Below are 115343 nucleotides of genomic sequence, written 5' to 3'. Positions count from 1 at the left end.
GCCGCGAGATCGCCAACGGCTTCTCCGAGCTGAACGACGCGGAAGACCAGTCGGCGCGCTTCCTGGCGCAGGTTGCGGCCAAGGAAGCGGGCGACGACGAAGCCATGTTCTACGACGCGGACTACATCCGCGCGCTGGAATACGGCATGCCGCCGGCCGGCGGCTGCGGCATCGGCATCGACCGCCTGATGATGATCATCACCGACTCGCCCAACATCCGCGACGTGCTGCTGTTCCCGCACCTGCGCAAGGAAGACTAAACTTCCGAGGGGGCTCGCGCCCCTTCCAGGCGCAAAAAAAGCCGCCGGACTGCGAAGTCCGGCGGCTTTTCCTATTTCCGCAGCGCTTACTTCGCGCGCTTGCGGCGCACGCAGCCCATGCCCAGCAGGCCGGCGGCGAACAGCGCCAGCGATACCGGTTCAGGCACGCCATAAGCATGGAAGTTGCCGGTCGAGATGGTGCGCAGCTCCTCGGCGGTCAGCGCGCTATTGAAAATGGCGGTGTTGTCCAGCTGGCCATCAAAGAACTCGGCGCCCACCGTGCGGCCCACTGCGAAATTGCCGGCCTGGACGTTGGGCAGCATGGAGGCGGTACGGGTCGCCACCAGGATGTTGTCAATGAAGACGTTGTTCACGTGCGTAACTGAATCATAGGTCGCCGCGACAAAATGCCAGCCATTGGCGCCGCTGCCGGTCGTCAGGTCGAAGCCTGCGGCTGCGGGCAGATCGTTCGACCACCAATATTGGTGCAAGGAATTGGTGCCGTTCATGCGCAGCGCGTTAACCTGGGACTGCGTGCCGTAGTTGCCCCAGCCGACGATGCCGCCGGCGTTGCTGTTGCCTGCCGTGTCCGGATTGATCCAGCTCGCAACGGTGTAGGAAGAATTACCCAGTGGCAGGCCGGCCAGCGTCCCGCTACTGGAATACAACATGCCGCCCTGTGCGTTGTTCAGGTCCACGCCGCCGCCGAACTTGCCGCCCGCCGCGCTCGCGCCCGCAGCGGACACCAGCAAGTTATTGCCCTTGCCGCTGCTGTCCAAGCCAAGATTGGACGCATTGTTGTACTGGTACAGAGCGATCAGGTCCGCATGGGCAGCTGGCGCCGCCAGGCCGATAACAGCGGCGACCAGTGCGACCGCCAGTTTGTTCAGAGTAGTCATGTTCATGATGTTAAGTAAGATTGCTTACACAGAAGCAATTAACATGCCATATTGCAAAATCAATGGCTTAGCGGAAATAGTGAGCGCGACTGTAAAGTTTTCCGACAGTTCAGATCTATTCCGACGCACACAAGAAACCGCCGTGCAAGCCAGCGCAGCGGCCATCTTTACGCCGGTTTGTGCCGCGTCAGCAAATCCCCGTGTTTGCTTGACCTGAAACAGGTCGAAGAGCAGCATAGGGGAATGAACGGTCCGCCCTCACGAGAAGAAATTGATGCCAAGCTGGAATCCATCAGGATGTCCAGCGAAGCCTTTTTTGCCCGCATGGATGCGCGCGGCACGCGCATGGAAGCAGCCTTTGAGTCAAGGTGCACGCGCATGGAAGCAGCCTTTGAGTCACGATGCGCGCGCATGGAAGCGGCCTTTGAAGCACGGTGCCAAGGCATAGAGAAGGCGATGACGGCCCGCATGGATGCCATGGCGGCGGCACTGATCGAGCTAATGGACAGGCGTTTCGCGGACATGGATGCCAGGTTCGCCGCGCTCGAAGCGAAATTGGCGTCGCTCTACAAAGCGATGATCATCACGGCCATTACCTCCACACTCACAATCATTCTCGGCGTGGGAGCCGTCAACGCGACGGTATTCACCGGCATGCTGGCGGCGCCGGACACCGGCAAGGACGCCGGCGCCATGATGACCAGGCTGGAAAAACGCATGCAGGAGCAGGACGCGCAGTTCAACCGTGCCATGCTCAAGCAGACCGAGGAGTTTGCGCGCATGCGCGCCGAGCTTGACGAACGGCTTGAGCGAGAGCGCGCGGAACGGCAGTCGCCGCCCGCGCGGCCATCCAGGTAGCTTACTGGACGATGCGGTAGCAAGGCGTGTAGGCCTTGCCCGCCAGCTTCATGCGGCTTTGCGCCACGAAGGACGCCAGCAGCGAGTCCATCGGACCCATGATGGCCGGGTCGCCGTGGATTTCGAAGTGGCCGAATTTCTCGATGGCGCGTATGCCCTCGTCCTTCACATTGCCCGCCACCACGCCCGAAAACGCCCGGCGCAGGTTCGCCGCCAGCAGGTGCGTAGGCTGGTTCTTGTGCAGGCTCAGGTTGCGCATGTTCTCGTGCGTCGGCGCGAACGGCTTCTGGAACTCCTGGTCGATTTTCAGCGCCCAGTTGAAGTAGTAAGCGTCGCTGCGCGCCTTGCGGAACTCGCGCACTTCCTTGATGCCGGCCTGCATTTCGCGCGCCACCAGCTCCGGGTCGTCCACGATGATCTTGTAGCGCTTCTGCGCTTCGGGGCCCAGCGTGTCGGCGATGAACTGGTTGATCTGCACGAAGTATTCGCGCGACGTTTCCGGCCCCGTGAACACCAGCGGGAACGGGATTTCCGCATTCTCCGGGTGCAGGAGTATGCCCAGGATGTACAGGATCTCCTCGGCCGTGCCGGCGCCGCCCGGGAACACTACGATGCCGTGGCCGGTGCGCACGAAGGCCTCCAGCCGCTTCTCGATGTCCGGCATGATGATCAGGTCGTTCACGATGGGGTTGGGCGATTCGGCCGCGATAATGCCCGGCTCCGAAATGCCCAGGTAGCGCCCCTGGTGGGTGCGCTGCTTGGCGTGCCCTATGGTGGCGCCCTTCATCGGCCCCTTCATCGCGCCCGGACCGCAGCCGGTGCAGATGTCCAGGCCGCGCAAGCCCATCTGGTAGCCCACTTCCTTGGAATAATTGTATTCGGCGCGGTTGATCGAGTGGCCGCCCCAGCACACCACCAGGTTGGGATTCAGGTGCGGCTTCAGCACGTTGGCGTTGCGCAGGATATGGAACACCGCGTCGGTAATGCCGTCGGTGCGGCTCAGGTCGAACTTCGGATTGTCCGTCACCTCGTTGCTGACGAAAACAATGTCGCGCAGCACCGCGAACAAATGCTCGTGTATGCCCTTGATCATTTTGCCGTCGACAAAGGCAATCGCCGGCGCGCCCTTGATTTCCAGCTTGATGCCGCGCTCGCGCTGCATGATGTTGATGTCGAATGACTTGTAGCGCTCCAGCAGTTCCTTTCCATCGTCGATAGTGCTACCGCAGTTCAGCACCGCCAGGGCGCAGTTGCGGAAGATGTTGTACAGCCCGCCCTTGCCGGAATCGAGCAACTTTATTACTTCCGCCTTGGAAAGCACCTCCAGCATGCCTTCCGGGGAAATCAGGGTATCGACAACGTCATGTTCCATGATACGGATTCCTTATTCAGTTCCACACAACCACAACAACTCTTGAGCCTGCGACACCAATATACGACAAAGGCACCGTTTTGGGGCCAGTGTTTAATAGCGAGCGGCTATCGCTGATGGACATCCCGCCAACAGCCGTTGCGAGTTTAGCCACATTGCTGCGGCGCAGCAAGCGAATTGCTGGACATAAGTGCGCGGTAGATTAAAATGGCGCCCTGTTGGGACACGGACTACCGGCAACCACGCTACAAGCGCGCTTGCTTAGTCCGGTCCCATATTTTTTTATCTAAACAGAAAATTTTTCAGGAGAAGCCGTGAGCGGAGCAACTACGCAAAGCCCGGAAGTCAAAATCCCGGAGTTCAAACAGATCCTGGGCCATCCGGCCCCGCTGTGGATGCTATTCATGACAGAGTTCTGGGAGCGCTTCGCGTTCTACGGCATACGCTGGGCTTTGGTGCTGTACATCGTGGCCCAGTTCTTCGGCGGCGACGCCTCCGGCCAGCAAACCGCCAGCGCGCTGTACGGTTCCTACCTGGCGCTGGTGTACGCCGCCGCGCTGTTCGGCGGCTACGTGGCCGACCGCGTGCTCGGCTACCAGCGCTCCATCCTGGTGGGCGCGGTGTTCATGGCCGCCGGCCTGTTCGCCATCGCCATCCCTGACGACACCATCTTCAAGATCGGCCTGGCCACCATCATCGTCGGCAACGGCCTGTTCAAACCGAACATCTCCACCATGGTGGGCAAGCTGTACTCCGTGGCCGACCCGCGCCGCGACTCCGGCTTCACCATCTTCTACATGGGCATCAACACCGGCGCGCTGATCGCCCCGGTACTGACCCAGATCCTGGCCGAGAAGGTATTCGGCGCCGAAGGCATGCCTTCGTACAAAGTTGTCTTCATGGCCGCAGGCGTGGGCATGATCATCAGCCTGGTCTGGTTCTTCATCGGCCGCGCCCAGCTCAAGGGCATCGGCGCGCCGGACCCTGCGGCCGGCGGCATGAACCGCGTCATCTACGTGGTGCTGGGCGGCCTGGCCGTGATCCCGGTGGTCTACCTGCTGCTCGCCGTGGGCGCCAACCAGCTGCAAGTGGTGCTGACCGTGCTGTTCCTGATCCTGGCCGCCATGCTGCTGCTGGAAGGCTTCCGCAACGGCGCCGTGGCGCGCGACAAGGTCATCGCCATGATGGTGATCTTCACCTTCAACATCATGTTCTGGATGTTCTTCGAACAGGCCGGCAGCTCCTTCACCTTCCTGGCCGATAACATCGTGCGCCGCGACTTCGGCGGCTGGACCTTCCCCACCGCCTGGTTCCAGACCGTGAATTCGATCGCCATCATCGCCTGCGCGCCTGTCATCGCCGCCACCTGGGTGCTGCTGGCCAAGCGCAACGCCAATCCGTCCATCCCGCGCAAATTCGGCCTGGGCATCCTGTTCAACGCCGCCGCCTTCGGCCTGCTGTGGTTCTCGCTGTCCTCGCTGGTCGGCGCCGACAGCAAGATCCCGTTCTGGACCCTGTTCATGGTCTACGTGATCCAGTCGGTTGGCGAGCTGTGCCTGTCGCCTATCGGCCTGTCCATGGTCACCAAGCTGGCCCCTACCCGCCTGGTTGGCCTGGGCATGGGCGGCTGGTTCCTGTCCACCGGCATCGGCAACAACCTGTCCGGCATCTTCGCTTCCCACGCTTCGGGCGAGAGCGGCATGTCGGTGACCACCGCCCTGTCGGCCTACACCCAGGGCTTCTGGATACTGATGGCCGGCGGCGTGATCCTGTTCCTGGTCGCACCGCTGATCCAGAAACTGATGCACGGCGTGAAGTAAGCTTCAACGCTCCATGAGAAACGGCAGCCTCGGCTGCCGTTTTTTTATCCGCCTACGCTGGCAAGGGGTGCGCTGCCAGCCATGCGGCGAGGCGCGCTTCCGCCCCTTCCGGCACATGCAGGCCGAGCTTGGAGCGCCGCCACAGAATGTCCTGCGCCGTCGTGGCCCATTCGTAGCGGCGCAGGTAGTCCGCTTCCGCTTCATACAGTCCCGGCTCCAGCTCCGCCCCCATATCCTCCAGCTTCACGCGCCCCGCCAGCAGGGTGTGGATGCGGGTGCCGTAAGCGCGCGCGTACCGCGCCACCAGCATGCGCGGCAGCCACTCGTACTGCCGCAGCAGCTTGTCGCGCCATTCGTCGTAGCGCAGCACGGCGCAGTTCTGCGGCGTGTCGCCGAACAGATCGCCGCCCGGCAGGCAGGCTTTCGCCGTCCATCCCGGCTGGCGGTTGCCCAGCGCCTTGCACAGCATGTCCACCGCTTCCTCCGACAACTTGCGGTAGGTGGTGATCTTGCCGCCGAAAATACTCAGCAGCGGCGCCGCGCCGCCGTCATCGTCCAGCTCCAGCCGGTAGTCGCGCGTGACGGCCTTGGCGTCCTGCGCCTCGTCCTCCACCAGCGGGCGCACGCCGGAATACGTCCACACCACATGCTCGGGCCGCACCGGCTCCTTGAAATACTGGCTGACCAGTTCGCACAGATAGGACACTTCCTCCGGCGTGATCGCCACCGCGTTCGGGTCGCCCTTGTAATCGAGGTCGGTGGTGCCGATCAGCGTGAAGTCCTGCTCGTAGGGAATCGCGAACACGATGCGGCCGTCGCGGTTCTGGAAGATGTAGGCGTGGTCGTGGTCGAACAGCCGCTTGACGACAATGTGGCTGCCTTTGATCAGCCGCAGGTGCTGGCTGGAGCGCTGGGGCAGGGCCTGGCCCAGCAGGCTGGCGGTCCACGGCCCGGCCGCGTTGACCACGCTGCGCGCGCGCACCACGCTGTCCTTCCCGTCCGCGCCGCGCAGGGTGGCGTACCACAGGCCGCCTTCGCGCCGCAGGGCCGTGCAGGCGGTGCGGGTCTTGATGGCGGCGCCGTGCATGCAGGCGTCCATGGCGTTGAGCACCACCAGGCGGGCGTCGTCCACCCAGCCGTCCGAATAGACAAAGCCGCGCGTGAACTCGGGTTTGAGCGGCCGCCCCGCCACATGGCAGCGCAGGCCGATGCCGCTGGAGCCGGGCAGCAGCTCGCGCTTGGCCAGGAAATCGTACAGGAACAGGCCGGCGCGTATCAGCAGCGCGGGGCGCTGCCCGGGCGCATGCGGCATCACGAAGCGCAGCGGATGCATGATGTGCGGCGCGGCGCGCAGCAGCACTTCGCGCTCGATCAGCGCCTTGCGCACCAGCGAGAATTCGTAGTATTCGAGGTAGCGCAGCCCACCGTGTATCAGCTTGGTGGACGCGGACGAGGTATGCGAGGCCAGGTCGTCCTTTTCGCACAGCACCACGCACAGGCCGCGCCCGGCGGCGTCGCGCGCTATCCCGGCGCCATTGATGCCGCCGCCGACCACCAGCAAATCGCATTCGATATCGTGCACCGCAGCCGTCATTCCATTATCCGAGATGTTGCCGTAGGATAAAGATACGCCATTTATGAAGAATCTGGCAACCCCTATCTGGCCATCTGTTCCGGCGCGGGCGAGCAGGCCGCCAGCGCACGCTGCATTTCCGCCATTTCATCGCCCAGCCAGGCACGGAAATGCTCTATCTTGGGCATGCGCTCCTTGTTGATGTTCACCAGGAAGCGGTAGCCGGAGGTGTAGGGAATCGGGCAGGCGGCGATCATGTGCAGGTCGCCCCGGCGCAAGTCCTCGTAGACGATGCTGAACGCGGCCAGCGCCACGCCCTGCCCCGCCACCGCCGCCTGCGCCAGCACGCCCCAGTGGCTGTAGCCGCGCGAGACCTTGTAGCCGCCCCTGGGCAGGCCGTTGGCCTCCACGTAGCGGTCCCAGTACAGATTGCTGCCCTCGTCCAGCAGCGGCAGGCTGCGCAGGTCCGCCAGCGTGAACTCGCTGCGGCCCGGCGGCAGGATGTCCGGGCTGTACACCGCCACCAGCCGGTCCGAGAACAGCATGGCGGGGTCGTCCGGCTCGTACAGGCCGTAGCGGATGGCCACATCCACGCTGTCGTCCTCCAGGCTCACGTTGCGGTCGCTGGCGTCCAGCCGGATATCGATGTCGGGATGCAGGCGCGTGAAATGCGTCAGGCGCGGCGCCAGCCATTTCAGCGTGAACGAGTGCGTGCTGGAGATGCGCAGCACGCACTCCTCGCCGCTTTTTTGCAGCGCCGCCGCCTTGGTGCGCAAGTCGCCAAGCACGCGCGCCACGGTGGCGGCGAAGTCGCGTCCCTTTTCCGTCAGCGCCACGTGGCGCGGGTGGCGCAGGAACAGCGCGAAGCCGAGCTCCTCCTCCAGGTTCTTGATCTGCTGGCTCACGGCGGCCGGCGTCTTGTGCAGCTCCTCCGCGGCCAGCTTGAAGCTGCCCCAGCGGGCGGCGGATTCCAGGTCGATCAGCCCGGACAGGCTGCGCAGCGGTTTGGCCATGCACGCTCCATGAATTAGTTAATCTTGTTCTCAGACTGGCAATTTTCTCGTTTGATCGCCGCCCAGGCAGGAACGACAATGATTCCATACCAACAGGAGATTATCATGCACAAGAATATCTTGGTGATCGGCGGCACGCGCTATTTTGGCAAATTGCTGGTTCAGAAGCTGCTGGACGCGGGCCACCGCGTCACGCTGGCCACCCGTGGCCATAGCGCGGACAGCTTCGGCAGCCGCGTCCAGCGCATCCGCGTGGACCGCCGCGACCATGACGCCATGCGCACGGCCTTTGCCGGCAGCCAGGGCTACGATATCGTGTATGACCAGACCTGCTACAGCCCGCTGGACGCGGCCATCGCCATCGAACTGTTTGCCGGCAAGGTGGAGCGCTACGTGATGGCGTCCAGCATGGAGGTGTACCGCAAGCTGCTGGGCTGCCAGGACGGCGCTTTCGAGGAGCTGGACCTGGACCTGAAAGCGCAGCGCATCGACCTGGCGCATCCCTGGAACGACCCGCTGATGGCGGACGAAAACTACGCCGAAGGCAAGCGCCAGGGCGAGGCGCTGCTGTACCGCGACGGCACGCTGCCGGTGGTGACGGTGCGCCTGGCCCACGTGCTGGGCGGCGACGACTTCACCGGACGGCTGGCCTACTACGTGGCGCTGGCCCAGGCCGGCCAGGCCCTCCTGTACGCCAGCGCCAGGGGCGCCACCTGTTTCATCAGCGCGGAGGAAGCGAGCGATTTCCTGCTGTGGAGCGGCATGCAGGACTTCCTCGGCCCGGTGAACGCGGCCGACAAGGGCGCCCTGTCCGCGCTGGAGCTGCACCGCCGCGTGGGCAAGGTGCTGGGTCTGACAGTACGCGCGCTGCCCCACATCACGCAGGGCGGACTGAGTCCCTTCGACTACCCCGTGCCTTATCTGATGGACACGGCGCGCACCCGCTGCCTGGGCTACCGCTTCGGCGACACCGCCAACTGGCTGGACCTGGCGATCCACCAGCTGCAGCCGGAGCTGGTGTGCGGCAGCCCTGCCTCAGCGCTTGAAGACCACGCCGTCCTTCATCACAAAGCGGATCTGCTGCAGCAGGCTGATGTCCTTCAGCGGGTCGCCGCTGACGGCGACGATGTCGGCAGCGTAGCCCGGCTCCACCGAGCCTAGGCGGCTGCCCTGGTTCAGCAGCTCGGCCGCGTTCAGCGTGGCCGAGCGTATCGCCTCCAGCGCCGGCATGCCGGCTTCCACCATGTAGGCGAACTCCTTGGCGTTGTCGCCGTGCGGGAACACGCCCGCGTCGGTGCCGAAGGCGATCTTCACGCCCGCCTTGTAGGCGCGGCCGAAGGTGGCCTGTATCAGCGGGCCGATAGCCGCCGCCTTGGGCCGCACCACCGGGGAGAAGAATTCCGGGTCCTTGGCCTTGTCCGCCACGTAGCGCCCGGCGCTGATGGTGGGCACGTAGTACGCGCCCTGCTTCTTGAACAGGGCGATCGCCTCGTCGTCCATATAGGTGCCGTGCTCGATCGAATCGATGCCGGCGCGCAGCGCGCGCTTGATGCCCTCCACGCCGTGCGCATGCACCGCCACGCGGAAGCCGTAGTCCTTGGCGGTGGCCGTGATGGCTTTCAGTTCCTCGTCCGTGAACTGTGCATTCTGGCCGCTGGCGGCCTGGCTCAGCACCCCGCCTGTGGCCGTGATCTTGACCAGGTCCGCGCCCTCCTTGTACCGGGCGCGCACCGCTTCGCGCGCCTGGTCCGGACCGTTGATTACGCCGTCGTAAGGGGTTGGATGTCCCATCGCCTTGCCCAGTTCGCGCGACAGGCCGTTGCTGCCATCGCCGTGGCCGCCGGTGGTGGAGATGATGGTGCCCGCCGTATACATGCGCGGCCCGACAATGGCGCCGCTTGCGATGGCGCGCTTGAGGGAGATATTCAGGCCATCGCTTGCGCCCAGGTCGCGCACCGTGGTGAAGCCGGCCTTCAGCGTGCGCTCGGCGTAGGCCACCGAACGGAAGGCGTCGTCCGCCACGTCCTGGCTCAGCCTCATGCGCAGCGACTCCACCTCCTTGTGCGACTCGCCCGTCAGGTGCACGTGCATGTCGATCAGCCCGGGCAGGCAGGACTGGCCGCTCAAGTCGATATCGCCCTTGGCCGCGCCGGTCGGCGCCACCGACTTGACCACGCCGCCGTCGACCACCACGGTGACGCGTTCACGCCAGACGCCAGCCTTCACGTCCAGCAGCCGGCCGCAATCGACCGTTTGGGTTGCGGCGCTTGCTGTAGCAACGCCTGCAGCGACATTCAACAACAACAGCAGACCGAGGGCGGATTGAGCGCGCATGAGCGGATTCCCGTGAAAATTAGTGTGCGGCAAGAGTAGCATAAGAACAAGCTGCGGCGGAATGGGCTTGGACTATAATTGCCCGCATCCGCAAACCTTGCGCAACCATGAGTGCCCGTTTTGACTGCCAACTCCCCTGCCTTGCCTAAGTGGCTCACCAAGTATCTGACCCGCCGCAACGCCATCCGCGCCCTGGCCGCAAGCGGCATCGCCGCCGCCGTGGGCGCCGCCCTGCTGGGCGGCTACATGCTGCTGTTCATCGCCCCCAACCTGCCTGCGCTGGACGCCGTCACCGACTACCGGCCCAAGATCCCGCTGCGCATCTACACGGCGGACAATGCGCTGATCGGCGAGTTCGGCGAGGAGCACCGCGACTTCGTGGCCATCAAGGACGTGCCGGAAATGATGAAGAAGGCCATCCTCGCCATCGAGGACAAGCGCTTCTACGACCACGGCGGCATAGACTGGATACGCGCCTTGGGCGCCGTCAAGTCCAATCTGCGCGGCAGCTTCCGCCAGGGCGGCTCCACCATCACCATGCAGGTGGCGCGCAACTTCTTCCTCACGCGCGACAAGACGCCGGCGCGCAAGATGACCGAAGTCATGCTGGCCTACCGCATCGAAGCGGCCCTGAGCAAGGACCAGATCCTGGAGCTGTACCTGAACCAGATCTACCTGGGCCAGCGCTCCTACGGCTTCTCCAGCGCCGCGCAAGCCTACTTCAGCAAATCGCTGAAGGAACTGTCCATCGCCGAGATGGCGATGCTGGCCGGCCTGCCGCAAAACCCCGCGCGCCACAACCCGGTGGCCAATCCCAAGCGCGCGCGCCTGCGCCAGCACCTGGTACTGAAAAGCATGCGCAGCCAGGACGTCATCACCGAAGCGCAGTACCAGCAGGCGCTGAAAGAGACTCTGCACGTCAGCAACAAGGGCCAGGAATTCGACACCCACGCCGAATACGCGGCCGAACTGGCGCGCCAGGCGGTGTATGAGCAGTACAAGGAAGAGTCGTACTCGCGCGGCATCAGCGTCTACACCACCATCCTGAAAGCGGACCAGGACGCGGCCTACGAGTCGGTGCGCCGCAATGTGCTGAACTACGACCAGCGCCACGGCTACCGTGGCCCGGAAGCCTTTATCGACCTGCCTTCCGACCCCGAAGACCGCGAGGACGCCATCGACGAAGCGCTGCAGAAGCGCCGCAGCAGCGATCGCCTGATCCCGGCCGTGGTGCTGGCCGCGTCGGCCAAGAGCGTGACGGTGGAAACCATAGACGGCGAAGAAATCGAGATCACCGGCGACGGCCTGAAACTGGCCGCCCCCGGATTGAGCGAGAACGCCAAGGCCGGCCTGAAACTGCGGCCCGGCGCCATTATCCGCGTGTCCCAGGGCGACAAGAAGCGCTGGGCCATCACGCAGGTGCCGCAAGTGGCGGCGGCCTTCGTGTCCATGGATTCGGCCACCGGCGCCTACCACGCCATGGTGGGCGGCTTCGACTTCAACCTGCACAAGTTCAACCACGTTACGCAGGCCTGGCGCCAGCCCGGTTCCTCCATCAAGCCCTTCGTCTACTCGTCGGCGCTGGAAAAAGGCTACTACCCCGGCACCCTGATCAACGACGTAAAACTGTCCGAGACCGGCGTGGACAGCGGCGGCTGGGATCCGCAGAACGACGACAACGTCTACGACGGTCCCATCTCCATGCACGTGTCCCTGGCCAAATCCAAGAACGTGACCTCGGTGCGCCTGCTGCGCGCCGTGGGCGTGCCGTATGCGCACGGCTTCCTGGAAAAATTCGGCTTCACCCCGGCCAAGCACCCCACCAACCTGACCATGACGCTGGGCACAGGCGCGGTCACGCCGCAGCAGATGGCCGGCGCCTATTCGGTGTTCGCCAACGGCGGCTACCAGGTGCAGCCGTATCTGATCGCCCGCATCGTGGACGGCAACGGCAAAGTGCTGTCCGAGACCAAGCCGCAGCAAGCCGCGCAGGAAAGCAACCGCGTGCTCGACCCGCGCAACGTCTTCATCACCGACTCCATGCTGCGCGAAGTGGTGCGCAGCGGCACCGGCGCGCAAGCGGGCGCGCGCCTGGGCCGTCCCGACCTGGCCGGCAAGACCGGCACCACCAGCGACGCGGTGGACGGCTGGTTCGCCGGCTACGGCGGCGGCGTGGTCGGCGTGGCGTGGATGGGCTACGACGATCCGAAATCGCTGGGCGGGCGCGAATTCGGCGCCACCCTGGCCATGCCGATCTGGATAGACTACATGCGCGTGGCGCTGCAAAAAGCGCCGCCGCGCGAACGCCCGGTGCCGGAAGGCGTGGTGCAAGCCGAAGACGGCTCGTGGATGTACGCCGAATACGTCAACGACGCCTCCGTGCGCAGCATAGACCTGGAGCAGCAAGCCGCTCCGCCCGAGAAGGAGCCCGGCGCCACCAACGTCCAGCCCACCCAATAGGGCGGGTTAGCGGGGGACGCCGAGTCCATGGCGCCGTAACCCGCCAACGGCAAGCTCAACAATGCTACACTCTTGCCAATTCAATACGACGGCTCCCCCGGTGTGCAAGCATGGCGATGTCACGACTCAGCGTTACGATTACCGCGCCCATCGTGCTGATTTCGGCGCTGGCCATCGGCCTGACGGTTTTCCTCAACGTGGGAAAGCTGGACCGCACGCTGGGCGAACTGGAAGACTCGCGGCTGCGCTTCACCGTCAACGTGCTGCGGCAGAACCTGGAAACGGGGCTGGACCTGGGCCTGCCGGTGCGCGGCCTGGGCAACGCGCAGGCGGCCATCGACTTCGAAACGCGGCAGGACCCGGACATCGTCGCCATCGTCGTCAAGGACGAGCGCGGACGGCCCGCCTTCACCACCGGCCGGCCGGCTGAACGCAACAGCGTCACCGTCAGCACGCCGCTGTCCAACAACCTGGGCGTGACGGTGGGCGCCATCGAACTGCATTATTCCCGGCGCGGGCACGACCAGTTCGTGGCCGGCATTTCGCGCCAGCTGCTGCTGGCGGGGCTGGCGGCCACCGCCCTGTCCACGCTGCTGGCGGTGCTCGGCACGCGGCTGTGGGTGCGGCGCATAAGGCGCACGCTGGGCAGCATGGAACACGCGCTGGACGCCAGCGCGCCGCCGGTGGCGCGGCCGGACCGGCACGCAACCGCGCTGGCGGAACTGGCTGCGCACAGCGCCGGCCAGGCCTTGCGCGAACTTGAGCAGGCGCAGCGCGCCATCACCAGCAAGGACGTGGCGGGGGAAAAATTATGAGCCCGGCCGTGGTCCACGAGGAGCGCCTCTACACGCGGCCCGTGCGGCGCCTGTTTGTATTCACGCTGGCGCTGCTGCTGGCGGTGCAGCTGGCGCTGTCGCTGTATGCGTGGTCGCTGTCCGAGCGCGCGCTGCTGCCGGAGTTCGGCCGCAAGGCGCAGACCACCGGCACGGCGCTGGCGGCGCAACTGGCGCGCGCGCTGGACTACGGCATCCCGCTGCAGCGCCTGGAAGGGGTGCCGGAATTCTTTGCCGACGTGCTGAAGCAGAACCGCGACCTGGCCTATCTGCGCATCGTGGACGGCAGCGGCAAGGCGCTGTTCGGCAGCACGCAGGCCGACAGCAGCGCGCCGGAGCAGTTCCTGGATACGGCGCTGCCGCTGATGCACAAGGGCCAGGCGGTGGGCCGGCTGCATGTGGGTGTGGACAAAAACTACATCGCCGCGCGCGTGCGCGAACTGCGCTACGACATCGGCATCGTGCTGCTCACCAGCCTGCTGATCGCTTTCGAAATCCTGTGGTTCGTGGTGACGCTCACCTTCACAGCCCCAATGCGCCAGATCATCGGGCTGATGACCAGCATGGCGGCGGGCGACTTCCGCCAGCGCGCCGCGCCGGACGCCAGCGCCGCCATCGCCGTCCGGCTGCACACACTCAGCGCGCGCATCAACCACGGCTTTGGAGAACTGCTGCGCAGCGCCGCCGCACTGCGCCAGGCCAGTCCGCAGCAGGCGGAGCATGCGGAACCGCTGTTGCAGCGGCTGCGCCAGACCTACTCCTTCGGCGACGCCGCCATCGATCCCGCCCAGGCGCCGCGCATCGTGCTGGTGCGCGTGCTCAGCTTCCTGTTCATGTTTGCCGAAATGCTGTCCCGCCCCTTCCTGCCGGTGTACGCCGCCTCGCTGCCTGCCGGCGCCGCCGCAGGCTCGCTGCACGCCAGCCTGCCGGTGACGGCCTTCCTGCTCGGCGTGGCGCTGACCATGCCTTTCGCTGGCCGCTGGTCGGACCGCATGGGCCGGCGCAGCAGCTATATCGCCGGCGCGCTGGCCGTCATGGCCGGGCTGGCCGTCACCGGCCTGGTGCCGGACTACTACGTCCTTGTAGGCGCGCGCGCGCTCACCGGCGTGGGCTACGCCATCATGTTCATGGCCTGCCAGGGCTTCGTGTTCGACCACACGGACAGCAGCAACCGGGGCAAAGGCATGGCGCTGTTCGTGGGCGCCATCATGGTGGCGGAGATCTGCGCGCCTGCCGTGGGCGGCATCCTGGCCGACCGGGTCGGCTACCGCATGGTGTTCCTGCTGGGCGCGGCCGTGGCGCTGGCGGCGGCCGCCATCGCGGCGGCGGTGCTGAGCAAGGGTGCGCAGCAGCAGCCCGCATCTCAGCCCGCGTCTCAGCCCGCATCTCAGCCGGCATCTCTGTCCGCAACGCAGTCCGCCCCGCTGCTGGCGCGACTGGTGCGGAACCGGCGCTTCCTGGCGCTGTCCATCCTGTCCGGCGTGCCCGCCAAGTTCCTGTACTCCGGCTTCCTCATCTTCCTGGTGCCGGTGCTGCTGTCCGGCCTGGGCCTGTCCAAGTCCGAGATCGGCCGCTACACCATGCTGTACGGCCTGAGTTCTCTCGCGCTGGCGCCGCTGTTCGCCCACCTGGCCGACCGCTACAACGCCTACGCGCCGCTGGTGGCGGCCGGCGGCGTGCTGACCGGACTTGGCTTGCTGCCGGTGGCATGGGGCGCCAGCGGGGAGCTGGTCATGCTGGGCATAGGCGCGCTGGGCGTCGGCCAGTCCATGAGCATCTCCGCCCAGCTGGTGCTGGTGGCGCGCGTGACGGCGCGTGAGGCGCGGGACGCGGGCACCGGCCCCATTGTCGGCCTGTTCCGGCTGCTCGAACGCCTTGGCGCGGCGGCCGGGCCGGTGGCCACCGGCGCGCTGGCCGCGCGCTACGGCGCCGCGCACGCCATGGCCTTCCTCGGCGTGTTCGCACTGGGCGCCTCGCTGCTGTTCTCGCTGGTCTTCGCGCTGGCCAGCCGCGCGGCAGGCGCGCAAGGCGGCCCGGCGCAGGAGGCGTCGGCATGAAGCGGCGTTACGTTTGCGGCGCGGCAGCCGCACTGGCCCTGGGCGGCGCCCTGCCGCGCGCGCTGGCGCAAAGCCCGCAAGCCGCGCCGCGCCCGCCGCGCATCTACATGATACTGTTCCGCGGCGAGACCGCCGTCGAAAAAGGCTTCCGCGACTACTTCGCCGTCAACGGCATGGCTGTGGAGCTGATCGTGCGCGACGTGGCGCTGGACGTGGGCAAGGTGCCGCAGCTGATCGCCGAAGCGCGCGCCATGAAGGTGGACCTGATCTACACCTGGGGCACGCCCATCACGCTCGCGGTGGCGGGCAAACAGGGCGCGGTCGACCCGGCCCGCCACGTGACCGACATCCCGGTGGTGTTCACCATGGTGGCCTCGCCGCAGGGTTCCGGGCTGGTGAAGTCGCTGGCCTCGTCGGGCCGCAACATCACCGGCGCCTGCCACGTGGTGCCGCCCAGCCAGCAGCTCAGCGCCATCCGCGCCTACCGCCGCTTCGACCGCCTAGCCATTATCTACAATCCGGCAGAACCGAACTCCGTGCAGAACGTGAAGGACTTGCGCGCGGTGGCGGCCAGCGAGCGCTTCCAGCTGCTGGAGCGCCCGGTGCCGCTGGACGCCAAAGGCCAGCCGCTGGCGTCCGAGCTGCCCGCCATGGTGGCGGAACTGGCGCAGCAGCGTGTGCAGCTGCTCTACATAGGGCCGGACAGCTTCCTGGCCGCCAACCGCAAGGTGCTGACCGAGGCGGCGCTGGAGCAGCGCCTGCCCGCCTTCTCCGCCACCGAGATCGCCGTGCGCGAAGGCAAAGCGCTGTTTGGCCTGGTGTCCGGCTACGAAAGCGTGGGCCGGCTCACTGCGCACAAGGCGGAGCAGATCCTGCGCCAGCACATGGCGCCCGCCGCCATTCCGATTGAAACGCTGGCGCGCTTCTCCTACCTGGTGAACATGCCGGTGGCCGCCCAGCTCGACCTCTACCCGCCGCTCAAGGTGCTCAACTACGCGGAGCTGCTGAAATGACTTCCTGCTCGAACGATCCGCAATTCCGCTGGCAACTGATGCGCCAGGATGAAGCGGCCCAGGTGCACCAGCTACACCGCAGCGTGCTGGCGCAGATGCCCGCCGGCCTGGTGCGGCCCGATGAACTGAGCCACTTCGAACAGCACGCGGAAACGCAAGGCCGCATCCTGTGCTGCCGCGCGGACGGAGAGCTGGTGGCCTACGGCGTGCTGGGCATGGACTCGCACACGGTGGACCACATGGCCGAGCTGCTGGGGGCCGGCCCGGCCGGGCGCGCGCGCATGTGCGTGCTGGACGGCGCCGCCTCGCTGCCGGAATGGCGCGGGCGCAGGCTGCATTGCGCCGCCATCGAAGAGCGCATGGCGCTGGGCCGGGAGCTGGGCCGCACGCTGGTGGTGGCCACCGTGGCGCCGGAAAACATGCGCAGCCTGCGCGGGCTCACGCTCGAGGGTTTCTGCGTATCCGGCTACGCCCTGGTCTACGGCGGACTGGCGCGCCTGCTGGTGCAGCGCGACCTGCTGCAGCCGGAGGCGCCGTGGATGGCCTGCCGCCGCGTGGCCCATGGCGACCACGCGGGCCACCAGCGCGCGCTGGCGGACGGCCTGCGCGGCTTCCAATGCTGGCAGGACGAGAACAATCACTGGTCCGTGGAATACGGCGTGCAAGCCTCAGGCTAGCGGCACGCTCTGCTCGAAGCGGAACAGGTTGTGCGGGTCCACGCGGCGCTTCACTTCCGACAGCTGCTTCAGATTCGTGCCGTAGTAAGCCTGCGCCCAATTCTTCAGGTCGCGGTTGGGGAAGTTGACGTAGGACTCGGGCTGCAGGAAGCGCTGCATGTCGTCGTAATAATCCTTCAGCCATGCGCGCTGGCGCTGCACCGTCTCCGGCTTGTCGATCGGCCCCCACGAGGCTTCCATTTCGAAAATGTAGTTGGAATCGCGGTGCACATAGGCCGTGGCGTTGCGCGGCACTTCCTTCACCTTGCCGCCGATGGCGAACAGGATGCCCATATTTTCCTGCAGCAGCGAGCCGCCCGGCCAGCGCGTCATCCAGTTCAGCATATTGTCCAGCGCCGCCTCGCTCAGCTCCTTCTGCACAAAGCTGCAGCGGATGTCGTACAGGCCGTTCGGATCGTCGGTCAGCAGGTAGTCGCGGCCGCGCCAGTAGTCCACCTCGTAGATGTCGGCAATCTGCGGCACGGCGACCGCGTACAGCGGCGCCAGCATCTCGCGCAGTTCCTTCTCGCCGCCCCAGAACTGGCCCAGCGTCTCCACGTACAGGCTGTCGCGCGAAGGCCGCGCGCCGGCGGCCATGGGCAGCGCCTTGCTGCGCGTGGAAATCCGTGTCGGGTGCGCCATCTGCAAGGCCTGCAAGGCGCGCAGCAATTCAATCTGCTTGCCCGGCGCCCACGTCAGGTTGAAGGTGGTGACCGTGCCCACCTGGTGCAGCTTGAAGGTGAAGCCGGTATGGACGCCGAAATTGCCGCCGCCGCCGCCGCGCACCGCCCAGAAAAGTTCGCTGTCGCTGTTGGCGTCGATGCGGCGGGCCGCAGCGCTGGCCATCACCAGCTCGGTGCCGAGCAGGCTGTCGCAGGTCAGGCCCGTGTGCGTGGCCGCGAAGCCCCAGCCGCCGCCAAGCACCAGGCCGCTGGTGCCCACCGTGGGGCAGCGCCCCGAAGGTATCGCAACGCCGTAATTGCGCAGCACCGCCGCCACGTCGTTGTTGTTGGCGCCGCCCTGCACCCACGCTGTCTGGTTCTTCAGGTCCAGCGTCACCTTGTTCATGGCTTTCACGTCGATCAGCAGGCCGGGCGTGGTGGAGAACCCCGCGTAATTGTGGCCGCCGGAGCGGATGGCGAAGGGCATGCGGCTGTCGCCGGCCCAGCGTATGCAGCGCTGCACGTCGGCCTCGGTGGCGCACATGGCCACTGCCTGCGGCTGCACGCCGGCCCAGCGCGCATTGTTTGGCCAGGCGGCCAGCGCAAAGCCGTCTTCGCCCGGCAGTATCAGACGTCCCTCAAAGTCCCGCGCCAGGGAGCGCAGGCCGTGCGGCCCCAGTTTCAGCGCAGGTTTGGCCAGTACCGCCGCCGGCGCCAGGCCCAGCGCAGCGGCCCCCAGGGCGCCTGCCTGCAGAAAGCCGCGGCGCGTGTTCATGATTTCATTCGTCATCCGTTTGATTTTCCTTTGCTTGATGTCCAAGTTTGCCTCGCTGCTTCTCCCGCTCGCGCTGGCGCAGCACGTCTATCATGACGTTGAAAGTCCGCGCCAGCCGGCCGATTTCGTCGGTGCTGGTGACCTTGATGCTGGCGCGGTCGTAGTCGCCGTCCTTGAGCGCATTGGCCGCTTCCGTCAGCCGCACCACGGGGCGCGTGATGCTGCGCGCGAACAGCACCGCCAGGATCAGGAACACCAGGCCCACGGCGGCCACGCTGTACAGCACATTGACGAACAGGCGCTGCAAGGGTTCCTCGAAGCGCGTGCGCGACTCGGTCACGCCCACCACCCAGTTGTGGCCCTGCACCGGCGCGTAGCCCGCGTGCTCGTCCACGCCGCTCAGGGTGGAGTGGTAGCTGATATTGCCCGCCGTTTTTGCGCCTATCAGCACCTTGGCCAGCTCCGGCATGTCCACGCTTTCTATGCGGTGGCGGCGGAAGCGCTGGTCGGCGACGATGCGGCCCAGCGTGGCCTTGGGCAGCGGCGCCAGGCTGCGGTAAAGCTGGTTCTGGTCCGGGTAATGCACCAGGATGCCGTCGCCGTCTATCATGAAGGGGACACGCTTGCCGTTTCCGCCCGCACCGGCATCGCTGAGGATGGACGATATGGTGCCGCCCTTGATACGCAACACCACCACGCCTATCACCTTGTTCGCATTGTCGAACACCGGGTTGGCGTAGTACACGCCGGGCTTGCCGGCCGTGGAGCCGATAATCACGCCGGTCATGAAGGGATGGCCCTTCATGGCCTCCTGGAAGTACTCGCGGAACTTGAAGTTCACGCCCGCCACGCCAGGCTCGCTGGACACCAGCGCCGTGCCTTCGGCGTTCATCAGGAAGATCAGGTGCGCGTCCGGGTTGGTCTTGATCAGGTTGGCCAGCTTGGCGCTCACCACCTCGCGCTTCGCATCGGTCGGAGCGCGCAGGTAGTCGATAAAGGCGGAGTCGGTCGCCAGGTAGCCGGCCTGGTAGCGGCTGTCCAGTATCAGCTGCGAGATGCGGCCCGCCGTCGCCTGCGCCAGGCTCTCCAGGTTGCGCAGTTCGCTGGCCGACACCGCCGCCACCGAGCCGTTCAGATTGTAGTAGGCGGTAATCGTCATGGGCAGCAGCGCGGCCAGCATCATGGCGATGGTCATCTTCACCACCAGCGGCCAAGAGGACGGCCGCCAGATCGCCTTGCCCAGCTTGCGCACGCCTTTCGTCAGGCTGCGCTGCCCATCCAGGTCGCCCACGCGCAGCGCCTCCTGCAAGCCCAGGCTGCCGGCGTGCGACGCGAACAGGCTTTGCGAGAACTCCGCGATGCTTTGCGGGCGCTGCTTGGGATCGACCACCAGCGCCCAGTCCACCGCCATCAGGAATTCTTCGCTGTAGCGGCCCTTGCCCGCCTGCGTGGCGGGGATGTATTCGGCCACGCCGCTCTGGCGCTCGGGCGCGGGCGCGGGCTTGGCGCCGGTGATCATCCAGTACAGCGTGGCGCCGATGGCGTAGATATCGGTCCACGGCCCCTGCTCGCCGCCCTGGTACTGCTCCAGCGGCGCGTAACCGGGCGTGACCACGTCGGCCATGGTCTGCAGGCCGCCCACGGTCTGGCGCGCAGCGCCGAAGTCGAGCAGCACCCAGCTGCCGTCTTCCTTGCGCACGTAGATGTTGTCCGGCTTGATGTCGCGGTGCAGATAGCCCGACTCGTGCACCAGCGACAGGCCGTCCAGCAGCGGCTGCACCAGCGACAGCAACTGCTGCTCGCCCATGTTCTTCTGCTTGTCCCACCACTGCTTAAGCGGCTGGCCGCGTTCGTATTCAAGCACCATGTAGGCGGTGCGGTGCGCCTCGAAGAAGCGCGCCACGCGCACGATGTTGGAGTGCCGGAAGGTTGCCAGCGTGCGCGCTTCGACCAGGAAGCATTCCAGTCCGTTCAGGTAGAAGTCGTTATCCTCGGGCCAGCGCGGCGAGACCGACTTGTCGCTGGCGCGGGTGGCGAAATCGGCCGGCAAATACTCCTTGATCGCCACGCGCACGTTCAGGTTCACGTCCGTGGCCAGGTAGGTGATGCCGAAACCGCCCTGCCCCAGCACCGCGTCGATGCGGTATTCAAACAGCTCGAAGCCCGGCGCCAGGGCCAGCGGCGTGGAAATGCCGGGCGCAATGGAGCGGTTGGGCGCGGCGGGCAAGGCGGGCAGCTGCGAGCGCACCGGCTGCGAAGGCGGCTGCGAGCGGCCCAGCGTGGGCGTGGTGGGCTGCGTGTGCGGCGAGTCGCCGCCGCGCTGGCGCGCCGGTTCGCGCGTACCGTCGGGGCGATAGTGCGGCACGGGGATGGTGGCGTCGTCGTCATGCTGGTACTGGGCGCTGTGCGGGCGCGGCACGGTGATGTCGGCCTGCCCGTCGCGCGCGGCCAGCTGGTCCGTCGCTGCGCGGGCCGTCATTTCCTGCACGTCGCGCATGCGGCGTTCAACCGCCACCACGGCCTCCAGCGCAGCCACGCGGCGCGCCAGGATGGCTGCGCGCGCCTCGGCGGCGGCGTTGCGGCCTTCATCGGCCGTCCCCTCCGCTCCGCCCACACCGTGCTGCTGCCCGCGCTGTTCGCTATCGTCCATGCATCATCCCGCCATTCATTTTTCACCACGTCGCGCCATAGAGCGCATTGCGCATGCTAGCATGCAGTTATGGCCTTTGTGACAAAGGCCTGGAGACAATTTCTACTACTGGAGACACCTTGGGCAATTGGAAGCAATTATCACCGTCGGCGCTGCACCGCCTCGACCTGGGCCTGGCCTATGGCCTGACCGATGTTGGCACCGTGCGCGAGTCCAACCAGGATAATTTCTTCATCGCTCCCGACCTTGGCCTGGTGGTCGTGGCCGACGGCATGGGCGGCCACGAAGCGGGCGAAATCGCCAGCGCGGACGCCATCCGGCTGCTGCACAGCTTCCTGCGCGCCTCGCACGGAGACCAGCAGGCCTCGCCCGGCGACGCCAGCGACGCCACCGTGCCGGTCTTCCACGCCAGCGCCTTCGATCCGGTGCAGGCCGACCCCGACGCCACATGGACCGACGCCACCATGCGCGCCATGATCACGCTGCACGACGCGGTGGAATTCGCCAACGAGCGCATGTACCAGACCAACAGCGCCAACGACCAGGCCGACGGCGCCGGCATGGGCACCACGCTGACCGGCATGTGGCAGGTGGCGCAGGACGGGCCGGTGTTCATCTTCCACATCGGCGACAGCCGCCTGTACTGCTTCCGCAACGGCCGCCTGAACCAGCTCACGCGCGACCAGACCTTGTACCAGCAGGCGCTGGAGGCAGGCATGGCGGAGCCGCTCCCGGCGCGCAACCTGCTGCTCCAGGCGCTTGGACCCGCGCCGCTGATCAAGCCGGATTTGCAGACCCAGGCCGTGTCGCCGGGCGACGTCTACATGCTGTGCAGCGACGGCCTGTATGGCAACTCGCCGCCGGAAGCCATCGCCGCCATCCTGGCGCGGGTGCGGGACGACAACCTGGCCGAATGCTGCGCCGAACTGGTAGCCATGGCCAAGCGCGACGGCAGCCGCGACAACATCACCGCCGTGATCGTGCGCTGCAAGGACGCGTAACCCGCCAGGCGGTCACGCGCCCCAGCCGGTTTGCAGCCACGTCCCCGCCAGCATGCCGGCGAACGCCGCAGGTGCGGGCAGCCCACGGCACAGAAGCAAGCTCGGTTCCACCTCGGCCGATCCATCGGTCCACCAGATACTCTGCCCGCGCAGCGCCGCAGCGGCCAGCGCGGGAACCTGCGCCGCCACCGCGTCCAGCGACGCCAGCGGCAAGCGGCATCCCACGCCTCCCTGCTGTCCGGCCAGCGGCGCATCGCTCAGCGGCGGCATGGCCTGCAGCAAGCCATCAAACGGCTCTAGCTGGAAGCGCTCCTCCAGCGAGGACAAGGCCAGCGCCTCCAGCTGGTCGAACCACGGCTTCCCGTTCGCCACCCAATCCAGCAACCCTCCACCGCCCGGCGCACCGGCCGCTATGGTGAGCGGAAAGTGGCGCCCCACGCGGTCCACGCTGGGCATCAGCACGCCGGCCCAGGCATTGCGGTCGCACACGCCCGGCGCCAGCGCAAAGCGCCAGATCGGGCTCGTAAGATAGGTCTGCAGCCAGCGCGCGCCCAGCGCCTCGCGGCTGCCCTGCATGGAGGCCTGCAGCCACGCGTCCCACACGCCCAGCAGCGGCGGCGGCAAGCGGCGCGACACGAAGTCGCCATGCGTGCTCACCTTGCCGAAAAAGCCCGGCGCCAGTTCCGGTTCTTCCATTACAGCGACTCCAGGCAGCGGAACTGCTCCACGCCGTCGCGCTTGAACGGATTGTTCACGCTGTTGGCGGTCAGTTCATAGATGATCTTGCGGCCTTCCAGATCGAAGGTCAGCTTGTAGCGCTCGCCCTGCGCGGACGGCTCCAGCATGGCCTTGTCCAGCATGCGGAACCAGGCCCACGCGCCTTCCGTGCGCAGCTCCGCCGTGGTGGCGGGCGCCACCTCGAAGCGCACCGCATTCACGCCTTTGCCGCTCGGGATCTGGAAGCCGGCCGCGCCCTGCTGCGTCTTGGGCGCAAACGCAAGCTGCTGGCCGTCCACGTCCAGCAGCACGCGGGTCAGCGCGGCGTCCGCCGCCAGCGGCCTCAGGTCGAATCGCACCGAAGGCTGCTTGCCGCCGTTGCCAAAGAACTTGTCGCGTATCTGCGCGGCGCGCTGGAATTCGTTCAGCACTTCCTGGCTGATGCCGAGGTCCATATTGTTCACCATGCGCCAGCGCCACTGCGCGCCGCTGGTGTCCACGTAGTTGACCAGGTGCTTCTGGAAGAATTCGTCGGCCAGCCCGCCGGGGCCGAAGAAGCGGCCAAAGTCGTCCGGCGTCGCCTCCTGCACGGCCTTGCGCACCAGCGGGTAGCGGCCCGCGATGGCGGCGCGGCAGAACAGCGCCGGGCCGGTCTTCCACAAGGCGTCCAGGCGGTCGCGCTCCGTGCCCAGCGTGAGGCCGGAGCCGGCGGTGTTCACGTTGCGCACCAGCGCGCCCAGCGGCGCCGGCAGGCCGTCCGCCTCGCGCTTCAGGCGCACCAGCGCGTCGGCCGGCGGCGCGGGCTGGCCGGCGGCGCGGGCGGCGCTGGCCGCGTCCAGGTAGACCGCCACGTCCTTCAGCTTGAGCAGCACGCCGTCCAGGCCGGAGGCGCCTCCCGGGCCACCTGCCGCGCCGCCTGCGACACCGGCCCCCGCCTCCACCATCTTGTGCAGCGGCGCGAAATGGATATCGACCGGATTCACGGGCCGCACGTCGGCCGGCAGCACGTCCTGCGTGCCGTCGCTGAGGGCGGACTCCAGGCGCCGCTTGGCCGCGTCGCTGAGCTGCTTGACGGTGTCGGTGGCCGCGTCCACGCTGGACTTGGCGGTCTTCAGCTTGTCGAGCCGCGTCTGTTTGGCGGCCGCCTGCAGGAATTTGCGCAGCGGCGACTCCTGGCTGCTCACGCTGTTGATCACGCGCGCCGCCTGGTCCAGCGACGTGAACGGCACCAGCGTCACGTCCGCCAGCAAGCCGTCCCACAGGCGGATGTACTCCTCGAAATACATCTGCTGCACCACGGCCTTCATCTGCGCCGCGCTCTCAAGGCTGTCCACCGCCTCGCGCTGGTCCAGCACCCAGCTGTCCTTGACCACGTCGGCTATGGCGCCGTCTATCTGCTCGGTGAATTTCTTGTAGCCCGCCAGCGTGAACGGCCCGGCGATGCCTCGCGTGAGCGGCAGCCCACTTTGCCGCTCCAGCACCACGCCCGCGTCGCGTCCTGCGGCGGCGGTCACGTCGAAGTCCGGCACATTGGCGGCGGCCAGCCCGCGCTTCAAGCGGGTGTAGACGCGTTCGCCCATCGGCAGCTTGGCAAGGCTGAGGCGAACCTGCGCGATCAGCGCCCTGTTCAACTGCGGCGGCGCCTCGGCCTGGCTGGACGGCGCCAGCATGGCAGCCACGTGCTGCGACAAATCCTGCCGCTGCAGCTCGTTCGCCTCCGGCAGGTTGCGGCTCCAGTCGTAGTCGAGCCAGGCGCGCACGGCCGGCGCGTCCAGGTGGTTGCGCTCGCCCAGCATGATGTAGACGCGCAGCAGTTCGTACAGGTATTCGGGATTGTTGGCGGTGCCGCGCCGCAGCTGGGTCTCCATCTGCTCCAGGATGCGCGGCAGCAGCGCTTCGCGCAGCACGCGCTGGTAGGCACCCTGCGCGCCTTCGCCCAGTTTGCCGCCCTGGTACAGGCCCAGTCCCATCAGCAGCGGCACTTCCTCGCCCTGGCTGCGGTAGCCGCCCGGGATGTCGCGCAAGGCGTTCAGCAGCGGCAGCGCCGCAACCGGCGACGGATCCTTCGGCAAGGCGCGCGCCAGCTTGTCGATCTCCTGGCTGCGCGCGGCCACGTCGTTCACGTAATTCTCGTTGCGCACGTAACTCGTGACCAGGCCGGCCGTCACCAGCACCAGCACGGCCGCCGTCAGCGCGTAGGCGCCCCATTGCAGCCAGCGCCGGTTGCGTTCCAGCCGCAGATTGGCGCCCGCCAGCTCGCTCTCCTGGAACACCACGTCGCGCAGCAGCCGCGTGATGAAGTAGCTGCGCCCGCCGAAGGCATTCGCCGGCAGCACCTTGCGGTCCAGGCCAAAGCTGGCGGCCAGCGTGGACATCACGCGGTCGATCGGGCTGCCTTCCTGTGTGCCGCTGGTGAAGTACACGCCGCGCACCAGCGCCGCTTCTTCGTAGGAGGTGGACTCAAACACGTCGGTCAGGAAGGATTCCAGCACGTCGCCGATGGCGGCGAACTGCTGCGGGAAGTTGTACATCAGCGCGCGGCGCTGGATGTCGCGCTCCTGCTGCATGCGCTCGAACAGGCGCGCCTGCAACTGCGCCTGCAGCGCATCGAATTCAGCCGGGAAGGCCTTCAGTCCGGCGTCCGCCTGCTCGGCCGAGGCCAGCGGGAAGGTCACGCCCCAAACCTGGGTGCGCTCTTCGCGGCCCAGGTTGTCGAAGAACTCGACAAAGCCTGCCAGCAGGTCGCACTTGGTGACGATGACGTAGACCGGGAAGCGGATGCCCAGTTCCTCGTGCAGCTCCTTGATGCGCGCGCGTATCGCCAGCGCCTGCACGCGGCGCTGACCTTCGCCTTGCTGCAGCAGGTCCGCCACGCTGAGCGCCACGATCACGCCGTTGATGGGACGGCGGCGGCGGTGCTTGCGCAGCAGCTGCAGAAAGCCCTTCCACGCGGCCTGGTCCACTTCGGTGTAGCTGTCCTGCGTGGTGTAGCGGCCCGCCGTGTCGAGCAGCACCGCCTCGTCGGTGAACCACCAGTCGCAATTGCGGGTGCCGCCCACGCCGCCGATGGCGCCTTTTCCGTGCGTGTCGGACAGCGGGAACTTCAGGCCGGAATGCACCAGCGCCGTGGTCTTGCCGCTGCCGGGCGCGCCGACGAACATATACCAGGGCAGCTGATACAGGCCGCCGCCGTTGCCGAAGCCGCTGCCGGTCTTCGATTTGCGCAGCACCGCCATGGCTTCCTGCAGGCGCTTGGCCAGCAGCGCCATTTCGGCCGCGCTTTCCTTCTGCCCCGGCACTACGGCGGGCGCGGTATCGGGATCGCCCGCCACGCTTTTCATCAGGCGGCGTTCGGCCAGCCTTGCGCGCAGCAGCTTCCAGCCGAAATACAAGGCCCAGGCCAGGAACATCAGGCCAATGAAGAACCAGCGCACGCCGGTGGAGGCGAACGGCTCCTTGCCGTCGAAAGCCAGCAGCGGCGCCTCGAACCAGAAGATCAGCGACAGCAGCAGCACGCCGAAGAAGGCCAGCACGGGCGGCTTGATGAACCAGTTGAAGAAGCGTTTGATCATGGGGTCTGCACTGGGGTCAGCACTGGAGTCAGTACAATAATCACCACGCGGCGGTTGCGCGCGCGGTTGGCGGCACTGTCATTGGGCACCAGCGGTTCGGTCTCGCCCCGGCCTTCCACGGTGTAGCGCGCTGCGGGACCGGCCTGTTTGGCCAGCAGCTCCACCACGGTGGCGGCGCGGCCCTTGGACAGCGCCCAGTTGGACGGATAGCGCGCCGAGCCGCCGGGCACGTCGTCCGTGTGGCCGATGACTATGACCTTGCCGGGCACCGGCTTGAGCGCTTCGCCTATGCGCCGCAGCAGGCCGTCGTAGGACGGCAGCACTTCGGCGCTGCCGGATTTGAACACGCCGTCGCCGTGCAGGACGATGGTGGAGCGATCCGGCGTTTCGGTCACGCTCACCAGGCCGCGCTCGATTTCGGGCGCCAGGAAACGGGCCACGCGCACCGGAGGATTGGCCATGGGCGGCGCCGGGGGCGCCGGCGCCACCAGGCGGATGCGCTGCAAGGCGGCGTACACGGGGTCCGAGTGGCGGTTCAGCAGGAAGCTGAAACCGAGATGTATGCATAGCAGCAGCAGGCCCGCAACAGCGGCGATCACCCAGACGGGAATCAGCCGCAGCAGGCCGGGACGCTTTTCATTCGAGCCTTTCCAGCGCAGCGACAGGTCCGGTTCGAAGGGGCCGCGCTCTTTCTGGATCAGCTGCTGCAGCCGTTCGCGCAGCACGTCGAGCTGGACGCGTCCGCCGTCCATCACGCGGTAGCGGCCTTCCAGTCCCAGCGCCAGGCACAGATACATCAGCTCCAGCACGTGCAGGTTGGCGCGCGGCTGCTGGCTGAGCTTTTGCAGGATGAGGAAGAACTTCTCGCCGCCGAAGGCTTCATTGTGGAAGGCCACCAGCAGGCTGCGGCTGGCCCACACGCCGCTGCCGCCCCAGGGCGTGCTGGAGATGGTCTCGTCCAGGAAGGTGCACAGCGAGTAGCGCGCCACGGCGATGGCTTCCTGCGCGCAGCCTGCGTTCCGGGCGTCGATTTCGAATTTCTTGATGGCGGCCACCAGCTGGCTGCGCAGTCCTTCCACGCTGGGGTGCGTGGCCATGATGCGCAGTGGGACCACCAGGTCGAGCAAGGCGTTGGCGGCGCCGACCAGCGGGTTCACGCCGTTCAAATGGGCGCGCGGCGCGGCCGTCAGCGGGGCCAGCGCGGCGTCGTAGTTGACATGGCCTGCGCCGCGCTCCGCGCCAAAGCTGCCCGCAGCGGCTGCGGCACCCAGGCCGGGGCCGGGCCAGGCCGGCGCCGCAGCTTCGCCGCCCATGCCGCCGTCGCCGCCCTGCGCAGGGCTGGCCGGGAAGGCGCCGGCGGCGCCCGCAGGCGCGGCGCCTGCATCGCCGCCCGGACCCAGTCCCGGCACGGGCGCAGGCGCGCCGCGCCGTCCGCCGGGCTTGGGGACCAGGATGGTGCGGTCGGAATCTGGCAAATCGTCCTGGCTCATCTTCGCTTACTTCCGGATGGCCCAGAACTCCATCTGCAGGCCGGGGAAGTCGCCCGCCACGTGCATGGCGAAACCGGCGGAGGTGGCCAGGTGCTGCCAGTACTCGCTGCCCTTGTCCAGCTCAAAGTAGGTGTGGCCCGCGTGGAAAGGCAGCTGGCGCGGCGCCACCGGCAGCGGACGCAGCGCGATGCCGGGCAGCTGCAGATTCACCAGGTCGCGGATTTTCTCGACCGAGCCTATCTTCACCTGGCGCGGGAAGCTGCTGCGCACCGTTTCGGGCGGCATATGGGCGTTCACCATCAGCACGAAAGTGGCGGACTTCAGCAGTTCCGGATCGCGCATCACCGCGACGCGGATGCCGAACTGGCGCTCCTCCAGCGGGATAGGAATGGCGTGCGTGTCGAGCACCATGGACAGCGACTGGCGCAAGTCCTCCATCACCGGCAGGAAGGTTTCGCGCAGCTGATCGTGGCGGTACACGGGGTATTGGATGGCGCGCTTGTTGTTCGGGCTGAAGGTGGCCAGCTCGCCGGCCAGCTGCACGGCTTCGCGGTAGTAGTCCTCGGGATGCAGGCCCGTCATGGTGGCCAAGTGGGCGAACAGCGGCTCCGCGCGGTTCACCAGCTGCAGCAGCAGGAAGTCCGCAATCTCGGCCGCGCCGGCGGCGCCGGGCTGGGACAGGCGGTTGCCGAGCGCGTCGCCGCGCTGGTGCAGCAGCCCCACCACCTCGTCGGCAAAGCCGCCCAGGCGCGGCGCCACGCGGAAGTCCAGGCACGGCGGGCAGAATTCAGGATCCAGCACCACGCGGTTGTCCGGACGCCGCTCGATCACGCGCGCCACGGCGATGCAGGCGTAGGCGTTGGCGACCTCCGATTCCAGCGCCAGGCGCAGGCGCAGGCGCCCCACTTGCATCAGCGCGCTGTTGTCGATGCCGTTGCTGTCCCAGGCTTCGTGGTCCACGGCGCCGTGGCGGGCAAAATTGTCCGGCGCCGGGCTGTCGCCGGTCTCCGGTATGCCGGGCCGGCGCAGCGGCAGCGCCAGCACGATCACCACGTTGCGCGCGTCCTCCGGTATGTCCAGCGGCAGCGGCAGGTCGTCGTCCGCCGGCAGGATGAACGGCGTACCGTCCGGCAGCACAGCGCTGCAGGACAACAGCGCCAGCTTGCCCAGCGCGAGCTGCTGCTCGTCTATCTTCAGCGAAGAAAAGCCCCATGAATAAGGGCGCAGTCTGGCCACCCGGCTTTCGAGCTGGGTTTGCAGATAGCGGTCGTGCTGCTGCAAGTGCTGCGGCTGCAGCAGCATGCCTTCGGACCAGATGACTTTACGGTTCCACGCCATGATGTCTCACTCGATAGGATTATTTGCGGTGCAGCCGGCCGATCTGGTCTTCATAGGCGGCAGAGAATTTTTCGCCGAACAGGTGCTGGAAGTCGTCGTCCGCTTCGCGCAGGATGTCTTCGTGCAGCGCCACCATGCGGTCCCAAAGGCGGGCCTTGCGCGTGGTTGCCATCATCTTGTCCATCACGCCTTCGGGTTCCTTGGCCTCGATCAGCGCGGGGTTGAAGCGCGCCAGCACGCCGTCCAGCGCCGCGCGCATGCCGGCAATGACGGCCAGTTCGTGGGCTTTCAAATCTTCGAAGGCGCTGCCGATGGACTTCACCGGCGGCATGTAGCCGGACAAGGCGTTGGTCAGCATTTGCGACAGCGCGCTTTCGGCGTCCGGGAAGAACTTCAGCGGGTTGTTGGCCTGCGCGCCCAGCACCGTCATTTCAAGGCGGCTTTCGCGCTTGGTCATGGCGCGCGCCATCAGCACGGCCATGGTGCCGGAGGTGGCTTCGCGCAGCATGGCGCCCACCAGTTCGGCCGTTTCGGCGGGCGACCTGGTGGTGCGCAGGCCGGTCAGGCCCAGGCCGCGCAGCAGCGCCTGCATCACTTCCTCGCCGCCCTGGACCTGGCCCATCGCGCCCGCCGGAGCGGCATGGCTTTGCTGCGGAGGCAGCGCGTAGGCGATGGGCGCGGCGGAAGGCGGAACATATGGCGCGGCCGGCGCTTGCACGCGCGGCGGCAGGAAATCGGCGAGCGGATCGTAGTCGTCCGGTATCAGCATGGCCGGCGCGGGCGCAGCGGGCGCGGGCGGCGGCGGTGCGGCGCGCACGGTCAATACCGTGGGCTCGGGCGCGTGGGCAAAGGGCTGCGCCGGCGCGCCGTATGCGGGGTTGCCCCACTGCGGCGCGGGCTCCGGCGCTGGCGGCTGCGGCTGCGCCATGGGCATCCACTGCGGCGGCGCGTGGTCCGGCTCCGAGCCCCGGAAGGCCACCGGCGGCGCGGCCTGCGCGGCGTTGGCGTCGCTCAGCATATTCAGGCCAAGCGGATCATTGGCGGACGGCGCGGCCAGGGGATCGTGTCCGCCGCTCAGTTCCAGTATCTTCACGCCGGCCAGCGTGTCGCGCATCTCGTCGAAGGACTTGCCCTCGTAGGGCGACGCCGCCACGGCAGGCTGCGCCTGGAAGGGCAAGGCGTCCGAGGTCTCGGGCTGGAACACGGGGATGGCCGGCGCGGCGGCGGCGCCCTCGCCCACCTGTACTTCCAGCACGTAGTCGCCGATCAGCAGCCGGTCGCCGTCGGCCAGCACGGCGCTCTTGCCGGTGCCTACCGGACGGTCATTGATCCAGCTGGGATTGGCGCCCAGGTCCATCAGCGTGTACTGGCCGCCGGCGAAATCGATCTTGCTGTGGTTGCGCGAGATGTATTTGCCCGGATCGGGCAGCTCCAGGTCGTTGCCTGCGGCACGGCCTATGGTCCCGCCCAATTGATCGAAGCGGCGCTCAACGGGCGCAGCCGGAGCTTGCTTTCGGTATGACTGAATCCGCAGAGTTAAGTACATCGGCTCACTATCGCTGCTAAGAGGCTGCTAATTGAAATCGAAGGGCATGGCGCGGATCATTATACGGTTGCTATTGCGTAAAACACAATCACTCCGCTCAGTTGATCTTCACCAGGGCGCCGCCTATGGTCATGATGCCGCCCGCCTTGAGCGTGGCCATGCCGTCGGCCTCCACCTTCACCTCCGGCGACTTGATGGTGATCTTGGCCGGTTCCATCTTGATGCTGGTGCCGCCCACCTTCAGCTCTATCGACGTGGTGGCCTCGATCACGATGGTCTTCGACACCGTCACCTTCTGGTCGCCCTTGATGGCCGTGGTCTGGTTGCCGCCCACGTCCAGCTTCCGGTCCACGGCGATCTTCATGGTCTGGTTGTTGTCCACCTTGAGAGTCTGGTCGTTGGTCACGGTGATGATCTGGTCGTGGTCCACCGTTACCGTGTGGTCGTTCACCACGTGCTCCTTGTGGTCATGCCCCACGTCCAGGCTGCGGTCGTTCTTGATCTGTATGGTCTGGTCGCCCTTGTCCTTCTTCTCGAAACCGACCTTCAGCGTGTCGTTGTTTTTCACCACGCGGTTGAAGTCCTTCTCGGCCTGGACGTAGATCTCCTCGGCGTCCTTCTTGTCCTCGAAGCGGATCTCGTTGTAGCCACCCCCGCCCTTGCTGGTGTTGGTCTTGACGGTGGACTTGGTCTGCTCGCCCGGCAGCGCATACGGCGGCATGGCGTCGCTGTTGTAGACGCAGCCGGTGACCAGCGGCCGGTCCGGATCGCCCTCCAGGAAGCTCACCACCACCTCCATGCCGATACGCGGAATGAACACGCTGCCCCAGCCCGCACCGGCCCAGCTCTGCTGCACGCGCACCCAGCACGAACTGAGCTCGTCCTCCTTGCCCTCGCGGTCCCAGTGGAACTGCACCTTCACACGGCCGTACTTGTCGGTCCAGATCTCCTCGCCCGCCTTGCCCACCACCATGGCGGTCTGCGGCCCCTGCACCACCGGCTTGGCGATGGTGCGCGGCGCGCGGTAGCTGTGCTCCTTGCCGATGGCGTTGAACACGCAGCGGAAGTCCAGCGGCGTGTCGCCGCCGGTGGCGTAGTCGTCGCCGACAATTTCATACTGCGCGCCGGTGACCAGGAATTCGCGGTTCTGGTCCGAGCGCGGATGGTGCACCAGCTTGAACAGGCCGCCCGGGAACAGGCCGCGCGCATTGGTGTCGGCGGAGATCTCCTCGCACTGGCCATGCAGGCCTTCCATGCGGCCGCGCGCCAATGTGGTGCCCGTGGCCGCCACGTTGTACAGGCCGGGATAGTCGTACATCTCGTAGGCCTGCTGATCGAAGGCCGCCGCGATGGTGGACTTCACTTTCAGCCCGCCGCTGTTGCTGGCGGCGGCTTTTTCAAAGTCGAAATCGTTCAGCGCATAGCTGCTGGCCTGGATCGCGCCCGCCGCAGCCCAGCCGTACACCGCCTCCTGGTCCACGATGCGGCGGCCCGCCTCGCCGGAAAACTCCACGCTGGCGTAGCCGGGCAGGCTCTGGTGGGCGCTGTAGGAGTCGGCCAGCACCATGGTGTGCTTGCTGGCGTCGTGCGTGAAGTAGAAGTAGATGCCCTCGTTCTGCAGCAGGCGGCAGACAAAGTTGAAGTCCGTCTCGCGGTACTGCACGCAATACGTCATCGCCTCGTAAGTACCGCTCAGCGAAGACACGTTCAGGTCAATGGCGCCGCCGTAGGCCGCGTCCTGGCACACCGCCTTGACGATATCGAGTACGTTCTTGTCCTGGAAAATGCGGCAGTTGGAAGAGCGCGTCAGCAGCCACAGGCCGGGGTGGACGGTGGCCTCGTAGCGCGCCAGGCTGCCGTACCAGCCGGTGCAGGCAAAGCGCGTGACGATGCCGTGGAAATGCCGCACGCCGTCCACCAGGTTCATATGCACGCCCAGCGGCTTGCCCAGCACGTCGGCGATCTTCACGTCCGGCTTGGTGCTCAGCAGCTGGACGCGGAATTCGGACAACTGCCCCAGCCGCTCGCTGCCGCTCATGCGGTCGAACAGCAGCACATCGGTTCCCAGGCTGCTGGTAACGTTTACTTCTCGGTTGGCTTGCGTAACTGGCATACGGGGTCCGGTCCGGAATCAGGGGATCATGGTTTTGGTGGTGCCCGGCTTGGTGAAGGCGATCACGCCTCCCCAGTTGCACATGCACTTGGCGACATTGTCCAGCGCCGGCATATTCGCGATCAGCACCGTCGGCGCGCCCGGCACCCAGGGCGCGGACGTCATCGGTATGCAGGGCATGGGCGTGAGCACGCCCAGCGCGGCGGCGGTGGCGGCGGCCACGGTTGGATTGGCCATCGAATTGCATACGCCGAAGGGCATGATGTTGACCATGGGTTTATGGTCCATGATGTTGGCCGCCGGCGGCCCTTCGGCCATCACCTTGTTCGCGGGAAGCACCACCAGCGTCGACGGCGCGGCGCCGAACGTGCAAGTCATCATCGCTCCCATCACCACCTGATTTGGCATATCCCCTCCTGGGCCTATTATGACCGAAAAAACTGTCTTAAAGGTAAGGTTTTAGGATAAGCTCCACAACACCATCACGTATCGACGAGGGACAGTCATGGCCACATCGCTGACATTCGAATTCGGATTTGCCGCCGCCGGCCCGCAGGAAGCCGGCGAGGACGGGCAGCCCATGCGCATATTGGTGATGGGGGACTTCAGCGGCCGCGCCGCAACGCCCCATGCTGCGGGCCTGGGTGTGCCGCGCCGGGTCGACCTGGACAATTTCGACCACCTGCTGGCGCAGCTGGCGCAGCTGGCGCCCAGCGTGCAAGTCACGCTGGACGGCGCCATCTGCACCTTCCAGTTCCACGAGCTGGACGATTTTCATCCCGACCAGCTGTATCAAAAATCAGACGCATTCGCGGCGCTGCGCGCGCAGCGCCAGCAGCTGCGCAATCCCGCCACCTTCGCGGCGGCCGCCGCCGCGCTGCAATCGAACACCGGCGCGGCAGCCGCGCCGCCCGCGCCTGCCCAGCCCCACCAGCCAGCCGCCAGCGACTTCGCCAGCCTGCTCGGAGGCCAGGTGCGCCAGCCGGCCGCGCCGGCAAGCGGCCTGCCGGATATCGACCAGCTGATACGCCGCATCGTCGGCGCCATGCCCTCCGGCGCAGACCCGCGCCAGGCCGAATACGTGGCCGCGCTGGACGGCGTGGTCGCCCAGCGCATGCGCGCCGTGCTGCATGCGCCGCAGTTCCAGGCGCTGGAAGCCAACTGGCGCGGCCTGTACCAGATTGTCACCGGCCTCGAACTGGGCCAGGACTTGCAGCTCTACATAATGGATGCGGACAAAACCGCCTTGCAGGCCGATATCGACGCGGCCGACGGCGCGCTGGAAACCAGCACGCTGCACAAGCTGCTGGTTGAGCAGCCGCGCATGGGCGCCGATGCCGCGCCCTGGTCCGTGCTGTGCGGCGCCTACAGCTTTGGTCCCGGCGAGGCGGACATCGGCCTGCTGGCCGCGCTGGGCGCGCTGGCCGCCCGCGCGCAAGCGCCCTTCCTGGCCGACGCCAGCGCTGCGCTGGCCGGCGCCACCTCGCTGGCCGACCAGCCAGACGCATCGAGCTGGCAGGCCCTCGATGCCGCAGCCGAAGCCCGCTGGCAAGCGCTGCGCGCCACGCCGCAGGCCAGCTGGCTGGGGCTGGCGCTGCCGCGCGTGCTGCTGCGCCTGCCCTACGGCAAAGCCACCGACAGCATCGACCAGTTTGCATTCGAAGAAGCGGACGCGGGCCACGAGCATGAGGACTACCTGTGGGGCCACGCCTCGCTGGCCTGCGCCATGCTGCTGGGCCGCGCCTTCGAAGACAGCGCCTGGGACATGTCGCCCGGCGACGCGCTGGACCTGGACGACCTGCCCGCCCACACCGTGCGCCGCGATGGGCAGCCCCATATGCAGGCATGTGCCGAGGCCTTCCTGTCCGAGCGGGCCGGAACCGTGCTGCTGGAGCGCGGCCTGATACCGCTGCTCAGCTTCAAGAACCGCAATGCCGCGCGCCTGCTGCGCAGCCAGTCCATCTCCCAACCCGCCCGGGCACTGTCCGGCGCATGGAATTCCTGAGCCAGAATGAAGAAGAAAGCCTTGCAGAAAATCTCGCTGGACGACGCGCTGCAGCTGGCGGTGTCGGTGCACCGCCAGGGCAAGCCGCGCCTCGCGGCGCAGCACTACGAAGCCATACTCCAGGTGGCGCCCACCCATCCGGACGCGCTGCACTACATGGGCGTGGCCCAGCACCAGCTGGGCAACCACGAAGGCGCGGTCAACCTGATCAGCCGCGCGCTGCAGGCGGCCCCGGACTATGTGGACGCGCGCAACAACCTGGGCAACGTGCAAAAGGAGATGGGCCGCCACGTGGACGCCGAACATTCCTACCGCGCCGTGCTGGAAGCGCGGCCGGACTTCGCAATGGCCCACAACAACCTGGGCGTGGTGCTGCGCGCGCAGGAGCGCCTTGAGGAGGCGGCCGCCGCCTACCGGCAAGCCATCACGCTGTCGCCCGAGTTTGCGCAAGGCTGGATCAACCTGGGCCATGTGCTGAAGAAAACCGGCGACTTCAACGAGGCGCTCAGCGCCTACAAGAAGGCCATACTGCTCTCGCCGGACAATCCGGACCTGTACCGCAGCCTGGCGCGCGCGCTGGTGTCGCAGCAGCGGGATGAGGAGGCGTTGGCAGTCTACCGCCAGTGGGAGAAAATCGATCCGGACAATCCAGTGGTCAAGCACCACATCGCCGCCTGCCAGGGCGCCGCCGCGCCCGAGCGCGCGTCGGACTCCTATGTGCAGACCGTGTTCGACCGCTTTGCGGACAGCTTCGACGAAGTGCTGGCCAGGCTGGAATACTGCGCCCCCGCCATGTGCGGCGAGATGGTCGCCTCGCTGCTGGGCGAGGCAAGCGCGGCGCAGCGCACGCTGGATGTGCTGGACGCCGGCTGCGGCACCGGTTTGTGCGGTCCGCTGCTGCGGCCTTACGCCAAGCGGCTGGAAGGCGTCGACCTGTCGGCCGGCATGCTGGCCAAGGCGGGCAAGCGGCGCGACTACGACAAACTGCACGAGGCGGAGCTGACCGCCTGGCTGTCCGCCCATGCGGGCGCCTACGACCTGATCGTCTCCGCCGACACGCTCTGCTACTTCGGCGCGCTGGAAGCGCTGTTGAACGGCTCAGCCGCAGCGCTGCGGGCCGGCGGCCACCTGGTGTTCACCGTCGAAGCGACGCAGGACGCCGCAGCCGCCCCCCAGTTCCTGCTCCACGCGCACGGCCGCTACAGCCACGCCGAACCATATGTACGCGGCACGCTGGCCGCCGCTGGCCTGGAGCTCACGCAACTGCGCCACATCACCCTGCGCCAGGAAGCCGGCAAGCCTGTTGCGGGCCTGCTGGTCGGCGCAACAAAGCCCGGACCAGCGCTCGCCGCACAGGAGATGCCGCATGCTCGTTGAAGTCCAAGTCACCATCCAGGGCAGCAAAGCCGCGATCTGGGCCGCGATGACGGACATCGAAGGCGCCGCGAAGATCATCCGGGGAATCGACAATATCGAAGTGGTCGAACGCCCGGCGCATGGACTCGTGGGCTTGAAGTGGCGGGAAACCCGCATGCTGTTCGGTAAACCAGCCACTGCGGAAAAGTGGATCACCGACGCGGTTGAAAACCAGTTCTACAAAACCAGGGCCGAAAGCGACGGCTTCATATTCCTGTCCACCACCAGCATCTCCGAAAGCAGCGGCGGCTTTACGCTAACCAGTTTTCACGACTCCCAGCCGCAAAGCTTCACCGCAAAACTCATGTCGATCCCGATGGGACTTCTGTTCAAGGGCGAGGCCAGTAAGGCCCTGCTGCAAGACCTGATCGACATCAAGTCCGCAGTTGAGCAGAAATAAGCCATCTTATTTGACGGCCGCCGGCCGCGCCGGCGCTGCAGGCGCCATCAGGCGCTTGATGGCCAGTTGAACCGCGAGCGCGCAGGCGAAGGCTGCGGCAAAGGCGGTGGCGACGCTGTCGCCGCGCAGCTGCAAGGACAGCACGAGGCAGAACGTGGCGAAGGCGAAGTAGCCGTAGACCATGCCGCGCAGCAGGGCCACCGCGAAGGCGCGGCCGGAGCGCACATGCGAAAAGCCCACCAGCACGGTGCTCATCACGGGGAACATGGCGAAGAATCCGCTCAGGCGCGCGCCTATCGCGGCGGCGCCGTAGCTCACGGCCAGCACCAGCGCCGCCCCGGCCAGCATGCGCCACGGCAGGTCGCTGGCCGCGGCAGCGCCAGCCGCCGGACGCGCCTGGGCCGGGACTGCACCGGCGGAAGGCTCCGGCGGAAACAGCTTGGGCGACACCAGCAAGGCCAGCACCACCAGCACGAAGCAAGCCTCCACCGGCAGCGGCACGGCCTTCAGGCCCGCCACCGCCACGCCCCAGGCCAGCAATGCGCCCAGCATGGACAGCGCCATGCCGAAGCGCTGCGCCGCCCACGCGTAGACGATGCTGAACACCAGGATGGCCAGCACCGCCAGCAGCGTGCCTTCGGCGGCGCGCGCCGCGAAGGCGGCGCCCTGCTCCAGCGCCACCGTCAGCAGGATAGGCCCGGATACGATGGGAAAGGCGGACATCCATCCCGCCACCCCCGGCCCCCATTTGCGGCCCGCCAGCGTTACTGCATAAATCAAGACAGGAACAAGCAACAGCTTCAACAGCAAAACAAACGGCATCTATCAGGTATCCGTGCGCATGAAGTTATCGATATTCTTCACCAGGAAGGTGGGCGGAATGGTGTTGAGCTCCATGATGTGCTTGCACTTGGCCTCGTCCACGAAGTCTATCATCACGAAGTTGGGCATGAAGGCCTTGAGCACCGTGCCGCTGGCGAAGCCGTCTATCTTGGCGAACTTGCTCATGCGCGAAGTGATGGCCTCGTCCAGCCCGTTGGTCCACATGTCCTTCAGCTTGGCCACGTTGGGCGCGGTCCACATGCCGGTGTTGCGGTCGCGGATGCTTTCGAACACGCCCGTCGTGGTCCAGTACATCATGCCGACCACATTCGGATTGCCGTCGCCGCCGCGCGCCATCAGCTTGCGCTGCTTCTTGATGTTCTGCTCGATTTTGCCAAACGGCTTGCCCACGCTGGTGCCGCCCTTGCCGAAATATTGCATGCCGTCGTAGACGTCCTTGTAGGTGCTGCCGGCCTTGCTCAGGTTCTTGATGCCCAATATGCCCTGGGCCGCGCTGTAGGTGCCGCGCACCAGTTCCAGGCCGTCCGAGGCGAACAGCACGATCACCTTGCCCTGCAGCTGGCGCAGCGTCTTGTTGTTCAGGTTGCCGGCGCCCTTGTAGATTTTATCGCCCAGCACCTGCACGCAAGCCTCGGCGATCATCTCCCAGTTGTGGCAATGGTCGAACTTAAGTATCACGAACTCGCTGGGGTTGTTGGTGACGAAGCGCGACGCGTCGGTCAGGATCTTGGTCAGCGACAGGCCGTACTCGCCGCCCCACATGCTTTTCACCTTGGCGGTGGCGGCGGTGCCGGTGCGCAGGTCCACGCCGGTGGTATTGCTCTCAGGTCCCTTGCCGTGATAGGCCTTCAGCGTCACCACCTTTTCCGCGCCGCCCTTCTTGACCACCGCGCCGGTGATGCGTATGTCGAACAGGCGCGCGCCGGCGACGGCCTGGTCATGGATGTCCAGGTCCTGGGTCTGCGTGTTGGCGCCGCCCAGGGTTACGGCCGCGTCGTGGCTGCCCGCCATGACGACTTCATTCAGCTTCTTGTCCGGGCCCAGCTCGTAGTAGTTAATCATGGTTTCCCCTCCAGCTCAATCAATCGAAACGATAAGAGAATTCGCCTTCTTTTACATCAACCTGTACCCCGCCGATGGCGTCGCCCTGCATCATGCGGTTCAGGAATTCGCGGCTGATATCGGGCAGCATGGTGTTGGTCAGAATGGCGTCTATCATGCGGCCGCCGGACTCGCCCTCGGTGCAGCGCGACACCACCAGCTTGACCACCTCCTCGGTGTAGTTGAACGGGATCTTGTAGCGCGCCTCGACGCGCTTCTTGATGCGGTTCAGCTGCAGCTTGACGATCTGGCCCAGCATCTGGTCCGACAGCGGGTAGTAAGGGATGGTGACGATGCGGCCCAGCAGCGCAGGCGGGAACACCTTCAGCATGGGTGCGCGCAGCGCCTTGGCCATACCGTCCGGGTCGGGCATCAGGTCAGGGTCCTTGCACAGGCCCGCGATCAGGTCCGTGCCGGCGTTGGTGGTGAGGATGATCAGCGTGTTCTTGAAGTCGATGAAGCGGCCCTCGCCGTCTTCCATGAAGCCCTTGTCGAACACCTGGAAGAACATCTCGTGCACGTCCGGGTGGGCTTTCTCCACCTCGTCCAGCAGCACCACCGAGTACGGCTTGCGGCGCACCGCTTCGGTCAGCACGCCGCCTTCGCCGTAGCCCACGTAGCCGGGCGGCGCGCCTTTCAGCGTGGAGACGGTGTGCGCCTCCTGGTACTCGCTCATGTTGATGGTGATCAGATTCTGTTCGCCGCCGTACAGCGCTTCGGCCAGGGCCAGCGCGGTTTCGGTCTTGCCGACGCCGGAGGTACCGGCCAGCATGAACACGCCGATAGGCTTGCTCGGATTGTCCAGCCCCGCGCGCGAAGTCTGGATGCGCTTGGCGATCATTTCCATCGCATGGTCCTGGCCAATCACGCGCTGGCTCAGCAGCGAAGCCACCTTGAGGATGGTCTCCATTTCGTTCTTGGCCATGCGGCCAACCGGGATGCCGGTCCAGTCGCCCACCACCGCCGCCACCGCCTGGTAGTCCACGGTCGGCAGGATGAGCGGGGATTCGCCTTGCAGCTCGCTCAGCTTCGTCTGCACGCCTTGCAGTTCCTCCATCAGCGCGGCGCGCTCTTCGGCGCTCAGGCCGTTGCCAACCTCCTTGCCCGCCAGTTCGGCTTCGGCGCCGGCCTCCAGCGCGCTGCCCGTGCCTTCGACCGGCGATGCGACGTCGCGCAGCTTGGCACGCAAGGCCAGCAGCTGGTCCACCAGTTCACGCTCGGCGTTCCAGCGCGTCTCCAGGCCGGCCAGGCGTTCGCGTTCGGCGCCCAGCAAGTCGTCCGCATCGGACTTGCGCTTGCCGATGTCGATGCCGATGGCGCTTTCGCGGCCGATGATGCCCAGTTCGGTTTCCAGCGCTTCGATGCGCTTGCGGCTGTCGTCCACTTCCGCCGGGGTGGCGTGCAGGCTCACGGCCACGCGCGCGCAGGCCGTGTCGAGCAGGCTGACCGACTTGTCCGGCAGCTGGCGCGCCGGAATGTAGCGGTGCGACAGCTTAACCGCCGCTTCCAGCGCCTCGTCCAGGATCTGCACCTTGTGGTGCTTCTCCATGGTGGAGGCCACGCCGCGCATCATCAGGATGGCGCGTTCCTCGCTCGGCTCGTCCACTTGCACGGTCTGGAAGCGGCGCGTCAGCGCTGGGTCTTTCTCGATGTGCTTCTTGTATTCGGCGAAGGTGGTCGCGCCTATGGTGCGCAGGGTACCGCGCGCCAGGGCCGGCTTCAGCAGGTTGGCCGCGTCGCCGGTACCGGCCGCGCCGCCCGCGCCCACCAGCGTGTGCGTCTCGTCGATGAACAGGATGATGGGTTTCGGGCTGCCCTGCACTTCGTCGATGACGGAACGCAGGCGCTGCTCGAACTCGCCCTTCATGCTGGCGCCGGCCTGCAGCAGGCCCACGTCCAGCGTCAGCAGCTGCACGTCCTTCAGGCTGGGCGGCACGTCGCCGCGCGCGATGCGCTGCGCAAAGCCTTCCACCACGGCGGTCTTGCCCACGCCGGCCTCGCCCACCAGGATGGGATTGTTCTGGCGGCGGCGCATCAGGATATCCACCACTTGGCGGATTTCGTCGTCGCGGCCCACGATGGGGTCCATCTTGCCGCTGCGGGCCTGCTCGGTCAGGTCCACGGTGAATTTCTTGAGCGCTTCCTGCTTGCCCATCGCCGCCGGCGCGATGGCGCCCGAGGCTTCGCCCGGGGCGGCGCCGCCGCCGGCCTGGAAGCCGTCCGTGGCCGTCATCTGCGATTCAGGCGAATCCTTCAGCAGGCTGGCGAATTTTTCGCTCAGGTCGTCGCCCTTGATCTTCTGGAACTGGGCCGACATGCCGTACAGCGCGTTGCGCAGGCTGGAGGTCTTCAGCATGCCGATCAGGATATGGCCGGAGCGCACCTGCGATTCGCCGAACATCAGCGTGCCGTACACCCAGGCGCGCTCCACGGATTCCTCCAGCTGCGAGGACAGGTCGATGCCGGACGTGGAGCCGCGCGGCAGCCGGTCCAGCGCCGCGGTCAGGTCGCGCGCCAGCGCGGCCGCGTCCAGTTCATAGTGCTTCATCAGGCGCAGCAGGTCGGAGTCCTGCAGCTGCAGGATCTGGTGCATCCAGTGCACCAGTTCCACGTAGGGATTCCCACGCAGCTTGCAGAAAACGGTACTGCTTTCGATGGCGCGGTAGCACAGCGAATTCAATTTGCCGAACAGGGCAACGCGACTAATTTCTGCCATGGTGTTTTTCCTTAGCCCGCATGGGCGCTTGGGTTGATGAGCAATTGGTCCGGATTGCGGCTGGGCGCCGTGCTGGCCGGCCAGGTGCTCCAGCCGAGGCGGAGGCCGCGCCCGCTGGAGTCCCTGCCCAGCCGCAATGCCGGGGTTTCTTCCTTCTTCAAAATCAGCCGCACGTCCCAGTCCAGGGCCGTGCCCGCGTAGTTGCGCACCCAGGCCAGCAGGCGCTTCATGCTGTCCCCGCCGGGCAGCATGCGTTCATAGTCGGCAAAGCCCATGGGGCCGATGACGATGCGGAATTTGTTCTGGCTGTCCCACACCTTGCTGCCAAGGACGGTGGAAATGCCGAGCCGGTTGCCGTCCTCCACGCCACCCAGGCGCGACTGGATTTCCAGCGGCAGCCGCATCCAGTGGCCCACGAACTGCTCCACCTGCACCGGCAGCTTGAAGTACTCGCGCAGGATGGACACCAGGCCGGACGCGGGCCGCGCGTTGTTGGCCAGCAGGCCGGCGAAGTGCAGCTTGGCGAAGTCGCCGATCTCGTCGCGCTGGCGCAGCGCGGGCGAGCCGATGCCGAACAGGCTGCCGACGAATTCGGCGTAGCGGTCGGTCTCTTCGCGGTCCAAGTTGATGGCCGGCTCGGCCTGCGCCTTGGCGCGGTAGAACAGCGACAGCATGCGGTGGTGGAACACGTCCAGGAAGGCCAGCATGGTGCCGTCGCCGCCGTTGCGCAGGCGGTCGCGCACGTATTCGGTGATATGCGTCGGCATCGGCCCGTTGGCGCCCAGCAGGCCGAAGAAATTGACCGCCAGCCGCGCCCTGGAATCCGGCCCGTTCGCGCCGGCGCGCAGGAACTGGCCCAGCGCGGTGGCGTGGAAGGTCAGCGCCGGGTCCTGGCCAAAGCGCACCGCGTCGTCGCGCGGACGCAGCGAGGCGCCGATGCGCGGCAGCTCCGGGTGCGCGTTCTCGATCAGCCGCAGCACCTGGAAAAAGTCCATGCGCGCGGCATTGCGCTCCAGCTCCAGGTCCAGTTCTACAGGATCGCGCATGCGCCTCCCTTGGCCGGCCAGCGCATGATTTCGCCCCGCCCCACGGTGCGCACCACGGTCTCGGTGAAGGAATTGATGGACACGTACTGCGCGAAGAACTGCGCCAGCACGCCGCCCAGCAGGAAGGCGCCGGTGCCCTCGAAGGCCGCGTCGTCCAGCGTGACGGTCACTTGCAGGCCGCGCCCGAAGGTGATCGGTCCCGGCGAGGGCATGCGGCGCGTGATGCTGGAAGTGCTGATGGACTGCACGCCCTCGATCTGGCGCTGGCCGTTCAGGTCGCCCGGATGGCAGTACAGCGACAGCATCTCGCGCAGCGCCACCGCGCCCTGGCGCGGATCGCTGTCGGTCAGCGACAAATAATTGAGCGACAGGTGGTTCAGCAGCCGCCACGCCACCGCGCCCTCGGCGAAGGAGGCGTTCGGCTGGCTGGGGCCGGCCAGGCAGCGCACCGCCGTCACCGGCGCGCCGGAGTCGAGGATGAAATCGGTCTTGCCCACGCCCAGCGGCATGGACAGCGGCAGGTCGCGGTTGGTGCACCAGACCTGCAGGCCAAGCTGGCGCAGGTCGCTGCGGTACGGCGCTTCGGCCGCGTCGACGATGGAGATGAAGGTTTCGCTGCCGATGTAGCTCGAGCGCGGCCCCACCTTGCGCTGGCGCTGCGAGATCACGCGCGGCTCGCGCCGGATATGGTAGAAGGCCTTGTCCTGGTGCAGGCCGCCGATGTCCTTGGCCGTGTAGAAGGGCCGGAAGGTCTGCTCGGCCTGCGGGCCGGTGCCGTAGCCGGTCACGTCCTCGATCTGGAACACCTCGAAGTCCATGGGCCGCGTGCGGTCCACCAGCACGTGGTATTCGAACTGCTCGCCGCTGACGTTGATGCGGTCGGCGCGGCGCTGGAACAGGTTGATGGCGGGCGTGCAGTTGAGCGCGAAGTTGGACGCGTCCAGCATCTGCTCCAGCTGGGTGTCGCCCCGGTTCAGCAGGATGACCAGTTCGATTTCCGATTCGGCGCAGCGGCCCAGGGCGCGCCGCAGGCCGCGCAGTTCAACGAACAGGTAGCGCTGCGGGAAGGCGAAGTACTCCTGCAGCAGGCGGTAGCCCTGGAAGGTGCGGCGGCCGCTCGGCAGCAGCGCTTCCTCCTCGCCGAAACCCAGCGGCGCCACGGCGCTCTTGGGCAGCAAGGTGCTGCCGCCGGCCGACGACACCAGCACGCCCTCCACGCTGCCCAGGATTTTTTCGTAGATCTTGACCGGCATTTCGTCGCTGCCGCGCAGGTTCAGCGCCAGGCTGTCCATGTTCAGCGCGTGGAACGGCAGCCCGCCCACGGTGCGCAGGCGCAGGCGGATGCCGGCCTTGACGCCGGCCGGCAGCGCCATGGGCGCGCCGCCGAGCGCGCCGCTGTGGGTGAAGAACTTGGCTTCGGCCAGCTCCACCGGCCACATGGTCACATCGTGCGCGGTGCGGTATTCGCAGGCCGTGGTGTCGCCCTTGCCCAGCACGCTGCGCAAGGCGGTCCCGCGCGGCACCACATAGCCCTGCTTCAGGGCCGGGTTGCTCAGGTCCGGCTGCAGCTGCACCACCGCCATCGACGGCGTGGGCGCCAGGAAGTGCGGGTAGACCAGCTCCGACATGTGCTGCGTAAAGCGCGGGAACTCGGAGTCTATCTTCATCTGCACGCGCGCGGCGAGGAAGCTGAAGCCTTCCAGCAGCCGTTCCACATAGGGGTCTGCGCAGTCGAAGCCCTCCAGGCCCAGGCGGCCGGCGATCTTCGGGTATTCCTTGGCGAACTCGCCGCCCACTTCGCGCAGGTGCTGCAGCTCCTGGCTGTAATAGCGCAGCAGGCGCGGATTCATGCCGCCGCTCCCTTGCCGCCGGTGTTCTCGGTCAGGCGTATGGTGGCGCGGTCGATGTCGAGTTCCGTTTTCAGGTACAGCCGTTCAGGGTAGGGTTGCGCCCACATATCGCCTTCGATTTCAAACATGATGGTGTTGCCTTCCGACTTCTGGGACATCGCCTTCACGCTGACGGTGGCGCGTATCAGGCGCGGCTCGAAGTCCCAGATCGCCTGGCGGATGCCGCGTTCCAGGTCGGTCAGGTTCATGCCCGCCACGGAGATGCCGGAGATGTCCGGCATGCCGTAGTTGACCACCGAGTTGGCCACGTGCGGCAGTTTCGGAAAGTCGGTGACCGACAGCAGATTGGTGGTGTTGAGCAGCCAGGCCAGGTCGCGCAGCACGCTTTCGCGCAGGGTGCGCAGCGACAGCACGCGCCGTTCGCGCGATTCCACGCCGCTGTCGGGCTCATCGTCGGTGAGGCGGTCCAGCAGCGAGGGCTGCAAGCGCTCCCGGGGCGCCAGTTCAGCCATTGGCGGGCGCGTCTGCTGCTTCGGAGACGGCGCCGGCGCCGTCGTCAAATTCCACGGTACGCACGTCCATCAGCGCGTAGTCGGCGGCGTCGGTGGCCAGCATGCGCTGGCCCAGGCCTATGCCCTCCCCGCTCCATTCGGTGCGGCGCGCCAGCAGCAGCGCGTCGTCGGCGCCGGGGTGCACCGTGCCCGCGTAGCGCGTCGGGATCAGGCCGACCGTGCTGGCGCCGTTGGTCCAGGTGAAGGTGGCCGGCATCCAGACCTTGTCGCGCAGGTCGGCCGGCGCGGCTATCTCGATGCGGCTCACGTGCTGCACCGGCACCCAGATGTAGCGCCCGTTCATGATCACTTCGAGCACCGGGCCGATGCGGGCGTCCGCGTCGGCCAGCCAGGCAAAGGGCTCGCCGTTGATGCTGCCGGAGCTGGCCGGCGCGTCTTCGAAGGCGCGCGCGCGGGCCGCCGCGCCACCGGCGGCATTGCCCTCGCCTTCCAGCTTGAGGGCCTCGGCCACCAGCGCTATCCACGGCAGCGGCTCACCGAACACCACGGGCAGGCGCTTGCCGGCAAAAATTTCGTCGCGCAGCGCCTCGCACTGGATCGCTTCGCGGTAGGTTTGCGCCATCGGCAGGGTGGCGGCGTCGAGTTCGGCGGCCACGTTCAGCTGCGTCAGCGCGCGGTTCCACTGTCCCTGCACGCATAGCAGCTGGAACAGGAAGGTGCGGTATTTCGCGTTCGAGGGGTCTTTACGGATCTGGTCCTGCAGCGCGGTGAGCGCGGCGCCAAGCTGGCCATCACTAATAAGCTGTTGCGCGTCCATAAGGAGCCCTGGTGGAAGTCAAAAAACAGGTGAAAAAAAAGCCGGGGCGACCATGCCCCGGCTGCATGCGATTACTTCGCCACGTTGCCGGCGATGTCGTAGTTGAACACGCCGCCGGAAGCGGTAACGCCCTTCTCGTTCTGCAGGAAGTATTCCATCTTCACTTCAGCGAAATTCAGGCTGATGTTTTCGGTCAGGCGGTCTTCGCCGCCGCTGCCGCCGGTCGACAGCGACGTGACCAGCACCTTGGTCATGGTGATTTCCAGGTACTTCTGCTGGCCTTCGCCGGCCTTGCGCACCAGCAGCTTGGCCACCGGAATGTGCGAGCCCTTGGCCAGCGCGCTCAGGATCGCGGTCGAGGACTTGTCCAGGTACTTGGTGATCGAGATATCCTGGAAATTGGCCTTGCCCGCGCCGCCGCCGCCGCCGGTGTGGAAGGAACCGGCGTTCGAAGCGCCCCAGCTCCATGCCAGCACGTCGATATCGCCAGCCGCTTTTTGCGCTTTGTCCTGGGTTTCACCTTTGATGGTGGCGCCCAGATTCAGGAACATGTCTATTGCCATCTTATTCTCCTAGTGTGTGGTCCGACTTGATCTAACTACGATGAAAAACTTAGCCGCCCTTGGCCGACGGCAGCTTCGATACCAGACGCAGCGACACCGTCAGGCCTTCCAGCTGGTAATGCGGACGCAGGAAGAACTTCGAGGTGTAGTAACCCGGATTGCCTTCAACTTCCTCCAGTATCACTTCCGCCGCGGCCAGCGGTTTCGTGGCCTTGGTTCCTTCGCTGGAGTTGGCCGGATCGCCGTCGACGTAGCGGTTGATCCAGTTGCTCAGCCAGCGCTCCATCTCATCGCGCCCCTTGAAGGAACCGATCTTGTCACGCACGATGCACTTCAGGTAATGCGCAAAACGGCAGGTGGCGAACAGGTAAGGCAGACGCGCGCCCAGGTTGGCGTTGGCGGTGGCGTCCGGGTCGTCGTATTCGGCCGGCTTGTGCAGCGACTGCGCGCCGATGAAGGCGGCGAAGTCGGTGTTCTTCTTGTGCACCAGCGGCATGAAGCCGTTGGCCGCCAGCTCCGCCTCGCGGCGGTCCGAAATGGCGATCTCGGTCGGGCACTGCATGGCCACGCCGCCGTCGTCGGTCGGGAAGCTGTGCACCGGCAGGCCTTCCACCGCGCCGCCGGACTCGATGCCGCGGATGCGCGAGCACCAGCCGTACTCCTTGAAGGAACGGTTGATGTTCACCGCCATGGCGTAGGCCGCGTTGGCCCAGGTGTAGTTCTTGCTGCCGGGGGCCGAGGTGTCTTCCTCGAAATCGAACGCTTCCACCGGATCGGTCTTGGCGCCGTAGGGCTGGCGCGCCAGGAAGCGCGGCATGGCCAGACCCACGTAGCGCGCGTCCTCGGACTCGCGGAAGGAGCGCCAGGCGGCGTGTTCGGGGGTCTGGAAGATCTTGGTCAGGTCGCGCGGATTGGACAGTTCCTGCCACGATTCCATCAGCATCACCGACGGCGCGGCGGCGGCGATCAGCGGCGCGTGCGCGGCGGCGGCGATCTTGGCCATGCCGGCCAGCAGTTCCACGTCCGGCGCGCTGTTGTCGAAGTAGTAGTCGGCCACGATGGAGCCGAACGGCTCGCCGCCGAACTGGCCGAATTCTTCCTCGTACATCTTCTTGAAGATCGGGCTCTGGTCCCAGGCCGTGCCCTTGAATTTCTTCAGGGTCTTGGCCAGGTCGTTTTTCGAGATGTTCATCACGCGGATCTTCAGCGTTTCGTCGGTCTCGGTGTTGTTCACCAGGTGGTGCAGGCCGCGCCAGGCGCCTTCCACTTTCTGGAACTCCTCGGTGTGCATGATCAGGTTGATCTGCTCGGTGAGCTTCTTGTCCAGCGCCGCGATCAGGCCCTCGATGGTGCCCAGCACGTCGTTCGAGATCAGGTTGGTGCCGCTCAGGGCCTGCTCGGCCAGCGTCTTGACCGCGTTCTCGACCGCTTCCTTGGCCTTGTCCGATTGCGGCTTGAACTCCTTCTGCAGCAAGCTGCCGAAGTCGCTCATCTCCAGGGTGCCGGCCGCGCCTTGTTGTGCTTCAGTGATCTGTGCCATCAATTCCTCCGTCGATTATTCTTGCGGCTTCGGTGCCGAGGTCAGGGCCTGCATCAGGGCCGGTTCGGCCAGCAGCTTGCCGATCAGTTCCTCGGCGCCCGTTTTGCCGTCCATATAGGTCAGCAGGTTGGACAGCTGGCCGCGCGCCTCCAGCAGCTTGTTCAGCGATTCCACCTTGCGCGCGATGGCGGCCGGGGTGAAGTCGTCCATGCTTTCAAAGGTCATGTCGACCGCCATATTGCCTTCGCCGGTCAGCGTGTTGGGCACCTGCACCGCCACGCGCGGCTTCATCGACTTCAGGCGCTCGTCGAAGTTGTCGACGTCGATCTCCAGGAACTTGCGGTCCGCCACCGGCGCCAGCGGATCGGCCGGCTGGCCCGACAAGTCGGCCAGTACGCCCATCACGAAGGGCAGTTGCACGCTTTTTTCCGCGCCGTAGACTTCCACGTCGTACTCGATCTGCACGCGCGGCGCGCGGTTGCGCGCGATGAACTTCTGGCTACTTTCTTTGCCCACGATTTACTCCTCCTAGTGATGGAAACAACCTGAATTAGTACCCTGCTTAATACTCGCTTTGCTCCTGCTGCTCGCCCTCGCGCGGCCCGCTGACCATCAGCAGCTGCGCCATGCCCTCCGGCGCCAGATCCTCCATGATTTCGAAGAAATTCTTGGGCACCAGGCGTTTTGCGCGTTCCAGCAGCAGCGGCACGGGGCTGGACGGCTCATATTTCTGGTAGTACTGGCCGATCTTGTCGAGCATGCGTATCACGTCGGCCCGGCTGGCCACTTCGCCGCTGATGGCGCCGCCGCGCGCCGCGCGTCCGCTGCCGCCCGCCGCGCCGCCGGCGTCTTCACCTTCGCCGCCGCTTTCGCCTTCCGCCGCCGCGCCGTCATCGGCCTCGCCGGCCTGCTCGGCGAAAAAGTCGCGTCCGCGCCGCAGCAGGCGCACCAGGCCGTCCAGGTTCAGCGCCTGCGAGCTGCCCACCTGGCGCACCAGTATCAGTTCTATCTGCGTGGCGCTCTCGCATGCGGCGGCCAGGCCGGCGCTGCTGGCGGCCACGCGCTCGGGGTCCGCGTCGCGCAAGGCGGCGGCAATGGAATGCACTTCAATCTTGCTTTCGCCTTCGGCCGGCGGCAGTTCGCCGCTGCTCACTTCCAGCGTGCGCAGCGACAGCGGCCCCAGTCCGGGCAGCATCAGCAGCGTGGCGTCTTTCAGCTCGCGCAGGAAGGCATTGTCGACCAGGGCGGCCAGGGAATTGATGCGCAACATGGGGTCCATGTCGTCGTCGGGGTCGAGCTGGGGATGGACGCTGTCCCAGCGCTGGTCCAGCAGGCGCTCGATCAGCGCCAGGCCGTTGGCCAAACCCGGCGCGCCTTCCAGCGCGAGCATCGCGCGCGACAGCGAAACGGCCAGCCGCAGGTCCCGGCTGCGCTCCAGCAGGTCCTTGGCCAGGCGTCTGACCACTTTCCATTCAGGAGGCACGGCCGGCGTGATGGTGTCGCCATACTGGACTTCCGGCTTGCCAAGGATAGCCTGTTCCAGTTCAAGGAACTCCGGGTCGTACTCGAGATTGGGACCGCATGGCGCGTCCGCCTCAACATCCTGAAGCAAAGAATCTATATCCACTCCACCACCCTAGGCAAATGACCGATTTCCGACCATGACTATAACTTGAAATTGGGAAAAGTGTTCTAAAAAATAATTCTATTTCGACACGAATTTGTTGCCCAAATATATTGCAAGATGTGCAGCGTTATGCTTATGCAGCGGCGCCGAGCGCGGCGAGGAATTCGCTGGCATGCTGAAAGCGCCCGCACGGCGCTTTGGCCAAGCCACGGTCGATCACGGCCTGGAAGCGCGCCAGCGCGGGCGGCAGCGGCGGCGGCGCCTCCAGCAGCACCTGCTGCATCATCTGGAAAGGCGTGCCTTCGAAGGGGCGGCGTCCGGCCAGCATCTGGTACAGCACCACGGCGGCGGCGAACAGGTCGCTGCGCGGGTCGGCCTGGCCGCGCATCTGCTCGGGCGCCATATAGCCGGGCGTGCCGTGCGCGCTGGCGGCGCCCGCTTTGACGGCAAGGCCGAAGTCGGAGATTTTCAGCGCGCCGCCCGCATCTAGCAGCAAATTGGACGGCTTGATGTCGCGGTGGACCACGCCCGCGCCGTGCGCATAGTCCAGCCCTTCCAGTATTTGTGCCATCCACGCCACGGCGCGCGCGGCCGGCAGCGGCCCCTCCTGCAGCAGCGCGGACAGCGCGGGGCCGTCCATATATTCCATTACCATGAACTCCGGCGCCGCCTCCAGCACCGCCACGATGCGCGGGTGGCGCATCCACGGCGGCGGGAAAACCAGCGCAGCGGCCTGCTTTTGCTCCAGCTTCAGCGCCATCTTCAGCACCACCGGCGCGCCGTCCGGCGCCCCTGCCAGCCACACGCCGGGAGCCAGCGCGCGCCGCAGCACATAGCCGCCTGCGCGGCCGGGCAACACGCTGCCGATATTTATTTGCATGGACGCTGGATTACAAGGTTGTCATTCGCTTATCATACGACGAGACGTTTCTGCTATAAACTTAATCTTTCCCAAGTTTTATTCCACTATCGCCACATGAATGAACTGAAGCAGCTGGGCCGGTATCAATTGTTGCGCGTGCTGGGACGCGGCGCGATGGGCCTGGTCTATGAAGGTGTCGACCCCAAGCTGAACCGCCGGGTCGCCATCAAGGTGATCCACATGGGCCGGATCGACGATCCGGCGCTGCGGGCGGAGTATTCCGCGCGCTTCACCCAGGAGGCGCAGGCGGTGGCGCGCCTGAACCACCCCAACATCGTCACCGTGTACGACTTCGGCGAGGAAAACGGCGAGGCCTACCTGGTGATGGAACTGATCGCCGGCGAGGAGCTGGGCAGCTACTTCGACGATAGCCAGGTGTTCTCGCTCGACTTTACGCTGGAAGACTCGGTGCGCATGACCTGCGAGCTGCTGGACGCGGTGGACTACGCCCACCAGCAAGGCATCATCCACCGCGACATCAAGCCCGCCAACATCATGCTCAGCGGCCAGCTGCGCGTGAAGCTGACCGATTTCGGCGTAGCCCGCATGCAGGACGTGAACACCATGCACACCGAAGCGGGCACCATGGTCGGCACGCCCAGCTATATGTCGCCCGAGCAGATCACCGGCCAGGCCGTGGGACCGCGTTCGGACATTTTCGCGGTCGGCATCATCCTGTACCAGTTCCTCACCGGCGAAAAACCCTTCGTCGGCCAGGGCCTGTTCGCGGTGCAGCAGAAGATCGTCTACGAGCAGCCTGAGCTGCCGAGCACCCTGAGCCCCCTGATCAGCCCCGCCTTCGACCGCGTGGTGCTGCGCGCGCTGGCCAAGCGCCCGGAAGACCGCTACCCGAGCGCGCGCAGCTTCAAGGAAGACCTCAAGCGCGCCCTGAACGGCGAGGAAGTGGGCCTGGACGACACCATGCCGCCGCAGGCGCGCGTGCAGAACGCCTTCCTGGCCGGCGCCGGCGCGGCATCGGGCGGCGGACATGGCGTGGGCGCCCACACCACCCTGCCCCCGTTCCAGCCCTACGCCGCCGGCGAGGACCCGGACGCCACGCAGATCTCCGGCGTCGGCCTGCCACTGCCCACGCCGCCCGGCGTGGACCAGGACGCGACCGTGGTGACCACGCCGCCCGGCGTGCGCCCTGACGTGAAACGCTGAGAGCAGCGGCCATGACCTCCGCCGAAGACCGGCTGCACTTCTTCAAGCGCCTGCAGCAGCTGACCAACAAGATCCACGCCACGCAGGATATTGACGACATCATGCTGGAGATGTCGGCCGAGCTGTGCGAGCTGTTCAGCGGCGACCGGCTCACCATCTACGCGCTGTCCGAGGACAAGGGCAGCATGGTGTCCAAGGTGAAGACCGGGCTGGCCTCGTTCAAGCAGCTCAAGCTGCCCATCTCGGCGCAAAGCATCGCCGGCTACGCGGCGCTGTCGAAGAAAATGCTCAACCTGCTGGACGTGTACGACGAAGCCGAGCTGCGGCGCCATGACGCCGCGCTGTGCTTCCAGCAGGGCGTGGACCGGCGCACCGGCTACCGCACGCAGCAAATGCTGGTGGCGCCCATCCTGGCCGAAGACGGCGCCGTGCTGGGCGTGCTCCAGCTCATCAACAACCGCAAGGGCGGCGCCTTCGACGCCATGGTGGAGGAAGGCGCGCAGCACCTGTGCGACTCCATCGCCATCGCCTTCGCGCACCGCCACAAGGCGCCCACGCGCGAGCGCAGCCGCTTCGCCGGCATGCTGTCCGAATCGGCGCTGCCGCGCACCCAGCTGGACCAGGCGCTGCGCAGCGCCGCCGCGCGCAACATCGACATCGAAGACGTGCTGCTGGACGAACTGGCCATCAAGCCGGCGCTGGTGGGCCGCGCGCTGGCCGACTTCTTCGGCGTGCCCTACTTCATGTTCCAGGTGGACCGGCGCCGCCCGCAAGGCTTGCTCGACAACTTCAACCGCGAATACGTGGTGCAGAACCAGTGGATGCCGATCGAGGAAGGCCGCCACGGCCTGTTCATCCTGGCGGTGGACCCGGACCACCTGAAGGCCAGCGGCGCCGTGCAGCGCGTGTTCCCGAACGCCACGCCTATCTATTGCGTCACCACGCGGCGCGAATTCGGCTGGATGGTGAACCAGTTCTTCGGCGCCGCCGACGCCGCAGCGGCCGACGCTTCGCCCGCCGACACGGTGCCGCCGCCGGCGCCCGCGTCCAGCGCGTTGGCTAGCCCCGTGGCCAGCCCCGTAGCCAGCACCACGGCCAACTCGGCCTCGGAAGCCACCATCATCGCCGCACCGCGCCGCCCGCCCATCCCCGCGCTGCCCGACGTCGAGCAAACCCTGATCGCCAGCGCCATCAGCCCGCTGCTGCTGGCCGCCGCGCAGCACGGCATCAGCGAACTTCACATCACCACCACGCCCGGTCCGGACGGCGAAATCCACTTCCAGGCCACCGGCGTGCTCAGAAAGGGTTAATGTCCTACCCCATCCACAACAAGCTGGTGATCGGCATCGCCTCCAGCGCCCTGTTCGACCTGTCGGCATCGCATAAAGTCTACGAGGACAGCGGCGAGGAGGAATACCGCAAATACCAGGAAGCGCATATTGATACGATCCTGGGCAAAGGCGTGGCCTTCCCCTTCATCCGCCGCTTCCTCAACATCAACAAGCACTTCCCCGGCCAGATGCCGGTGGAAGTGGTGCTCCTGTCGCGCAACTCGCCGGAAACCGGCCTGCGGGTGATGAAATCCATCGCCCACTACGGCCTGGACATCTCGCGCGCCGCCTTCGTCACCGGCAAATCGCCCTACACCTACCTGCCGGCCTTCAACACCTCGCTGTTCCTGAGCGCGAACGCGGACGACGTGCGCAGCGCGCTGGCCAACAACTACCCCGCCGGCCTGGTGCTGCCCTCGCTGATCGAGGACGACGAGGACGACATGGAGCTGCGCGTGGCCTTCGACTTCGACGGCGTGATCGCCGACGACGAATCCGAAACCGTCTACAAGCGCAACAACGACGTGGGCGAGTTCCACGCCCACGAAACCGAGCGCGTGGCCATTCCCCACCGTCCCGGCCCGCTGGCGGACCTGTTCCGCAAGCTGCACGTCATGCAGCGCTACGAAGCCGTGCTGGCGCGGCGCGACCCGGGCTACAAGCGCATCCTCAGCATCGCCATCGTCACCGCCCGCAGCGCGCCCTCGCACGAACGCGTGGTCACCACGCTGAAAAATTGGGGCGTGTCGGCCAACGAGACCTTCTTCCTGGGCGGCATGGAGAAATCGCGCGTGCTCTCCATCCTCAAACCCCACATCTTCTTCGACGACCAGCTCAGCCACCTGAAGTCCGAAGGCGGCACCATTCCCATGGTGCACGTGCCCTTCGGCGTGGCCAACCTGCCACTGGAGTAGCAGTGTGGTGGAATAGCCGCTAGTGACAATCGGCGTATTTTGCAGGCGCAGCACGCACTAGAATAGGAAAACAACTATTCCGGGAGACGCCATGAAAAAATTCGCACTCGCAGCGCTGATGGCCTGCGCCAGCCACGCCGTACTTGCCGGGGACGGTGTCCATTGGAGCTATAACGGCGCCGAAGGCCCGGACCAGTGGGCCAAGCTCTCGCCGGACAACTACGCCTGCAACGGCAAAAACCAGTCGCCTGTCGATTTGAAAGGCACCATCCACGCCGCGCTCAAGCCGCTCAAGATGGAATACCAGGCCGGCGGCGGCGAAGTGCTCAACAACGGCCACACGCTGCAAGTCGGCTTTACGCCCGGCAGCGCGCTGTGGCTGGACGGCGAGCGCTTTGAGCTGAAGCAGTACCATTTCCACGCTCCCAGCGAAAACCTGATCGCGGGCGTGTCCTATCCGCTCGAAGTCCACCTGGTCCATGCGGACAAGGACGGCAACCTGGCCGTCGTCGCCGTCATGTTCAAGCAGGGCGCCGACAACAAGGCGCTGGCCGCGCTGTGGCCGCAGTTGCCGAAGGAAGCCGGCGCCAAGGCCGCGCTGGCAGCGCCACTGAGCGCGGCCGCCCTGCTGCCCGCCAAGCGCGGCTACTACCGCTTCAGCGGCTCGCTCACCACCCCGCCCTGCTCCGAAGGCGTGCGCTGGCTGGTGATGAAAAGCCCGGTGACGGTATCCAAAGCGCAGGTCGACGCCTTCGCCGAGCTGATACACCACCCCAACAACCGTCCGGTGCAGGCCCTCAACGGCCGGCCCGTGCTCGACTGATGCAGCCTTCAGCCTGCTTTAATTAGCGTTGCCTAAAATGGCGCGATGACCCACTACCGCACCGCCACCGCGCAATGGAAACGATAGACCTCCCCGAACCGCAAGGCCGCAGCGCGGCCAGCCGCAAGCTGAACGTGCTGGTGGCCGTGACGGTGGCCTTGCTGGCCACCTTCATGGGCATCTGCAAGGTCAAGGACGACAATATCTGCCAGCAGATGCAGCAATTGCAGGCCAACCGCATCGACCACTGGAACTACTACCAGGCCCGCAACGTGCGCGAGGAAGTGGCCAAGGCTACGCTGGTGCAGCTCAAGCTGAACCAGATGGGCCGCCCCGAGGCCGAGCAAGCCGCCTACCGCGACGCCATCAAACAGTATGACGCGCTGGTGGCGGACCAGGAAAAAAAGAAGGCCGACGCCAAAGTCCAGGCCGAACAGGACCAGCGCGACTACGACGCCGCCAATTTCAAGGACGACCAGTTCGACCTGTCCGACACCCTGCTGGCCATTGCCATCGCGCTGCTGGCTATTACCTCCCTGACCGAGCAATTCGGCCTCTACCTGGTGGCGCTGGTGCCGACCGCCTTCGGCGTGCTGATGGGGCTGGCCGGCCTGGCGGGATGGGCCCTCCACCCGAACGCCCTGGTGGCGCTGCTGTCTTAGCGCGGGTCGCGCCATGTTAACGGTCACACCGGCGTCATGATGCATCGGTAGCATGCGGGTAGTTTTTAACGCTACCCGAGGAATCCCATGCAAGACCTGAACCTGTTGCGCCGCCTGCCGCTGGCGCTCGCGGTCGGCGCTGCCCTGGCGCTGGCCGCCTGTGGCGGCTCCGGCCACAACGAGCCGCAACTGCTGGCCATCCCGGCGGCACCCGCCGATGCCGGCGCCCCCGACACGGCGCCCATACCGGCCAGCGTGCCCGCCTTCGTCGACAACGTCGCCACGAACCAGCGCGGTGACGCGCGCTACGCCACCGCCGCCACCAACGCCGGCGTGCGCGTGCTGATCGGCATGCTCGACATCTGGAAGCCGCTGACCGAAATCGTGGACGCGGGACAAACCGCGCCCGCAGTGGCGGGCTTCCCCGCCGTGGTGGCATCCGCCTGGACCGGCCTGCCGAACGACGGCACGCCCGGCGGCACCATCGTCAACGCCGCCGTCTACAACGCCAATATCGACTACGTGGTGAAAGCCACCGCCAGCCGCAGCAAAGAGCAGGAAGTGGCGGCCTACCTGGACGACCGGCGCGGCAAGGGCTACAGCCTGACCGACGGCATGGGTCCACTGACCGAAGCCTGGCGCAGCGCCGCGCGCCAGACCACCAGCATTACCGGCGTCCCCGCCGACGCCACCACGGTGCTGTACAACGACAGCGGCAATAATACGGGCGTCGCCGGTAGCGCTAACGCGGAGTTCGGCGACGTGGTCACGCTCGTCAACGCCATGGGCAACAACGGCTCGACCGAGCCGGCCAAGCGCTTCTTCAAATACGCACGCCCCTACCGCTGGAGCAGCAGCGTGGTGGTGGTGCCTGCCCTGGTGCCGGCCAAGAGCAGCACGCCGTCCACGGACGGCGGCTTCACCAGCGGCCACTCGGCCGAGGCGGTGCGCGGCGCGGTCGCCATGGCCTACGCCGTGCCGGAACGCTACCAGGAAATCATGGCGCGCAGCCTGGAGCTGGGCGAAAGCCGCATCATCGCCGGCATGCACTCGCCGCTGGACGTGATCAGCGGCCGCGTGCAGGCGCAGGCCATTGCCGCGGCCAATCTGCTGGACCCGGCCAATGCCGCCACCAAGGCTGCCGCAGTCGCGCAGGCGCACGCCACGCTGATGCTCAAGACCGGCACCACGGCCGAGACCTTCAACGACTATGCCCACTCCGGCACCGCCGCCAACGACCGCTTTGCCGACTACGCCGCCATCAAGGCCGCCTACATCCGCCGCCTGACCTTCGGCTTTACGCCGATCGGCGCCACCACCGCGCCGGCCGTGGTGCCGAAAGGCGCCGAGGTGCTGCTGGAAACCCGCTTGCCGTACCTGACCGAAGCGCAGCGCCGCGTGGTGCTCAAGACCACCGCGCTGCCGTCCGGCTATCCCATCCTGGACGATGCCGAGGGCTGGGGCAGGCTGAATCTGTTCGCGGCGGCGGACGGCTACGGCGTCTTCACCGGCAATGTGGTGGTGGTGATGGACGCGGCCAAGGGCGGCTTCAACGCGGCCGACCGCTGGCGCAACGACATTTCCGGCAGCGGCAAGCTGACCAAGCAAGGCTCGGGCACGCTGAAACTGGGCGGCAACAACACCTGGAGCGGCGGCACCCAGCTTGAAGCGGGCCGGCTGGAAGGCAATTCGGCCAGCGCTTTCGGCAAGGGCGACGTCTATGTGAGCGGCGGCACGCTGGTGAGCAACGCGCCTGCCTCCCTGGCGCTGGCAGGCAAGTACACGCAACTGGCCGCAGGCAGCCTGGAACTGAAACTGGGCAACGGCCAGCAAGGCCGCCTGCAAGTGGCTGGCGCCATGACGGTGGCCGGCGGCAGCCTGGTGGTGAGCTTCCAGAACGGCTACAAGCCGGCCGCCGGCGACACCCTCAATGTGATAGCCGCCGCCAGCATGCAAGGCAAGTTCGACACCATCACCGTGCCGGGCTTCAAGGTGGAAGCTGTCTATACAGATACCGGCTTGCAGCTGAAGCTGGGCATTTGAAAGCTGGCGGGTTGGCACGCAGTGCGTAACCCGCCAGAGTCGCCACGGTCTGGAGTAGCATCGTCTATAATGTCCGGAGCGCGCGGGGCAGGTCCCGCGCTCAACCGTTCATAGATGTCATCGATGTCCTTTGACTTAAAAAAAGCACTCCCCAAGCCAGGCAACCGCTTTGCGCTCCCCACTTTGCATGGTTCCGCCGACGCGCACGCGCTGGCGCAAGCCGCGCTTGAACTGAAGGCGCGCGGCCAGATGCTGGCCGTGATCGTCGCCAACGCTAGCGACGGCCAGCGCCTGCTGGACGAAATACCCTGGTTCGCAGGCGACGCCTTACGGTGCCACCTGCTGCCGGACTGGGAAACCCTGCCCTACGACGCCTTCTCGCCGCACCAGGACCTGGTGTCCGAACGCCTGGCCACGCTGCACGAGATCCAGACCGGCCAGTGCGACGTCATGATAGTCCCGGCCACCACGGCGCTGGTGCGCATGGCGCCGCCGTCCTTCCTGGCGGCCTACACCTTCTTCTTCAAAAAAGGTGAATCGCTCGACGAGGCCAAGCTGAAGTCGCAGCTCACGCTGGCGGGTTATACCCACGTGACGCAGGTGATGTCGCCCGGCGAATACTCGGTGCGCGGCGGCCTGATCGACCTGTTCCCGATGGGCTCCGCGCTGCCTTACCGCCTGGACCTGTTCGGCGACACCATTGAAACCATCCGCACCTTCGACGCCGACACCCAGCGCTCGCTGTACCCGGTGAATGAAGTGCGCCTGCTGCCCGGCCGCGAGTTCCCGATGGACGAAACGGCCCGCACCACCTTCCGCAGCCGCTGGCGCGAGCAGTTCGAGGGCGATCCATCGCGCTCCGTGGTGTACAAGGACATCAGCAGCGGCATCGCCTCTGCCGGCATCGAGTACTACCTGCCGCTGTTCTTCGACCAGACCGCCACGCTGTTCGACTACCTGCCCGCCGGTTCCACGCTGGCCATGGTGGGCGACATTGACGCGGCCATCAAGCGCTTCTGGCTGGACACGCAGTCGCGCTACCGCTTCCTGAAGTCGGACCGCGAACGCCCCATCCTGGCGCCGGAAGCCATCTTCCTGGGCGACGAGCAGTTCTTCACGCTGGCCAAGCCGCACGCGCGCATCAGCATATCGCGCGAAGATTTGGGGCAGGCTTCCGAGATCTCGGCGCCGGTGCCCAACATCGCCGTCAACCGCCACCTGGACGACCCGCTCACCAATCTGCGCGCCTACCTGCTGCAAAGCGGCCGCCGCGTCATGATCTGCGCCGAATCCAACGGCCGCCGCGAAACGCTGCAGCAGTACTTCGGCGAATTCGACCTGAGCCTGGCGCCGGTGGAAGGCTACGAAGGCTTCCTGCAGTCGGACGCGAAGCTGATGCTGGGCGTGGCCCCGCTGCACGCCGGCTTCGAATGGTCTGCCGACAAAGTGCAGCTGGTGTTCATCACCGAAACCGAGCTGTATGCCGGTTCCGGCCGCCGCGCGGGCAAGAAGAAGCAGGAAGGCGTCACCCAGGTCGAGTCCATGGTGCGCGACCTGTCCGAGCTGAAGATAGGCGACCCGGTGGTGCACATCAACCACGGCATCGGGCGCTACATGGGCCTGACCAGCATGGACCTGGGCGAAGGCGAAACCGAATTCCTGCACCTGGAATACGCCAAGGACACCAAGCTCTACGTGCCCGTATCCCAGCTGCACGTGATCTCGCGCTACTCCGGCGCCTCGCCGGACGATGCGCCGCTGCACTCGCTCGGCTCCGGCCAGTGGGAAAAGGCCAAGCGCAAGGCCGCCGAGCAGGTGCGCGACACCGCCGCCGAGCTGCTCAACCTGTATGCCCGCCGCGCGCTGCGCCAGGGCCACGCTTTCGAATACTCGGCGCACGACTACGAGCGCTTTGCCGACAGCTTCGGCTTCGACGAAACGCCGGACCAGGCGGCCGCCATCGGCAATGTGCTCAAGGATATGACCTCCGGCAAACCGATGGACCGCCTGGTGTGCGGCGACGTCGGCTTCGGCAAGACGGAAGTGGCGCTGCGCGCCGCCTTCATCGCCGTCATGGGCGGCAAGCAGGTCGCCATCCTGGCGCCAACCACGCTGCTGGCGGAACAGCACGCGCAAACCTTCGCCGACCGCTTTGCGGACTGGCCGGTGCGCATTGCCGAAATGTCGCGCTTCCGCACCGGCAAAGAGATTGCGCAAGCCATCAAGGGCATGTCGGACGGCACGCTGGACATCGTCATCGGCACCCACAAGCTGCTGTCGGACGACGTGAAGTTCGAGCGCCTGGGCCTGGTCATCATCGACGAGGAACACCGCTTCGGCGTGCGCCAGAAGGAAGCGCTGAAGTCCCTGCGCGCCGAAGTGGACGTGCTGACCCTGACCGCCACGCCCATTCCGCGCACGCTGGGCATGGCGCTGGAAGGCCTGCGCGACTTCTCCATCATCGCCACGGCGCCGCAGAAGCGCCTGGCCATCAAGACCTTTGTGCGCAGCGAGAACGAAGGCGTGATCCGCGAAGCCTGCCTGCGCGAGCTGAAACGCGGCGGCCAGGTCTACTTCCTGCACAATGAAGTGGAAACCATCCAGAACCGCCTGGCCGCGCTGACCGAGCTGCTGCCGGAGGCGCGCATCGCCGTGGCGCACGGCCAGATGCACGAGCGCGACCTGGAGAAAGTGATGCGCGACTTCGTGGCGCAGCGCTACAACATCCTGCTGTGCACCACGATTATCGAAACCGGTATCGACGTGCCGACCGCGAACACCATCATCATGCACCGCGCCGACAAGTTCGGCCTGGCGCAGCTGCACCAGCTGCGCGGCCGCGTGGGCCGTTCGCACCACCAGGCCTACGCCTATCTGCTGGTGAACGACGTGCAAAGCCTGAGCAAGCAGGCGCAGCGCCGCCTGGACGCCATCCAGCAGATGGAAGAACTGGGCAGCGGCTTCTACCTGGCCATGCACGACCTGGAAATCCGGGGCGCGGGCGAAGTGCTGGGCGAGAACCAGTCCGGCGAAATGCTGGAAGTGGGCTTCCAGCTCTACACCGACATGCTGAACGAAGCGGTGCGCTCGCTCAAGGCCGGCAAGGAGCCGGACCTGGCCGCGCCGCTGTCCACCACCACCGAGATCAACCTGCACGTGCCCGCCCTGCTGCCGGCCGACTTCTGCGGCGATGTCCACGAGCGCCTGTCCATCTACAAGCGCCTGGCAAACTGCAAGGAGCAGGACAAGATCGACGACCTGCAGGAAGAAATGATAGACCGCTTCGGCAAGCTGCCCGAACCGGCCAAGGCGCTGATCGAAACGCACCGGCTGCGCATTGCCGCCGCCACGGTGGGCATCGTCAAGATCGACGCACACAGCGAAGCTGCCACGCTGCAGTTCATGCCCAAGCCGCCCATCGATCCGATGCGCATCATCACGCTGATCCAGAAGAACAAGCAGATCAAGCTCAATGGGCAGGACAAACTCAAGATCACTGCGAACATGCCCGACCTGTCGGCGCGCGTCACGCAAATCAAGACCGCAATTAAACAACTGGTAGCCTGATCCAATGAAGACCAAAAACAACCACACGATGAACCTGGTGCTGCAAGGCCTGGGCGATTGCATGCCGCGCCTGGAGCGCATTGCGGCATTGACCGCGCCGCAGCGCGTGGTACGCATTTCCGACACCGCCATCCGCTGCGAAGGCATCACCTACTCGGTGGCGCTGCGCCAGACCATCGAGGTAGCGGCCCACGCGGCCCAGCTGGACGCAACCTATATGATGGGCGTGCACAAGCTGGACGAATTCAAGCTGGTGGCGATGGACATGGACTCCACCCTCATCACCATCGAATGCATAGACGAAATCGCCGACATGCAGGGGCTCAAGCCGCAGGTATCGGAGATCACCGAAGCGGCCATGCGCGGCGAGCTCGATTTCTCGGCCAGCCTGCGCAAGCGCGTGGCGCTGCTCAAGGGCCTGGACGCGTCCGCGCTGGAGCGCGTGTACACGGAGCGCCTGCAGCTGTCGCCGGGCGCAGAGGCCATGCTGGCCGCGGTCCAGCGCGCCGGACTGAAAACGCTGCTGGTGTCGGGCGGCTTCACCTTCTTCACCGCGCGCCTGAAAGAACGCCTGGGGCTGGACTTCACGCTGGCCAACGAACTGGAAATCGTCGATGGCAAGCTGACCGGCGAAGTGCTGGGCGAGATCGTGGACGCGGAAGTGAAGAAGCGCACGGTGGAAGAATGCTGCGCCAAGCTGGGCATCGGCACCGGCGAAGCCATCGTGATGGGCGACGGCGCCAACGACCTGAAAATGATGGGCATAGCCGGCATGTCGGTCGCCTTCCGCGCCAAGCCGGTGGTGCGCGAACAAGCCAGCGTGGCCCTGAACTTCGTCGGCCTGGACGGCATCCTCAACCTGCTGGCCTAAGCCGCCAGGGCTTGCCCTTGTAACAGCAACGGGATTTGCGCAAGCACAATACGGGTTCGCAGTGGGCAAACTAACATGGCCTCCTCACATACAGGAGGCCGTATGCCCTACACTATCAAAGTCAGCGAAGAAGATATTGCCCAGAAAAAGCGCTACCTGAACTCCAAGGGTAACGCGGAATGCGTCGAGTTTGTCCGGCAAACTACCGACGCACCGGGCACGCCATATTGGAAGCCGGGAAAAAAAGTGGCCGACGCCAGTCTGGGTGAAGTAAAACGCGGCACGGCTATCGCGACTTTTGACAGGGATGGGCGATATCCGACGGATGTTCGTGGGCGTCATGCCGCGATATACCTTAGCCACAGTGTCAGCGGAATCGTGGTGCTCGATCAGTGGAACGCAAAGGGACAGGTGTCCCGGCGTACCATACGCTTCAATCCAAAAGCAGCAAAGCGCAGCGACGACGCTGCGACCTACTTTGTTATCGAATGAACACCACCGACATCATGCGCGCTGCGGCGTTCGCCATTGCATGGTCCTATCTCGGCACCGCTCATGCGGAGGACATAGTATGTCCGGCGTCCATCATAGTCGCATCATCAGCGCCGACCATGCGTGAATGGCAGCCGGTCGGTGGCAAGCATGAGCACCAGCTGGAAAATGCGCAGATTTATTCTGGCCATCCCGGCGAGGAAGCTTCGTTGATGCCGGACGAGTCTTCCAGCGGAAATACACTGACGGCACGATGGCAGCTGCCACCAGGCGCTCAGCACGAATATTGGATAAGCTGCAGCTACAGGGACACGCCCCTCACTATGGCCCGCAAGCTGGACCGGAAATACTCCACCTGCATGATCCGCTACAAGCGCAACACAGGTCCGCCGCCAGGGCGCCTGCAAGCAATCGAGTGCTCCTGACACAGGCAGCATGCGCTCGGGCGGCGAAGGCTAGCCCGCCCGGGCGCATGGTCAGCTCTTAGAACTTGTAGGTCGCGCCCACGAAGTAGCGGCGGCCGGACCAGGCCATCTCGTTGCGGCGCGAGGTGGAGCCGGAGTTCAGGTACTGCGCTTCATCCGACAGGTTCTTGCCCTCGAAAGAGATGGTCAGATTGTCGTTCACGCGGTACTGGATCTTGGCGTCCAGGAAGCCCACCGCCTCGCCATAAACAGGCAGCGACGCGTTGGCGTCCACCGAACCGGTGTAGTAGGCGTCGCGGTAGTTGTAGGCCAGGCGCGCGTTCCACTGCCCCCTGTCGTACCAGATGCCCACGTTGTAGCTGTTGCGCGACATGCCCGGATACGGCAGCACCGTATTATCCAGCGGATTGAGCAGCTCCTTGCCCGGCGCGTAGGCGAAGGACATGCGGGTGTAGTTGGCGTCCAGCCCCAAGCCGCCCAGCACGCCGGGCAGCATGGTCAGCGCGGTGCGGCCGGCCAGCTCCCAGCCCTTGGTCACCGCGCCTTCGCTGTTGATGGACGTCTTCAGGTCCCACAGCCTGCCGTCGCCGAACACGTCCTGGTTCGGCAGTATCACGTCGTTCTGGATGTAGCTGGCGATGTCCTTGCGGAAGAAGGCCAGCGACAGCTGCGAGTCGCGCGATGGATACCATTCCACGCTCAGGTCTTTATTGGTGGCGCGGAACGGCTTCAGGTTGACGTTGCCGCCGGTGCAGTCGTCCGCGCTGCCGTCGCCGCCGAATTGCGACTGGCCGCTGTTGGCGATGCAGTTGACGGTCGGCGTCAGGCGGTCGATGAAGGGACGCGACATGACCTTGCCCCAGCCCAGGCGGGCCACCAGCGTGTCCGGCACCAGCCAGCCGGCCAGGTTGAAGCTCGGCAGCACGTCGTTGTACTTGTTGTTGACGGTGACGATGTCGTTCTTCAGCACAGTCTCCACGCGCGCGCCGCTGGACGGATTGAGCGTGTAGATGCGGTAGGAGCGCAGGCCGGTGGCGTTGGTTTCCGTGCCCGCGTAGCGCACGCCCACGTTGCCGTCCCAGGCCACGCCGAACAGCTCATGCTCGAAGTCGGCGCGCAGGTAGAAGGCCTTGATGCGCTCGGAGACGGCGAACTGCGGCGGCATCTTGTACATCTTGCCGTCGCTGCCGATGGATTCACGCAGCAGGTCGTGGTTGTAGCGGCTCAGGTCGAAGAACTGTGCCGAGTTGGCAAAGCTGGGCGCCATCCAGCCGGCGGGATAGCCGCTCAGGCCGTCGTAGCCGTTGAGGAAGGTGCCCGGCGTGTTGGTGCGGATGGCGTCCACCAGCGTGGCCATCTGCGGCGCGGTCACGTAGCGCGTGGTGTTGTTGGCCGTGAGTCCGCTGCCCGGAATGATGGCGCCGCCGTTGCGCAGCACGCCGCTGGTGTTGAGCGGGTCGAAGATAATCTCGTGGGTCACTTCCGGACTGCGCACGATGATGTCGTCCGCCGTGCTGTTTGGATCGGCGCCCGCGCTGGCCATATAGCCGGTCCAGCGGTACTGCTCGGAGGTCGACTTGCGGCCCTGTCCGCCGAAGTGCAGCGTGGTCAGGATGGGCAGGTCGGGACGATACTTCAGGTCCAGCTTGACCTGGTCTTCGGTATTGTCGGTGAACGAAGGCTGGTAATTCGAGCGGATGCGAGTGTAGCTGCTGCTCTTGTTCGGGTCGAAGTTGGCCGGGAAGACGAATTTCGGCAAGCCCTGGTCGTCGAACTTCACCTGCAGGCCGGGGATGTTCGCGTCCAGCACGATGTTGTTGGTGTGCAGCTCGTAGAAGGAGCTGGTCTTGGCCACCAAGCCCTCGGCGGACCACGCGCCTTTTTTGTAGTTGAAGCCGGCCGACTTGTAGTCCGAGTTGATGTTCAACGCAAAGTCGCGCGCGGCGGTGTTGAAGTTGTACGACGCGCCCTCGCCCGGCACGTTGACGCAGCTGCCGGCGGTGAAGCCCGTCATCACGTGGTTGGTGAAGCTCATGCCCGGCGGCGTGACGCCGGTGGGCGGTTCGGCGCAGGACGCGGCGGGCGTGCTCAGCGGGGCGCCGTTGGCGCCGTACACCGGCGCCACGCCGCTGGTCGAAAAGCGTTTGATGGCGCCGAAATCGGTCACATAGTTGCGGTCGTTCAGCTTCTGTTTCTGGTCGTTCTTGTTGTAGCGCGCCCACACGTTCAGGTCGTTGTCCACTTTGTACTGTGCAGTCAACTCGGCGCTCGAGCGCTCGTGGTCGCGGGTCCAGATGCCGTAGCGCGGCACGCCGGGCGAGTAGTCGAACCACTGGCTGTCGCAGGCGGTGCGGTCGGCGGCCGTGCCCAGGCCCGCGCAGCCGGCCTTGGCGCCGACGGCGGCTGCGCGCGGATTCAGGCTGGTGTTGGTCTTTTCCGGCGACTGGTCCCAGTCGCGGAAATAGCGCCAGTTGCTGTTGCGGACGTAGTCATTCTGCGTAAACACCTTGTCATACACCAGGTTGGCCATCAGGCCCAGGCGGCCATCCAGGAATTTATCGGCCCACAGCAGGCTGCCGCGCGGTTGCACGCCGCCGCGGTTGGTGCTGCGCTCGCCTTCCAGCTTTACCACCATCGTGCGCTTCTTGAAATCCAGCGGCATATTGGTCTTGATGCTCACCGTGCCGCCGATGCCGCCCTCGGTCTGGTCGGCGGTCACGCCCTTGAACACGTCGATGGACTTGATCAGCTCGGCGGGCAGCTCGCGCAGTTCGGCGCCACGGCCCGCCGTGCCATTGGTGCTCAGCACCGACAGGCCGTTGATCTCGATCCGGTTCAAGTTCGCCTCCACGCCCCGGATATTGACCTGCGAACCCTCACCGAAGTCGCGCGACAGCTGCACGCCGGTGACGCGCGACAGCGCCTCGCCCACGTTCTTGTCCGGGAATTCGCCGATGTCCTCGGCCACGATGGAATCGACCACCGTGCTGGCGTTCTTCTTGCGGTCGATGGCGCTCGCCACCGACTGGCGCGTGCCGGACACGATCACAACGCTGCTGTTGTTGTTGGCCGCCGCCTCTTGGGCGTAGGCCGCAGGCGCCGCCAGCAGCGCAAGCGCACTGGCCACCGCGGCCGCACACGCGGTAGGCCGGATAAGTTGATGGGTAATGCTATTCAATGCCATGCCTAGGTCTCCTCATATTTTTTGTAGTGGGCTAGCAAGGTGAAATACGCCTTACGAAATCGATAATAGGCGTAAACGATTAACCGGAATTGTCAACAATGTGACTAATTGCGGCAGGCAGCGCACGCGGCTGGCCGGGAGAGGTGTGTCAAAAAGATGAAAAATTCGCTACACTGGCGATATCAACTTTGCAAGGAGCAAGCATGGCAAGCGACATCGTTTTGGACAACCGGCTGGAATCGGCCAAGAACACCGCATGGTGGCTCTATCTGCTGCACGGGGTGGCGTTTGTATTCTCAGTCGGCACGCTGTCGCTGCTGGTGCTGATCATCAACTACGTGCAGCGGCCGTCCACCGAAGGCACCTTCGTCTACAGCCACCACAGCTGGCAGATCCGCACTTTCTGGTGGTATATGGTCTGGTTCGTGGTGGGCATCATCTTCGCCGCCACCTTCATCGGGCTGGTGGTGGCGGTGCCGATCTGGGTCGTGGCCTGGCTGTGGTCCGCCTACCGGCTGGTACGCGGCATCAAGGACCTGAACGAGAACCGGCCCATGCCGGACTGACATGACGGCCGCGCAGGAGATCCTGGCGCACAACCGCCAGTTCAGGGACAGCAACGAGGCGGACCTGGCGCTCAAGATAGCGAGCATGCGCGAGGACCTGTATCCCTTCTTCCGCGCCACCGCCCACCTGTTCTACCGCGACATGGCCGCCCTGCCCTCGTCGCCCTATACCAACGCGCAAACCGGCCGCTGCTGGCTGGTGGGCGACGCCCATCCGGCCAACTTCGGCGCCATGCGCGACGCCGGCGGCGCCCAGGTCTTCGCCGTCAGCGACTTCGACGAAGCCTATCCCGGCCAATACCTGTGGGACCTGCGGCGGCTCGCCGTGGGCCTGTTGCTGGCCCCCTACGCCAACAAGCCGCCGCCGGACGAGCGGCGCGCCGCCATCGCCGCCATGGCAACGGCCTACCTGGCCTGCATGGCGCAGTTCCGGAGCAGCGGCGCCGCGCAGGCCTTCCGGCTCACCGAAGACAACACCAGCGGCATCGTTCAAAAGACCATCAAGAAAGGCGCCAAGGGCGAGCGCGGCGAACTGCTGGCCAAATTCAAAGGCGAGGAAACCGCCGCGCCAAGCCAGGCCAGGATCGATGCGGTGCTCGCCGCCATGCCCGGCTACATCGCCGCCATCGCGCCGTCCATGCGCAAGCCCGCCGGTTTTTACGACGTGCTCGACGTGCGCCAGCGCTTCGGCGCCGGCATGGGCAGCCTCGGCAAGCTGCGCTACTACGCGCTGCTGCAAGGCGGCGCCGAAGGCCAGGTCATGCTCGAACTGAAGCAAGCCATCGCCAGCGCCGTCGCGCAAGCCAGCCCCGGCGTGCTGCCGGCCGCGTCCGGCGACGGGCACGAAGGGCGGCGCATCGCCCTGGCGCAACAAGCCATGCTGCCCGGCGCCGACCCGCTCGCGGGCTACGCCACCATCGCAGGCCTGCCCTTCCACGTCCACGAAAAAGCGCCCACCGACAAAGACTTCAAATACCAGGAAATCGCCACCGCAGCCGAGCTGAACAAGGCCGCAGCCAGCCTCGGCATGGCGCTCGCCTCCGCCCACGCCCTGGCCGGCCAGAATCTCCCCAGCCCGCCGGCCACGGCCGATATCGCGGCGCAGATCCACGCGGCGGTCAGCAGCCAGGGCGGTTTCCTCGCCGAGTTGACCGGCTTTGCGGACAGCTATGCCGCCAAGGTCGGGCGGGACTGGCGGGACTTCCTCGCGGCGGACGCGCGCGGCGAGCCTATGTACTGAACGGTAGCTTGATCTTCCTCTAAACGCGTGCTTCCGCTGCGCCCTACCATGAAAGTTCTCGTGGAACCGGGAGGCGACATGAAACACGCAGCCGCAATGCTCTGCGCCGCGCTGGCCGCCGGCGGCGCGCAAGCCCAAAAAGAAGAAATCGTGTGCCCGCCCGCCATCCTGGCGTCCACCACCGTGACCACGGCCGAAGGCTGGGAGCCGGTGGGCGGCGCCGCCGAATACAAGCTCGAGCACGCCCAGCTCTTCTCCGGCCATCCCAGCGACGCGGTGCAGGTCACGCCGGACGAGAGTTCCAAGGGCAAAGCCCTAATTACGCAATGGCGCATCCGGCGCGAGCAAGCGCCAGAATTCTGGATCGGCTGCGCCTACCGCGACACCACCGTCGTCCTCGCCCGCAAGCTCGACACCCATTTGTCCCGCTGCGTGGCCCGCTACGACCAGAGCGACGGCCCGCCACCGGGGCATTTGCAGTCGCTGACGTGTTCCTGAGCTGGCTTGCCGCGGCCGCGATCGCTAGGCGGGGGTGACGTCGCTGCCTTCGACCAGCAGGAGGCGGAACTTGCCACCTTTGAGGCGATGCTGGCGCGCTTCCTGGTAGGCCGGACTCGTGTACCAGGCCTTGGCCGCAGCCATGTCCGGGAAACGCAGGATGGCCACGCCTTCCGGCGGCTCACCTTCCAGCACGTCCAGCTGACCATAAAACGCCAGGCGGGTGATATCGTGGCCAGCGCGCGCCGCTGGCGCACTCTGCTTGTACTGCTCCATCTCAGACTCATCGATGGTCGATTCGCGGATGAATATGACGTAAGCTGACATTGTGTTCTCCTTTAGGTTTTCGACTACTACCGCGCCGAAAATTTCTCCTCAAATTCGCAGAGTCGACTACAAAAATGGCAAGATCCAGAAGGCGCGCGGCAGATACGTCAAGTTTACGACCGGGTGTTCTTGAAGACTGAATAAACGACGGCTGGGCGCCGTATCATTCCAATCGTCCCTGGCGTGAGGAAGGGGGTATTGGATTCATTTCCTGCGACCACACCACCCCTGCGATTTTCCAGCCATCGATGGTGCGCACCATCTGCCAGCTTTCCTTGCCCCAATTTTCCTTATAGCTACCGTTGACAAAGGTGTAGTCGAACCAGACCTGCCCAACGTCGCCATCGCTATCGATGCGCACGTTGGTGATCGTCTCGTCGATTTTCTCCTTGTCTTTGACCACAAAGTTGATAAATTTTCGGGGACTGCTGTTGAAGAATTTAATAGGCCGTTTCAATTCAGGCTGGGGCCTGTTCGCGTACATCCTTTCGATACTGGCATCCGTGGTGACACCAGTCCAGGTGATGTCCTCTTTCACGAACAATCGTAGAAATGCTTCCTCGTCCTTGTTGACGATAGCCGCACGGAAGGTTTCAATCACTCGTTCGATTTGCGCCTTGTCGTTTCTGTCCGGCGTCTGGGCCATGGCGAATGGGGACGAGATGGCTAGTCCGCCGAAAATTAATACACTAGCTAGTGGTCTACGCATTGTTTTCCTAAAATCGTGGGCAGTTATGTGCTGTCATCAAAATCACCTTAAGGCGGTGAAGCCGGAATCATTCCGATCGTTCCTAGCCAAGTCTCGACCAGCAAGGGCCACTTCGTGATTGGAGATTTGGCAGGACGAAGGCCAAACGCGTGCCCGCCATTGGCGAACAAGTGCATTTCAGCGGGCACATTCTGCTTCCTTAGGGCTGCATAGTAAAGCAGAGAAAACTCGACGGGATCCACCGGATCGTCTTGAGCGTGAAGCAGGAAGGTCGGAGGTGTTTGGCTCGTGACTTGAATGGTCGGATTCAGTCTTGACAGGTCCGCTTTGTAATTCACCGACATATGCCCTGGATACAGAGCCACGGCAAAGTCGGGGCGGCAACTCTCCTTGTCGGCGTCATCAACAGGCGCATAGATGCGCTGAGCATGCGTACTGATTGAGGCGACCAAATGCCCGCCTGCGGAAAAGCCAAGTACCCCGATCTTCCTCGGATCGATTTTCCATTCGGCTGCATTGTGGCGAATGAGCCCCAGCGCTCTTTGCGCGTCTTGCAGCGCGGTGTGCGTTTTCGGGATGACACGCATGTTGCGAATTTGATCCCAGTGCGGACCAGATCCTGGAACGCGGTATTTCAAGAGTACACACGTCACACCTATCGATGTCAGCCAATCACAGACTTCCGTTCCCTCAAGATCGATAGCCAGGTGCCAATAACCGCCGCCAGGAAAAACTACCACAGCGGCGCCCGTGTTTGCTCCTTTGGGCGGGTAAATCGTCATCGTCGGACGTGTGACATTGGCGACCTCCAACCAGGACTTCCCAGCGACGAGCCGCTTGTCCTGCAGCGTCACTTCCTCTTCAGGCCCAGGGGTTGGATTGGCGTTAGGTATGGCTCCAGGCCAGATCGGTAATTGCGTATATCCGTTTTCCGGTTGCCACGCGGCTGCGTGCACATTGAAAGAAGATGCTGCAAATACACAAAGAAGATACTTCAAGAAATTTACTTTCACGTGTAGGAGCTGAACCGCAGCTCTTGGCGGTTCTCCATTAGCTTTCATATTCGGGCTTATGAATTGTCAGGGAACCTTTGCATGGCCAAGAACCACTTGGTCATTTACGACATAAAGAGTGTTGCCGCTATCTAATCGATCCCTGGATATGATAGCTCGCACTCTATATTTACACTCCTCTTTGTTGCGAAATCCGAGGAGGGAGCGCTCCTTCCCGAGTACCAAAGTTGCCTTTGGGCCGAGTGTTAGCCAAGGAACGGCAAAGTCACCTTGGCAAGGCATATAAGCGTGAACAAGAACTTCATAGCCGTCCTTGGTCTTATTCAGTATCAGCGAACCCTCCACGCTATTGGAAACAGTCGCTTTCTCCACCAACGTGACGCCCGACGCCAAGGTGAACGATGCAGTTTCTTCCGCCCAGCAACTTAGCGCGAATATACTTAGGTAAACTATTACGAAAATTTTCATCAGCTCTTCCATTAGCGCCGCTTCCTTCGCCAAGCCAGCGGGCATTCCTGGGGAGGACTCGCGCCGCATGGCTTTGCCATTGCCCATAATTTACATCAAGGCAGGTTCGTGAAAATGCGTGCTTTGTCACTACGGCTGCTACAAGTCCGGCGCCGGCAATACAGCCGTGCTCCACGGCGCAAGCTGGCGCCAGCCTAGGCTCATGTAGAGGTCCCGGCCTTCTTTCGTGGCGACCAGCAGGCGTTCCGTCACGCCGGCTTGCCTCGCTATCGCATCCAGCCTCTGCATGACCACCGTTCCCAGGCCCCGGCGGCGATGGAATTCGGAGGTGATGATCTGGTCGAATACGCCGCAGCCTTGGTCCGTGGTGATTCGGCCTGATGCGGCTAGCTCGCCATCCGCGTGCATGACGCGCACGAGCTTGGCGCCATGTTCCGCAGACTCTTCGATGGCATAGCCGGTTGGAAGTTCTGCTTGCCTGGCCATCGCCTCGGGGCCGAGCATCAGGTAGCCCGGGTCTTCCACGGTCCAGCGCGCCGGCAGCGCGGCGCGCAGCACAGCGGGATCGACCGGCGCTTTCAGGTAAATGAGGGGGGCGTGGATACGCTCGGCGCATGCCTGCAGCGCAGGTCCGGCGTCAAGGAATACATGCCGGCGCAATTGCAGCGGCATGCCGACTTCGACGCTCAAACCACCGTGCTCCCTGACGGGCAGCGGCACGCCACGGGACAGGCTCCAGCCGGTCAACCAGCGTTCCAGAAGGGACAAATCGATCTCGGTCATTGTCGGTGCTTTCGGCTAAAAGAGTTCATCGAGCTGTTCGAAGAATTCACGCTTGGCTGGGGCGTCGGGCAGGCCCAGGCCGAGTAGCAGCTGCCCGGCGGCCTGGTCGGAAACGTCTTCCCGCAGGTTGCGGTGCGCGAAGGCGATGTCCATCCAGCGGTCCGCCAGCCCTCCCCGGCCGAAGTCGATGAAGTGCAGCTGGTCGTGCTGGTCGATAAAGACATTGCTGTCGCCCAGGTCGCCATGCGCGAAGACCAGGTCTTCCTGCGGGATGGTGGAGCGCAGGCGCGCTACCAGATCCTGCGGCGTGGAGAGGCCCGGCCATGGCGCGAGGTCGTAGTCCTCGTCGATAAGGCCTTTGCCGAGCAGGTAGTCCAGTTCGCGCAAGCGGAAATGCGCGCCGGCATCGAATGGGCAACCGGCGGCGGGAATGGATTGCACTTGGCGCAGGGCTTCGAGGAACAGCTCGAGCACGGGCTGCCCGGCTTCGACGCGCGCAGACAGCGGCACGCCCGGCACGGCGCGCGTGATCATGTATTCGTGCGTATCGCCGCTGGCGGCGAGCACCACTTCGGGCACGTTCAGCCGCCCGGAAAGCCAGCCTAGTATGGCGGCTTCGCGCCGCACGCTATAGGTGGTGGGCGCGTACACGGCCGGGGAAGCCTTCAGGTAGAACAGCTCCTTGCCGCGCTTGAAGCTGTGCACCTGGCAAGGCGATTCGCCGATCTTGTCGTGCCGCAGTGCGGCGTTCCCGATAAAACCGGCAATCGCTGGCGGCCGCATGCGCTTACAGCTTGCCGAGCGCCTGCTCGATGTCGGCGATCAGGTCGTCCGGATCTTCCAGGCCGATGTTAAAGCGGACCAGGATGCCTTTGCCGTGCTGCCAGTCCTGGCGCATGGCCTGGATGCGGTACGGCACCGCCAGGCTGTTGGCGCCGCCCCAGCTGTAGCCGATGCCGAACAGTTTCAGCTCGTCGACGAAGCGGTCGGTCTGCACTTCGGTGTAGCGCTCGTCGAACAGCACCGAGAACAGGCCGCCCGCGCCGCTGAAGTCGCGCTTCCAGATGTCATGGCCCGGGCAGTCTTCCAGCGCGGGGTGCAGCACCTTGGTGATTTCGGGGCGCGCTTTCAGCCACGCCGCCACCTTGCGCGCGCCCTTGTCGTGCGCTTCGAAGCGCAGCTTCATGGTCGGCAGGCCGCGCAGCACCAGGTAAGTGTCGTCCGCGCCCACGCCCATGCCCAGCCGCATGTGCGCCTGCGAGATGCGGTCGTGCACGGCGCGGTCGCGCGTGATGACGGCGCCCATCAGCACGTCCGAGCCGCCGGACTGGTACTTGGTCAGCGCCTGCATCACCACGTCCACGCCCAGCTCGAAGCCGCGCAGCGCCAGGCCGGCGGCCCAGGTGTTGTCCAGCGCGACCAGCGCGCCCTTCTCGTGCGCGGCCTTGCAGATGGCCGGCAGGTCCGGCACCTCCATCGACACCGATCCCGGCGCCTCGGTCCACACCAGCCTGGTGTTCGGCTGGATCAGCGCGGCGATGCCGGCGCCGATCAGCGGATCGTAATAGCGCGCGCTGACGCCGAAGTCGGCCAGCCAGCGCCCAAGTTCGCGGTTGGGGTTGTAGACGTTATCCGGCAGCAGCACGTCGTCGCCGCTTTTCAGCAGCGCGAAGTCGACCATGGCGATGGCCGCCAGCCCGCTCGGCGCCAGCAGGCAGTGCAGGCCGCCTTCGATTTCGGCCAGCCGCGCTTCCAGCGTAAAGGTGGTGGGCGTGCCGTGCAGGCCGTAGGTATAGGCGTTCTTCTCGCGCCACTCGCCCGAGCGCAGCGCGGCGACGTTCTTGAACAGCACGGTCGATGCGTGGTGGATGGCGGTCGGGAAAGCTGCGAAGCCGGACGGCGCTTCATAGTCGGTGTGGATCAGGGCGGTCTGCTGGGATTTTGGATTCGTCATGGCTCTTGAATGAAAAAAGGCGGACCGCCTGTGCGCGTCCGCCTTCGATTTTACAGCAGTGGAATAATTACGCCTCGCCCCACAGGTCATGCGCGTCGGCGCGGGTGATTTCCACGTCGAAGAATTCGCCCACTTTCAGTTTCTTGTGCGGCTCGTATGGCTTCTTCACGTAGACCACGCCGTCGATCTCGGGCGCGTCCGCCGCGGAACGGCCCACTGCGCCGCTCGGGGTCAGCTCGTCGATCAGCACGCGCACGGTCTTGCCGACCTTGGCCTGCAGGCGCTTGCGCGAGATTTCCTCTTGCAGCAGCATCACGCGGCCGCGGCGCTCTTCGCGCACTTCTTCCGGCACCGGGTTGGCGATCTCGTTGGCGGTCGCGCCTTCCACCGGCGAATAGGCGAAGCAGCCCAGGCGGTCGATCTGGGCCTCTTTCAGGAAGTCCAGCAGATATTCGAACTCGGCTTCGGTCTCGCCCGGGAAGCCGGCGATGAAGGTGGAGCGGATGGTCAGGTCCGGATTCATGGCGCGCCAGCCCAGGATGCGGTCCAGATTCTTCTCGCCGCTGGCCGGACGCTTCATGCGCTTGAGCACATCGGGATGCGCGTGCTGCATCGGGATGTCCAGGTAAGGCAGGACGTGCTCGCCCATCAGCGGAATCACCTGGTCGACGTGCGGATATGGGTACACATAATGCATGCGCACCCAGGCGCCGTACTGCTTGGCCAGCTCACCCAGCGCTTCCATCAGCTGGGTCATATGGGTCTTGATCGGGCGGCCGTTCCAGAAGCCGGAGCGGAACTTCACGTCCACGCCGTAGGCCGAGGTGTCCTGCGAAATGACCAGCAGTTCCTTCACGCCGGACTTGAACAGGTTCTCCGCTTCCAGCATCAGCTCGCCGATCGGGCGCGACACCAGGTCGCCGCGCATGGACGGGATGATGCAGAAGCTGCAGCGGTGGTTGCAGCCTTCGGAAATTTTCAGGTAGGCGTAGTGCTTGGGCGTGAGCTTCACGCCTTGCGGCGGCAGCAGGTCGATGAAAGGCTCATGCGGCTTCGGCAGGTGGAAGTGGACCGAGGCCATCACTTCGCCCAGCGCGTGCGGACCGGTCACGGCCAGCACTTTCGGGTGGATGGTCTTGATCATGTCGTTGCCGTCGCCGTCCTTCTTGGCGCCCAGGCAGCCGGTGACGATGACTTTGCCGTTCTCGGCCAAGGCTTCGCCAATGGCGTCCAGCGATTCCTGCACGGCGGCGTCGATAAAGCCGCAGGTGTTGACGATCACCAGATCCGCGCCGTCGTAGGACTTGGCGGTCTCGTAACCCTCGGCGCGCAGCTGGGTCAGGATTTGTTCGGAGTCAACCAGCGCTTTCGGGCAGCCGAGCGAAACGAATCCGACTTTGGGAGCGGTGCCGGCGGGTGCCGCTGCGGTTGCAGCCTTGGGAATACGGGAGATTTCTTGCATGGTAGTGGGGAGCGATCAATGTTCAAGCCAATCGGCCATTATACCCTATGCGGGCCCAGGCAAAACGTTTCCCAAATGCATTTCACTTATGTATAATTGCCTTAAGTTAAAGATTCCATCCCAGAGGCACGTTTGCTCAGCTTACACACCAGCCAGGCCAATCTGGCCGCACTGAACGCCACCTCCGCCACGCAGAGGCAGATGGCCATCAGCTCGACGCGGCTGGCGACCGGCTACCGCATCAACTCGGCGATGGACGACGCGGCCGGGCTGCAGATCGCCACGCGCCTGAAGGCGCAAAGCAGCGGCATGAAGGTCGCCATGCGCAACATCCAGAACAGCATTTCGCAGCTGCAATCGGTGGAAACGCTGTACGAGAGCATAGGCAACAACTTGCTGCGCATGCTGGACCTGGCCACCGCGGCGGCCGACAGCGGCTACACCGAAAACGACCGTGCCGCCATGCAGGCCGAGTACGACGGCCTGGCCAAAGACAACAGCCGCGCCATCTGGCACGAGACGGTGTTCGGCGAAAGCGGCCTGTTCCCGGGCGGCACCTTCACCGACTTCGACCGCTCCTTCCAGATCGGCTCCGACGCCAGCGAACGCTTCATTTTCCAGTTCGACGACGCCTACACGGACGCCTTCCAGCCGCTGACGCAAACCTCGGTCTTCAACGCCGGCAACATTGCGGCGCTGCCCGTGCTGGGGGACGAACTGCTGGGCGGCAAGGCCAGTGACACGATAGACAAGGTCAACAAGGCTATCGACGGCGTCGCGGCCGGCCGCTCCATCTTCGGCTCGGTCTCCAACCGGCTGGAGCATGCTTACACCAATCTGCAGAACATCAGCCTGAACACCACGCGCGCCGAAGGCCGCTTCATGGATGCCGACTTCGCCCAGGAAACAGCGGCCATGACGGCCAGCCAGATGCTGATGCAAAGCGGCACCGCCATGCTCAAGCAAAGCAGCAGCGTCAGCAGCCTGATCATCTCCCTGCTCCAGTAATAGTCCAAAGCAAAAAAGGGGTCAGGGTTAGTTTTCCCACACGGGAAAACTAACCCTGACCCCTTTTTGCAGTGGGGAAAGCTTATTGCTTACTTTTTGTCGGTGGGAGGCACCGGCATGACGAAGGGGAAGGCGCCGAACAGGTTTTTGCTCTGGTTCTGCATCTGCTCCTGCATCTGCACGAACAGGCTCTTGCTCTGGTCGATATAATTATTCATCATGCCTTGCATCATCGGGCCTTGCACGTTCATGAACTGGGTCCACATTTCCGGACTGAACGGCTTGCCGTCCAGCGAGGCGCCGGTGAATTTGCGCTGGATGTCGGTGAAGGCTTCGACGTTCTTTTCCAGGTAGGAACCCATCATGCCCTGCATGGCGTGGCCGTAGTAACGGATGATCTGCGCCAGCACGCTGGTGGAGAACATCGGCACGCCGCTGGCCTCCTCTTCCAGGATGATTTGCAGCAGGATGCTGCGGGTCAGGTCTTCATTCGACTTGGCGTCGACCACCGTGAATTCTTCGTTGTCCAGCACCAGCTGCTTGACGTCGGTTAAGGTGATGTAGGAGCTGGTCTGCGTGTCATACAGCCGGCGATTGGGATATTTCTTGATCAAGCGTTCCGCATTTTTTTTTGCACTACTCATCACAAGTCCACGTATTGCGCCGCAGCGCGTTAATCCGAAAAAAAAGCGAACCAGGTCCGCTTTTTCACAAGCCTCATAGTCCTATTATAGAGTGAAAAAAACTCATCAGCACGTTCTGGCTTATAACTTTCGTGTTTTATTGCAACGCAACCAAGACGCTAGTCGGCTTTCATTTTCACGTAGCGGCCTGGGGCCGGCTCTATAGGCTGGTGTGCGGCGTTGCCGGGCTGGGTCGGCGCCTTGACGTCCTTGCCGCCGTGCTCGGCCAGGAACTTGGCCCATTCCGGCCACCAGCTGCCCGCGTGCTCGGCCGCGCCCTGCAGCCAAGTGTCGGCGTCCGGACGCTTGGCCTTGACGGTCTTGGGCGTGGCGTCGTCGTTGATCCAGTAGCTGCGCTTTTTCTTCGAGGCGGGGTTGATCACGCCGGCGATGTGGCCGGACGCACCCAGCACGAAGCGGTTGGCCTTGGGCTTTTTCGGGTTCAGGATGTTCAGCGAGCTGTAGGCCGAGGTCCACGGCACGATGTGGTCTTCGCGCGAGGCGTAGATGAAGGCCGGCGCGTCGATGGCGGACAGGTCGATCTTTTCGCCCGCCACGGTGAGCTTGCCGGGCTCCTTCAGGCTGTTTTCCAGATAGGTGTTGCGCAGATACCAGCAGAACATGGGGCCGGGCAGATTGGTGCTGTCCGAGTTCCAGTACAGCAGGTCGAACGGCACCGGCTCGTTACCCTTCAGGTAGTTGGACTGCACATAGTTCCATACCAGGTCGTTCGGGCGCAGGCTGGAGAAGGTGGTGGCCAGGTCGCGCCCCGGCATCAGGCCGCCCGCCTTGAGCGACTGCTCGCGCAGCGCCACCTGGGTTTCGTCGACGAAGACGTTGAGCACGCCGGTGTCGCTGAAGTCGAGGAAGGTGGTCAGCAGGGTGAGGCTGGCGGCGGGCTGCTCGCCGCGGGCGGCCAGCACGGCCAGCGCGGTGCTGACCAGGGTGCCGCCCACGCAGAAGCCGAAGGCGTTGATCTTGTCCTGCCCGCTGATCTCGCGCACTAGGCCGATGGCGTTGATCACGCCGCGCTCGACGTAGTCGTCCCAGCTCACCTGGGCCATGGACTGGTCCGGATTGCGCCAGGACACCAGGAACACGGTGTTGCCCTGCTCTACCGCGTAGCGCACCACGGAGTTTTCCGGCTGCAGGTCGAGAATGTAGAATTTGTTGATGCACGGCGGCACCATCAGCAGCGGACGCTCGTGCACCTTGGCGGTGGCCGGCGTGTACTGGATTAGCTGGAACAAATCGTTTTCGTAGACCACGTGGCCCGGCGTCAGCGCCAGGTTGCGGCCCACTTCAAAGGCGGACTCGTCCGACAGCGAGATGTGGCCCTTCTGCATGTCGCCCAGCATATTGGCCAGGCCCTTGGTCAGGCTTTCGCCCTTGGTTTCCACCAGCTTCTGCTGGGCTTCCGGGTTGGTGGCCAGGAAGTTGGCGGGCGACATGGCGTCCACCAGCTGCTGCACGGCGAAGCGGATTTTCTGCTTCTGCTGCGGCGCGGCGTCGATGGAGTCGGCCATGGCGGTCAGGAATTTGGCGTTAAGCAGGTATGATGCGGCATTGAATGCGGTCACCGGGTTGCTTTGCCAGGCGCTCGAGGAGAAACGGCGGTCGCTCAGCGACGGCGCCTTGCCGGACAGGACTTCCTGCCACAGCGCGCCGAACTGCTGGAGGTAGTCGTTTTTCAGCTGCTCGATCGTGTCAGGCTTGATGGTGGCGCCCGCATCGCGCAGGATGGCGCCGATGGGGTGGGACTGGACGTCCGGCACCATGTTGAACCAGGATTGCCATTGGGCCGGGTCGCTGAATTGCGAGGTCCAGGAGGTGGCAAAGGCTTGAGGATCGGGCAATTTCATGTTTAGTCCATAAAAAGAGTTTTTTACCGAGACTGCTTATGCTGATTGTCGCTGTTGCTTGGATCTACGTGGTGGTGCTGATGGCATTCACCGAACCTACCGTGGTTGCCGGAATTATGACGTTTTTGCTGTATTGCGTGTTGCCTTTGGGAATACTATTCTATTTAACAGGGTCGGGCCGGCGCAAGCGCGCCCGCGCCGCGCGCGAGCAAGCGGCCCAGGAACAGACCGCTGCCGCCTGCGAGCGGCCACCCGAAGCCTAAGGCCTTCCGGCCGCGCCTCATTTGATCCAGATCAAACTCGCCTGCCGTCCGGTCACGCCGTCGCGCCGGTAGGAGTAGAAACGGCCGGAGTTCGATACCGTGCAGTATTCTCCGCCCGCGACGCGCAGCACGCCGTCGCGCCGCAGGATGGCGCGCGCCAGCGCGTACATGTCCGCCAGGTATTTGCCCGGCTTGCCCGTGATCGGCACGATGGCGGCCCGCACCAGGCCCTCCGCCGCCGCGTCGCCGGAGGCCTGCGCCTCTTTCAGGAAAGCCTGCAGCACGTCGTTGCCGACTTCGAAGCGCACCGGGCCGATGGCCACGCCCAGCCAGGCCATGATCTCCCCTGCCCCCGCCTCGCGCATGGCGCGCGTGGCTTCCTGCAGCACGCCGTCGGCCAGGCCGCGCCAGCCGGCGTGGGCCGCGCCCACCACCGCGCCGGCGGTGTCGCAGAACAGCACCGGCAGGCAGTCGGCCGTGAGGATAGCGCAAACCGTGTTCGGCGCGCGCGCGATACTGGCGTCGGCCGTGGGCACCTGGCCGGGACGGACCTTGTCCGCATCCGCCACGGCCACGCCGTGCACCTGGTTCAGCCAGACCGGTTCGTCCGGCAATTCCGCCGCCAGCATGGCGCGGTTTTGCGCCACATTGTGCGGCTGGTCGCCGACATGGATACCAAGGTTGAGCCCGCCTCCACCCTGGCCGTCGTCATAGGGCGCGGGGCTGACGCCGCCGCGCCGCGTGCTGGCCAGCACGCCGATGTTCGGCGGCAGGCCCGGCCAGTCGGGAACCAGCCATTGCGGAGCGCTCCTCGGTCCTGTCATCAGTCGTCGTCGCCGTAGTCGAAGTCGTCTTCCTGGTAGTCGTCTTCAATGTCGCCGCCCACGTCGTCCAGGCCGGGGTTGTGGATGCCGACCTGCTCCAGCAGCGCGGCGAAGTCGTCCGCCAGCGGGACGCGCCATTCGCAGTCCTCGCCGGTGGCCGGGTGGATCAGGCCCAGGCGGCGCGCCTGCAGGGCCTGGCGCGGGAAGAAGTGCGTCAGGTGGGCCTTGCCGTACACATAGTCGCCGATCAGCGGGAAGCCGAGGTGGGCCATGTGGACGCGGATCTGGTGGGTGCGGCCGGTGGACAAACGGCACTGCACCATGCTGACCGGACGGCCTTCCAGCACGCCGGACTCGATGCGCTCATAGTGCGTAATAGCAGGCTTGGCGCCCAGGCCGGTGGACACGGCCATCTTCACGCGGTCCTTGGGATGGCGGCCCATGGGGTTGTTGATGGTGCCGCCGGACTGCGGCGTGCCCCACACCAGGCACCAGTATTCGCGCTTCACGCTGCGCGCCTGCAGCTGGCGCACCAGGTCGGTCTGTGCGGCCAGGGTCTTGCCCACCACCATCAGGCCGCTGGTGTCCTTGTCCAGGCGGTGCACGATGCCGGCGCGCGGCACGCCCATCAGCTGCGGGCAGTGGTGCAGCAGGCCGTTCAGCAGCGTGCCGCTCCAGTTGCCGTTGCCGGGGTGGACCACCAGGCCGGCGGCCTTGTTGACCACGATCAGGTGCTCGTCCTCGTAGACGATGTCCAGGTCCATCGGCTCCGGCTTGAAGGCCTCGGTTTCCTGGTCCGGCTGCGGCAGGATGACGACCTTCTCGTCGCCATACACGGTGGCCTTGGTTTTCGATGGCTTGCCGTCCACGGTAACGAAGCCGCCTTCGATCCACATCTGCAGGCGGCCGCGCGAAAACTGGGGCACCAGCTTGGAGATCACTTTATCCAGGCGTTCGCCGCACGCTTCGGGGCTCAATTCGAGTACGATAGGGGCCAGCGCGTCGCTGGCCTCGTCTTCGCCCAGGAAGTCCGCATCAAAGTCGGCGTCTATTTCGTTATTATCGTTATTAGTTAAAATCACAGCATTCCCATCGGCTATAATCAGCCAGTTGTACATATCTTGGTTAAACGTTCTTGCAAAACAACATGCAAAAAAAATTATCGGTAAGCGCGGCAAAAACAGCAGCAACAGCAGCAACTTTCTTAGTGCTCAGCCTCTCAGGCTGCAGCTTGCTGCCGGAAAAGGCAGATGAAACCAAAGGCTGGTCCGCTACGAAATTATACTCGGAGGCCAAGGAGGAATTGGCCGGCGGGCACTACGAGCGTGCAATTCAGTTGTTTGAGAAGCTGGAAGCGAGCTATCCGTTCGGCACTTATGCGGTGCAGGCGCAGATGGAAATCGCCTACGCCAACTACAAGGCCCAGGATCAAGCCCAGGCGCTGGCGGCCGTGGAACGCTTCATCAAGCTGCATCCCAATCATGCCAACGTAGACTATATGTACTATCTGCGCGGCCTGATCAGCTTCAACGATCAGATCGGCTTCCTGAACTTCATCTACGAACAGGATCCCACCGAGCGCGACCCGAAGGCCACCCGTGAGGCCTTCGCAGCGTTCAAGGCGCTGGTCGACAAGTTCCCGGACAGCCAGTATACGCCGGATGCCATCGACCGGATGAAGTATCTGATTAACGCGATGGCCTCGTATGAGGTGCACGTGGCGCGCTACTACTACCGCCGCGGCGCCTACCTGGCCTCCGTGAACCGCGCCATGGGCGTGATCAGCGACTACCGCGACTCGCCTTCCATCGAGGAAGCGCTGTTCATCATGATCCGTGGCTACGAGAAAATGGGCAACGTGCAGATGCACGACGACGCCCTGCGCGTGTTCAAGAAGAACTACCCGAACAGCAAGTTCCTCGACGAAGGCGTGAAAAAAGAACGCCAGTGGTGGAAACTCTGGGGCTAAGCCGTTGAAGCTCCCGCAGCGCGGGAGCTTTGATTACTCGGCAACGCGGCGGCGGAACACCCAGGTGCGTTCGTCCGAGTCTTTCTTGTCGAAGGCGTAGCCGTCCACGTCGAAGGCTTTCAGCTTTTCCGGATTCGTAATGTTCTTCACCGCCGCGTAGCGGGCCAGCAGGCCGCGCGCGCGTTTGGCGTAGAACGAAATGATCTTGTATTTGCCGTTCTTCCAGTCCTCGAACACCGGCGTAATCACCGGCATGCCCAGCCTGGCGCGCTTGACCGACTTAAAATATTCCTCGGAAGCAAGGTTAATCAGCACTTCGGCGCCCTGCTCCTCGGCGGTCCGGTTCAGCGCGTCGGCGATGGTGTCGCCCCAGAAGGTGTACAAATCCTTGCCGCGCGGCGTGCTCAGGCGCGTGCCCATTTCCAGGCGGTGCGGGTGGATCAGGTCCAGCGGGCGCAGCATGCCGTACAGGCCGGACAGGATGCGCACGCGCTGCTGCGCGTAGCCCAGCTGCTTGGGCGTGAGCGTGCGGGCGGCCAGGCCGTCGTACACGTCGCCGTTAAAAGTCATCACCGCCTGGCGCGCTTCCGACGTATCCTTGGTCCAGGACGCATAGCGGGCCACGTTCAGCGTGGACAGCGCATCCGAAATATCCATCAGCTCGCCGATTTCGGCGGGCGAGAAATCGCGCAGGCGGCTGATCAGCTGTTCCGAATGGTCGAGAAAATCGGGTTGGGTGTGCAGTTTGGTGGTCGGAGGGGTCTCCAGATCGAGACTTTTGGCGGGTGAAAGCACTATCAGCATAAATTTTAAACATTACTTCATATCAAGAACCGACATGATACCTGTTTCACCAAAACGCATCGTGCTGGACACCAATGTCTGCCTCGACCTGTTCGTGTTCAAGGACCCGCGCTGGTCCGCCCTGCTCACCGCGATTGAAAGCGGCGCCGTGGAAGCCATCACCCGGGCCGACTGCCGCGCTGAATACCTGGTGGTGCTGCACTACAAGCACCTGCCGCTGGACGACGACAGCCGCCCGCTGAGCGCGGCCCGTTTCGACCAGCTGATCAAGGTGGTGGAGCCGCCCGAGTCCGGCGTGCGCCTGCCGGTCTGCACCGACCGCGACGACCAGAAATTCCTGGAGCTGGCGCGCGACGCCGGCGCCGCCATCCTCATCACCAAGGACAAGGCCCTGCTCAAGCTGGGCAAGCGCCTGGCCAAGGCCGGCATGTTCAAGGTCATGGTGCCGGAGGCGTGGACCCCGGAAGCCTGAGCGCCTCTCTCAAAATTGTGGGCGGATGAGCAACACCGAATAGTGGCGGCTGCGCTAGAATAAGCATACGCATTCTTCCGTCTACGCCCCATGAACAGCCGTCAAATACTGCCCGCACCCCCCGTCCTGGCCACCCGCTTGCCGGCGGTCGGCACCACCGTTTTCACGCGCATGTCCGCGCTGGCCGCCGAACACGGCGCCGTCAACCTGGGCCAGGGCTTCCCGGACTTTGCCTGCGAGCCGAAACTGGTCGACATGGTGAGCGACGCCATGCGCGCCGGCTTCAACCAATACCCCATGATGACCGGCGCGCCGGTGCTGCGGCAGGCCATCGTCGACAAGATCGCCGCGCATTACGGCCACCGCTACGACGTCAACGCCGAAATCACCGTCACCGCCGGCGCCACGCAGGCGCTGACCACCGCCATCCTGTGCGCGGTCCATCCGGGCGACGAAGTAATCGTGATCGAACCCGCTTACGACAGCTACCTGCCCGCCATCGAGCTGGCCGGCGGCGTGGCCGTGCGGGTGCAGATGGCGGTGGGAGAAGCGGGCTACAGCGTGCCCTGGGACCAGGTGCAGGCCGCCGTCAGCGGCAAGACCCGCATGATCGTCATCAACACCCCGCACAACCCCACCGGCACCGTGCTGCGCGCGGCCGACATGCAGGCGCTGGCCGATATTGTCCGGGGCAGCAACATCCTGATCCTGTCGGACGAAGTGTACGAGCACATGGTCTACGACGGCGAGCGGCACGAATCGATCTGCCGCTCTCCGGAGCTGGCGGCGCGCAGCTTTGTGGTGTCCAGCTTCGGCAAGACCTACCACGTGACCGGCTGGAAAATAGGCTATGTGGCCGCGCCCGCCGCGCTGATGGTGGAGTTCCGCAAGGTTCACCAGTACAACGTCTTTTCCATCAATACGCCCATGCAGCACGGCATCGCCAGCTATATGGCCGATCCGGCGCCCTACCAGCAGCTGCCGGCGTTCTACCAGCGCAAGCGCGACATCTTCCGCAACGGCCTGCAAGGCAGCCGCTTCGAGCTGTTGCCGGCCGACGGCACCTATTTCCAGTGCGTGCGCTACGGCGCCATTTCGGACCTGCCGGAAGCGCAGTTCGCCGAATGGGTGACCACGGAAGTGAAAGTGGCGGCGATACCGGTTTCCGCGTTTTACCAGCAAGGCCAGGAGTCCGGCATCGTGCGCTTCTGCTTTGCGAAAAAAGACGACACACTGGCCCTGGCGCTTGAACGCCTGGCCAGAATATAAGAAGACGGCAGCACGGGGATAGAGCCATGAACCAGTACAGCAGCCTGAAAGACATCGTCCTGGGCGACACGCCCAACCTGGCCATGGCGCGGCCTTCCGCACTCAACGCGCTGAACAAGTCCAACCGCCGCCTGGAAAAGCTGCTGGCCGATTTGCGCAACGAAGCGAACGCGCAGAGCGAACTGCGCGCCATCGCGCGCGAAGTGATGGCGGCGGTGCAGCTGAACCAGGACGTGGCGCTGGCCAGCATCTTCCTGAGCCAGATCGCCGGCACCTATGCGGTGCGCCATTGCATCGAGACCGCCATCGTGGCCACGCTGGTGGCGCAGCGCATGCGCAAGCCGCAGGAGGAAATGCTGGTGATCGCGGCGGCCTCGCTGACCATGAACGTGGGCATGCTGCGCCACCAGAACACCTTCAACAAGAATTCAAGCCTGAGCAGCGAGGAAATGTCCATCGTGCGCCGCCATCCGGAGGAAAGCGTGGACCTGCTGCGCGACGCGGGCGTGGACGACGAGGAGTGGATCGCCTGCGTGCTGATGCACCATGAGAACGACGACGGCACCGGCTATCCCGAAGGCCGCACCAGCGCGCAGATCACGCAGAACGCGCGGCTGATCAGCCTGGCGGACCGCTATTGCGCGCAGGTGTCGGCACGCAACTACCGCTGCTCGGTGCTGGCGGACAGGGCATTGAACAATTTGCTGGGCGACCCGGCCAAGGTCAGCGATGCGCTGCTGGCGGACCAGTTCATCAGCCAGATAGGCAAGTACCCGCCGGGCGCGCTGGTGCGCCTGCAAAATGGCGAGGTGGGCGTGGTGACGCAGCGCGACGGCAGCGGCGAGATCCACATCCACTGTTTGCGCGATGCCAACGGCAAATCCTTGCGCGACGCCAGCGGCCTGAGCCAGGCCTTGCGCCGCGCCAGCGACCCCGACTGCGCCATCGCCGAAGTCCTCAGCGAAGACCAGGCCGACGTGCGCTTCAGCATGAAGCAAATCTGGGGCGAACAGGCTAGCTTGTAGCCCGCCAAACCTCAGCGTCCCAGCTGCTGCAGCTTGCGGTCCACGAAACTCTGCAGCTCCTGCGACAGGTTGCCGCTGTTCTTCGCGCGCGTGAACGCCTCCTGCGCTTCGGGGTTGCGCTTGTCGGCCATCAGCGCAATTCCCAGCCCCATCCACCACACGCCGTTCTGCGGCTGCAAGCGCAGCGCGGCCTGATACTGCTCGGCCGCTTCGCGGTTGCGCTGCGCGCGCTGCAAGGCGCCGGCCAGGAAGGCGATGTAGTCGCCGTTCCCGCCCGCGTAGGGCAAGGTGCGCTGCAAGGTCTCGATGGCCGGGCCACCCTTCTCTATCTGCAAGCGCGCCAATATCATGGCCATCTGCGGCTGCTTCAAATCCAGGCCCAGTCCGAACTGCAAATGGCGCATGGCCTCGTCCAGGCGCTTGTTCTCGATCAGCAAGCCCACCAGCGTCTGGCGGGCCGTATCGTGGCGCGGATACAGGAACACGGCCTGCTCCATATTGGCCAGCGCATCCGGCACGCGACCTTCCTGTAATGCCGCCAAACCGCGCCGGTAGGCATTCTCGCCCTGCTGCTGCGACGTGACCGTCACGCCGCCAGTGCCGGGCGGGGTTGCGGCTTCGGCGCCGCGCACCGCCTTGGCTTTAGCCTCGGCCTTCGCCGCGCGCGCGGCGGCCGGCGCGTCTGCCGTGCCAGCTGCGGACGTGGCTGCGCGGCCAGCTGCGGCGAGGGCTTTCGCACTGGCTTTGGCCGTGGCCGCGTCGGCCGCAGCCAAACGCTCCGCCTCGATCCTGGCCTGGCGCGCCTTCTTCTTGGCCGCCTTCAGTTCCGCCGCCAGCTCTGCGGCGTTGTGCTCATCCGCTTTGGCGCGGGGCGGGCGGCGTGAGAAACTCGCTGCCGTGTCGCCGGCGTCTGGCGCAACGGCGTCCGGCGCTACCGGCATGGGGCGCACCACGGCCAGCAAAGGCGCCGAACCGTGCGGCGCCGCAGCACCGCTCCCCGCAGCGACAGACCCAGCAGCGGGCGCTGCATTGGGAGCAGCAGGGGCAGCAGCGCGGGCCGCCGCCGGGGCAGCGGGAGCGGTGGCAGGCACAGCCTCCGGCTTGTGCATAAACCGCCAGCCCAGCCAGCCGCTCAGGCCCAGTAGCACCACGGCCAGTCCGGCCCCTGCCGCCATCATGGCGCGCGGTGGCTGGCCTGTGGTGACGGCGCGCATCTGCGGCACGCTGCTGTGCCCGGCCTGCGCGCCACCGCGCGCGTCCAGGTCCTGCAGCATTTTATTTATCAGACTCATTTGATCAAAGCCCAGGTAATGCCGCACGCCGCCAGCGCCAGTCCGGCAGCGCCGGCGAACCACGGCCATGCCGCGCGCGGCGGCGCCACCGTATCGGAGGCGGCCAGCGTCACATGGCGCTTTTCGACCTGCTGGCGGCCTTCGCCATACGCCAGCATCAGCGCCTTGTGCGACATGATGTTGACCAGCCGCGGTATGCCGCCGGTCGCCAGGTAAAGCTTGCGCACCGCGCCGCGCGCGAACAGCCTGCCGCCGGCATAGCCCGCAATACGCAAACGATGCGCCAGATAATAATCCAGGTCGTCCTTGGACAAGGCGCCCAGGTGGTAATGGAAAGTGATGCGCTGCGCCAGTTGCCGGATGGTCGGGCTTTCCAGGTGCGCGTTCAGCTCGGGCTGGCCGAACAGCACGATCTGCAGCAGCTTGCGCTTTTCGGTCTCCAGGTTGGTCAGCAGGCGCAAGGCTTCCAGGCTTTCCACCGGGATCGCCTGCGCCTCGTCCAGGCACAGCACCACCTGCTTGCCCTGCCCCGCCAGTTCCAGCAGCCGGTAGTTGATGGACTTGAGCAGCTGGTGCTGGTCCACGTCGCGCTCCAGCGTAATCTCCAGCTCGTCGGCCAGGGCCAGCATCAGCGTGCGCGGCTCGAGATAGGGATTGGGAATGTAGGCGGTGACGAATTCCTCGCCCAGCGTGGCCATGAACTTGCGGCACAGCAGCGTCTTGCCGGTGCCGACCTCGCCCGTAATCTTGATGAAGCCTTCACCGCTCCGGGCTGCCACCAGCAGCGTATTCAGCGCTTCCTGCGAATGCGGGCTGGTGAAGAAAAAGCTCGTGTCCGGCGTGATGCTGAAAGGCACCTCGCGCAGGCCGAAGTGGGACTTGTACATCAGCGGCGCTCCATAGGCCGGCGCGGGTCCAGCTTGTCGATGCGGCCGCTGGCGTCCTGCATATCCTGCGTCCAGCTGGCGGCGCCGTCCACGATGGTGGGCTTGATCAGCACCACCAGTTCGCGCTTCTGGGTCTGGCTGTCGGTATTGCGGAACAGCGCGCCCACCACCGGAATGTCGCCCGCGCCGGGCAGCTGGGAACGGTCGTTGACGGTGGACTGGCGCATCAGGCCGCCGATCGCCACGATCTGGCCGTCCTGGCCGCGCACCATGCTGTCCATCTCCGAGGTGCTGGAAGCGGCGAGCGGCAGGTTCAGCGAACCGGCGCTGCCCAGGTTCACCACCTTGTTCACGGTGGTCACCTGGCTGACCGACGGATGCACGTGCAGCATGATGTTGCCCTCGTCGTCGATCTGCGGCGTCACGTCCAGCACCACGCCGGAGAAGAACGGCTGCAGCGTCACATTCGGGCTGGTGGTGTTGCCGGTGGCGTTGGAATTGGTGGTGGTGCTCACGCCGGTGACGTAGAACTCGTCGGTGCCTATCTTCAGCACGGCCTTCTGGTTGTTCATGGTGGCGATGCGCGGGCTGGACAGCACGTGCACCGAACCTTGCGACTCCAGGAAGGAAATCATGGCGGCAAAATTGCTGGTCTGGAAGGCCAGGCCGAACAGCGAACCGGGATTGGTGGCGGCGTTGGCCAGCGCAAAGCCGGTGCTCGCGGCCAGGCCGGCGCCGGTGGTCATGGTGGGCGGCTGGCCGCCGGCAAACGGCAGCGGCTGCAATGCGGAGCCCGGCTGCAGGAAGCCCGCAGAGACGCGGTTGTCATGCCCGGTTTTAAAGGAGGCGAACGAGGCCCAGTTGATGCCGCTCTGGAAGCCGGTGTTGAGCTGCACTTCCAGTATCTTCGCCTCCAGAATCACCTGGCGCTCCACCGCCAGCTGGGTGGCCTTCAGGTACTGGTCCACATTGCGCAGCTGCTCGGGCATGGCGCGCACCACGATAACCCCGGACTGCGGGCTGATGACCAGGCTGCGGCCGTCGGCCACGCCGCCCATCAGCGCGGTCAGCGCTTCCTTCAGGTCGGCCCAGAAATTGCTGTCGGACGTGGTGGTGACGTTGCTGGAATCTTCCTGCGTTGCATGCTGGCCGTTCTGCTGCGGCTGCTGCGGCGTGTTGTTCTGGCCGTTGCCGCTCTGCCCGCTCTGGCCGGACGTGGTGGCGCCCGCCGTGCCCACCGAGGTGGACGACACGCGCACATTGGAGCTGCCCTTGCGGTTGGCGGTCAGGTAGTTCACCTTGAACATGCGGGTCTGCATGGTCAGCGGACGGATGTAGATGCGCGTGCCTTCGACCTTGTAGTCGTAGCCGTACAGCTCGCGCACCGCGTCAAGCGCCTCGAACAGCGTCACGTCCTTCAGGTGGGCAGTGATGGTGCCGCTCACTTCAGGGTGGATCAGCATGTTGTAGCGCGTGCCCGCCACGATGGAATTGTAGAATTGCTGCACCGGCACCTGGTTGAACGCCACGTTGAAGCGCTCGTCCAGCACCGCGCGCGCCTTGGGCAGCTGCGAGGCCAGCGCCGGCAGCTGCGGCAGCAGCGCCGCCTCCACCGCGTCGGGCGCGGCCTGCTGGCGCGGCGAGTTGGCGGCGGCCTGGCGCACTTCCTTGCCGATCTCCTCATAAGTGTCGCGCTTCGCGGCAATCTGGCTCTGGCAGGCCGCCAGGCTGGCTACGGCGCCGGCGGCGCAAGCGAGGTGTATGAGTTTTTGCATGGTTATCACTCGGTTGGAGCCTGTTATTTTGTGCTTCATGGTTTGGCGAACAGCTTCAGCGTTTCCCGGGATTTGCCCCGGCGCAGTACCACTTCCGTTTCGCCCACCCGCTCGACGACGGCATCGCCAACTTTCATTCCCACCCGCACCATTTCGCCATTAATCACGGCGACGCGGCGCCCGCCTGGCTCGCGCGAGACGAGGATGGACTGCAACTGCGGCGCAGCCGGCTCCGCGGACCCGCCCGCCTCGCCGCCCTGCACGCCCATGACGGCGGGCGGCTTGGTGGGATCGGCCAGGCTTTGCGCTTGCGCCGGCCCCGCCAGCAGGCAGGCCAGTGCGGCGTACAGGGCGATATGCTTCACAGCGCTATCCATTTCGTATCCAGGCTCAGGGTGTACAGCGTCAGCGTGAGGCGCGCTTTCGGATAGTCTTCCGCTTCCAGCGTGGCCTTGCCCCAGAACAGCTGGGACGGCATATGCTCCAGCGCTTCCATATAATTCACCATGTCCAGGTAGCTGCCCTGCAGCACCAGCTGCACGCCGTGGCGGTACAGCAGTTCTTCCTGCTTGGCGGGGACCGGCGCGGCGGCGGCACCGGCGGCGGCGGCATTGGCGGGCGCTGCGGGAGCGGCGGGCTGCAACAGATTGTTGGCAACGCGCTGGGTGTCGTTCAACACCGGCGCGGCGCCGCCTTCCGGCTCGGCAAAACGGCCGTCGCTCATGCCGCGCGGCGGCAGCGTCTTCAGCGACACCAGCTTCAACTTGCCGCCTTGCAGCATCTGCTCCAGCATATGGCCTATCTTCTCCGGCGCCACCAGCCCTTTTTGCATGGTGCGCAAGGCGGTGCGCATGGACTCGTTCTCAGTTTTGAGCTTGGCCAGGCGGTTCTTGCTGCCCTGGTCGGGGTCAATCTGCGCCACGGCCTGGCGCTGCGCCAGTTCCATGTCGTTGGCGGCCATCTGCTGCCGCTGCTGGCTGATCACAGCTTTGAGCGACTTCTCGCGCGCCAGCGCCGGCTCTATCATCATGGTGTAGAGCAAGAACACGATCATCGCGGCGGCGGCGCCGCAGGCCATCAGCCGCTCGCGCAGGCTCAGCGCTTCAATGCGGGCCGCCAGTTTCAACCATTGCTGCTTCATGGCGCCTCCGCTTTGGCGCCGGCGGGCATGGCTTGCAGGCGGAATTCAATATAAGGCGCCACTGCGGGCGCACTGGATGCGCCTTCGCCGCCCGGCGGCGCCGTGCTCAGCGCGGGCGCGCCCGGCACGGCCGCAGCGGGCTTGGGCTGGTTCATCTCCAGGTGGCCGAAGCTGGTGCCTTTCAACACCGGCTCACGCGACAGCCCGCCCAGATAGCCCGGCAGCAGGCTGGCCTGCAGGGTGCGCCCCTGCAAGCCGATCTCATTGCCCGCGCCGACGATCTGCACGCCGGTCAGCCACAAGCCGTTGACGCGGCTGCGCGCAAACGCCTTGAAGTAAGCCGAGTAGCCGCGCGTGTTGCCGAACTCGCCCTTGTCCAGTATGGCCGACACGCCCAGCAGCGCGCGGTTTTCGGCCTCGGCCTGGTCCAGTTCCTGCTGCACCGTGGCGCTGCGCTGGCGCGGCGCCAGTTCAGTCAGCGCGGCGGTCTTGCGGGTTTCACTCTGCGCCAGCTCGCTCTTGACGGCGGCGGCCTGCGCCTCCAGCGCGGCGGCGCGCTGCTTTGCCACCATGCCGGCGGCCAGGCCGGCCAGCAGTACAACGCCCAGCACGCCAGCCAGGGCGGCGGCGGAGAAATAGTTCTTCTGCTTGAGGAAGCGCGGATTGAAGAGATTGATCTGCTGGCTCAAGGGCGGCCTCCTTCATCGCGCAGGGCGGCGCCCAGCGTCATGAAGTAGCGCGCCTGCTGCGCCGGGTCGCGCAGTTCGGGCACTTGCTCCAGGTCCAGCACACTGTCCAGGTCCAGCACTTCCACCGGCAGATACAGGTTGCGCGACAGGTAGTCGTGCAGCTCCGGACTGCCGGTCGGCGCCAGCACCAGCTTGGATACTGCGACATGGCTGAACTGCCGCTCGAAGTGGTCCAGCGAACGCTGCAGCTCCAGCGTGATGCGGTCGTGCAGCTGCTGCTGCTTGCCGCTGTCGCCGATCAGCAGCTGGGCCAGCGTGATGTCCATGCGGCGCGCCAGGTACAGCTCGCCGCCGAAGGTGACCGTCAGCAGGCCGCCGTCCATGTCGAACGACAGCAAGGCCACGCCGCGCCCTTCCGGCTCCAGCATGGCTGAGATATTGCGCTGGGCCATTTCAGGGATGTCGATGACGTCCAGGCAGACCTTGCTGCCCGCGAACAGGTTCTGGCGCGGCTCGATCACGCTATTGCGCGCGGCCACGGCAAACACCTGGTGGTTGTGGGCGGGCGCGTTCTTGGCCACCGGCACATCCAGCACGTCCACGGTGGCGTCGGCTACCGGAAAGTCGATCATGTCTTTCAGGCGCCAGCTCACCGCCGTCTTCAATTCCTCGGCCGGCACATTGGGCGCTTCCAGCATCAGCAGCTGGTATTCGCCCATGCCCAGCACGCTCGAGCACTGGTACTGCGCCGTGTTCAGGTCCTTGTGCAGACGCGCCAAGGCCGCGCCGGCCTGCTCGCGCGCGCCTTGCACAAACAGCGCCGTCCGGACAGCGGGCTTGGCTTCGCGGCGGCGCTCGACGCGCGCAGCCAGCACGCCGTCCGCATAGAGCGCAATGGCAAGCCAGCCGTCTTTTTTCTTCGCTTTTCCCCAAAAACCCATAAAACCGTCTCAATATTTAGCGATGCATTCACAAACCGTCGCAGTGGCTTGATTATATTCAAGATTCCTGCCGCGTCGAGGCCATATTTCATCCCTTGAAACAACTTTCCCCTGCTTTTTTGCCGAATGGAGACAAAAAGCACATTGCAAGCCGGTCAATGCATTTCCCTCAGGTAAATGTATGGCGCGCGGTAGGTGCCGTAAGTGAGCCGTCCATAGACGCCGGGCAGCCAGACCGGCTTGGCAGGCATCACATTCGTGCTGCCGTAATTGCCCGCGCCCGGCGCCGCCAGCCGGATGGTCGCCGCGCCTTTTTGCAACGTCACCGTGGCGGCGGACATGGAGGCCAGCACGGCCTTGCATTGCGCACCGTTTGCCAGCGTCTTGGTACAGCTGCTGAACACCAGGTCGGTGCCGGCCAGGCTGCTGGCGTTGTCGCTGATGCTCAGTTGCCAGCCGCTGCTGCTGAAGAATTGCGCCTGCAAGTCCAGCGGCATGGGCAGCAGCTCCGAGCCATAGCCATGGCTGGCCACAAAGCGGCCGCTGACGATCACCAGGCCACCCTCGATGGCGCCGCTGATCTTGGAGGTGACGGCGTCGGTGCCGCTGGTCTCGGTGCCGCGCAGGAAGATATTCGTCGGCGCGATGGTGCTGGCCGCATTTACCGTTGGAAAGGTATAAACCGGCGTAAGCGTAGCGATGCCGTCCACAAAGTTGCTTGCGGCAACGGTGGCCGCGCTCAGCACCGAACCGGTCGGCGTGCTGGGCGGATTGGCGCTACTCCCCTGCGCGGCGGAGAAAGCCGTCAATGCCGCCGCCCTGGCTAAACTGCCGCGATAGTTGACGGTGGTGGCGCCGAGCGCATTGCGGGCCAGTAACTGCACCGGGAACGGCTGCTTCGAATAGGCCGCGCCGTTCACGCCAGCCGCGCACGGCAGCAGGGTATGGCAGTCCAGGGTCCGCGCAGGAACGGTGTCGAAATGGTGCGGGTAGAAGCGGCCAACGTTGACCGGCAGCACGTCAATGGGGCCCGTTCCCAGATAATCCAATGCCTGCACGCTGAGCCGGATAATGCCGACGTCGTCAAAGGCAAAATCGCCGCTGGCCACGCCACTGCTGAACCCGCCGAACGTGCCGCGCAGCACAACCGTCGGGGCCATATCCACAAAGTATTCACCACTGGCATCGGTCGCCACCCTGGCCGTCTGCGTGAGGGCCAGCGGGTCGTCTTCGCGGCCGAAGTTGGGCGTTATCACGGGCACGCTGCCTCCGGACATGGCTTGCACCTGCACCCGGAAATTCGATCCCGCCGGTACGAAAGCGCCATCGCTCAAGGATGCCGCCGGCCAGCCCGCCTGGTTGTTGCGGGACGGCGTTATGCCTACGCTGGTGATGGTGGCCAGCCGCAGTTCGCGCGGGCGCGACACGAACGGATCGGTCGTGCCCAGCTTGCCGGCCTGGTCGATGGCCAGCAGTTCAATCCGGCCGGCGTCGGCGTAGTTGAACTCGTAGATCGCCGCGCTGGTGGGCGAATTGGCCGGCAGCACCACATCGCGGAAAGTGTTTCCCCACTCGGCCGCACTGGCGGCTGGCACCAGGCCGCTCTGTGCGCACAATTCCAGCGAAATGGCGGACGCGCCGCGCGGGTTAAAACTGGCCTTGCGTCCGTTGGCGGTGGCAGGATTGTGGCAAGACAATGCAAACTTCATTTTAACCGTGGTGTCGCTGGTGGCCAGGCTGGTCGGCACTTCGTTTACCGTGTAGGTGACATACATGGGTATCGGCTCGTTGGCCGTGACCGTCGCCAGCGAAATCCGTTTGCAAGGCTGAGCCGCGCTGCCGAAGGGCTGGCCGTGGGCGCAGACCGCGTCGGTGAATACATACACGGGCAAAATGCCGCCCTGGCCGACGCGCACGCTCACGGTGGCGCTGTTGTTGCTGCCGTCGTAGTCGAACAGGGCGCCGCTCACCGTCGCAGTATTGCTGATCAGGCCGCTGGCATTCGCGGCCGGCGTGACGCGCAGCTGGATGACGGGCAAGGTGGCGCCCATCGCCAGCGTGCCGCTATAGGTGCAAGTCACCACCTGCGCCAGCATGCCGCAAGTCCAGCCGGTGCCGCTGGCGCCGGTGTAGATCAGCGAAGCGGGCAGCGTATCCCGCACCACGATAGGGCCAGTCTCGGCAAGCGGTCCGTTGTTGCCTACCGTGATGGTGTAAATGCTGGGTAGCGACGGGGCCAACGTGTTGTTCAGCGTCATCGTGATGCTGCGGTCCGTGGCCGGCACATTCGGCGCCGCGATGATTTCCGCGTTCATCAGCACCAGGTCCTGGCCGGAGCGGTAGGTGGTGGTCGCCTGCGTGTCGCCGCCCTTGATTACCGGCGAGCGTACCGTATAGGCATCGAAGTCGATGCCGTAGGACGCCGCATTGTTATCGATGTTGCTGGCGGAATTAAACTGGTTATCGCTATTGTTGAGCGTATCCTGCATCGCCACACCGTTGTACTGCAGATACTCGCTGTCGTTCAGCGTGGCGTCGCCTTCCCAGGTAATATGTCCTACCCGGCCAGTAACGGTTCCGATCGGGTTCGGGATCTGGAAATTGCTAAGCACCAAGGACTGCGAAGAGTTGCTGATGAACTGGAAACCCTCATAAATATTCAGTACGCGGAACGTTTCACTCGGCAGCGAATAAACCACCAGCAGCTGGAAACCGCCAAGCACCGTCTGGTTCGAGCAATACGGCTCGCCCTTTACGATCGCCATGCTTCCGACGGTATAAACCGCATTGCCTTTGGCCCTCACCTGACCGGTCACATCGACTGCGCCGGCGAAGAATGGCCTATGCACGTTGGAGCTGACGTAATCCAAGGAGAATTGGCGCGCCGCCGGCGCGGTGACCGATACGCCGTCGAAGTTGACCGTGTATTGTGGCGCCGGGTTGGAGCCGGCCCAGTACAGGTGGGCGCTCAGAACGGTGGAGCCGGATGGCAAGCCGGTCAGCGGCATATTCAAGGTGCCTTCGTCGACCGCACAGGCGTCGCCACCGTTATTGCCACTGGGATTGGGCAAGGTCCGCATGCTCTTCTCGGCGCCGGTGAAGTTGATATTGCCGGCGAAGGCCTTGAACTGCTTGATCGGCGTATCCGCGCGCGCGACAGGCGCGGCCAGCAGCAGCAGCAGCAGCGCCCCCAGCCCAGCCAGCAAAGCCCTGCGCAGCGCCCCCATCAGAACTGCACCGTCACAACGCGCTGCACATAGTCCGGCGATGTCGGCGCGGGGTTCGGACAAGCGCCGCTGGCCGGCTGGTTGCAGGCCGTGGAGGTAATGATGGTTTGCAGCGGATGGCCGGCGGGCTGGGCGGCCACACCGGGCGCAGCGGCGATGGCAGGCATATTGCTGGTCTGGTTCTGCGCGCACTGCACGGTGACCGTGAAAGGCGTCATCGTTGCCGCCGGCATCGTGAACGAGCTGGTGCCGCAGGCGCCGTCTATCGCCTGCCGGTACAAGCCGTATTCGGCTCCGGAGCGCGCGGCCTCGTAGGCGCGCGAGCCGAGCAAATCCAGCGCCGAGCCTTGGTGCTGCGTGGTCGACAGGGTGACGATGGCCGCGCCCAAAGCCGACAGCACCACCAGCAGGAAAATCGCGGTGACGATGCTCACGCCGGCCTGGCGCCGCAAGCGCCGCGCTATGGAGAGTTGCGTTGTCATGGCGTGTTATCCACGTGAACCTGCCGCACCAGCTCCACGGCCTCGCCGTTGGGCAGCTGCAGCTTCAGCTTGATGGTGATCAGGGCGGTCTGGATGTTGGGCAGCTGCGTGGCGTCGAACTGGCATGACGCCACCGCGTTCGACATCAGCGCGCCGACGCCCAGCGGACCCGGCACATCCACCGCCTGCAGCACCTGGTTATTCACGTAGCGCGTTAGCGTACCGGTTCCGCTCGCAGGCAGCGCGCACTGGTACACCACCGTTCCGCTCACCACCTGGAAGCGGCTGGTCGGCGACGGCATGGTGGGCGTGGCGACGGCGAAGGGATTGGTGGCCATGGTGATCTGCGTGCCGTTGACGGCGGTGACCAGGCCGGCGTTCTGCTGGTTGTAGGCGTCGGCCGGGCTTTGGCCCTGCCCCAGGTTGTACACCACGATAAAGTCGCCCGGCACGATGGCTTGGCGGCCGGTGGGCGCCGCGCCGGCCATGTGGAAGGTGCGCGCGGTGGGGTTGGTGAAACTGAGCGGCAGCACGGCGGGCGGCGGCTGGTCGCGCACGTCGATATACCGGCCGCCGGTCTTGGTAATCAGGAACATGACCGAGCGGCGGTCGGCCGACACCACGATGCTGTTGGGCAGCGCCAGGCGCAGCTCGCGGCTGATGCGGCGCAGTATCAGGTCGGCAGCGTCGCTCAGTTCGGCGCGCGCCACGCTGTCGACATAACTTTGCACCGGCGCCTTGATAAAGATGGCCACCATACCGGCCACGATGCCGGTGATGACGATGACGATAATGGCTTCAACCAGCGTGAAGCCGCGCGCGCGGCGGAGCGGGAAAGATGTTCTCATGGCGGCGGTGGGCTGATCGGCAGGTTTTGCGGCGTATAGCGCGCACGGTAGCTTTCCAGCACCACGTTCTCCGAACCATAGGCCACGCTGACGGTGATGCGCAGCGCCAGGTTTTGCGGCACCCGGGCGCCGGCCGGGCCGAAGGCGCTGTCCTCGACGATGGTGACGGTCGCCGCGTAGCCGCTTGGGAAGCTGTTGCCCACCACGTCAGTGGCGTAGGTCTTGGGCGCACCAAAGGCGGCCACATAGTCGTTCACGTTGTCGTATGGGCGCGAGTTGCCGGGCTCGGGACCAACGCCCTCGGCGACGGTGCAGGCCGCGCCAGGGGTTTCCACTGCCGGGTCGGCGCCGTCACAGGCGGTAAACGGCGCCAGCCTCACCTCCTCCATCAGCCCTTCGGCGATGGCCAGAGCCTGCTTGCGGCGGGCCGGGTCGGCGCTGCTGCCGGTATTCAAGGCAAATACCCGCAGTATGGCGACCACGGCGATGCCCACGATGACGATAAACATCACCAGTTCGATCAAAGTCAAGCCACGCTGGCGTTTGTCAATAGACATAGCCCGTCTCCGCAATGACATTGACATTGTGATTCAATCCATCTCCCGACACGACTATGGTGCGGCTGGTGAAGTTCGAGAACAGCACAGGCGGCAAATCCGTCGCTAGGAATGGCTTGCCCATAGGGTCGAAGTAAAACAGCGCGTGACTGGTAACGCTAATGCCGCTGGGTACGCCTTCGCAGGCCCAGTTAGCGGCATTGCCGCAGCGCTGCAAGGTTGCGCTGCTACCTGAATTGGCGCCACCCGGAGGCTGAACGCGCTGCGTACAGGCCAAGGTGCTGTCGTAGCACAGTGCCACGCTGGCGCCGTCCAGACGCACATATACATTGCGGTTCTGTGCTATCGCCACCTTCTGTCCGTAGCGTATCAATCCCCGCACCTGATCCGCAAACGCGATCGCCGTGTAGCCCTTCTGATCAAAGAAACGGGGCGCCGCTACCGCTCCCAGAATCCCGATTACGACGATAACCAGGATGAGTTCCACGAACGTAAACCCAAACTGCCTGACACGAAGGCCAGGCAGTTCACTGCGGTACTTATGGGAAATCAAGCTTATGCCCGCCGAAACGGCTTGCGCACAAGTTGCATGTTTACTCGCAAGTGGACGTCGCAGGCACAGCACTCACGGCACCGGTTGACGCGTCATACGTGATCAGGCAGTTGGCGTGCGAAGCGTCTGCCTTGACCGTGACTACTCCGGAAGCAGAACTGACGGTGTAATCAGCCAGTCCGCCTGCGGCTGCAATGAAACCAGCAGCATCGCCGGTCAGCCAGCCGCTGGCGTTGACTGTCACAGTAGTATCGTAAGTACTGGCAGTGGCGGGCGAACCGTTGGCCAGCCAGCGGCCACGGTACATACTGACGGCGCTCAAGCCAGCGGCACGAGCCGCTTGCAGCTTCGCCATGCGTGCATCGCCGCCCAGACCGGCGAACTTTGGCAGTGCGGTAGCAGCCAGGATGCCAAGGATCACAATGACCACGATCAGCTCGATCAGCGTAAAGCCGGCTTGTGCCCCGCTACGCAGCGAACCCATTTGTTTGATTTGCATTTAAATCTCCAACTAAGACAAAAATTGTGAAGTTGCAGCGGCTAGTTGCCGTCAACTTGAATCAGGGCCACGCCACCATCAAGATCTGGCGTTCCATTGGGCTTGGCGTTTTTTGTGGGCAAGCGAGCTGATTCTAACCTGAAACACCAGCGCTCATATGAGTCGCCAGGAAAACTTTTTTTGCTGCTGAACACATACACAAGTTTTCGCCCGCGACTCTCAAAATACCAGTTGCCCGGGGCTGCCCGATGTCCAACCGATTCGTCTACCTCGCCCAGATAATTAATCGGTGGCCGGGCCAGCAATTCAATGGGATTCGAACCCGCCAACACCGCCATTTCCCGCAATTTTCCTTGCACTACAGCCTGTAATAGCCTGCTATTAAGGCCTACCCGCATATTTGCGACCAGTTTGTGCACTTCCGCACGTTCCGCCTCGCCTTGATAGAAGTACACGCGCTGCAAGAATACTGTGAGCAATACGCCTAGAACAATGACAACAACCGCGAATTCAAGAAGTGTCAAACCGCCAAGTCGGCCTCGTTGCATTTGTGAGACATTGTCACGAACCGGATGCGTCATTTGGGGATGGCTGCCTTGCCCAGGTCCCATATCGGCAGGAAAATACCCAGCGCCAGCACCAGCACCATGGCCCCCAGGAAAGTGATCATGATGGGCTCAATTTGCGCGGCCAGCGTCTTCAGTTCGTAATCCACCTCCCGCTCGTACATCGCGGCAATCTCATCCATAAGATCGTCCAGCGAGCCGGACTCCTCGCCGACCGCAATCATTTGCAGCACCACAGGCGTGAAAATGCCTGCGACGATCGAAGTCCGCAAAATGCTGTCGCCGCGCTCAACGCTGTCGCGCATCTGCTCAATGCGCGCGCTCAGATAGGCATTGTCGGCCGTCTGCGACACCACAGTGAGCGCCTGCACGATGGGAACACCGCTGCGACTGGACAAGGCAAAGCTGCGCGCAAAGCGGGCCATGGTCGCTTTATGGATGATCTTGCCCGCTATTGGGAAACGCAGCTTGAGCCTGTCCCAGGTCAGGCGTCCGCTGCTGGTTTTAATCCATTGGCGGAAGCCGAACGCAGCCGCTACAGCAGCAAATAGCAACCACTGCCAATAGTTGACCATGAAATTCGACATGCCGATCAGGAAGCGCGTCATGAGCGGCAATTCCGCATGAAAGCTTTCAAACACCTTCACGAACTGCGGAATCACGAATACATTCACCACGATCATGGCGAGCGTCATGGCCACCATGACAAAGGTCGGATAGCGCAGCGCGCTCTTGACCCGGTTCTTCATTTCCCGGTCAAACTCAAGATGGTCGAACAGGCGCAGCATGATTTCATCCAGGCGCCCGGTCATTTCGCCAACCCGCACCATGGACAAATAAAAATTATCAAATACCAGCGGGTGACGGCGCATTGCAACCGATAGTTCCCGGCCCGCGTCCAGCGACTCGCGCAAATCCTTCAGCACCTTGCCGAAAGCCTTGCTGATGGCCGATTCCTGCAAGCCCGCCAGCCCGCGCATGATAGGCACACCGGACTTGAGCAGCGTGTAGAGCTGGCGGCTGAACAGCTGCACGTCCATGGAATTGACCTTTTTCTCGGTCATCCTGGTCCACCAGTTCTCGCCGTCCTTGGCCACGGCCTGGCGCGTCAGCGTGATTTCCACCGGCGTGGCGCCGGTGCCGAACAGCTGGTCGGCCACCGCGTTGCTGTCGGCGCCCTCCAGTACTCCCTGCATCAGTTCGCCGCGCGCGTTGCGGGCCTTGTAGGCGAAAAACGGCACGTCACTCCTCGTACTGGTTGCTGATGCGCATGGCTTCAGAGATGGTGGTGCGGCCCTGTATCACCAGATGGACCGCGTGCCGGCGCAGGGTCTCGCCCCGCATCTGCGCATGCGCCACCTTCATGAAATGGTTGGTGTCCACGCTATGCGACGCGTCCACCACCGCCTGCGTCATCTCCAGCAGCTCATACACGCCGGTACGGCCGCGATAGCCCATGCCGTTGCAATGCGAGCAGCCCTTGCCGTGGAAATAGCGCGCCATGTCCACCTTGTCGTTCAGCTCCAGGCGCAGCCATTCGTGCTCGGGCGGCGTGGGCGTGTACGGCGTGGTGCAGCTTTCGCAGATCACGCGCACCAGGCGCTGCGCCAGCACCGCCTGCAGCGAACTGCCCACCATATAGCGCGGCACGCCCATGTCCATCAGGCGCAGCGGAGTACTGGCGGCGTCGTTGGTGTGCAGCGTGGACAGCACCAAGTGGCCGGTCATGGCGGCGCGCAGGCCGATCTGGGCGGTTTCCTGGTCGCGCATCTCGCCCACCAGCACAATGTCCGGATCCTGGCGCAGCGCGGAGCGCAGCACGCGCGCGAAATTCAGTTCGATCTTGTCGTTCACCTGCACCTGGTTGATGCCGGGCAGGCGGTATTCGACCGGGTCTTCCACCGTGATGAGTTTCTTCTCCACCGAGTTCAGCTCGGCCAGCGCACTATATAAGGTGGTGGTCTTGCCGGAACCGGTTGGCCCCGTCACCAGCACCAAGCCGTTCGGGCGCTGCACGATGGCGCGGAATTTCTCCAGTATGCCGCGCGGCATGCCGATGGCGTCCAGGCGCAGGTTGATGCCGCCCTGGTTCAGCAGACGCATTACCACCGATTCGCCGTACTGGGTCGGCATGGTGGAAATACGCACGTCGATGCGCTGGTTCTTCACGCGCACGGCAAAGCGGCCGTCCTGCGGCAGGCGCTTTTCCGAAATATCCAGGTCGGACATCAGCTTGAGGCGCAGCGCCAGCGACGGGGCGATCTTGATGTCGGCCTCGGTTTGCAGGTGCAGCACGCCATCGATGCGGAAGCGGATCTGCAAACGGCTTTCCTGCGGCTCGATGTGGATGTCCGACGCGCGCACCTGCGTGGCGTCGTCGAACACCGACTGCAGCAGCTTGACGATGGGCGCTTCTTCCAGGCCCGGGTTGGCGGCCAGCGCGCCGAAGTCGACCGACACGTCGCCCAGATCCTGCTCCAGCTCGCGCGCCAGGTCGGTGATGTCCTCGGTGCGGCGGTAGATGCGGTCGATGGCGGCCAGCACCTCGGTCTCGTTGACCACCGCCAGCTCGATGTTCTGCTGCACCAGGCGGGCGATTTCGTCGTAGGCGAACAGGTCGGTGGGGTCGGCGATACCGACCAGCAGCGAGCCGCGCCTGTCTTCCAGCACCAGCGCGCGGAAGCGGCGGGCCTGGGTTTCCGGCAGCAGGCGCACCACTTCCGGATTGATGTTGTAGAACTTGAGGTTGATGTAAGGGATGTTCAGCTGGCGCGCCAGCGCCCCGGCAATCTGCTCCTCGGTGACGTAGCTGCTTTCGATGAAGACGCGGCCGAGCTTGCGGCCGCTGCGCTTCTGTTCGGCCAGCGCCAGCCCCAGCTGTTCCTCCGTCAGCAGTTTTTGCTGCACCAGGATTTCGCCTAAGCGGACTTTTTCGGGCCGAGCCATACACTACTCCGATCGTTGCACAATGGTCGCGGCCATTTTATGCCAGATCAGCCCGTTTCTACGAGTAATATGTGCTGCCTGCTGGCTAAACCAGTCCGATATTTGCTACAGTGCTCATCTGTTCAGCATGCACGCATATGGCCCTCGACCACTTCAACCTGACCCGCCCGCCTTTCAGCCCCGCCGCCGGCCCCGCCTTCCACTACGAGGACGCGGCGCGGCGCGAGTTGCTGGGCGCCCTGCACTACGCGCTCAGGCAGGGCGATGGCGTGATAAAAGTGACCGGCGAGCCGGGCAGCGGCAAGCGCATGCTGTGCCAGGTGCTGGCCGAGCGGCTGGCCCAAGGGGCCGTGCCTGGCGCCCCGCCGGTGCAGGCAGTGCTGCTGGGGCGGGGCACGCAGTTCCCGGTGTCGCCGCTGGACGCGGTGTGCGCCATCGCGCGCCAGCTCGGCCTGGCGCCGGGCGGCCTGCGCACCGACGAAGTGATGCGGCTGCTGCACACCCATCTGGCGGCTGAACGCGCCGCCGGCAAGCTGGCCGTGCTGCTGGTGGAGGAAGCGCACGCGCTGCCGCTGGACACGCTGGAGACGCTGCGCCAGCTCACCAACCTCAGCGCCGGGCCGCACACGCTGCTGCCGGTGGTGCTGGTCGGCACGCCCGAACTGAACCACGTGCTGCGCCAGCCGCGTTTGCGGCAACTGCGCGAACGCATCACGCTTAGCTTCGTGGTGCCGCCGCTGCCGCCGGAGCTGGCGCCCGAGCTGCTGGCTTGCCGCCTGCGCGCCGCCGGCCACCCGGACGGCGCCCTGTTCCAGCTCGACGCCGCCAAACTGATCGCCCGCACCGCCGGCGCCGACCTGCACGCGCTCGTGGCGCTGGCGGACAGCTCGCTGGCCGTCGCCGCCGGCGCCAGCGCCTCCGCCGTGGCCATGTTCCATGTGCGCGACGCCATCAAGGGTGTGCCCGCGCGGCCCGCCAGCGATCTCGCCCCGGCGGCGCCGGTTGCGCCGATTGCGCCGATTGCGCCGATTGCACCGATTACGCCAGTTGAGGCGATTGCGCCAGTTGAGCCGATTGAGCCGATTGAGCCGGTTGAGCGAGTTGAGCCAGCCGCGCCGGTTGAACGGGCTGAGCCGCTTGCGCCGCTAGCCCAAGCCGCACCGGTTGAGCCTGTTCCGCCTCCGCCCGAAGCAACGCCCGCCGCACTCGAACTGGCTGAGCGATTCGCCGCCCCACCGGCAACGCCGCCTGCCGGCCCGCAGGACTTAATCGCAGTTCCACCCCGTCCTGGCTCGCTGCGGCGCAACGCAATGATCGCAAGCGGCGCCATGCTCGCAGTCGCCGGTATTGCAAGCGCTGCTTTCCTGCTGCGCCCGGCCGCCGCACCGGCCACCGCTGCCGCCACTGCCACCACTGCCGCCACCATCGCCACGCCCCGGCCGGCCAAGGTGTCCGCCCGTCCGCCCGTGCAGATGGCGCTGCCGCCGTCCGAGCCCGCTCCAGCAGTGGCAGCGGCACCCGTCCCGGCTCCCCCGGCAGCGGCGTCCGAGGCGCCTCCAGCGGCGCCGGCCATCGCCCCCGCGCGCGGCCTGACGCTGGACGTGCCGCGCCACACTACGGCAGCCGCCACGCCCCGTCCCGCCAGCCTGCTCAAGCAGTCCCTGCTAGCCAGCAAAACCTGGCTGCGCGACGAGCCGGAAAACAACTTCTGCGTGCAGATCGAAAACTTCCCCGCCAGCGAAGCCGAGCGCGCCGAGCAATTCCTCACCGACACCCGCGCCGCCATCGGCCTGAGCGAAGTCCACAGCTACCCCATGCTGATCAAGGGCGAGCCCCGCATCGCCATCGTCTACGGCAGCTTCGCATCCGCCAAAAAGGTCCAGGAAGTGCAAGCCACGCTGGCAGAGCGCTCCGGCACCCACCACAAGATCCGCACCATCAAGGGCATTCGCGAAGCCGCAGCTAAAGCGGAAAGCAAGAAACAAGCAAGCTGAGCCTGCTACCGCCCTCAACTCCGCAACAGCCCATCCTGCCCAAGAACTACCCGCCAGAACTGACCCCAACTGTAGAGCACGCTGGTACTTTACAGTTGGAAATTGAACCGTGCGCCCCTGTTGCAGGTTTTGTTAGATGATGCGAACTATCGTTCCAAAACTACAACATTTCGCTTGCCTGGGGCGTTCTGCACATGAAACAACTCGTCGCTCCGCTCATCCCGGTTGCATGCTTGCTGCTTGCCGGTTGCGCCACGCCGCAACTGGCGCTCTCGCCTGCGCATCTGGCCGACACGCCGCGCGTGCCGGGAGCCATTCCAGATCCCGTGCGCCAGAGCACGCTGCCGCCGCCGCCCAAAGCGTCCGCCAGGGTGGAGACCTATAGCGTCACGGTGCACAAGGTACCGGTGCAGTCGCTGCTGTTCGCGCTGGCGCGCGATGCGGGCATGAACGTGGATATTCATCCGGGCATTGAAGGCACCGTCACCCTCAATGCGCTGGACCAGACCTTGCCGCAGCTGCTGGGCCGCATCGCGCGCCAGGTGGACATGCGCTACGAGATCGAGGGCAGCAACCTGGTGGTGCTGCCGGACTCGCCGGAATGGCGCAACTACAAGGTCGACTACGTCAACGTGGCGCGCAGCACCAATAGCAGCGTGAATATCGCCACGCAGATTTCCACCACCGGCGGCGGTTCGGGCCAGAGCAGCAACCCGGTCGGCGCGGCGACGCAGGGCGGCGGCGGCCCCGCCAGCTCCAGCCTCGGCAGCGGCAACAACAACTCCACCACATCGGTGTCCAACCGCTCGGACAATAATTTCTGGTACAGCCTGGAAAAGAACATCCGCGACATGCTGCGCGCCTCGACCCTGGGCGATACGCCGCAGGACCCGCTGGCGCAGATGGCGGCGCAGGCGGCCCAGAGCGCGCAAACTGCGGGCGGCGCCGCCGGCCAGGGCGCGATTGCGCCCATGGGCGCGGCGCCCCAGCCTTTCACCGACAACGCCTCGCCCTACTCTCAGCGCGGACGCGTCCGCAACGATCCCTCCATCGTGGTCAATGCCGAAAGCGGCCTGATCGGTGTGCGGGCGACCGCGCGCCAGCACGAGAAGATCCAGGAGTTCCTGGACCTGGTGGTCAACAGCGCGCGGCGCCAGGTGCTGATCGAGGCCACCATTATCGAAGTGAAGCTGGGCGACCAGTACCAGCAAGGCATCAACTGGAACGGCCTGAACGGACGCCTGAACCTGATCCAGGGCCAGGTGGGCACGCCTGCCCTGCCGAGCGGCGTGCAGCCTGGCGTGAGCCCCGGCATGTTTGTGCTGAACTACCTCAATCCGGGCAACCTCAGCGCCACCATCCAGCTGCTGGAGTCCTTCGGCAAGGTGAAAGTGCTGTCCAGCCCGAAAATCAGCGTGCTGAACAACCAGACCGCCATGCTGAAGGTGGTGGACAACAATGTGTTCTTCACCATCAAGGTCACACCCGCCGTGCTCAATTCCAGCGGCACGGTGACCGCCCCGGCCACCTATGAATCGACCTTGCAGACCGTGCCGGTGGGCTTCGTGATGAGCGTGACCCCGCAAATTGCCGACAGCGACGAAGTGACGCTGAACGTGCGGCCGACCATCACCCGCATCGTCGGCTATGTGCAGGACCCGAATCCCGCGCTGGCGGCGGGCAATGTGCGCAGCCAGGTGCCCGTGATCCAGGCGCGCGAGCTGGAGTCCATCATGAAGATCAGCAACGGCCAGGTGGCGGTGATGGGCGGGCTGATGCAGGATTCTGTGGACAACGCCAAAGACGGCGTGCCTTTCCTGAGCACGCTGCCGGTGGTGGGCAATCTGTTCGCCTACCGCAACGAGAACGCGACCAAGACGGAACTGGTGATCTTTATGCGGCCGGTGGTGGTGAAGGACGCCAGCATGAGCGGCGACTACAAGGACTACCGCTATCTGCTACCGGGCCAGGCAGGTGGGCTATGAGCTTGCTGATGCAGGCGCTCAAAAAGGCGGAGCGCTCCAAACAACATACCTTGCTGGACGAGGAGGCGGCGGACAAGCCGTCCGAGGCGTTTGACGAGGTGCTGGCGCTGACGCCGCAGGATATGGCGCAGGAGCGCTTTCAGCCGAAGCCGACGGAGTTTTCGCTGGAGCCGCTCGATGAGGCCTTGCTGCCGGAGCAAGAGGATGAGCAGATTCCGGCCTTGACGCCGGCCGAGGAGGCGCCCCATGACCCGACGCCGCCGCAAGCCCGGGTCGGCGGCGAGCATGCCGCTTCGCCGGCGGCGGAAGCCAGGCATAAAATGGAAAGCGGGACGGGGCCGGACGGCGGCACGCGCTCCTGGCCACGCTCGGCCCCCGGCACGGGCGCCGAACCTGGCGCTGGCGCTGGCACTGGCGCCGGCGCGGCGGCCCGGGTACGGGCGGCCACGCGCGCGGCAGCCGACGAAAAGCTGGGCTGGGACCCGGCCCGCGTGCGGCTTGCGGTGCTGGGCGGCATATTGCTGCTGGTCGTGGCTTTGTTCGGCTATCTGTTCTGGCGCGCCACCACGTCTCCCGGGCCAGGCGCGAGCCTGCCCATGGTGCCCATGCCTCCGCCGGACGCGGCAGGCGCGAAAGCCGGCACCATCGTAATTCCGCCCGCGAGTACGCAGGGCGGACCGGCAGGCGCCGAGCTGCCCGTAGCCCAGGCTGGGACAGCCGGCGCTGGCGACCATGTCGCCGCGTCCGGCGCGCCGCAAGCGCAGTCGCCATCCACCGGCATCACACTGGCGGCGCCTTACGCGCGCGGATCTTCCGGCACGGGCTCCATGCTGGGCTCGCCGCGCAGCGCGCCGCCGGCGTCCAACACCGTCATGGCGACTCCGGAGGAAATCGAGCAAGCCATGCAGGCGCAAGCCGGCCAGCAAGGAGGATCGCCACCGCCATTCGCGGCATCGGCACACGCCGCCGCGCCAGCGCCTGCAAGCGGCGGCGTGGCCGGTACTGGCGGATTCAACGCCAGCGGCACGGCGTCCGCCGGCGCACGCCCGGCCGACGCGTCCTGGTCCAGCGGCGACATCAAGGTCAGCCGCCACAGCAACGCCCCGCGCCTCAGCCCGTCGCTGCAGACCGGCTACCAGGCGCTGCTGGCGGGCGACTTGGCCACCGCCGCCGAGCACTATGCCGCCGCCCTGCGCCAGGAACCGAACAACCGCGACGCCCTGCTCGGCAACGCCGCCGTGGCGCTGCGCCGCAACGACGCGGCGCAGGCATCGGCCAGCTACACCCGCATGCTGGAGCTCGATCCCAGCGATGCCGACGCCCTCGCCGGCCTGCTCAGCCTGCGTCCCGGCGACGCCGGCCAGTCCGAGCAGCGCCTCAAGGCCCTGCTGCGCAAGACCCCGGACGCCGCGCCCATCCAGTTCGCGCTCGGCAATCTGTACGCGCGCCAGGCGCGCTGGACCGACGCCCAGCAGGCCTATTTCCGCGCCTACACCGCCAGCCCGGACAATCCCGACTACGCGGTCAACCTGGCCATCGGCCTGGACCGCTTGAACCAGCCCCGGCTGGCCATGACCTACTACCAGCGCGCGCTGGCGCTGTCCCAGTCCGCGCCGGCGGGCTTCGACGCCGAGGCCGTGCGCGCCCGCATGCGCCAGCTTGGGGCGCCGGACTAAGCGATGGGCGAGTCTCCGAAAATCCCCCTCGGCAAGCTGTTGATCCAGAAAGGCGTCATCAGCGAAGACCAGCTGCGCATTGCCCTGATCGAGCAAAAGCGCAGCGGCGAGCCGCTCGGCAAGATGATGATCGCGCTGGGCTTCGTCACCGAAGCCATCATGCGCGAGGCGCTGAGCGAAAACCTGCACACCCCCAGCGCCGACCTGAACAGCCTGGTGGTGGACGCCGTCGCCCTCAAGCTGATCCCGAAGGAAGTGGCCAAGCGCTACCGCGTCTTCCCCATCGTCTACCAGCGCGACACGGACAACCTGGTGCTGGCCATGTCCGACACCAGCAACATCGTGGCGCTGGACCAGATCAACGCCATGCTGGTGCAGGGCATCACCATCACGCCCATGCTGGCCAACGAGTCCGACATCCAGCGCGCCATCGACCAGTACTACGGTTTCGAGCTGTCCATCGACGGCATCCTGCACGAGATCGAAACGGGCGAGGTGAACTACGCCAGCCTGGGCACGCTGAGCGACGAATACAGCCAGCCCATGGTGCGCCTGATCGACGCCCTGCTGGCGGACGCGGTGCAGAACGGCGCCTCGGACATCCACTTCGAGCCCGAGCAGAGCTTTTTGCGCATCCGCTACCGCATCGACGGCATCCTGCGCCAGATCCGCAGCCTGCACAAATCCTACTGGCCGGCCATGGCGGTGCGGCTCAAGGTGATCAGCAAGATGAATATCGCGGAAACGCGCGCGCCGCAGGACGGCCGCATCGCCATCAAGTTCTCCGGCCGCCAGATCGACTTCCGCGCCTCGGCCCAGCCCACCACGCACGGCGAAAACATCGTGCTGCGCGTGCTGGACCGGCAGAAAGGCATCGTGCCGCTGGACGGCCTGGGCCTGGACGAGCCCGAGCTGACCCTGCTCAAGCTGATGATCGCGCGCCCGGACGGCGTGATCCTGGTCACCGGCCCCACCGGCAGCGGCAAGACCACCACCCTGTATTCCATCCTGAATCACATCAACACCGAGAGCGTGAACATCATGACGCTGGAGGACCCGGTGGAATACCCGATGAATATGATACGCCAGACCTCGGTCAACGAATCGGCCAAGATGGGCTTTGCCGACGGCATCCGCTCCATGATGCGGCAGGACCCGGACGTGATCCTGGTTGGCGAGGTGCGCGACAAGGAAACCGCCGAAATGGCCTTCGCCGCCGCCATGACCGGCCACCAGGTCTATTCCACGCTGCACACCAACTCGGCCGTCGGCTCCATCTCGCGCCTGCTGGACATCGGCATCGTGGCCGACGTTATGGCGGGCAACATCATCGGCGTGATCGCGCAGCGCCTGGTGCGGCGGCTGTGCCCGCATTGCCGCGCGCCGCACACGGCGGACGGGCTGGAGCGCCGCCTGCTGGGCCTGCCCGAGGACAGTCGCGACGACAGCCGGGCCACGCTGTACCGCGCGGTGGGCTGCGAGCGCTGCGCGCACCAGGGCTACAAGGGCCGGCTGGCCATCATGGAACTGCTGAAAATGAACGCCGAGCTGGACGAACTGGTGGCGCGCCGCGCCTCGGCGCGCGAGCTGCGCAAGGCGGCGCACGCGGCCGGCTTCAAAACACTGGTGGACGACGGCATGCGCCGCGTGCTGGAAGGCGTGACCACGCTGGAGGAAGTGTCGCGCGTGGTCGATCTGACGGACAGGCTGGGCTGATGCCGCACTATCTCTACACCGCCATGGACAGCGCCGGCCAGCTCATGCCCGGCAATATGGACGCGGCCAACGTGCCCGACCTGGAGCTGCGCCTGGGCCGCATGGAGCTGGACCTGATCGACTACACCGTCACGCGCGAAAAGCTGCTGGTGCTGGGCCGGCGCGCCATCTCGCGCGCGGACCTGATCAATTTCTGCTTCCACATGGAGCAGATGACGGGCGCTGGCGTGCCCATCCTGGAAGGCCTGGGCGACCTGCGCGAGAGCATGGAGCAGCATCCGCGCTTCCGCGAGGTGCTCACCGCGCTGATCGAGAGCATAGAAGGCGGTCTGCAGCTGTCGGACGCGCTGGCCGCGCACCCGGAAACCTTCGACCGCACTTTCACCAGCCTGATACACGCGGGCGAGCAGAGCGGCAAAGTGGCTGAGGTGTTCGGCAACCTGTCGGACAGCCTGAAATGGCAGGACGAGCTGGCGGCGCGCATGCGCAAGATACTCACCTATCCGCTGGTGGTGGCGCTGGTGGTGCTGGGCGTGACCTTTTTCCTGATGATCTACCTGGTGCCGCAGCTGACCGCCTTCATCCGCAACATGGGCAACGAGCTGCCGCTGCACACGCGCGTGCTGATCGCCGTGTCCGGCGTGTTCATCCAATACTGGTACGCCATCCTGCTGCTGCCGGTGCTGGCCTGGGTGGCGCTGCGCGTCTGGCTGGGCCGCAGCGAGCGGGCCCGCTTCGCCTTCGACGCCTTCAAGCTGCGCGTGTGGCTGGTGGGGCCGGTGCTGCACAAGATTATCCTGGCCCGCTTCGCCACCTTTTTTGCGCTGATGTACGCGTCCGGCATCACCATCCTGGAGTGCTTGCGGCTGTCCGAAGGCATCGTCGGCAACCGGGTGGTGGCGTCCGGCCTGCGCCGCGCGGCGCAGCTGATTTCGGAAGGCTATAGCGTCACGGCGGCCTTCCAGCACACCGGCATCTTTCCGCCACTGGTGATCCGCATGCTGAAAGTGGGCGAAGCCACCGGCGCGCTGGACCGCGCGCTGCACAACGCCAGCTATTTCTACGACCGCGAAGTGAAGGAGATGATAGAGCGCGTGCAGGCCATGATAGAACCGGCCATGACGGTGACGCTGGGCCTGATGCTGGGCTGGATCATGCTGTCGGTGCTGGGGCCGATCTACGACACCATCAGCAGCATCCGGCTGTGAGGACGACCGCCATGCGCCGCAAACACCTCTTCTATCTGAGCAGCGACAGGCTGGACGCCTGGCTGTACCAGTCCGGCAAGCTGAGCGGACCGGCCAGCTTTGCCGCCACCCGCGCGGGGCTGGACGCCTTCCTCGACTATCTGGAGCACCAGCACCCCGGCACGCCGGCGCTGCTGCTGGCCGACATGGTGGAGGAGGATTTCCAGCGCATGCTGCTGCCGCACGTGGGCGGCAAGGCCGGCCGCAACCTGCTGGAGCGGCGCCTGCTGCAGCAGTACCGCGAAACGCCCTACCGCCAGGCCACCGCGCAGGGGCGCGCGGAGGAAGGCCGGCGCGACGATATCCTGCTGTGTTCGGCGCTCACCAATCCCCTGCTGCTGCAGCCGTGGACCGACGCGCTGGCGCTGCTGAAAGTGCCGCTGGCGGGCCTGTATTCGGTGCCGCTGCTGAGCGAGGAGCTAGCCTCCCGGCTGGGCCTGGGGCGCGAGCACGAACATGTGCTGCTGGTGACGCAGCAGACGGCGGGCGTGCGCCAGAGCTATTTTCATGAAGGCTGCCTGAAATTCAGCCGCCTGACGCTGGCCACGGACCGCGAAGGCATGCTGGTCAACGCCGGTACCGAGACGGCGCGCACGCAGCAGTTCCTGGTGAGCGTGCGCATGATGGAACGCGGCGAGCAACTGCACGCCGTCATGGTGGCGCCGGCGCCGGACCTGGAGCGCTGGAGCGCGCAGTGCGCAAGCGGACCGGAGACGGTCTACCACTTTATTCCACTGGCGACGGCGGCGGGGCTGGCCGGGCTGGGCACGACGGGCGCAATGGGAAGCCAGCCCGGCCAGCCGCCTGCGGAGGCGCCGCTGGCCGATCCGCTGTTCCTGGAGCTGCTGGCCAGGACGCAGCCGGCCAGCCAGTATCCGCTGGGCGACGACGGCCGCTACTACCGCCTGTGGCGCATCCGTCAAACGCTGATGGCCTCCAGCGCAGCGCTGGCCGCGTGCGCGCTGCTGTGGACCGGGGGCAATCTGTGGGGCTATGCGGAAGCGCAGCACGAAGGCAGCCGCCTGGTGCTGGAGGCGGCCGGCTACGACGCCAGCTACCGGGTCAGCATGTCGGACATGCCGCCGTCGCTGGCGCCCACCGCCAATATGAAGGCGGCGGTGACCATAGAGCGGCTGCTGGCCACGCAGGCGCCCGCGCCCATCGACATGGTGGGCATGCTCAGCGCGGCGCTGGACAGGGCGCCGCAGGTACAGATCGTGCGCCTGGACTGGCGCGTGGCGGCGGACGGCGCCGATCCCGAGGCGGCCATTCCGTCGCGCGTGCTGGGCATCCCCTCCAAGCCGCCGCAGACGCTGCGGGTCGAGGCCGAGATTCCGTTGGTGGCCGGCAGCACCCGCGCCATTGTCGACAGCATGAACGCCTTTGCGCAGGAGCTGGCCCGCAATCCCAGGCTGACGGTGGCCATAGAGCGGCCGGTGCTCGATATCAGTTCCTCGGTCAAGCTGAGCGGCAGCACCGGCGCGGCCGGCGGCAAGCCGGCGCCGTTTGTTCTCAACCTGAGCCTCGCGCCATGAACGCCGCGTCCCGCAAAGCCCCGTCCCCGCGCGCGGCGGCGCTGCCGTACTGGCTGCGCGAGTTTTCGCTGATACGCGTGCAGGTGCTGGCCTTCGTGCTCACGGCGGCGATGGCGGCAGCGGCCGTCAGCACCAGCCGCTGGTACTTCCACCAGGCGCGCGACTATCAGGCCTGGGCGCAGCAAAAGCGCAACGGCGCGCGCGACCGCCTGTTCAACGCCGAGACCGAAAAGCGCGAAATCCGCCTGTACCAGCCGCAGTACGCGGCCTTGCGCGAACGCGGGCTGATCGGCAAGGAGAACCGGCTCGACTGGGTGGACGCCATCCGCCAGGTGCAGGAACAGCGCAAGCTGCTGCCCATCAGCTACGAATTGGCGCCGCAGCAGCCGGTGCGCGTGGACGCGGCCACGCCGCTGGGCGGCTACCGGCTGCACGGCAGCCGCATGAATCTGCACATGGACTTGCTGCATGAGGGCGACCTGTTCGTGCTACTGGACGACCTGCGCCAGCGCAGCTTCTACAGCGCGCAGGAATGCAGCATCAAGCGCGCCGCAGCCGGCCTGCCCACCCCGCTCGCGCCCACGCTCACGGCCGACTGCACCCTCAACTGGCTCACGCTGACGCCCGCCCCCGCGCCGCAAGTCGCCCAGCAATGGAGGCCGCAATGAGCGCCTTGGCAGCACGCCCGGCGGCCGGCCGCGCTGCCCTTGCGGCGGCGCTGCTTGCCGCCCTCGCCGCAGCGCCGCTGCGGGCCATGCCGCCTGAAGCGCAGGTCCAATCCCAGGCCCCGGCACCGCAGGTCCGCCACCTGGGACGCCTGTTTTCCACGCCCCAGCAGCGCGCGCAGCTGGATGCCCAGCGCGACGGCAACGCTGTCGAAGGCCAGGCCGGCGCCGATGCCGCAGCGGCGCCGGCCCCGGCGCCGCCCGCGCCGCTGCAACTGAACGGCGTGGTCCAGCGCAAGGGCGGCCGTGCCACGGTATGGCTGAACGACGCGCCGCTGGCCGAACCCGCCAGCCAGGTGCTGCCGGACCGCTCGGTCTTGCTGCAGCTCCCATCCGGCAAGCGCATCACACTGAAAGCAGGCCAAAGCTATGACGAAACCACGGGCGCCATCACCAATGCCGGCCAATAAGCCAGCGCGGCGCCAGCGCGGGGCCGTGCTGCTGATCCTGCTCGCCGTGCTTGCGCTGGCGGGCGCGTCGCTGCTGATCTCGGCCTTTGGCGGCAGCGCGGTGGACAAGCTGCGCGTCCAGAGAACGCAGATGCTGCTGGCCGAGGCCACCGACGCGCTCACCGGCTACGCCGCCGCCAACGGCCGCCTGCCGCGCCCCGCCGTCTCCGCCACGGACGGCCGCGAGCGGCCCCAGCCCTGCGCCAACGACGAGCAATGCACCGGCTTCCTGCCCTGGGTGGCGCTGGGCGTGGCCGGCGAGGACGCATGGGGCAAACGGCTGCGCTACAGCGTCACGCCCGCCTTCACCAGCTACGACTACCAGCCCGCAACGGCCGCCGCCACGCGCACCGTGCAGCAGCGCGGCGCGGACGGCGAGCTGCACTACGTGGCCGGCGGCCCTGCCTGCACCGCACAGCTGCGCTGCGCCGCGCTGGTGGTGCTGTCGCACGGCAAGCACAACCACGGCACGTCCGTGCTCGGCGTGGAACAGGCCAACGCCGGCCCTGACGCAGACGGCGGCGACGAAGCCGTCAACGCCACCGCCAGTACGCACTTCATTACCCGTCCCGCCAGCAGCAAGCCGAACGCCCCCGGCGGCGAGTTCGACGACCAGCTGGCCTGGCTGTCCCTGCAAACCCTGTACGCCCGCATGCGCGCCGCGCGCACGCTGCCCAACTGAAGACCCGGCACCGCCATGAACAAGCAACAAGGATTCAGCCTCGTCGAAATCGCCATCGTGCTGGTGATCGTCGGCCTCATGGTGGGCGGCCTGCTCACGCCGCTCACCATGCAGCTCGAGCAGCGCAAGGCGGCCGACACCCAGCGCGCGCTGGACGACGCGCGCGAAGCGCTGGTCGGCTTTGCGCTGCGCAACGGCTACCTGCCCTGCCCCGCCGTTTCCGCCAGCGACGGCCAGGAAGACCGCAGCGGCAGCCGCTGCACCGGCGAGCGCCGCGACGGCTACCTGCCCTGGGCCACGCTGGGCCTGCCCCGGCTGGACGCCTGGAACCACCTGTACCGCTACAGCGTCACGCCCGCCTTCGCCGACAGCGCCATCCGCTTCAAGCTGGTCACCGCGCGCGACATCACCGTCTACACCCGCGACGGGCTGGGCAACGTTGCGCCCGCCACCGCCCCGGCCGACATCCCGGCCGTCATCCTCTCGCACGGCAAAAACGGCTACGGCGCCACCAGCGACGCCGGGCTGCTCATCAGCAACGGCTCGCGCAGCAACGAGGACGAACAGAACAACGCCAGCGCCGACATCCACTTCATGGCGCGCGGCGCCAGCGACAACCGGGCCTTGCCGGGCGGCGAGTTCGACGACATGGTGGCCTGGGTCTCCCCCAACATCCTGTTCAACCGCATGGTGGCGGCGCAGGTACTCCCCTAATATGAAAACAGCGAAAGGATCTCACATGCGCAAATCAAGCAAAGCGGCTGCCCAGCGCGGCTTCACCCTGGTGGAAATCGCCATCGTGCTGGTGATTATCGGCCTGCTGCTGGGGGGCGTGCTCAAGGGGCAAAGCCTGATCGACAGCGCCAAGGTGAAAAACATCATCCAGCAGGCGAACTCGCTCACCTCGGCCGTGAACGCCTACCAGGACAAATTCCGCGCCCTCCCCGGCGACGATCCGCTGGCCACCGCCCATGTGCCCGGCGCCACCGGCAACGGCAACGGCGACGGCCAGATCACCGAATACCAGCTCGCGCCGCAGCACCTGGCGCTGGCCGGTTTTATCACCGGCTCCTACAACGGCAGCACGGACTTCATGACCAGCGCCCAGGGCGGCGCGGTCTACCTGTACAACGACGTGGTGGGCGGGCGCGGCGGCAACGGCATCCGCATCGACAACCTGCCGGACACCGTGGCCGAGCAGATCGACGCCAAGCTGGACGACGGCAAGCCCAACACCGGCTCGGTGCGCGCCGCCGTCGCACCCGGCGTTACGGCGTACACCAATACCGGCGCCATCATCACCCGCCTGGCGATATTCTTTTGACCACAACATAAAAAAGTACGCGCGTTCGTTTTTTTGCGATAGAATAAATAAACTATCCCAACGCAGGAGACGCGATGTTTGAGGAATTCATGGGCACCAAAGCAGTGTCCGAACGCCACCAGTTCGACGTGGCGGCGCTGGACGCGTATCTGCGCCAGCACGTCGAAGGCTATCCGGAGGGAGAACTGACGGTGGTCCAGTTCAAGGGCGGCCAGTCCAACCCCACCTTCAAGCTGAGCAAGGGCGAAGGCGCGCAACAGCAACACTACGTGCTGCGCACCAAACCGGCCCCGGCCGCCAAGCTGCTGGCCTCGGCCCACGCCATCGACCGCGAATACCGCGTGATGGACGCGCTCAACAAGGCCGGCTTCCCCGCCGCCCGCCAGTACACCCTGTGCACCGACGAGGCCGTGATCGGCCGCGCCTTCTACGTGATGGAATTCGTCGACGGCCGCGTGCTGTGGGACCAGGCCCTGCCCGGCATGACGCCGGCCGAACGCAG

The 115343-nt window shown here is 65.5% G+C and carries 100 protein-coding genes and 1 pseudogene (2 of these 101 only partly in view); 44 read left to right on the top strand and 57 right to left on the bottom strand.

From position 1 onward, the window contains the following. Positions 1 to 260 carry the final stretch of a lysine--tRNA ligase gene (gene lysS / locus AC07S4_RS20990; protein ID WP_494988499.1) on the top strand. Its footprint begins 1273 nt before the window's first position, so only the last 260 of its 1533 coding nucleotides appear in the window; its start codon lies beyond the left edge, outside the window; its stop codon occupies positions 258 to 260. An 86-nt stretch (positions 261 to 346) separates the two neighbouring features. Here the strand turns inward: lysS and AC07S4_RS20985 are convergent, their stop codons facing one another. Together AC07S4_RS20985 and AC07S4_RS20980 are read right to left on the bottom strand one after the other, a co-directional pair. Further along, on the bottom strand, positions 347 to 1159 hold the full coding sequence (locus AC07S4_RS20985) for a LamG-like jellyroll fold domain-containing protein (protein ID WP_494988498.1): 813 nt from the start codon (positions 1157 to 1159) through the stop codon (positions 347 to 349). A 24-nt stretch (positions 1160 to 1183) separates the two neighbouring features. Further along, on the bottom strand, positions 1184 to 1396 hold the full coding sequence (locus AC07S4_RS20980; RefSeq protein WP_494988497.1) for a hypothetical protein: 213 nt from the start codon (positions 1394 to 1396) through the stop codon (positions 1184 to 1186). Between the two features lie 6 nt (positions 1397 to 1402). On the opposite strand from AC07S4_RS20980, the gene AC07S4_RS20975 reads away from it, so the two are divergent. After that, positions 1403 to 2017: a hypothetical protein gene (locus tag AC07S4_RS20975; protein ID WP_494988496.1), complete on the top strand. Its 615-nt coding sequence runs from the start codon at positions 1403 to 1405 to the stop codon at positions 2015 to 2017. A 1-nt stretch (position 2018) separates the two neighbouring features. On the opposite strand, the gene ppnN is transcribed toward AC07S4_RS20975, so the two are convergent. Next, positions 2019 to 3389: a nucleotide 5'-monophosphate nucleosidase PpnN gene (gene ppnN / locus AC07S4_RS20970; RefSeq protein ID WP_161074815.1), complete on the bottom strand. Its 1371-nt coding sequence runs from the start codon at positions 3387 to 3389 to the stop codon at positions 2019 to 2021. 314 nt (positions 3390 to 3703) lie between these two features. Between ppnN and AC07S4_RS20965 the strand changes: the two genes are divergently transcribed. Then, entirely contained in the window at positions 3704 to 5209 is a 1506-nt protein-coding gene (locus tag AC07S4_RS20965) for a peptide MFS transporter (RefSeq protein WP_494988495.1), read from the top strand. A 52-nt stretch (positions 5210 to 5261) separates the two neighbouring features. Here the strand turns inward: AC07S4_RS20965 and glpD are convergent, their stop codons facing one another. Next, entirely contained in the window at positions 5262 to 6803 is a 1542-nt protein-coding gene (glpD, locus tag AC07S4_RS20960; RefSeq protein ID WP_494988494.1) for a glycerol-3-phosphate dehydrogenase, read from the bottom strand. 62 nt (positions 6804 to 6865) lie between these two features. Further along, a complete protein-coding gene (locus tag AC07S4_RS20955; protein WP_494988493.1) occupies positions 6866 to 7795 on the bottom strand; it encodes a LysR substrate-binding domain-containing protein in 930 nt (309 codons plus the stop codon). 78 nt (positions 7796 to 7873) lie between these two features. On the opposite strand from AC07S4_RS20955, the pseudogene AC07S4_RS20950 reads away from it, so the two are divergent. Then, a pseudogene (locus AC07S4_RS20950) lies at positions 7874 to 8209 on the top strand (NAD-dependent epimerase/dehydratase family protein); the annotation flags it as partial. Positions 8210 to 8830: 621 nt separating this feature from the next. On the opposite strand, the gene AC07S4_RS20945 reads toward AC07S4_RS20950, so the two are convergent. Beyond that, entirely contained in the window at positions 8831 to 10129 is a 1299-nt protein-coding gene (locus AC07S4_RS20945) for a metal-dependent hydrolase family protein (protein WP_494988492.1), read from the bottom strand. A 120-nt stretch (positions 10130 to 10249) separates the two neighbouring features. Between AC07S4_RS20945 and AC07S4_RS20940 the strand changes: the two genes are divergently transcribed. The 5 genes from AC07S4_RS20940 to AC07S4_RS20920 all read left to right on the top strand — a co-directional run bounded on the left by AC07S4_RS20940 (position 10250) and on the right by AC07S4_RS20920 (position 17169). After that, positions 10250 to 12589, top strand: a complete 2340-nt coding sequence (locus AC07S4_RS20940; protein ID WP_494988491.1) for a penicillin-binding protein 1A — start codon at positions 10250 to 10252, stop codon at positions 12587 to 12589. Positions 12590 to 12699: 110 nt separating this feature from the next. Then, positions 12700 to 13404, top strand: a complete 705-nt coding sequence (locus AC07S4_RS20935; RefSeq protein WP_494988490.1) for a hypothetical protein — start codon at positions 12700 to 12702, stop codon at positions 13402 to 13404. Then, complete coding sequence (locus tag AC07S4_RS20930; protein ID WP_494988489.1) at positions 13401 to 15479, top strand: MFS transporter; 2079 nt, start codon at positions 13401 to 13403, stop codon at positions 15477 to 15479. Before AC07S4_RS20935 ends, AC07S4_RS20930 begins: the two co-directional genes overlap by 4 nt. Beyond that, positions 15476 to 16492 carry an ABC transporter substrate-binding protein gene (locus AC07S4_RS20925; protein WP_494988488.1) on the top strand — a complete coding sequence of 339 codons (1017 nt, stop codon included), beginning with the start codon at positions 15476 to 15478 and terminating at the stop codon, positions 16490 to 16492. The genes AC07S4_RS20930 and AC07S4_RS20925 overlap by 4 nt, the downstream gene beginning before the upstream one ends. Beyond that, positions 16489 to 17169: a hypothetical protein gene (locus AC07S4_RS20920; protein ID WP_494988487.1), complete on the top strand. Its 681-nt coding sequence runs from the start codon at positions 16489 to 16491 to the stop codon at positions 17167 to 17169. Before AC07S4_RS20925 ends, AC07S4_RS20920 begins: the two co-directional genes overlap by 4 nt. On the opposite strand, the gene AC07S4_RS20915 is transcribed toward AC07S4_RS20920, so the two are convergent. Then, positions 17161 to 18645, bottom strand: coding sequence for an FAD-binding oxidoreductase (locus AC07S4_RS20915; RefSeq protein ID WP_494988486.1), 1485 nt, complete (start codon positions 18643 to 18645; stop codon positions 17161 to 17163). The two genes, AC07S4_RS20920 and AC07S4_RS20915, sit on opposite strands and share 9 nt — an antisense overlap. Before the next feature lie 4 nt (positions 18646 to 18649). Further along, on the bottom strand, positions 18650 to 21295 hold the full coding sequence (locus AC07S4_RS20910; protein WP_494988485.1) for a protein kinase domain-containing protein: 2646 nt from the start codon (positions 21293 to 21295) through the stop codon (positions 18650 to 18652). A gap of 119 nt (positions 21296 to 21414) precedes the next feature. Here AC07S4_RS20910 and AC07S4_RS20905 point away from each other — a divergent pair, with 119 nt between their 5' ends. Further along, positions 21415 to 22296 (top strand): PP2C family protein-serine/threonine phosphatase, encoded by an 882-nt coding sequence (locus tag AC07S4_RS20905; RefSeq protein ID WP_494988484.1) that lies wholly within the window; start codon positions 21415 to 21417, stop codon positions 22294 to 22296. 12 nt (positions 22297 to 22308) lie between these two features. Here the strand turns inward: AC07S4_RS20905 and tagF are convergent, their stop codons facing one another. From tagF to AC07S4_RS20870, 7 genes are all read right to left on the bottom strand, one after another. After that, a complete protein-coding gene (gene tagF / locus AC07S4_RS20900; protein ID WP_494988483.1) occupies positions 22309 to 22992 on the bottom strand; it encodes a type VI secretion system-associated protein TagF in 684 nt (227 codons plus the stop codon). Further along, positions 22992 to 26585 carry a type VI secretion system membrane subunit TssM gene (tssM, locus tag AC07S4_RS20895; protein WP_494988482.1) on the bottom strand — a complete coding sequence of 1198 codons (3594 nt, stop codon included), beginning with the start codon at positions 26583 to 26585 and terminating at the stop codon, positions 22992 to 22994. The genes tagF and tssM overlap by 1 nt, the downstream gene beginning before the upstream one ends. Beyond that, on the bottom strand, positions 26582 to 28075 hold the full coding sequence (gene icmH, locus AC07S4_RS20890) for a type IVB secretion system protein IcmH/DotU (RefSeq protein ID WP_494988481.1): 1494 nt from the start codon (positions 28073 to 28075) through the stop codon (positions 26582 to 26584). Before icmH ends, tssM begins: the two co-directional genes overlap by 4 nt. 6 nt (positions 28076 to 28081) lie before the next feature. Continuing rightward, positions 28082 to 29413, bottom strand: a complete 1332-nt coding sequence (gene tssK / locus AC07S4_RS20885; RefSeq protein ID WP_494988480.1) for a type VI secretion system baseplate subunit TssK — start codon at positions 29411 to 29413, stop codon at positions 28082 to 28084. A 19-nt stretch (positions 29414 to 29432) separates the two neighbouring features. Continuing rightward, positions 29433 to 30884, bottom strand: a complete 1452-nt coding sequence (tagH, locus tag AC07S4_RS20880) for a type VI secretion system-associated FHA domain protein TagH (protein WP_494988479.1) — start codon at positions 30882 to 30884, stop codon at positions 29433 to 29435. Positions 30885 to 31056: 172 nt separating this feature from the next. Continuing rightward, entirely contained in the window at positions 31057 to 33072 is a 2016-nt protein-coding gene (locus AC07S4_RS20875) for a type VI secretion system Vgr family protein (RefSeq protein ID WP_494988478.1), read from the bottom strand. 18 nt (positions 33073 to 33090) lie between these two features. Further along, positions 33091 to 33480, bottom strand: a complete 390-nt coding sequence (locus AC07S4_RS20870) for a DUF4280 domain-containing protein (RefSeq protein WP_494988477.1) — start codon at positions 33478 to 33480, stop codon at positions 33091 to 33093. A gap of 97 nt (positions 33481 to 33577) precedes the next feature. Here AC07S4_RS20870 and AC07S4_RS20865 point away from each other — a divergent pair, with 97 nt between their 5' ends. The 3 genes from AC07S4_RS20865 to AC07S4_RS20855 are packed head-to-tail and all read left to right on the top strand — an operon-like array spanning position 33578 to position 36893. Then, positions 33578 to 35077 carry a type VI secretion system contractile sheath domain-containing protein gene (locus tag AC07S4_RS20865; protein ID WP_494988476.1) on the top strand — a complete coding sequence of 500 codons (1500 nt, stop codon included), beginning with the start codon at positions 33578 to 33580 and terminating at the stop codon, positions 35075 to 35077. 6 nt (positions 35078 to 35083) lie between these two features. Further along, a complete protein-coding gene (locus tag AC07S4_RS20860; protein WP_494988475.1) occupies positions 35084 to 36454 on the top strand; it encodes a class I SAM-dependent DNA methyltransferase in 1371 nt (456 codons plus the stop codon). Further along, entirely contained in the window at positions 36444 to 36893 is a 450-nt protein-coding gene (locus AC07S4_RS20855) for an SRPBCC family protein (protein ID WP_494988474.1), read from the top strand. Before AC07S4_RS20860 ends, AC07S4_RS20855 begins: the two co-directional genes overlap by 11 nt. Before the next feature lie 6 nt (positions 36894 to 36899). Here AC07S4_RS20855 and AC07S4_RS20850 read toward each other — a convergent pair whose 3' ends face one another. The 12 genes from AC07S4_RS20850 to AC07S4_RS20795 form a co-directional block, all read right to left on the bottom strand. Continuing rightward, a complete protein-coding gene (locus AC07S4_RS20850; RefSeq protein WP_494988473.1) occupies positions 36900 to 37616 on the bottom strand; it encodes a hypothetical protein in 717 nt (238 codons plus the stop codon). Positions 37617 to 37718: 102 nt separating this feature from the next. Then, positions 37719 to 38798: a PI-PLC domain-containing protein gene (locus AC07S4_RS20845; RefSeq protein ID WP_494988472.1), complete on the bottom strand. Its 1080-nt coding sequence runs from the start codon at positions 38796 to 38798 to the stop codon at positions 37719 to 37721. A 19-nt stretch (positions 38799 to 38817) separates the two neighbouring features. After that, positions 38818 to 41553, bottom strand: a complete 2736-nt coding sequence (gene tssH / locus AC07S4_RS20840; protein WP_494988471.1) for a type VI secretion system ATPase TssH — start codon at positions 41551 to 41553, stop codon at positions 38818 to 38820. A gap of 11 nt (positions 41554 to 41564) precedes the next feature. Beyond that, the gene (gene tssG, locus AC07S4_RS20835; RefSeq protein WP_494988470.1) at positions 41565 to 42599 is read right to left on the bottom strand and encodes a type VI secretion system baseplate subunit TssG; all 1035 of its coding nucleotides are present in this window, start codon (positions 42597 to 42599) and stop codon (positions 41565 to 41567) included. Beyond that, positions 42584 to 44449 carry a type VI secretion system baseplate subunit TssF gene (gene tssF, locus AC07S4_RS20830; protein ID WP_494988469.1) on the bottom strand — a complete coding sequence of 622 codons (1866 nt, stop codon included), beginning with the start codon at positions 44447 to 44449 and terminating at the stop codon, positions 42584 to 42586. The genes tssG and tssF overlap by 16 nt, the downstream gene beginning before the upstream one ends. Beyond that, entirely contained in the window at positions 44446 to 44961 is a 516-nt protein-coding gene (gene tssE, locus AC07S4_RS20825; RefSeq protein WP_494988468.1) for a type VI secretion system baseplate subunit TssE, read from the bottom strand. The genes tssF and tssE overlap by 4 nt, the downstream gene beginning before the upstream one ends. Beyond that, complete coding sequence (locus tag AC07S4_RS20820; RefSeq protein ID WP_494988467.1) at positions 44954 to 45778, bottom strand: type VI secretion system accessory protein TagJ; 825 nt, start codon at positions 45776 to 45778, stop codon at positions 44954 to 44956. Before AC07S4_RS20820 ends, tssE begins: the two co-directional genes overlap by 8 nt. A 71-nt stretch (positions 45779 to 45849) precedes the next feature. After that, the gene (locus AC07S4_RS20815; RefSeq protein WP_161075304.1) at positions 45850 to 46341 is read right to left on the bottom strand and encodes an Hcp family type VI secretion system effector; all 492 of its coding nucleotides are present in this window, start codon (positions 46339 to 46341) and stop codon (positions 45850 to 45852) included. Between the two features lie 49 nt (positions 46342 to 46390). Next, the gene (tssC, locus tag AC07S4_RS20810) at positions 46391 to 47881 is read right to left on the bottom strand and encodes a type VI secretion system contractile sheath large subunit (RefSeq protein ID WP_494988466.1); all 1491 of its coding nucleotides are present in this window, start codon (positions 47879 to 47881) and stop codon (positions 46391 to 46393) included. 15 nt (positions 47882 to 47896) lie between these two features. Next, a complete protein-coding gene (gene tssB, locus AC07S4_RS20805; protein ID WP_161075306.1) occupies positions 47897 to 48397 on the bottom strand; it encodes a type VI secretion system contractile sheath small subunit in 501 nt (166 codons plus the stop codon). Between the two features lie 46 nt (positions 48398 to 48443). Next, the gene (gene tssA, locus AC07S4_RS20800; RefSeq protein ID WP_494988465.1) at positions 48444 to 49493 is read right to left on the bottom strand and encodes a type VI secretion system protein TssA; all 1050 of its coding nucleotides are present in this window, start codon (positions 49491 to 49493) and stop codon (positions 48444 to 48446) included. Positions 49494 to 49641: 148 nt separating this feature from the next. Next, positions 49642 to 50388 carry a serine/threonine-protein kinase gene (locus AC07S4_RS20795; RefSeq protein WP_494988464.1) on the bottom strand — a complete coding sequence of 249 codons (747 nt, stop codon included), beginning with the start codon at positions 50386 to 50388 and terminating at the stop codon, positions 49642 to 49644. Positions 50389 to 50484: 96 nt separating this feature from the next. Between AC07S4_RS20795 and AC07S4_RS20790 the strand changes: the two genes are divergently transcribed. The 10 genes from AC07S4_RS20790 to AC07S4_RS20745 all read left to right on the top strand — a co-directional run bounded on the left by AC07S4_RS20790 (position 50485) and on the right by AC07S4_RS20745 (position 62722). Next, entirely contained in the window at positions 50485 to 51594 is a 1110-nt protein-coding gene (locus AC07S4_RS20790; RefSeq protein ID WP_494988463.1) for a serine/threonine protein kinase, read from the top strand. Positions 51595 to 51605: 11 nt separating this feature from the next. Beyond that, positions 51606 to 52904, top strand: a complete 1299-nt coding sequence (locus AC07S4_RS20785; protein WP_494988462.1) for a GAF domain-containing protein — start codon at positions 51606 to 51608, stop codon at positions 52902 to 52904. Further along, positions 52904 to 53839 carry a 5'-nucleotidase gene (locus tag AC07S4_RS20780; RefSeq protein WP_494988461.1) on the top strand — a complete coding sequence of 312 codons (936 nt, stop codon included), beginning with the start codon at positions 52904 to 52906 and terminating at the stop codon, positions 53837 to 53839. Before AC07S4_RS20785 ends, AC07S4_RS20780 begins: the two co-directional genes overlap by 1 nt. A 91-nt stretch (positions 53840 to 53930) precedes the next feature. Continuing rightward, positions 53931 to 54662, top strand: a complete 732-nt coding sequence (locus tag AC07S4_RS20775; protein ID WP_494988460.1) for a carbonic anhydrase — start codon at positions 53931 to 53933, stop codon at positions 54660 to 54662. Between the two features lie 74 nt (positions 54663 to 54736). Further along, positions 54737 to 55324, top strand: coding sequence for a DUF4337 domain-containing protein (locus tag AC07S4_RS20770; RefSeq protein ID WP_494988459.1), 588 nt, complete (start codon positions 54737 to 54739; stop codon positions 55322 to 55324). An 87-nt stretch (positions 55325 to 55411) separates the two neighbouring features. Further along, entirely contained in the window at positions 55412 to 57367 is a 1956-nt protein-coding gene (locus AC07S4_RS20765) for a phosphatase PAP2 family protein (protein WP_494988458.1), read from the top strand. Between the two features lie 123 nt (positions 57368 to 57490). After that, positions 57491 to 60934: a transcription-repair coupling factor gene (mfd, locus tag AC07S4_RS20760; protein WP_494988457.1), complete on the top strand. Its 3444-nt coding sequence runs from the start codon at positions 57491 to 57493 to the stop codon at positions 60932 to 60934. A 4-nt stretch (positions 60935 to 60938) separates the two neighbouring features. Beyond that, positions 60939 to 61805: a phosphoserine phosphatase SerB gene (serB, locus tag AC07S4_RS20755; protein ID WP_494988456.1), complete on the top strand. Its 867-nt coding sequence runs from the start codon at positions 60939 to 60941 to the stop codon at positions 61803 to 61805. Between the two features lie 102 nt (positions 61806 to 61907). After that, positions 61908 to 62297, top strand: coding sequence for a BPSL0067 family protein (locus AC07S4_RS20750; protein WP_494988455.1), 390 nt, complete (start codon positions 61908 to 61910; stop codon positions 62295 to 62297). Further along, the gene (locus AC07S4_RS20745; RefSeq protein WP_494988454.1) at positions 62294 to 62722 is read left to right on the top strand and encodes an STY0301 family protein; all 429 of its coding nucleotides are present in this window, start codon (positions 62294 to 62296) and stop codon (positions 62720 to 62722) included. Before AC07S4_RS20750 ends, AC07S4_RS20745 begins: the two co-directional genes overlap by 4 nt. 58 nt (positions 62723 to 62780) lie before the next feature. Here AC07S4_RS20745 and AC07S4_RS20740 read toward each other — a convergent pair whose 3' ends face one another. Next, complete coding sequence (locus tag AC07S4_RS20740; protein ID WP_494988453.1) at positions 62781 to 65906, bottom strand: TonB-dependent receptor; 3126 nt, start codon at positions 65904 to 65906, stop codon at positions 62781 to 62783. Positions 65907 to 66109: 203 nt separating this feature from the next. Here AC07S4_RS20740 and AC07S4_RS20735 point away from each other — a divergent pair, with 203 nt between their 5' ends. The 3 genes from AC07S4_RS20735 to AC07S4_RS20725 all read left to right on the top strand — a co-directional run bounded on the left by AC07S4_RS20735 (position 66110) and on the right by AC07S4_RS20725 (position 68210). Next, on the top strand, positions 66110 to 66472 hold the full coding sequence (locus AC07S4_RS20735) for a DUF4870 family protein (RefSeq protein ID WP_494988452.1): 363 nt from the start codon (positions 66110 to 66112) through the stop codon (positions 66470 to 66472). 1 nt (position 66473) lies between these two features. Beyond that, a complete protein-coding gene (locus AC07S4_RS20730; protein WP_494988451.1) occupies positions 66474 to 67712 on the top strand; it encodes a DUF2252 family protein in 1239 nt (412 codons plus the stop codon). Between the two features lie 78 nt (positions 67713 to 67790). Next, positions 67791 to 68210 carry an STY0301 family protein gene (locus tag AC07S4_RS20725; RefSeq protein ID WP_494988450.1) on the top strand — a complete coding sequence of 140 codons (420 nt, stop codon included), beginning with the start codon at positions 67791 to 67793 and terminating at the stop codon, positions 68208 to 68210. A gap of 24 nt (positions 68211 to 68234) precedes the next feature. Here AC07S4_RS20725 and AC07S4_RS20720 read toward each other — a convergent pair whose 3' ends face one another. The 8 genes from AC07S4_RS20720 to rimO form a co-directional block, all read right to left on the bottom strand. Continuing rightward, positions 68235 to 68537 (bottom strand): DUF1330 domain-containing protein, encoded by a 303-nt coding sequence (locus AC07S4_RS20720; RefSeq protein ID WP_494988449.1) that lies wholly within the window; start codon positions 68535 to 68537, stop codon positions 68235 to 68237. Positions 68538 to 68700: 163 nt separating this feature from the next. Next, on the bottom strand, positions 68701 to 69246 hold the full coding sequence (locus AC07S4_RS20715) for a YybH family protein (protein WP_494988448.1): 546 nt from the start codon (positions 69244 to 69246) through the stop codon (positions 68701 to 68703). Positions 69247 to 69293: 47 nt separating this feature from the next. Beyond that, the gene (locus AC07S4_RS20710; RefSeq protein WP_494988447.1) at positions 69294 to 70244 is read right to left on the bottom strand and encodes an alpha/beta hydrolase; all 951 of its coding nucleotides are present in this window, start codon (positions 70242 to 70244) and stop codon (positions 69294 to 69296) included. A gap of 81 nt (positions 70245 to 70325) precedes the next feature. After that, positions 70326 to 70814, bottom strand: coding sequence for a hypothetical protein (locus AC07S4_RS20705; RefSeq protein WP_494988446.1), 489 nt, complete (start codon positions 70812 to 70814; stop codon positions 70326 to 70328). 51 nt (positions 70815 to 70865) lie between these two features. Next, positions 70866 to 71510 carry a GNAT family N-acetyltransferase gene (locus AC07S4_RS20700; protein WP_494988445.1) on the bottom strand — a complete coding sequence of 215 codons (645 nt, stop codon included), beginning with the start codon at positions 71508 to 71510 and terminating at the stop codon, positions 70866 to 70868. Between the two features lie 15 nt (positions 71511 to 71525). Then, positions 71526 to 72293, bottom strand: a complete 768-nt coding sequence (locus AC07S4_RS20695) for an APH(3') family aminoglycoside O-phosphotransferase (RefSeq protein ID WP_494988444.1) — start codon at positions 72291 to 72293, stop codon at positions 71526 to 71528. Positions 72294 to 72297: 4 nt separating this feature from the next. Continuing rightward, positions 72298 to 73464 (bottom strand): cystathionine beta-lyase, encoded by a 1167-nt coding sequence (locus AC07S4_RS20690; RefSeq protein WP_494988443.1) that lies wholly within the window; start codon positions 73462 to 73464, stop codon positions 72298 to 72300. Between the two features lie 67 nt (positions 73465 to 73531). Then, complete coding sequence (gene rimO, locus AC07S4_RS20685; protein WP_494988442.1) at positions 73532 to 74926, bottom strand: 30S ribosomal protein S12 methylthiotransferase RimO; 1395 nt, start codon at positions 74924 to 74926, stop codon at positions 73532 to 73534. Between the two features lie 132 nt (positions 74927 to 75058). Here rimO and AC07S4_RS20680 point away from each other — a divergent pair, with 132 nt between their 5' ends. Beyond that, the gene (locus tag AC07S4_RS20680) at positions 75059 to 75934 is read left to right on the top strand and encodes a flagellin N-terminal helical domain-containing protein (RefSeq protein ID WP_494988441.1); all 876 of its coding nucleotides are present in this window, start codon (positions 75059 to 75061) and stop codon (positions 75932 to 75934) included. A gap of 89 nt (positions 75935 to 76023) precedes the next feature. On the opposite strand, the gene phaR is transcribed toward AC07S4_RS20680, so the two are convergent. Next, complete coding sequence (gene phaR / locus AC07S4_RS20675; RefSeq protein WP_228896446.1) at positions 76024 to 76578, bottom strand: polyhydroxyalkanoate synthesis repressor PhaR; 555 nt, start codon at positions 76576 to 76578, stop codon at positions 76024 to 76026. 158 nt (positions 76579 to 76736) lie between these two features. Then, on the bottom strand, positions 76737 to 78479 hold the full coding sequence (gene phaC, locus AC07S4_RS20670; RefSeq protein WP_494988440.1) for a class I poly(R)-hydroxyalkanoic acid synthase: 1743 nt from the start codon (positions 78477 to 78479) through the stop codon (positions 76737 to 76739). Between the two features lie 38 nt (positions 78480 to 78517). Between phaC and AC07S4_RS20665 the strand changes: the two genes are divergently transcribed. Next, entirely contained in the window at positions 78518 to 78742 is a 225-nt protein-coding gene (locus AC07S4_RS20665; protein WP_494988439.1) for a hypothetical protein, read from the top strand. Positions 78743 to 78759: 17 nt separating this feature from the next. Here the strand turns inward: AC07S4_RS20665 and pgeF are convergent, their stop codons facing one another. Together pgeF and AC07S4_RS20655 are read right to left on the bottom strand one after the other, a co-directional pair. Then, on the bottom strand, positions 78760 to 79566 hold the full coding sequence (gene pgeF / locus AC07S4_RS20660; RefSeq protein ID WP_494988438.1) for a peptidoglycan editing factor PgeF: 807 nt from the start codon (positions 79564 to 79566) through the stop codon (positions 78760 to 78762). Continuing rightward, complete coding sequence (locus tag AC07S4_RS20655; RefSeq protein WP_494988620.1) at positions 79566 to 80645, bottom strand: RluA family pseudouridine synthase; 1080 nt, start codon at positions 80643 to 80645, stop codon at positions 79566 to 79568. Before AC07S4_RS20655 ends, pgeF begins: the two co-directional genes overlap by 1 nt. 68 nt (positions 80646 to 80713) lie before the next feature. Between AC07S4_RS20655 and AC07S4_RS20650 the strand changes: the two genes are divergently transcribed. Continuing rightward, entirely contained in the window at positions 80714 to 81535 is an 822-nt protein-coding gene (locus AC07S4_RS20650) for an outer membrane protein assembly factor BamD (protein ID WP_161072346.1), read from the top strand. A gap of 33 nt (positions 81536 to 81568) precedes the next feature. Here AC07S4_RS20650 and yaaA read toward each other — a convergent pair whose 3' ends face one another. After that, positions 81569 to 82339 (bottom strand): peroxide stress protein YaaA, encoded by a 771-nt coding sequence (gene yaaA / locus AC07S4_RS20645; protein ID WP_494988437.1) that lies wholly within the window; start codon positions 82337 to 82339, stop codon positions 81569 to 81571. 34 nt (positions 82340 to 82373) lie between these two features. On the opposite strand from yaaA, the gene AC07S4_RS20640 reads away from it, so the two are divergent. The 3 genes from AC07S4_RS20640 (at position 82374) to AC07S4_RS20630 (ending at position 85105) form a co-directional block, all read left to right on the top strand. Beyond that, entirely contained in the window at positions 82374 to 82811 is a 438-nt protein-coding gene (locus AC07S4_RS20640; RefSeq protein WP_494988436.1) for a putative toxin-antitoxin system toxin component, PIN family, read from the top strand. Positions 82812 to 82901: 90 nt separating this feature from the next. After that, the gene (locus AC07S4_RS20635) at positions 82902 to 84080 is read left to right on the top strand and encodes a pyridoxal phosphate-dependent aminotransferase (protein WP_494988435.1); all 1179 of its coding nucleotides are present in this window, start codon (positions 82902 to 82904) and stop codon (positions 84078 to 84080) included. 26 nt (positions 84081 to 84106) lie between these two features. Then, a complete protein-coding gene (locus tag AC07S4_RS20630; RefSeq protein ID WP_494988434.1) occupies positions 84107 to 85105 on the top strand; it encodes an HD-GYP domain-containing protein in 999 nt (332 codons plus the stop codon). 11 nt (positions 85106 to 85116) lie between these two features. On the opposite strand, the gene AC07S4_RS20625 is transcribed toward AC07S4_RS20630, so the two are convergent. The 16 genes from AC07S4_RS20625 to AC07S4_RS20550 all read right to left on the bottom strand — a co-directional run bounded on the left by AC07S4_RS20625 (position 85117) and on the right by AC07S4_RS20550 (position 101508). Continuing rightward, positions 85117 to 86397, bottom strand: a complete 1281-nt coding sequence (locus AC07S4_RS20625) for a tetratricopeptide repeat protein (RefSeq protein WP_494988433.1) — start codon at positions 86395 to 86397, stop codon at positions 85117 to 85119. Beyond that, a complete protein-coding gene (locus AC07S4_RS20620; RefSeq protein ID WP_494988432.1) occupies positions 86394 to 87284 on the bottom strand; it encodes an ExeA family protein in 891 nt (296 codons plus the stop codon). Before AC07S4_RS20620 ends, AC07S4_RS20625 begins: the two co-directional genes overlap by 4 nt. Beyond that, positions 87284 to 89059 (bottom strand): pilus (MSHA type) biogenesis protein MshL, encoded by a 1776-nt coding sequence (gene mshL / locus AC07S4_RS20615; protein ID WP_494988431.1) that lies wholly within the window; start codon positions 89057 to 89059, stop codon positions 87284 to 87286. Before mshL (AC07S4_RS20615) ends, AC07S4_RS20620 begins: the two co-directional genes overlap by 1 nt. Before the next feature lie 35 nt (positions 89060 to 89094). Further along, positions 89095 to 89436 carry an MSHA biogenesis protein MshK gene (locus AC07S4_RS20610; protein ID WP_494988430.1) on the bottom strand — a complete coding sequence of 114 codons (342 nt, stop codon included), beginning with the start codon at positions 89434 to 89436 and terminating at the stop codon, positions 89095 to 89097. Next, entirely contained in the window at positions 89421 to 90200 is a 780-nt protein-coding gene (locus AC07S4_RS20605) for a type II secretion system protein M (protein ID WP_494988429.1), read from the bottom strand. Before AC07S4_RS20605 ends, AC07S4_RS20610 begins: the two co-directional genes overlap by 16 nt. Continuing rightward, a complete protein-coding gene (locus AC07S4_RS20600) occupies positions 90197 to 90889 on the bottom strand; it encodes an MSHA biogenesis protein MshA (protein WP_494988428.1) in 693 nt (230 codons plus the stop codon). The genes AC07S4_RS20605 and AC07S4_RS20600 overlap by 4 nt, the downstream gene beginning before the upstream one ends. Next, positions 90886 to 91830, bottom strand: coding sequence for an agglutinin biogenesis protein MshI (locus AC07S4_RS20595; protein ID WP_494988427.1), 945 nt, complete (start codon positions 91828 to 91830; stop codon positions 90886 to 90888). The genes AC07S4_RS20600 and AC07S4_RS20595 overlap by 4 nt, the downstream gene beginning before the upstream one ends. Before the next feature lie 155 nt (positions 91831 to 91985). Continuing rightward, the gene (locus AC07S4_RS20590; protein WP_494988426.1) at positions 91986 to 95057 is read right to left on the bottom strand and encodes a DUF6701 domain-containing protein; all 3072 of its coding nucleotides are present in this window, start codon (positions 95055 to 95057) and stop codon (positions 91986 to 91988) included. Then, positions 95057 to 95539 carry an agglutinin biogenesis protein MshP gene (locus AC07S4_RS20585; RefSeq protein WP_494988425.1) on the bottom strand — a complete coding sequence of 161 codons (483 nt, stop codon included), beginning with the start codon at positions 95537 to 95539 and terminating at the stop codon, positions 95057 to 95059. The genes AC07S4_RS20590 and AC07S4_RS20585 overlap by 1 nt, the downstream gene beginning before the upstream one ends. Then, positions 95536 to 96387, bottom strand: a complete 852-nt coding sequence (locus tag AC07S4_RS20580) for a prepilin-type N-terminal cleavage/methylation domain-containing protein (RefSeq protein WP_494988424.1) — start codon at positions 96385 to 96387, stop codon at positions 95536 to 95538. Before AC07S4_RS20580 ends, AC07S4_RS20585 begins: the two co-directional genes overlap by 4 nt. Further along, the gene (locus AC07S4_RS20575; protein WP_494988423.1) at positions 96384 to 96944 is read right to left on the bottom strand and encodes a prepilin-type N-terminal cleavage/methylation domain-containing protein; all 561 of its coding nucleotides are present in this window, start codon (positions 96942 to 96944) and stop codon (positions 96384 to 96386) included. Before AC07S4_RS20575 ends, AC07S4_RS20580 begins: the two co-directional genes overlap by 4 nt. Beyond that, positions 96934 to 97497, bottom strand: a complete 564-nt coding sequence (locus AC07S4_RS20570) for a prepilin-type N-terminal cleavage/methylation domain-containing protein (protein ID WP_494988422.1) — start codon at positions 97495 to 97497, stop codon at positions 96934 to 96936. The genes AC07S4_RS20575 and AC07S4_RS20570 overlap by 11 nt, the downstream gene beginning before the upstream one ends. A 40-nt stretch (positions 97498 to 97537) precedes the next feature. Continuing rightward, complete coding sequence (locus AC07S4_RS20565) at positions 97538 to 97996, bottom strand: type II secretion system protein (protein WP_494988421.1); 459 nt, start codon at positions 97994 to 97996, stop codon at positions 97538 to 97540. 41 nt (positions 97997 to 98037) lie between these two features. Continuing rightward, positions 98038 to 98577: a type II secretion system protein gene (locus AC07S4_RS20560; protein WP_494988420.1), complete on the bottom strand. Its 540-nt coding sequence runs from the start codon at positions 98575 to 98577 to the stop codon at positions 98038 to 98040. Further along, on the bottom strand, positions 98574 to 99803 hold the full coding sequence (locus tag AC07S4_RS20555; protein WP_494988419.1) for a type II secretion system F family protein: 1230 nt from the start codon (positions 99801 to 99803) through the stop codon (positions 98574 to 98576). Before AC07S4_RS20555 ends, AC07S4_RS20560 begins: the two co-directional genes overlap by 4 nt. A 1-nt stretch (position 99804) precedes the next feature. Then, the gene (locus tag AC07S4_RS20550) at positions 99805 to 101508 is read right to left on the bottom strand and encodes a GspE/PulE family protein (RefSeq protein ID WP_494988418.1); all 1704 of its coding nucleotides are present in this window, start codon (positions 101506 to 101508) and stop codon (positions 99805 to 99807) included. A gap of 137 nt (positions 101509 to 101645) precedes the next feature. Between AC07S4_RS20550 and AC07S4_RS20545 the strand changes: the two genes are divergently transcribed. The 12 genes from AC07S4_RS20545 to AC07S4_RS20490 form a co-directional block, all read left to right on the top strand. Then, a complete protein-coding gene (locus AC07S4_RS20545) occupies positions 101646 to 103502 on the top strand; it encodes an ExeA family protein (protein ID WP_494988417.1) in 1857 nt (618 codons plus the stop codon). Positions 103503 to 103696: 194 nt separating this feature from the next. After that, the gene (gene mshL / locus AC07S4_RS20540) at positions 103697 to 105487 is read left to right on the top strand and encodes a pilus (MSHA type) biogenesis protein MshL (RefSeq protein WP_494988416.1); all 1791 of its coding nucleotides are present in this window, start codon (positions 103697 to 103699) and stop codon (positions 105485 to 105487) included. Positions 105488 to 105495: 8 nt separating this feature from the next. After that, positions 105496 to 107163 carry a tetratricopeptide repeat protein gene (locus AC07S4_RS20535; protein WP_494988415.1) on the top strand — a complete coding sequence of 556 codons (1668 nt, stop codon included), beginning with the start codon at positions 105496 to 105498 and terminating at the stop codon, positions 107161 to 107163. A gap of 3 nt (positions 107164 to 107166) precedes the next feature. After that, positions 107167 to 108879 carry a GspE/PulE family protein gene (locus AC07S4_RS20530; protein ID WP_494988414.1) on the top strand — a complete coding sequence of 571 codons (1713 nt, stop codon included), beginning with the start codon at positions 107167 to 107169 and terminating at the stop codon, positions 108877 to 108879. Continuing rightward, positions 108879 to 110087 carry a type II secretion system F family protein gene (locus tag AC07S4_RS20525; RefSeq protein WP_494988413.1) on the top strand — a complete coding sequence of 403 codons (1209 nt, stop codon included), beginning with the start codon at positions 108879 to 108881 and terminating at the stop codon, positions 110085 to 110087. Before AC07S4_RS20530 ends, AC07S4_RS20525 begins: the two co-directional genes overlap by 1 nt. Positions 110088 to 110098: 11 nt before the next feature. After that, on the top strand, positions 110099 to 111661 hold the full coding sequence (locus AC07S4_RS20520) for a hypothetical protein (protein WP_494988412.1): 1563 nt from the start codon (positions 110099 to 110101) through the stop codon (positions 111659 to 111661). Then, positions 111658 to 112329 carry a hypothetical protein gene (locus AC07S4_RS20515; protein ID WP_494988411.1) on the top strand — a complete coding sequence of 224 codons (672 nt, stop codon included), beginning with the start codon at positions 111658 to 111660 and terminating at the stop codon, positions 112327 to 112329. Before AC07S4_RS20520 ends, AC07S4_RS20515 begins: the two co-directional genes overlap by 4 nt. Beyond that, positions 112326 to 112796, top strand: a complete 471-nt coding sequence (locus tag AC07S4_RS20510) for a hypothetical protein (protein WP_494988410.1) — start codon at positions 112326 to 112328, stop codon at positions 112794 to 112796. The genes AC07S4_RS20515 and AC07S4_RS20510 overlap by 4 nt, the downstream gene beginning before the upstream one ends. After that, the gene (locus tag AC07S4_RS20505) at positions 112783 to 113517 is read left to right on the top strand and encodes a hypothetical protein (protein ID WP_494988409.1); all 735 of its coding nucleotides are present in this window, start codon (positions 112783 to 112785) and stop codon (positions 113515 to 113517) included. Before AC07S4_RS20510 ends, AC07S4_RS20505 begins: the two co-directional genes overlap by 14 nt. A gap of 15 nt (positions 113518 to 113532) precedes the next feature. Next, positions 113533 to 114231, top strand: coding sequence for a type II secretion system protein (locus AC07S4_RS20500; RefSeq protein ID WP_494988408.1), 699 nt, complete (start codon positions 113533 to 113535; stop codon positions 114229 to 114231). A gap of 25 nt (positions 114232 to 114256) precedes the next feature. Beyond that, positions 114257 to 114841 carry a prepilin-type N-terminal cleavage/methylation domain-containing protein gene (locus AC07S4_RS20495; RefSeq protein ID WP_494988407.1) on the top strand — a complete coding sequence of 195 codons (585 nt, stop codon included), beginning with the start codon at positions 114257 to 114259 and terminating at the stop codon, positions 114839 to 114841. A gap of 74 nt (positions 114842 to 114915) precedes the next feature. Then, positions 114916 to 115343 carry the 5' end (the start) of a phosphotransferase gene (locus AC07S4_RS20490; protein ID WP_494988406.1) on the top strand. The gene runs 652 nt beyond the window's last position, so 428 of the gene's 1080 nt are visible here — the first part of the coding sequence; it begins with the start codon at positions 114916 to 114918; the stop codon falls past the right edge of the window.

This window comes from Pseudoduganella sp. GW821-FHT05F09, from assembly GCF_059419605.1.
The sequence above is the reverse complement of the archived record's forward strand: the minus strand, read 5'-3'. Positions and strand labels throughout refer to the sequence as shown.

Coding starts and splice junctions, on each gene's coding strand:
- AC07S4_RS20985 (WP_494988498.1), bottom strand. CDS start 1,159: ATGACTACTCTGAACAAACTGGCGGTCGCACTGGTCGCCGCTGTTATC.
- AC07S4_RS20980 (WP_494988497.1), bottom strand. CDS start 1,396: ATGCTGCTCTTCGACCTGTTTCAGGTCAAGCAAACACGGGGATTTGCT.
- AC07S4_RS20975 (WP_494988496.1), top strand. CDS start 1,403: ATGAACGGTCCGCCCTCACGAGAAGAAATTGATGCCAAGCTGGAATCC.
- ppnN (WP_161074815.1), bottom strand. CDS start 3,389: ATGGAACATGACGTTGTCGATACCCTGATTTCCCCGGAAGGCATGCTG.
- glpD (WP_494988494.1), bottom strand. CDS start 6,803: ATGACGGCTGCGGTGCACGATATCGAATGCGATTTGCTGGTGGTCGGC.
- AC07S4_RS20955 (WP_494988493.1), bottom strand. CDS start 7,795: ATGGCCAAACCGCTGCGCAGCCTGTCCGGGCTGATCGACCTGGAATCC.
- AC07S4_RS20945 (WP_494988492.1), bottom strand. CDS start 10,129: ATGCGCGCTCAATCCGCCCTCGGTCTGCTGTTGTTGTTGAATGTCGCT.
- AC07S4_RS20935 (WP_494988490.1), top strand. CDS start 12,700: ATGGCGATGTCACGACTCAGCGTTACGATTACCGCGCCCATCGTGCTG.
- AC07S4_RS20930 (WP_494988489.1), top strand. CDS start 13,401: ATGAGCCCGGCCGTGGTCCACGAGGAGCGCCTCTACACGCGGCCCGTG.
- AC07S4_RS20925 (WP_494988488.1), top strand. CDS start 15,476: ATGAAGCGGCGTTACGTTTGCGGCGCGGCAGCCGCACTGGCCCTGGGC.
- AC07S4_RS20920 (WP_494988487.1), top strand. CDS start 16,489: ATGACTTCCTGCTCGAACGATCCGCAATTCCGCTGGCAACTGATGCGC.
- AC07S4_RS20915 (WP_494988486.1), bottom strand. CDS start 18,645: ATGAACACGCGCCGCGGCTTTCTGCAGGCAGGCGCCCTGGGGGCCGCT.
- AC07S4_RS20910 (WP_494988485.1), bottom strand. CDS start 21,295: ATGGACGATAGCGAACAGCGCGGGCAGCAGCACGGTGTGGGCGGAGCG.
- tagF (WP_494988483.1), bottom strand. CDS start 22,992: ATGGAAGAACCGGAACTGGCGCCGGGCTTTTTCGGCAAGGTGAGCACG.
- tssM (WP_494988482.1), bottom strand. CDS start 26,585: ATGATCAAACGCTTCTTCAACTGGTTCATCAAGCCGCCCGTGCTGGCC.
- icmH (WP_494988481.1), bottom strand. CDS start 28,075: ATGAGCCAGGACGATTTGCCAGATTCCGACCGCACCATCCTGGTCCCC.
- tssK (WP_494988480.1), bottom strand. CDS start 29,413: ATGGCGTGGAACCGTAAAGTCATCTGGTCCGAAGGCATGCTGCTGCAG.
- AC07S4_RS20875 (WP_494988478.1), bottom strand. CDS start 33,072: ATGCCAGTTACGCAAGCCAACCGAGAAGTAAACGTTACCAGCAGCCTG.
- AC07S4_RS20870 (WP_494988477.1), bottom strand. CDS start 33,480: ATGCCAAATCAGGTGGTGATGGGAGCGATGATGACTTGCACGTTCGGC.
- AC07S4_RS20865 (WP_494988476.1), top strand. CDS start 33,578: ATGGCCACATCGCTGACATTCGAATTCGGATTTGCCGCCGCCGGCCCG.
- AC07S4_RS20860 (WP_494988475.1), top strand. CDS start 35,084: ATGAAGAAGAAAGCCTTGCAGAAAATCTCGCTGGACGACGCGCTGCAG.
- AC07S4_RS20855 (WP_494988474.1), top strand. CDS start 36,444: ATGCTCGTTGAAGTCCAAGTCACCATCCAGGGCAGCAAAGCCGCGATC.
- AC07S4_RS20850 (WP_494988473.1), bottom strand. CDS start 37,616: ATGTCCGCCTTTCCCATCGTATCCGGGCCTATCCTGCTGACGGTGGCG.
- AC07S4_RS20845 (WP_494988472.1), bottom strand. CDS start 38,798: ATGATTAACTACTACGAGCTGGGCCCGGACAAGAAGCTGAATGAAGTC.
- tssH (WP_494988471.1), bottom strand. CDS start 41,553: ATGGCAGAAATTAGTCGCGTTGCCCTGTTCGGCAAATTGAATTCGCTG.
- tssG (WP_494988470.1), bottom strand. CDS start 42,599: ATGCGCGATCCTGTAGAACTGGACCTGGAGCTGGAGCGCAATGCCGCG.
- tssF (WP_494988469.1), bottom strand. CDS start 44,449: ATGAATCCGCGCCTGCTGCGCTATTACAGCCAGGAGCTGCAGCACCTG.
- tssE (WP_494988468.1), bottom strand. CDS start 44,961: ATGGCTGAACTGGCGCCCCGGGAGCGCTTGCAGCCCTCGCTGCTGGAC.
- AC07S4_RS20820 (WP_494988467.1), bottom strand. CDS start 45,778: ATGGACGCGCAACAGCTTATTAGTGATGGCCAGCTTGGCGCCGCGCTC.
- AC07S4_RS20815 (WP_161075304.1), bottom strand. CDS start 46,341: ATGGCAATAGACATGTTCCTGAATCTGGGCGCCACCATCAAAGGTGAA.
- tssC (WP_494988466.1), bottom strand. CDS start 47,881: ATGGCACAGATCACTGAAGCACAACAAGGCGCGGCCGGCACCCTGGAG.
- AC07S4_RS20795 (WP_494988464.1), bottom strand. CDS start 50,388: ATGCAAATAAATATCGGCAGCGTGTTGCCCGGCCGCGCAGGCGGCTAT.
- AC07S4_RS20790 (WP_494988463.1), top strand. CDS start 50,485: ATGAATGAACTGAAGCAGCTGGGCCGGTATCAATTGTTGCGCGTGCTG.
- AC07S4_RS20785 (WP_494988462.1), top strand. CDS start 51,606: ATGACCTCCGCCGAAGACCGGCTGCACTTCTTCAAGCGCCTGCAGCAG.
- AC07S4_RS20780 (WP_494988461.1), top strand. CDS start 52,904: ATGTCCTACCCCATCCACAACAAGCTGGTGATCGGCATCGCCTCCAGC.
- AC07S4_RS20775 (WP_494988460.1), top strand. CDS start 53,931: ATGAAAAAATTCGCACTCGCAGCGCTGATGGCCTGCGCCAGCCACGCC.
- AC07S4_RS20770 (WP_494988459.1), top strand. CDS start 54,737: ATGGAAACGATAGACCTCCCCGAACCGCAAGGCCGCAGCGCGGCCAGC.
- AC07S4_RS20765 (WP_494988458.1), top strand. CDS start 55,412: ATGCAAGACCTGAACCTGTTGCGCCGCCTGCCGCTGGCGCTCGCGGTC.
- mfd (WP_494988457.1), top strand. CDS start 57,491: ATGTCCTTTGACTTAAAAAAAGCACTCCCCAAGCCAGGCAACCGCTTT.
- serB (WP_494988456.1), top strand. CDS start 60,939: ATGAAGACCAAAAACAACCACACGATGAACCTGGTGCTGCAAGGCCTG.
- AC07S4_RS20750 (WP_494988455.1), top strand. CDS start 61,908: ATGCCCTACACTATCAAAGTCAGCGAAGAAGATATTGCCCAGAAAAAG.
- AC07S4_RS20745 (WP_494988454.1), top strand. CDS start 62,294: ATGAACACCACCGACATCATGCGCGCTGCGGCGTTCGCCATTGCATGG.
- AC07S4_RS20740 (WP_494988453.1), bottom strand. CDS start 65,906: ATGGCATTGAATAGCATTACCCATCAACTTATCCGGCCTACCGCGTGT.
- AC07S4_RS20735 (WP_494988452.1), top strand. CDS start 66,110: ATGGCAAGCGACATCGTTTTGGACAACCGGCTGGAATCGGCCAAGAAC.
- AC07S4_RS20730 (WP_494988451.1), top strand. CDS start 66,474: ATGACGGCCGCGCAGGAGATCCTGGCGCACAACCGCCAGTTCAGGGAC.
- AC07S4_RS20725 (WP_494988450.1), top strand. CDS start 67,791: ATGAAACACGCAGCCGCAATGCTCTGCGCCGCGCTGGCCGCCGGCGGC.
- AC07S4_RS20720 (WP_494988449.1), bottom strand. CDS start 68,537: ATGTCAGCTTACGTCATATTCATCCGCGAATCGACCATCGATGAGTCT.
- AC07S4_RS20715 (WP_494988448.1), bottom strand. CDS start 69,246: ATGCGTAGACCACTAGCTAGTGTATTAATTTTCGGCGGACTAGCCATC.
- AC07S4_RS20705 (WP_494988446.1), bottom strand. CDS start 70,814: ATGGGCAATGGCAAAGCCATGCGGCGCGAGTCCTCCCCAGGAATGCCC.
- AC07S4_RS20700 (WP_494988445.1), bottom strand. CDS start 71,510: ATGACCGAGATCGATTTGTCCCTTCTGGAACGCTGGTTGACCGGCTGG.
- AC07S4_RS20695 (WP_494988444.1), bottom strand. CDS start 72,293: ATGCGGCCGCCAGCGATTGCCGGTTTTATCGGGAACGCCGCACTGCGG.
- AC07S4_RS20690 (WP_494988443.1), bottom strand. CDS start 73,464: ATGACGAATCCAAAATCCCAGCAGACCGCCCTGATCCACACCGACTAT.
- rimO (WP_494988442.1), bottom strand. CDS start 74,926: ATGCAAGAAATCTCCCGTATTCCCAAGGCTGCAACCGCAGCGGCACCC.
- phaR (WP_228896446.1), bottom strand. CDS start 76,578: ATGAGTAGTGCAAAAAAAAATGCGGAACGCTTGATCAAGAAATATCCC.
- phaC (WP_494988440.1), bottom strand. CDS start 78,479: ATGAAATTGCCCGATCCTCAAGCCTTTGCCACCTCCTGGACCTCGCAA.
- AC07S4_RS20665 (WP_494988439.1), top strand. CDS start 78,518: ATGCTGATTGTCGCTGTTGCTTGGATCTACGTGGTGGTGCTGATGGCA.
- pgeF (WP_494988438.1), bottom strand. CDS start 79,566: ATGACAGGACCGAGGAGCGCTCCGCAATGGCTGGTTCCCGACTGGCCG.
- AC07S4_RS20650 (WP_161072346.1), top strand. CDS start 80,714: ATGCAAAAAAAATTATCGGTAAGCGCGGCAAAAACAGCAGCAACAGCA.
- yaaA (WP_494988437.1), bottom strand. CDS start 82,339: ATGCTGATAGTGCTTTCACCCGCCAAAAGTCTCGATCTGGAGACCCCT.
- AC07S4_RS20640 (WP_494988436.1), top strand. CDS start 82,374: ATGATACCTGTTTCACCAAAACGCATCGTGCTGGACACCAATGTCTGC.
- AC07S4_RS20635 (WP_494988435.1), top strand. CDS start 82,902: ATGAACAGCCGTCAAATACTGCCCGCACCCCCCGTCCTGGCCACCCGC.
- AC07S4_RS20630 (WP_494988434.1), top strand. CDS start 84,107: ATGAACCAGTACAGCAGCCTGAAAGACATCGTCCTGGGCGACACGCCC.
- AC07S4_RS20625 (WP_494988433.1), bottom strand. CDS start 86,397: ATGAGTCTGATAAATAAAATGCTGCAGGACCTGGACGCGCGCGGTGGC.
- AC07S4_RS20620 (WP_494988432.1), bottom strand. CDS start 87,284: ATGTACAAGTCCCACTTCGGCCTGCGCGAGGTGCCTTTCAGCATCACG.
- mshL (WP_494988431.1), bottom strand. CDS start 89,059: ATGCAAAAACTCATACACCTCGCTTGCGCCGCCGGCGCCGTAGCCAGC.
- AC07S4_RS20610 (WP_494988430.1), bottom strand. CDS start 89,436: ATGGATAGCGCTGTGAAGCATATCGCCCTGTACGCCGCACTGGCCTGC.
- AC07S4_RS20605 (WP_494988429.1), bottom strand. CDS start 90,200: ATGAAGCAGCAATGGTTGAAACTGGCGGCCCGCATTGAAGCGCTGAGC.
- AC07S4_RS20595 (WP_494988427.1), bottom strand. CDS start 91,830: ATGGGTTTTTGGGGAAAAGCGAAGAAAAAAGACGGCTGGCTTGCCATT.
- AC07S4_RS20590 (WP_494988426.1), bottom strand. CDS start 95,057: ATGGGGGCGCTGCGCAGGGCTTTGCTGGCTGGGCTGGGGGCGCTGCTG.
- AC07S4_RS20585 (WP_494988425.1), bottom strand. CDS start 95,539: ATGACAACGCAACTCTCCATAGCGCGGCGCTTGCGGCGCCAGGCCGGC.
- AC07S4_RS20580 (WP_494988424.1), bottom strand. CDS start 96,387: ATGAGAACATCTTTCCCGCTCCGCCGCGCGCGCGGCTTCACGCTGGTT.
- AC07S4_RS20575 (WP_494988423.1), bottom strand. CDS start 96,944: ATGTCTATTGACAAACGCCAGCGTGGCTTGACTTTGATCGAACTGGTG.
- AC07S4_RS20565 (WP_494988421.1), bottom strand. CDS start 97,996: ATGCAAATCAAACAAATGGGTTCGCTGCGTAGCGGGGCACAAGCCGGC.
- AC07S4_RS20560 (WP_494988420.1), bottom strand. CDS start 98,577: ATGACGCATCCGGTTCGTGACAATGTCTCACAAATGCAACGAGGCCGA.
- AC07S4_RS20550 (WP_494988418.1), bottom strand. CDS start 101,508: ATGGCTCGGCCCGAAAAAGTCCGCTTAGGCGAAATCCTGGTGCAGCAA.
- AC07S4_RS20545 (WP_494988417.1), top strand. CDS start 101,646: ATGGCCCTCGACCACTTCAACCTGACCCGCCCGCCTTTCAGCCCCGCC.
- mshL (WP_494988416.1), top strand. CDS start 103,697: ATGAAACAACTCGTCGCTCCGCTCATCCCGGTTGCATGCTTGCTGCTT.
- AC07S4_RS20535 (WP_494988415.1), top strand. CDS start 105,496: ATGCAGGCGCTCAAAAAGGCGGAGCGCTCCAAACAACATACCTTGCTG.
- AC07S4_RS20530 (WP_494988414.1), top strand. CDS start 107,167: ATGGGCGAGTCTCCGAAAATCCCCCTCGGCAAGCTGTTGATCCAGAAA.
- AC07S4_RS20525 (WP_494988413.1), top strand. CDS start 108,879: ATGCCGCACTATCTCTACACCGCCATGGACAGCGCCGGCCAGCTCATG.
- AC07S4_RS20520 (WP_494988412.1), top strand. CDS start 110,099: ATGCGCCGCAAACACCTCTTCTATCTGAGCAGCGACAGGCTGGACGCC.
- AC07S4_RS20515 (WP_494988411.1), top strand. CDS start 111,658: ATGAACGCCGCGTCCCGCAAAGCCCCGTCCCCGCGCGCGGCGGCGCTG.
- AC07S4_RS20510 (WP_494988410.1), top strand. CDS start 112,326: ATGAGCGCCTTGGCAGCACGCCCGGCGGCCGGCCGCGCTGCCCTTGCG.
- AC07S4_RS20505 (WP_494988409.1), top strand. CDS start 112,783: ATGCCGGCCAATAAGCCAGCGCGGCGCCAGCGCGGGGCCGTGCTGCTG.
- AC07S4_RS20500 (WP_494988408.1), top strand. CDS start 113,533: ATGAACAAGCAACAAGGATTCAGCCTCGTCGAAATCGCCATCGTGCTG.
- AC07S4_RS20495 (WP_494988407.1), top strand. CDS start 114,257: ATGCGCAAATCAAGCAAAGCGGCTGCCCAGCGCGGCTTCACCCTGGTG.